Annotated in this window: 134 protein-coding genes and 1 pseudogene (2 of these 135 cut by a window edge); 79 read left to right on the forward strand and 56 right to left on the reverse strand. The window is 63.0% G+C overall.

Going from position 1 to position 105,756, the window contains the following annotated elements:
• A protein-coding gene (locus FJW07_RS06400; protein WP_140855266.1) for an alpha/beta hydrolase crosses the window boundary here: on the reverse strand, window positions 1-759 show its 5' portion. It extends 135 nt beyond the left edge of the window; the window shows 759 of its 894 coding nt (coding positions 1-759); its start codon is at window positions 757-759; its stop codon lies off the left edge, out of view.
• A 40-nt stretch (window positions 760-799) separates the two neighbouring features.
• Window positions 800-1,030 carry a hypothetical protein gene (locus FJW07_RS06405; RefSeq protein ID WP_140640894.1) on the reverse strand — a complete coding sequence of 77 codons (231 nt, stop codon included), beginning with the start codon at window positions 1,028-1,030 and terminating at the stop codon, window positions 800-802.
• 164 nt (window positions 1,031-1,194) lie between these two features.
• Here FJW07_RS06405 and FJW07_RS06410 point away from each other — a divergent pair, with 164 nt between their 5' ends.
• Complete coding sequence (locus FJW07_RS06410; RefSeq protein WP_140640895.1) at window positions 1,195-1,914, forward strand: Crp/Fnr family transcriptional regulator; 720 nt, start codon at window positions 1,195-1,197, stop codon at window positions 1,912-1,914.
• A gap of 4 nt (window positions 1,915-1,918) precedes the next feature.
• On the opposite strand, the gene FJW07_RS06415 is transcribed toward FJW07_RS06410, so the two are convergent.
• Both FJW07_RS06415 and FJW07_RS31635 read right to left on the reverse strand, forming a co-directional pair.
• Window positions 1,919-2,218, reverse strand: coding sequence for a DUF982 domain-containing protein (locus tag FJW07_RS06415; RefSeq protein ID WP_140640897.1), 300 nt, complete (start codon window positions 2,216-2,218; stop codon window positions 1,919-1,921).
• A 208-nt stretch (window positions 2,219-2,426) separates the two neighbouring features.
• The gene (locus tag FJW07_RS31635; protein ID WP_181167016.1) at window positions 2,427-2,603 is read right to left on the reverse strand and encodes a hypothetical protein; all 177 of its coding nucleotides are present in this window, start codon (window positions 2,601-2,603) and stop codon (window positions 2,427-2,429) included.
• A gap of 161 nt (window positions 2,604-2,764) precedes the next feature.
• Between FJW07_RS31635 and FJW07_RS06420 the strand changes: the two genes are divergently transcribed.
• The gene (locus FJW07_RS06420; protein WP_140855267.1) at window positions 2,765-3,784 is read left to right on the forward strand and encodes an SDR family oxidoreductase; all 1,020 of its coding nucleotides are present in this window, start codon (window positions 2,765-2,767) and stop codon (window positions 3,782-3,784) included.
• A gap of 17 nt (window positions 3,785-3,801) precedes the next feature.
• Complete coding sequence (locus FJW07_RS06425; protein WP_140652002.1) at window positions 3,802-4,107, forward strand: hypothetical protein; 306 nt, start codon at window positions 3,802-3,804, stop codon at window positions 4,105-4,107.
• A gap of 15 nt (window positions 4,108-4,122) precedes the next feature.
• On the opposite strand, the gene FJW07_RS06430 is transcribed toward FJW07_RS06425, so the two are convergent.
• Both FJW07_RS06430 and FJW07_RS06435 read right to left on the reverse strand, forming a co-directional pair.
• Window positions 4,123-4,308 (reverse strand): hypothetical protein, encoded by a 186-nt coding sequence (locus FJW07_RS06430; protein WP_140640903.1) that lies wholly within the window; start codon window positions 4,306-4,308, stop codon window positions 4,123-4,125.
• Window positions 4,309-4,389: 81 nt separating this feature from the next.
• Window positions 4,390-4,980 (reverse strand): NAD(P)H-dependent oxidoreductase, encoded by a 591-nt coding sequence (locus FJW07_RS06435; RefSeq protein ID WP_140855268.1) that lies wholly within the window; start codon window positions 4,978-4,980, stop codon window positions 4,390-4,392.
• A gap of 269 nt (window positions 4,981-5,249) precedes the next feature.
• On the opposite strand from FJW07_RS06435, the gene FJW07_RS06440 reads away from it, so the two are divergent.
• Both FJW07_RS06440 and FJW07_RS06445 read left to right on the forward strand, forming a co-directional pair.
• The gene (locus tag FJW07_RS06440; protein ID WP_140855269.1) at window positions 5,250-6,353 is read left to right on the forward strand and encodes a flavodoxin family protein; all 1,104 of its coding nucleotides are present in this window, start codon (window positions 5,250-5,252) and stop codon (window positions 6,351-6,353) included.
• Between the two features lie 6 nt (window positions 6,354-6,359).
• Window positions 6,360-7,421: a YihY/virulence factor BrkB family protein gene (locus FJW07_RS06445; RefSeq protein WP_140855270.1), complete on the forward strand. Its 1,062-nt coding sequence runs from the start codon at window positions 6,360-6,362 to the stop codon at window positions 7,419-7,421.
• A gap of 16 nt (window positions 7,422-7,437) precedes the next feature.
• Here the strand turns inward: FJW07_RS06445 and FJW07_RS06450 are convergent, their stop codons facing one another.
• The 8 genes from FJW07_RS06450 to FJW07_RS06485 form a co-directional block, all read right to left on the reverse strand.
• Window positions 7,438-7,650 carry a hypothetical protein gene (locus FJW07_RS06450; RefSeq protein ID WP_140640911.1) on the reverse strand — a complete coding sequence of 71 codons (213 nt, stop codon included), beginning with the start codon at window positions 7,648-7,650 and terminating at the stop codon, window positions 7,438-7,440.
• A gap of 772 nt (window positions 7,651-8,422) precedes the next feature.
• Window positions 8,423-8,710 carry a DUF982 domain-containing protein gene (locus FJW07_RS06455; protein ID WP_140855271.1) on the reverse strand — a complete coding sequence of 96 codons (288 nt, stop codon included), beginning with the start codon at window positions 8,708-8,710 and terminating at the stop codon, window positions 8,423-8,425.
• A gap of 28 nt (window positions 8,711-8,738) precedes the next feature.
• A complete protein-coding gene (locus FJW07_RS06460; RefSeq protein ID WP_140855273.1) occupies window positions 8,739-9,041 on the reverse strand; it encodes a DUF982 domain-containing protein in 303 nt (100 codons plus the stop codon).
• Window positions 9,042-9,359: 318 nt separating this feature from the next.
• Window positions 9,360-9,872 (reverse strand): ferritin-like domain-containing protein, encoded by a 513-nt coding sequence (locus FJW07_RS06465; protein WP_140651991.1) that lies wholly within the window; start codon window positions 9,870-9,872, stop codon window positions 9,360-9,362.
• 157 nt (window positions 9,873-10,029) lie between these two features.
• The gene (locus FJW07_RS06470; RefSeq protein ID WP_140855275.1) at window positions 10,030-11,340 is read right to left on the reverse strand and encodes an Nramp family divalent metal transporter; all 1,311 of its coding nucleotides are present in this window, start codon (window positions 11,338-11,340) and stop codon (window positions 10,030-10,032) included.
• 228 nt (window positions 11,341-11,568) lie between these two features.
• Window positions 11,569-11,778: a hypothetical protein gene (locus FJW07_RS06475; RefSeq protein ID WP_140855277.1), complete on the reverse strand. Its 210-nt coding sequence runs from the start codon at window positions 11,776-11,778 to the stop codon at window positions 11,569-11,571.
• Between the two features lie 199 nt (window positions 11,779-11,977).
• Window positions 11,978-12,271, reverse strand: a complete 294-nt coding sequence (locus FJW07_RS06480; RefSeq protein WP_140651987.1) for a hypothetical protein — start codon at window positions 12,269-12,271, stop codon at window positions 11,978-11,980.
• 207 nt (window positions 12,272-12,478) lie between these two features.
• A complete protein-coding gene (locus tag FJW07_RS06485; RefSeq protein ID WP_140855279.1) occupies window positions 12,479-13,198 on the reverse strand; it encodes a Crp/Fnr family transcriptional regulator in 720 nt (239 codons plus the stop codon).
• 317 nt (window positions 13,199-13,515) lie between these two features.
• On the opposite strand from FJW07_RS06485, the gene FJW07_RS06490 reads away from it, so the two are divergent.
• Window positions 13,516-14,766, forward strand: a complete 1,251-nt coding sequence (locus FJW07_RS06490) for a trimethylamine methyltransferase family protein (protein ID WP_140855281.1) — start codon at window positions 13,516-13,518, stop codon at window positions 14,764-14,766.
• 59 nt (window positions 14,767-14,825) lie between these two features.
• On the opposite strand, the gene FJW07_RS06495 is transcribed toward FJW07_RS06490, so the two are convergent.
• Window positions 14,826-15,029: a CsbD family protein gene (locus FJW07_RS06495; RefSeq protein ID WP_140855283.1), complete on the reverse strand. Its 204-nt coding sequence runs from the start codon at window positions 15,027-15,029 to the stop codon at window positions 14,826-14,828.
• Window positions 15,030-15,472: 443 nt separating this feature from the next.
• On the opposite strand from FJW07_RS06495, the gene FJW07_RS06500 reads away from it, so the two are divergent.
• Window positions 15,473-15,886 (forward strand): HD domain-containing protein, encoded by a 414-nt coding sequence (locus FJW07_RS06500; RefSeq protein WP_140651983.1) that lies wholly within the window; start codon window positions 15,473-15,475, stop codon window positions 15,884-15,886.
• Window positions 15,887-15,993: 107 nt separating this feature from the next.
• Here the strand turns inward: FJW07_RS06500 and FJW07_RS06505 are convergent, their stop codons facing one another.
• Window positions 15,994-16,356, reverse strand: coding sequence for a hypothetical protein (locus tag FJW07_RS06505; RefSeq protein ID WP_140855285.1), 363 nt, complete (start codon window positions 16,354-16,356; stop codon window positions 15,994-15,996).
• An 89-nt stretch (window positions 16,357-16,445) separates the two neighbouring features.
• Between FJW07_RS06505 and FJW07_RS06510 the strand changes: the two genes are divergently transcribed.
• Both FJW07_RS06510 and FJW07_RS06515 read left to right on the forward strand, forming a co-directional pair.
• On the forward strand, window positions 16,446-16,655 hold the full coding sequence (locus tag FJW07_RS06510) for a cold-shock protein (protein WP_140640931.1): 210 nt from the start codon (window positions 16,446-16,448) through the stop codon (window positions 16,653-16,655).
• Between the two features lie 263 nt (window positions 16,656-16,918).
• The gene (locus FJW07_RS06515; RefSeq protein ID WP_140640933.1) at window positions 16,919-17,128 is read left to right on the forward strand and encodes a hypothetical protein; all 210 of its coding nucleotides are present in this window, start codon (window positions 16,919-16,921) and stop codon (window positions 17,126-17,128) included.
• A 141-nt stretch (window positions 17,129-17,269) separates the two neighbouring features.
• Here the strand turns inward: FJW07_RS06515 and FJW07_RS06520 are convergent, their stop codons facing one another.
• The gene (locus FJW07_RS06520) at window positions 17,270-17,533 is read right to left on the reverse strand and encodes a hypothetical protein (protein WP_140855287.1); all 264 of its coding nucleotides are present in this window, start codon (window positions 17,531-17,533) and stop codon (window positions 17,270-17,272) included.
• A gap of 351 nt (window positions 17,534-17,884) precedes the next feature.
• Between FJW07_RS06520 and FJW07_RS06525 the strand changes: the two genes are divergently transcribed.
• The 7 genes from FJW07_RS06525 (at window position 17,885) to FJW07_RS06550 (ending at window position 22,787) form a co-directional block, all read left to right on the forward strand.
• A complete protein-coding gene (locus FJW07_RS06525; RefSeq protein WP_140640937.1) occupies window positions 17,885-18,127 on the forward strand; it encodes a hypothetical protein in 243 nt (80 codons plus the stop codon).
• A 38-nt stretch (window positions 18,128-18,165) separates the two neighbouring features.
• The gene (locus FJW07_RS06530; RefSeq protein ID WP_140855289.1) at window positions 18,166-19,257 is read left to right on the forward strand and encodes a PAS domain S-box protein; all 1,092 of its coding nucleotides are present in this window, start codon (window positions 18,166-18,168) and stop codon (window positions 19,255-19,257) included.
• Between the two features lie 143 nt (window positions 19,258-19,400).
• Window positions 19,401-19,760 (forward strand): SPW repeat protein, encoded by a 360-nt coding sequence (locus tag FJW07_RS06535; protein ID WP_140855291.1) that lies wholly within the window; start codon window positions 19,401-19,403, stop codon window positions 19,758-19,760.
• Between the two features lie 143 nt (window positions 19,761-19,903).
• Entirely contained in the window at window positions 19,904-20,071 is a 168-nt protein-coding gene (locus FJW07_RS31640) for a hypothetical protein (RefSeq protein ID WP_181182580.1), read from the forward strand.
• 220 nt (window positions 20,072-20,291) lie between these two features.
• A complete protein-coding gene (locus FJW07_RS06540) occupies window positions 20,292-20,732 on the forward strand; it encodes a hypothetical protein (protein WP_140855293.1) in 441 nt (146 codons plus the stop codon).
• Window positions 20,716-21,621, forward strand: coding sequence for an HTTM domain-containing protein (locus tag FJW07_RS06545; RefSeq protein WP_181182581.1), 906 nt, complete (start codon window positions 20,716-20,718; stop codon window positions 21,619-21,621). The genes FJW07_RS06540 and FJW07_RS06545 overlap by 17 nt, the downstream gene beginning before the upstream one ends.
• Window positions 21,618-22,787 carry an SdrD B-like domain-containing protein gene (locus FJW07_RS06550; RefSeq protein ID WP_140855297.1) on the forward strand — a complete coding sequence of 390 codons (1,170 nt, stop codon included), beginning with the start codon at window positions 21,618-21,620 and terminating at the stop codon, window positions 22,785-22,787. The genes FJW07_RS06545 and FJW07_RS06550 overlap by 4 nt, the downstream gene beginning before the upstream one ends.
• Window positions 22,788-22,896: 109 nt before the next feature.
• On the opposite strand, the gene FJW07_RS31645 is transcribed toward FJW07_RS06550, so the two are convergent.
• Window positions 22,897-23,481: a hypothetical protein gene (locus FJW07_RS31645; protein WP_181182582.1), complete on the reverse strand. Its 585-nt coding sequence runs from the start codon at window positions 23,479-23,481 to the stop codon at window positions 22,897-22,899.
• Between the two features lie 323 nt (window positions 23,482-23,804).
• The gene (locus FJW07_RS06560; protein ID WP_140640949.1) at window positions 23,805-24,272 is read right to left on the reverse strand and encodes an Lrp/AsnC family transcriptional regulator; all 468 of its coding nucleotides are present in this window, start codon (window positions 24,270-24,272) and stop codon (window positions 23,805-23,807) included.
• 140 nt (window positions 24,273-24,412) lie between these two features.
• On the opposite strand from FJW07_RS06560, the gene FJW07_RS06565 reads away from it, so the two are divergent.
• Both FJW07_RS06565 and FJW07_RS06570 read left to right on the forward strand, forming a co-directional pair.
• Window positions 24,413-25,153 carry a tryptophan 2,3-dioxygenase family protein gene (locus tag FJW07_RS06565; RefSeq protein WP_140855299.1) on the forward strand — a complete coding sequence of 247 codons (741 nt, stop codon included), beginning with the start codon at window positions 24,413-24,415 and terminating at the stop codon, window positions 25,151-25,153.
• 279 nt (window positions 25,154-25,432) lie between these two features.
• Window positions 25,433-25,855, forward strand: a complete 423-nt coding sequence (locus FJW07_RS06570; RefSeq protein WP_140640953.1) for a DoxX family protein — start codon at window positions 25,433-25,435, stop codon at window positions 25,853-25,855.
• A gap of 93 nt (window positions 25,856-25,948) precedes the next feature.
• Here the strand turns inward: FJW07_RS06570 and FJW07_RS06575 are convergent, their stop codons facing one another.
• From FJW07_RS06575 to FJW07_RS06590, 4 genes are all read right to left on the reverse strand, one after another.
• Window positions 25,949-26,254 carry a hypothetical protein gene (locus tag FJW07_RS06575; protein WP_140651970.1) on the reverse strand — a complete coding sequence of 102 codons (306 nt, stop codon included), beginning with the start codon at window positions 26,252-26,254 and terminating at the stop codon, window positions 25,949-25,951.
• Between the two features lie 77 nt (window positions 26,255-26,331).
• Complete coding sequence (locus FJW07_RS06580) at window positions 26,332-26,601, reverse strand: hypothetical protein (RefSeq protein ID WP_140640957.1); 270 nt, start codon at window positions 26,599-26,601, stop codon at window positions 26,332-26,334.
• Window positions 26,602-26,834: 233 nt separating this feature from the next.
• The gene (locus FJW07_RS06585) at window positions 26,835-27,290 is read right to left on the reverse strand and encodes a hypothetical protein (protein ID WP_226891873.1); all 456 of its coding nucleotides are present in this window, start codon (window positions 27,288-27,290) and stop codon (window positions 26,835-26,837) included.
• 125 nt (window positions 27,291-27,415) lie between these two features.
• Window positions 27,416-27,739 carry a hypothetical protein gene (locus FJW07_RS06590; RefSeq protein ID WP_140640959.1) on the reverse strand — a complete coding sequence of 108 codons (324 nt, stop codon included), beginning with the start codon at window positions 27,737-27,739 and terminating at the stop codon, window positions 27,416-27,418.
• A gap of 344 nt (window positions 27,740-28,083) precedes the next feature.
• On the opposite strand from FJW07_RS06590, the gene FJW07_RS06595 reads away from it, so the two are divergent.
• The 10 genes from FJW07_RS06595 to FJW07_RS06640 all read left to right on the forward strand — a co-directional run bounded on the left by FJW07_RS06595 (window position 28,084) and on the right by FJW07_RS06640 (window position 36,018).
• Entirely contained in the window at window positions 28,084-28,452 is a 369-nt protein-coding gene (locus FJW07_RS06595) for a hypothetical protein (RefSeq protein ID WP_140855301.1), read from the forward strand.
• Window positions 28,445-28,888 (forward strand): hypothetical protein, encoded by a 444-nt coding sequence (locus FJW07_RS32005; protein ID WP_246680691.1) that lies wholly within the window; start codon window positions 28,445-28,447, stop codon window positions 28,886-28,888. The genes FJW07_RS06595 and FJW07_RS32005 overlap by 8 nt, the downstream gene beginning before the upstream one ends.
• A 40-nt stretch (window positions 28,889-28,928) precedes the next feature.
• Window positions 28,929-29,537 carry a terminase family protein gene (locus tag FJW07_RS06605; RefSeq protein WP_246680692.1) on the forward strand — a complete coding sequence of 203 codons (609 nt, stop codon included), beginning with the start codon at window positions 28,929-28,931 and terminating at the stop codon, window positions 29,535-29,537.
• Between the two features lie 205 nt (window positions 29,538-29,742).
• Window positions 29,743-30,099, forward strand: a complete 357-nt coding sequence (locus FJW07_RS06610) for a hypothetical protein (RefSeq protein WP_140855306.1) — start codon at window positions 29,743-29,745, stop codon at window positions 30,097-30,099.
• A gap of 225 nt (window positions 30,100-30,324) precedes the next feature.
• Window positions 30,325-31,326 (forward strand): bestrophin family ion channel, encoded by a 1,002-nt coding sequence (locus FJW07_RS06615; RefSeq protein WP_140855308.1) that lies wholly within the window; start codon window positions 30,325-30,327, stop codon window positions 31,324-31,326.
• A gap of 180 nt (window positions 31,327-31,506) precedes the next feature.
• A complete protein-coding gene (locus FJW07_RS06620) occupies window positions 31,507-32,262 on the forward strand; it encodes a terminase family protein (protein WP_140855309.1) in 756 nt (251 codons plus the stop codon).
• Window positions 32,263-32,521: 259 nt separating this feature from the next.
• Entirely contained in the window at window positions 32,522-33,568 is a 1,047-nt protein-coding gene (locus FJW07_RS06625) for a hypothetical protein (protein WP_140855311.1), read from the forward strand.
• A gap of 482 nt (window positions 33,569-34,050) precedes the next feature.
• Complete coding sequence (locus FJW07_RS06630; protein ID WP_140855313.1) at window positions 34,051-34,575, forward strand: hypothetical protein; 525 nt, start codon at window positions 34,051-34,053, stop codon at window positions 34,573-34,575.
• Window positions 34,576-34,728: 153 nt separating this feature from the next.
• A complete protein-coding gene (locus FJW07_RS06635) occupies window positions 34,729-35,289 on the forward strand; it encodes a hypothetical protein (protein ID WP_246680693.1) in 561 nt (186 codons plus the stop codon).
• A 144-nt stretch (window positions 35,290-35,433) separates the two neighbouring features.
• Entirely contained in the window at window positions 35,434-36,018 is a 585-nt protein-coding gene (locus tag FJW07_RS06640) for a hypothetical protein (protein ID WP_140659363.1), read from the forward strand.
• 215 nt (window positions 36,019-36,233) lie between these two features.
• Here FJW07_RS06640 and FJW07_RS31650 read toward each other — a convergent pair whose 3' ends face one another.
• Window positions 36,234-36,380, reverse strand: a complete 147-nt coding sequence (locus FJW07_RS31650) for a hypothetical protein (RefSeq protein ID WP_181167021.1) — start codon at window positions 36,378-36,380, stop codon at window positions 36,234-36,236.
• 81 nt (window positions 36,381-36,461) lie between these two features.
• Window positions 36,462-37,076, reverse strand: a complete 615-nt coding sequence (locus tag FJW07_RS06645; RefSeq protein WP_140855315.1) for a methyltransferase domain-containing protein — start codon at window positions 37,074-37,076, stop codon at window positions 36,462-36,464.
• Window positions 37,077-37,354: 278 nt separating this feature from the next.
• On the opposite strand from FJW07_RS06645, the gene FJW07_RS06650 reads away from it, so the two are divergent.
• The 8 genes from FJW07_RS06650 to FJW07_RS06685 all read left to right on the forward strand — a co-directional run bounded on the left by FJW07_RS06650 (window position 37,355) and on the right by FJW07_RS06685 (window position 45,088).
• On the forward strand, window positions 37,355-39,169 hold the full coding sequence (locus tag FJW07_RS06650) for a portal protein (RefSeq protein ID WP_246680694.1): 1,815 nt from the start codon (window positions 37,355-37,357) through the stop codon (window positions 39,167-39,169).
• Window positions 39,166-39,489: a hypothetical protein gene (locus FJW07_RS06655; protein ID WP_140855317.1), complete on the forward strand. Its 324-nt coding sequence runs from the start codon at window positions 39,166-39,168 to the stop codon at window positions 39,487-39,489. Before FJW07_RS06650 ends, FJW07_RS06655 begins: the two co-directional genes overlap by 4 nt.
• Before the next feature lie 482 nt (window positions 39,490-39,971).
• Entirely contained in the window at window positions 39,972-42,653 is a 2,682-nt protein-coding gene (locus FJW07_RS31655; protein WP_181182221.1) for a hypothetical protein, read from the forward strand.
• Between the two features lie 56 nt (window positions 42,654-42,709).
• Window positions 42,710-43,264, forward strand: coding sequence for a T6SS immunity protein Tdi1 domain-containing protein (locus FJW07_RS06665; RefSeq protein WP_226891868.1), 555 nt, complete (start codon window positions 42,710-42,712; stop codon window positions 43,262-43,264).
• 267 nt (window positions 43,265-43,531) lie between these two features.
• The gene (locus FJW07_RS06670) at window positions 43,532-43,819 is read left to right on the forward strand and encodes a hypothetical protein (RefSeq protein WP_140659360.1); all 288 of its coding nucleotides are present in this window, start codon (window positions 43,532-43,534) and stop codon (window positions 43,817-43,819) included.
• Between the two features lie 36 nt (window positions 43,820-43,855).
• Window positions 43,856-44,332 carry a hypothetical protein gene (locus tag FJW07_RS06675; protein WP_140659359.1) on the forward strand — a complete coding sequence of 159 codons (477 nt, stop codon included), beginning with the start codon at window positions 43,856-43,858 and terminating at the stop codon, window positions 44,330-44,332.
• Between the two features lie 172 nt (window positions 44,333-44,504).
• Window positions 44,505-44,894: an SMI1/KNR4 family protein gene (locus tag FJW07_RS06680; protein ID WP_140659358.1), complete on the forward strand. Its 390-nt coding sequence runs from the start codon at window positions 44,505-44,507 to the stop codon at window positions 44,892-44,894.
• A 2-nt stretch (window positions 44,895-44,896) separates the two neighbouring features.
• Window positions 44,897-45,088, forward strand: coding sequence for a hypothetical protein (locus FJW07_RS06685; RefSeq protein WP_140659357.1), 192 nt, complete (start codon window positions 44,897-44,899; stop codon window positions 45,086-45,088).
• A gap of 406 nt (window positions 45,089-45,494) precedes the next feature.
• Here the strand turns inward: FJW07_RS06685 and FJW07_RS06690 are convergent, their stop codons facing one another.
• From FJW07_RS06690 to FJW07_RS06710, 5 genes are all read right to left on the reverse strand, one after another.
• Window positions 45,495-45,824, reverse strand: a complete 330-nt coding sequence (locus FJW07_RS06690; RefSeq protein WP_140855319.1) for a hypothetical protein — start codon at window positions 45,822-45,824, stop codon at window positions 45,495-45,497.
• Between the two features lie 10 nt (window positions 45,825-45,834).
• Window positions 45,835-46,266, reverse strand: coding sequence for a hypothetical protein (locus FJW07_RS06695; RefSeq protein ID WP_140855321.1), 432 nt, complete (start codon window positions 46,264-46,266; stop codon window positions 45,835-45,837).
• Window positions 46,267-46,987: 721 nt separating this feature from the next.
• Complete coding sequence (locus tag FJW07_RS06700) at window positions 46,988-47,305, reverse strand: YMGG-like glycine zipper-containing protein (protein ID WP_140855323.1); 318 nt, start codon at window positions 47,303-47,305, stop codon at window positions 46,988-46,990.
• A 203-nt stretch (window positions 47,306-47,508) separates the two neighbouring features.
• Complete coding sequence (locus tag FJW07_RS06705; protein ID WP_140855325.1) at window positions 47,509-47,910, reverse strand: type II toxin-antitoxin system HicB family antitoxin; 402 nt, start codon at window positions 47,908-47,910, stop codon at window positions 47,509-47,511.
• A gap of 4 nt (window positions 47,911-47,914) precedes the next feature.
• On the reverse strand, window positions 47,915-48,103 hold the full coding sequence (locus FJW07_RS06710) for a type II toxin-antitoxin system HicA family toxin (protein WP_140710766.1): 189 nt from the start codon (window positions 48,101-48,103) through the stop codon (window positions 47,915-47,917).
• A gap of 174 nt (window positions 48,104-48,277) precedes the next feature.
• Between FJW07_RS06710 and FJW07_RS06715 the strand changes: the two genes are divergently transcribed.
• The 10 genes from FJW07_RS06715 to FJW07_RS06760 all read left to right on the forward strand — a co-directional run bounded on the left by FJW07_RS06715 (window position 48,278) and on the right by FJW07_RS06760 (window position 58,514).
• Window positions 48,278-48,850 (forward strand): hypothetical protein, encoded by a 573-nt coding sequence (locus FJW07_RS06715; protein WP_140710764.1) that lies wholly within the window; start codon window positions 48,278-48,280, stop codon window positions 48,848-48,850.
• A 199-nt stretch (window positions 48,851-49,049) separates the two neighbouring features.
• Window positions 49,050-49,955, forward strand: coding sequence for a hypothetical protein (locus FJW07_RS06720; protein WP_140855327.1), 906 nt, complete (start codon window positions 49,050-49,052; stop codon window positions 49,953-49,955).
• A gap of 43 nt (window positions 49,956-49,998) precedes the next feature.
• Entirely contained in the window at window positions 49,999-50,988 is a 990-nt protein-coding gene (locus tag FJW07_RS06725) for a Coat protein (protein ID WP_140855329.1), read from the forward strand.
• 225 nt (window positions 50,989-51,213) lie between these two features.
• On the forward strand, window positions 51,214-51,807 hold the full coding sequence (locus tag FJW07_RS06730) for a hypothetical protein (protein WP_140855331.1): 594 nt from the start codon (window positions 51,214-51,216) through the stop codon (window positions 51,805-51,807).
• Window positions 51,808-51,877: 70 nt separating this feature from the next.
• Window positions 51,878-54,331, forward strand: coding sequence for a hypothetical protein (locus tag FJW07_RS06735; protein ID WP_140855333.1), 2,454 nt, complete (start codon window positions 51,878-51,880; stop codon window positions 54,329-54,331).
• A 79-nt stretch (window positions 54,332-54,410) separates the two neighbouring features.
• Window positions 54,411-55,055 carry a hypothetical protein gene (locus FJW07_RS06740; RefSeq protein WP_140855335.1) on the forward strand — a complete coding sequence of 215 codons (645 nt, stop codon included), beginning with the start codon at window positions 54,411-54,413 and terminating at the stop codon, window positions 55,053-55,055.
• A 3-nt stretch (window positions 55,056-55,058) separates the two neighbouring features.
• Window positions 55,059-55,580 carry a hypothetical protein gene (locus tag FJW07_RS06745; protein ID WP_140855337.1) on the forward strand — a complete coding sequence of 174 codons (522 nt, stop codon included), beginning with the start codon at window positions 55,059-55,061 and terminating at the stop codon, window positions 55,578-55,580.
• Between the two features lies 1 nt (window position 55,581).
• Window positions 55,582-56,466, forward strand: coding sequence for a hypothetical protein (locus FJW07_RS06750; RefSeq protein ID WP_181182583.1), 885 nt, complete (start codon window positions 55,582-55,584; stop codon window positions 56,464-56,466).
• Complete coding sequence (locus FJW07_RS06755; RefSeq protein ID WP_140855339.1) at window positions 56,391-58,193, forward strand: hypothetical protein; 1,803 nt, start codon at window positions 56,391-56,393, stop codon at window positions 58,191-58,193. The genes FJW07_RS06750 and FJW07_RS06755 overlap by 76 nt, the downstream gene beginning before the upstream one ends.
• A gap of 9 nt (window positions 58,194-58,202) precedes the next feature.
• Window positions 58,203-58,514 carry a hypothetical protein gene (locus FJW07_RS06760; protein WP_140710752.1) on the forward strand — a complete coding sequence of 104 codons (312 nt, stop codon included), beginning with the start codon at window positions 58,203-58,205 and terminating at the stop codon, window positions 58,512-58,514.
• Window positions 58,515-58,546: 32 nt separating this feature from the next.
• On the opposite strand, the gene FJW07_RS32010 is transcribed toward FJW07_RS06760, so the two are convergent.
• Window positions 58,547-58,924 (reverse strand): hypothetical protein, encoded by a 378-nt coding sequence (locus FJW07_RS32010; protein ID WP_246680695.1) that lies wholly within the window; start codon window positions 58,922-58,924, stop codon window positions 58,547-58,549.
• Between FJW07_RS32010 and FJW07_RS32015 the strand changes: the two genes are divergently transcribed.
• From FJW07_RS32015 to FJW07_RS06775, 3 genes are all read left to right on the forward strand, one after another.
• A complete protein-coding gene (locus FJW07_RS32015; RefSeq protein ID WP_246680696.1) occupies window positions 58,923-59,177 on the forward strand; it encodes a T6SS immunity protein Tdi1 domain-containing protein in 255 nt (84 codons plus the stop codon). The genes FJW07_RS32010 and FJW07_RS32015 overlap by 2 nt on opposite strands.
• A gap of 522 nt (window positions 59,178-59,699) precedes the next feature.
• Window positions 59,700-61,673, forward strand: coding sequence for a hypothetical protein (locus tag FJW07_RS06770; protein ID WP_140855340.1), 1,974 nt, complete (start codon window positions 59,700-59,702; stop codon window positions 61,671-61,673).
• Between the two features lie 12 nt (window positions 61,674-61,685).
• Window positions 61,686-62,126 (forward strand): hypothetical protein, encoded by a 441-nt coding sequence (locus FJW07_RS06775; protein WP_140710748.1) that lies wholly within the window; start codon window positions 61,686-61,688, stop codon window positions 62,124-62,126.
• Between the two features lie 766 nt (window positions 62,127-62,892).
• Here FJW07_RS06775 and FJW07_RS06780 read toward each other — a convergent pair.
• Window positions 62,893-63,216, reverse strand: coding sequence for a hypothetical protein (locus tag FJW07_RS06780; RefSeq protein WP_140710746.1), 324 nt, complete (start codon window positions 63,214-63,216; stop codon window positions 62,893-62,895).
• 116 nt (window positions 63,217-63,332) lie between these two features.
• Between FJW07_RS06780 and FJW07_RS06785 the strand changes: the two genes are divergently transcribed.
• The 6 genes from FJW07_RS06785 to msrA all read left to right on the forward strand — a co-directional run bounded on the left by FJW07_RS06785 (window position 63,333) and on the right by msrA (window position 65,820).
• A complete protein-coding gene (locus FJW07_RS06785) occupies window positions 63,333-64,085 on the forward strand; it encodes a glycosyl hydrolase 108 family protein (protein WP_246680697.1) in 753 nt (250 codons plus the stop codon).
• Window positions 64,082-64,285: a hypothetical protein gene (locus FJW07_RS06790; RefSeq protein ID WP_140545445.1), complete on the forward strand. Its 204-nt coding sequence runs from the start codon at window positions 64,082-64,084 to the stop codon at window positions 64,283-64,285. Before FJW07_RS06785 ends, FJW07_RS06790 begins: the two co-directional genes overlap by 4 nt.
• Window positions 64,286-64,393: 108 nt before the next feature.
• The gene (locus FJW07_RS06795) at window positions 64,394-64,633 is read left to right on the forward strand and encodes an ABC transporter permease (protein ID WP_140710742.1); all 240 of its coding nucleotides are present in this window, start codon (window positions 64,394-64,396) and stop codon (window positions 64,631-64,633) included.
• Entirely contained in the window at window positions 64,618-64,812 is a 195-nt protein-coding gene (locus tag FJW07_RS06800) for a hypothetical protein (protein WP_140710740.1), read from the forward strand. The genes FJW07_RS06795 and FJW07_RS06800 overlap by 16 nt, the downstream gene beginning before the upstream one ends.
• On the forward strand, window positions 64,812-65,135 hold the full coding sequence (locus tag FJW07_RS06805) for a hypothetical protein (RefSeq protein ID WP_140710738.1): 324 nt from the start codon (window positions 64,812-64,814) through the stop codon (window positions 65,133-65,135). The genes FJW07_RS06800 and FJW07_RS06805 overlap by 1 nt, the downstream gene beginning before the upstream one ends.
• A gap of 163 nt (window positions 65,136-65,298) precedes the next feature.
• Window positions 65,299-65,820, forward strand: a complete 522-nt coding sequence (gene msrA / locus FJW07_RS06810) for a peptide-methionine (S)-S-oxide reductase MsrA (RefSeq protein WP_140659349.1) — start codon at window positions 65,299-65,301, stop codon at window positions 65,818-65,820.
• A 108-nt stretch (window positions 65,821-65,928) separates the two neighbouring features.
• Here msrA and FJW07_RS06815 read toward each other — a convergent pair whose 3' ends face one another.
• On the reverse strand, window positions 65,929-66,123 hold the full coding sequence (locus FJW07_RS06815; RefSeq protein ID WP_140659348.1) for a hypothetical protein: 195 nt from the start codon (window positions 66,121-66,123) through the stop codon (window positions 65,929-65,931).
• Window positions 66,124-66,291: 168 nt separating this feature from the next.
• Here FJW07_RS06815 and FJW07_RS06820 point away from each other — a divergent pair, with 168 nt between their 5' ends.
• A complete protein-coding gene (locus FJW07_RS06820; RefSeq protein ID WP_140640973.1) occupies window positions 66,292-66,552 on the forward strand; it encodes a hypothetical protein in 261 nt (86 codons plus the stop codon).
• Between the two features lie 26 nt (window positions 66,553-66,578).
• Here the strand turns inward: FJW07_RS06820 and FJW07_RS06825 are convergent, their stop codons facing one another.
• The 4 genes from FJW07_RS06825 to FJW07_RS06840 all read right to left on the reverse strand — a co-directional run bounded on the left by FJW07_RS06825 (window position 66,579) and on the right by FJW07_RS06840 (window position 68,744).
• A complete protein-coding gene (locus FJW07_RS06825) occupies window positions 66,579-67,124 on the reverse strand; it encodes a hypothetical protein (RefSeq protein WP_140855344.1) in 546 nt (181 codons plus the stop codon).
• A 534-nt stretch (window positions 67,125-67,658) separates the two neighbouring features.
• On the reverse strand, window positions 67,659-68,099 hold the full coding sequence (locus FJW07_RS06830) for a GFA family protein (RefSeq protein WP_140855346.1): 441 nt from the start codon (window positions 68,097-68,099) through the stop codon (window positions 67,659-67,661).
• Window positions 68,100-68,223: 124 nt separating this feature from the next.
• A complete protein-coding gene (locus FJW07_RS06835) occupies window positions 68,224-68,475 on the reverse strand; it encodes a hypothetical protein (protein WP_140855348.1) in 252 nt (83 codons plus the stop codon).
• Between the two features lie 101 nt (window positions 68,476-68,576).
• Window positions 68,577-68,744 carry a Thivi_2564 family membrane protein gene (locus FJW07_RS06840; RefSeq protein ID WP_095819989.1) on the reverse strand — a complete coding sequence of 56 codons (168 nt, stop codon included), beginning with the start codon at window positions 68,742-68,744 and terminating at the stop codon, window positions 68,577-68,579.
• 147 nt (window positions 68,745-68,891) lie between these two features.
• Between FJW07_RS06840 and FJW07_RS31660 the strand changes: the two genes are divergently transcribed.
• Both FJW07_RS31660 and FJW07_RS06845 read left to right on the forward strand, forming a co-directional pair.
• Window positions 68,892-69,029 (forward strand): hypothetical protein, encoded by a 138-nt coding sequence (locus FJW07_RS31660; RefSeq protein WP_181182584.1) that lies wholly within the window; start codon window positions 68,892-68,894, stop codon window positions 69,027-69,029.
• 94 nt (window positions 69,030-69,123) lie between these two features.
• Complete coding sequence (locus tag FJW07_RS06845; protein WP_082048942.1) at window positions 69,124-69,288, forward strand: DUF3309 family protein; 165 nt, start codon at window positions 69,124-69,126, stop codon at window positions 69,286-69,288.
• A 14-nt stretch (window positions 69,289-69,302) separates the two neighbouring features.
• Here FJW07_RS06845 and FJW07_RS06850 read toward each other — a convergent pair whose 3' ends face one another.
• A complete protein-coding gene (locus FJW07_RS06850) occupies window positions 69,303-71,162 on the reverse strand; it encodes a CHASE3 domain-containing protein (RefSeq protein ID WP_246680698.1) in 1,860 nt (619 codons plus the stop codon).
• A gap of 638 nt (window positions 71,163-71,800) precedes the next feature.
• Between FJW07_RS06850 and FJW07_RS06855 the strand changes: the two genes are divergently transcribed.
• Window positions 71,801-73,024, forward strand: coding sequence for an anion transporter (locus FJW07_RS06855; RefSeq protein ID WP_140710730.1), 1,224 nt, complete (start codon window positions 71,801-71,803; stop codon window positions 73,022-73,024).
• 56 nt (window positions 73,025-73,080) lie between these two features.
• On the opposite strand, the gene FJW07_RS06860 is transcribed toward FJW07_RS06855, so the two are convergent.
• Window positions 73,081-73,665 carry a TetR/AcrR family transcriptional regulator gene (locus FJW07_RS06860; RefSeq protein WP_140640981.1) on the reverse strand — a complete coding sequence of 195 codons (585 nt, stop codon included), beginning with the start codon at window positions 73,663-73,665 and terminating at the stop codon, window positions 73,081-73,083.
• A gap of 81 nt (window positions 73,666-73,746) precedes the next feature.
• Between FJW07_RS06860 and FJW07_RS06865 the strand changes: the two genes are divergently transcribed.
• A complete protein-coding gene (locus tag FJW07_RS06865) occupies window positions 73,747-74,583 on the forward strand; it encodes a crotonase/enoyl-CoA hydratase family protein (protein ID WP_140710728.1) in 837 nt (278 codons plus the stop codon).
• A 46-nt stretch (window positions 74,584-74,629) separates the two neighbouring features.
• On the opposite strand, the gene FJW07_RS06870 is transcribed toward FJW07_RS06865, so the two are convergent.
• Together FJW07_RS06870 and FJW07_RS06880 are read right to left on the reverse strand one after the other, a co-directional pair.
• Window positions 74,630-75,706, reverse strand: coding sequence for an HPP family protein (locus FJW07_RS06870; protein WP_140710726.1), 1,077 nt, complete (start codon window positions 75,704-75,706; stop codon window positions 74,630-74,632).
• Window positions 75,707-76,217: 511 nt separating this feature from the next.
• Window positions 76,218-76,436 (reverse strand): SDR family oxidoreductase, encoded by a 219-nt coding sequence (locus FJW07_RS06880; protein ID WP_226891860.1) that lies wholly within the window; start codon window positions 76,434-76,436, stop codon window positions 76,218-76,220.
• Between the two features lie 41 nt (window positions 76,437-76,477).
• On the opposite strand from FJW07_RS06880, the pseudogene FJW07_RS06885 reads away from it, so the two are divergent.
• Window positions 76,478-76,630 (forward strand): annotated as a pseudogene (locus tag FJW07_RS06885) (CGNR zinc finger domain-containing protein); the annotation flags it as partial.
• 43 nt (window positions 76,631-76,673) lie between these two features.
• Here the strand turns inward: FJW07_RS06885 and FJW07_RS06890 are convergent.
• From FJW07_RS06890 to FJW07_RS06905, 4 genes are all read right to left on the reverse strand, one after another.
• A complete protein-coding gene (locus FJW07_RS06890) occupies window positions 76,674-76,976 on the reverse strand; it encodes a cupredoxin family copper-binding protein (protein ID WP_140710724.1) in 303 nt (100 codons plus the stop codon).
• Window positions 76,973-77,497: a DUF4142 domain-containing protein gene (locus tag FJW07_RS06895; RefSeq protein WP_140710722.1), complete on the reverse strand. Its 525-nt coding sequence runs from the start codon at window positions 77,495-77,497 to the stop codon at window positions 76,973-76,975. The genes FJW07_RS06890 and FJW07_RS06895 overlap by 4 nt, the downstream gene beginning before the upstream one ends.
• A gap of 99 nt (window positions 77,498-77,596) precedes the next feature.
• A complete protein-coding gene (locus FJW07_RS06900) occupies window positions 77,597-78,295 on the reverse strand; it encodes an RNA polymerase sigma factor (RefSeq protein ID WP_140710720.1) in 699 nt (232 codons plus the stop codon).
• 138 nt (window positions 78,296-78,433) lie between these two features.
• Window positions 78,434-79,606: a cystathionine beta-lyase gene (locus FJW07_RS06905; protein ID WP_140710718.1), complete on the reverse strand. Its 1,173-nt coding sequence runs from the start codon at window positions 79,604-79,606 to the stop codon at window positions 78,434-78,436.
• Between the two features lie 400 nt (window positions 79,607-80,006).
• On the opposite strand from FJW07_RS06905, the gene FJW07_RS06910 reads away from it, so the two are divergent.
• The 5 genes from FJW07_RS06910 to FJW07_RS06930 all read left to right on the forward strand — a co-directional run bounded on the left by FJW07_RS06910 (window position 80,007) and on the right by FJW07_RS06930 (window position 85,205).
• The gene (locus tag FJW07_RS06910) at window positions 80,007-81,035 is read left to right on the forward strand and encodes an amino acid ABC transporter substrate-binding protein (RefSeq protein WP_140640998.1); all 1,029 of its coding nucleotides are present in this window, start codon (window positions 80,007-80,009) and stop codon (window positions 81,033-81,035) included.
• 62 nt (window positions 81,036-81,097) lie between these two features.
• Window positions 81,098-82,285 carry an amino acid ABC transporter permease gene (locus FJW07_RS06915; protein WP_140641000.1) on the forward strand — a complete coding sequence of 396 codons (1,188 nt, stop codon included), beginning with the start codon at window positions 81,098-81,100 and terminating at the stop codon, window positions 82,283-82,285.
• Between the two features lie 4 nt (window positions 82,286-82,289).
• On the forward strand, window positions 82,290-83,447 hold the full coding sequence (locus FJW07_RS06920) for an amino acid ABC transporter permease (protein WP_140641002.1): 1,158 nt from the start codon (window positions 82,290-82,292) through the stop codon (window positions 83,445-83,447).
• 14 nt (window positions 83,448-83,461) lie between these two features.
• Complete coding sequence (locus FJW07_RS06925; RefSeq protein ID WP_095768430.1) at window positions 83,462-84,265, forward strand: amino acid ABC transporter ATP-binding protein; 804 nt, start codon at window positions 83,462-83,464, stop codon at window positions 84,263-84,265.
• 274 nt (window positions 84,266-84,539) lie between these two features.
• Window positions 84,540-85,205, forward strand: coding sequence for a TIGR02117 family protein (locus tag FJW07_RS06930; RefSeq protein WP_140855350.1), 666 nt, complete (start codon window positions 84,540-84,542; stop codon window positions 85,203-85,205).
• Between the two features lie 158 nt (window positions 85,206-85,363).
• Here FJW07_RS06930 and FJW07_RS06940 read toward each other — a convergent pair whose 3' ends face one another.
• Both FJW07_RS06940 and FJW07_RS06945 read right to left on the reverse strand, forming a co-directional pair.
• Complete coding sequence (locus tag FJW07_RS06940; protein WP_140855352.1) at window positions 85,364-86,596, reverse strand: FAD-dependent monooxygenase; 1,233 nt, start codon at window positions 86,594-86,596, stop codon at window positions 85,364-85,366.
• A gap of 15 nt (window positions 86,597-86,611) precedes the next feature.
• Entirely contained in the window at window positions 86,612-86,857 is a 246-nt protein-coding gene (locus FJW07_RS06945) for a zinc-finger domain-containing protein (RefSeq protein ID WP_140855354.1), read from the reverse strand.
• Window positions 86,858-87,109: 252 nt separating this feature from the next.
• On the opposite strand from FJW07_RS06945, the gene FJW07_RS06950 reads away from it, so the two are divergent.
• Together FJW07_RS06950 and ppx are read left to right on the forward strand one after the other, a co-directional pair.
• Window positions 87,110-89,305, forward strand: a complete 2,196-nt coding sequence (locus FJW07_RS06950) for an RNA degradosome polyphosphate kinase (protein ID WP_140641008.1) — start codon at window positions 87,110-87,112, stop codon at window positions 89,303-89,305.
• The gene (ppx, locus tag FJW07_RS06955; protein WP_140855356.1) at window positions 89,302-90,837 is read left to right on the forward strand and encodes an exopolyphosphatase; all 1,536 of its coding nucleotides are present in this window, start codon (window positions 89,302-89,304) and stop codon (window positions 90,835-90,837) included. The genes FJW07_RS06950 and ppx overlap by 4 nt, the downstream gene beginning before the upstream one ends.
• 4 nt (window positions 90,838-90,841) lie before the next feature.
• Here the strand turns inward: ppx and FJW07_RS06960 are convergent, their stop codons facing one another.
• From FJW07_RS06960 to FJW07_RS06975, 4 genes are all read right to left on the reverse strand, one after another.
• Window positions 90,842-91,264, reverse strand: a complete 423-nt coding sequence (locus FJW07_RS06960; RefSeq protein WP_140855358.1) for a DoxX family protein — start codon at window positions 91,262-91,264, stop codon at window positions 90,842-90,844.
• Between the two features lie 172 nt (window positions 91,265-91,436).
• Entirely contained in the window at window positions 91,437-91,859 is a 423-nt protein-coding gene (locus tag FJW07_RS06965; protein WP_140641014.1) for a DoxX family protein, read from the reverse strand.
• A 385-nt stretch (window positions 91,860-92,244) separates the two neighbouring features.
• Entirely contained in the window at window positions 92,245-93,642 is a 1,398-nt protein-coding gene (gene fumC, locus FJW07_RS06970; RefSeq protein ID WP_140855360.1) for a class II fumarate hydratase, read from the reverse strand.
• 298 nt (window positions 93,643-93,940) lie between these two features.
• Complete coding sequence (locus FJW07_RS06975) at window positions 93,941-94,423, reverse strand: cupin domain-containing protein (RefSeq protein WP_140855362.1); 483 nt, start codon at window positions 94,421-94,423, stop codon at window positions 93,941-93,943.
• Between the two features lie 105 nt (window positions 94,424-94,528).
• Between FJW07_RS06975 and FJW07_RS06980 the strand changes: the two genes are divergently transcribed.
• Window positions 94,529-95,500, forward strand: coding sequence for a LysR family transcriptional regulator (locus FJW07_RS06980; RefSeq protein ID WP_140855364.1), 972 nt, complete (start codon window positions 94,529-94,531; stop codon window positions 95,498-95,500).
• Between the two features lie 74 nt (window positions 95,501-95,574).
• Here the strand turns inward: FJW07_RS06980 and betI are convergent, their stop codons facing one another.
• Window positions 95,575-96,225, reverse strand: a complete 651-nt coding sequence (betI, locus tag FJW07_RS06985; RefSeq protein WP_140855366.1) for a transcriptional regulator BetI — start codon at window positions 96,223-96,225, stop codon at window positions 95,575-95,577.
• Between the two features lie 81 nt (window positions 96,226-96,306).
• Here betI and choX point away from each other — a divergent pair, with 81 nt between their 5' ends.
• Both choX and FJW07_RS06995 read left to right on the forward strand, forming a co-directional pair.
• Window positions 96,307-97,245, forward strand: coding sequence for a choline ABC transporter substrate-binding protein (gene choX / locus FJW07_RS06990; protein ID WP_140855368.1), 939 nt, complete (start codon window positions 96,307-96,309; stop codon window positions 97,243-97,245).
• Window positions 97,246-97,256: 11 nt separating this feature from the next.
• A complete protein-coding gene (locus tag FJW07_RS06995) occupies window positions 97,257-98,078 on the forward strand; it encodes an alpha/beta hydrolase (protein ID WP_246680699.1) in 822 nt (273 codons plus the stop codon).
• Here FJW07_RS06995 and FJW07_RS07000 read toward each other — a convergent pair whose 3' ends face one another.
• Entirely contained in the window at window positions 98,079-98,837 is a 759-nt protein-coding gene (locus tag FJW07_RS07000) for an NIPSNAP family protein (RefSeq protein ID WP_140855371.1), read from the reverse strand. It abuts the gene before it with no gap.
• 244 nt (window positions 98,838-99,081) lie between these two features.
• On the opposite strand from FJW07_RS07000, the gene FJW07_RS07005 reads away from it, so the two are divergent.
• On the forward strand, window positions 99,082-99,741 hold the full coding sequence (locus tag FJW07_RS07005) for a TetR/AcrR family transcriptional regulator (RefSeq protein WP_140855373.1): 660 nt from the start codon (window positions 99,082-99,084) through the stop codon (window positions 99,739-99,741).
• A 49-nt stretch (window positions 99,742-99,790) separates the two neighbouring features.
• On the opposite strand, the gene FJW07_RS07010 is transcribed toward FJW07_RS07005, so the two are convergent.
• Window positions 99,791-100,378: a hypothetical protein gene (locus tag FJW07_RS07010; protein ID WP_140855375.1), complete on the reverse strand. Its 588-nt coding sequence runs from the start codon at window positions 100,376-100,378 to the stop codon at window positions 99,791-99,793.
• A 154-nt stretch (window positions 100,379-100,532) separates the two neighbouring features.
• Between FJW07_RS07010 and FJW07_RS07015 the strand changes: the two genes are divergently transcribed.
• Window positions 100,533-101,663, forward strand: coding sequence for a metallophosphoesterase (locus FJW07_RS07015; RefSeq protein ID WP_140855377.1), 1,131 nt, complete (start codon window positions 100,533-100,535; stop codon window positions 101,661-101,663).
• Between the two features lie 57 nt (window positions 101,664-101,720).
• Here the strand turns inward: FJW07_RS07015 and FJW07_RS07020 are convergent, their stop codons facing one another.
• Entirely contained in the window at window positions 101,721-101,900 is a 180-nt protein-coding gene (locus tag FJW07_RS07020; RefSeq protein WP_140855379.1) for a CsbD family protein, read from the reverse strand.
• A gap of 161 nt (window positions 101,901-102,061) precedes the next feature.
• Between FJW07_RS07020 and FJW07_RS07025 the strand changes: the two genes are divergently transcribed.
• Complete coding sequence (locus FJW07_RS07025; protein WP_140641036.1) at window positions 102,062-102,721, forward strand: glutathione S-transferase family protein; 660 nt, start codon at window positions 102,062-102,064, stop codon at window positions 102,719-102,721.
• Between the two features lie 104 nt (window positions 102,722-102,825).
• Window positions 102,826-103,581 carry an SDR family NAD(P)-dependent oxidoreductase gene (locus FJW07_RS07030; protein ID WP_140855381.1) on the forward strand — a complete coding sequence of 252 codons (756 nt, stop codon included), beginning with the start codon at window positions 102,826-102,828 and terminating at the stop codon, window positions 103,579-103,581.
• A 52-nt stretch (window positions 103,582-103,633) separates the two neighbouring features.
• Here FJW07_RS07030 and FJW07_RS07035 read toward each other — a convergent pair whose 3' ends face one another.
• The gene (locus tag FJW07_RS07035) at window positions 103,634-103,945 is read right to left on the reverse strand and encodes a hypothetical protein (protein WP_140855383.1); all 312 of its coding nucleotides are present in this window, start codon (window positions 103,943-103,945) and stop codon (window positions 103,634-103,636) included.
• Window positions 103,946-103,951: 6 nt separating this feature from the next.
• On the opposite strand from FJW07_RS07035, the gene FJW07_RS07040 reads away from it, so the two are divergent.
• The 4 genes from FJW07_RS07040 to FJW07_RS07050 form a co-directional block, all read left to right on the forward strand.
• Window positions 103,952-104,359, forward strand: a complete 408-nt coding sequence (locus tag FJW07_RS07040) for a hypothetical protein (RefSeq protein WP_095768506.1) — start codon at window positions 103,952-103,954, stop codon at window positions 104,357-104,359.
• A gap of 1 nt (window position 104,360) precedes the next feature.
• A complete protein-coding gene (locus FJW07_RS31665; RefSeq protein WP_181175604.1) occupies window positions 104,361-104,519 on the forward strand; it encodes a hypothetical protein in 159 nt (52 codons plus the stop codon).
• A 62-nt stretch (window positions 104,520-104,581) separates the two neighbouring features.
• The gene (locus tag FJW07_RS07045) at window positions 104,582-104,938 is read left to right on the forward strand and encodes a YkgJ family cysteine cluster protein (RefSeq protein ID WP_181182585.1); all 357 of its coding nucleotides are present in this window, start codon (window positions 104,582-104,584) and stop codon (window positions 104,936-104,938) included.
• A gap of 264 nt (window positions 104,939-105,202) precedes the next feature.
• A protein-coding gene (locus FJW07_RS07050; protein ID WP_140855385.1) for a LysE family translocator crosses the window boundary here: on the forward strand, window positions 105,203-105,756 show its 5' portion. Its footprint extends 58 nt past the window's final position; the window shows 554 of its 612 coding nt (coding positions 1-554); its start codon is at window positions 105,203-105,205; the stop codon falls past the right edge of the window.

Below are 105,756 nucleotides of genomic sequence, written 5' to 3' on the forward strand. Positions count from 1 at the left end.
TTCGTCCCGATACCATTCGGCCAGCGCCCCATGCTCGCTCCACAGCGCCAGCACGGGGCAGGATATACGCCGGCCGGCCTCCCGGTCCGCATGGTCGTGCACACGGTCGAGCGAAGCCGCGGCGCGATACTCTTCGCAGATGGCGTGGATATGCGCCGGATCGCGCAGGGCATCGACATAAGCCCGCCGCACGCCGGGCGGGAACGCGTCGGCTGCGGATCCCCAGCCGGAAAGCGCATTGTCGACGATTGCTTCGCCCGCCGCCGCCAGTATCGTCTCCGGCAGCGGCTCGGGCTGCGCCAGCAGCGACCACGGCCAAAAGCTTAGCGCGAGTCCCGCATCCGCCCGGTCCCAGGCCTCCGCGGTAGGGATGATGTCGAGCACGGCGAGCTTCTCGACGCGGTCCGGATGATCGAGCGTCAGCCGGTAGGCGACGCGTCCGCCGCGATCATGGCCGGCGACCAGGAAGCGTTTGAAGCCGAGTTCTTCCATAAGCACGACCATGTCGGCGGCCATGGCGCGCTTGCCGTAGGGCGCGTGGTCGGCGGCCGATGGCGGGCAGGAGCTCTGCCCATAGCCGCGCAGATCGGCACAGACGACGGTGAAATCCCGTGCCAGGCTGGGCGCCACGTCGCGCCACATCACATGCGTCTCGGGAAAGCCGTGCAGCAGAAGCAGGCCGGCCCCACTGCCTGCTTGGCGGGCGAAGATACGCGCCTCGCCGGTGTCGATTTCCAATGCCTCAAAATCGGCGAACATGCTTGCCTCCTGCGGGATGCGGCGCTGAGGGCCGAACGCCTCAGGTCCAGGTCGAGTCCAGCGTCAGCGACGCCTCGAAGATCTGCGCCTTCTCGGTGCGCAGCTTCACGGTGATCTTCAACTGTTCGGTCCCGGGCGCCTCATCGCGGGCGATGTCCTGCAGGATGCGCAACGCCTCAAGGCGCGCGCGCTCGCGGTTGGCAAAAAGCTGCCCCTGGTCGTCAACCTGGCCATGCTCGGCGTTATAGAGGTCAAAATAATAGCGTTCCATCGATGAAGCACTCCAGGCGGTTCGCAAGTTCAATCCCTGGCCGCGATCATGGTTCCAAGCGGTTGATCCTGAGGGGAAATCCGCAGCGCGCCCGCCCTTGCTGCGCGGCCGCCCGCAACCGGCCCAGCCCTGCGGCGTTAGCTGTTGCGAATGGAGAACTCCGAATGCTGGAATCGCTCTACCTCAACCTCGGCCAGCATGACGCCCTGTCGGAAGAAGAGAAGGCGCTGCTCGTCGGCGCGATGTCGCTCGAACGATATGTCGCCGCTGGCGAGGATATCGCCACCGAAGGCACGCGGCCGACCTACAGCACGCTGATCATCGACGGGCTCGCCGCCCGTTACAAGGTGCTGGAGGATGGCGGTCGGCAGTTTACCTCACTGCAGGTCGCGGGCGATTTCGTCGACCTGCACGCTTTCCTGCTGAAGACGATGGATCACGGCATCATGGCGCTTTCGCCGTGCCATGTGCTTGCCGCCGAGCATGGCAAGCTGAAGACGATCACCGAGCAGGCGCCGCACCTCACCCGGCTGTTGTGGCTCGACACGCTGGTCGATGGCGCCATTCACCGCGAGTGGATCGTGGCCATGGGCCGGCGCTCCAAGACCTCCCATCTCGCGCATCTGATATGCGAGCTCTTCGTCAGGCTGCAGGTGGTGAAAAAGACCCGCGAGATGAGCTTCCATCTGCCGCTCTCACAGGCCGAACTCGCCGACGTGCTCGGCCTCTCCGTCGTCCATATGAACCGGGTCATCGGCACCCTGCGCCGCATGAACGTGATCAACTGGACAAGCCATATGGTCACGATCCTCGACTGGGAGCGGCTGGTTACGATCGCCGAATTCGATCCAACCTATCTCAGCATGACACGCGAGCCGAGATAGGCATCTAGCTGGGCGGGGTCTTGGAGCGCGACCACAACTGGTCCAGCATGGTGAGCGCGGCACTCGGCTGGGCGGGCCTCAGGAGGCCTTGCTGCGCGGCGACCTTCTTGAAGGCGGCAAAGGCGATGGCCGGACGGCAGGTGCCTGCGATCGCGTCGTCCACCAGCCGGGCCGCTTCGAGATAGGCTGGCGCCTCCTTGTTCTTCCATGTGCCTCCGAGCGCCTTCTTGGCCTCCGCGACGGTGGTGACCACCATCGTGCCGCCATTGACGAAGCGTATGGTGAGGGGCAGGAAACGGCTCATCGGTCGTTCACCACCCGAGCCATTCGCGCGTCCGCCAGGCAAGGCCGGCGAAGGGAGCGGCCGTGATCATGACGGCGGCGAGAATAAAAAGCGGGCTGTTCATAGACAAGAATTTCATGTTTCACCGTAAAAATTTCGGATGGCGATAAACGATGACTCCGCCAGTCGGTTGCATCCGGCCGGCCAGTTCGAGGCTACAAATCTGAGCCTACATATTGCTCGCGGGCCGGGCCGGCGGCGCCGGCCGGTGCGGCGGACGCGGGCGCGGCCTGAGCGGCACATCCGCCAGCGAGGCGCGGATCACCCTGACCGGGATTGGCGGCGCTGCGGCACGCCGGCGCAGCATTGCGGCCGAGAGGCTGCCGATGAGAGTTCGAACGTCCATGGGACTCCTCCTGAAGAGTCCCCCCAATGACCAAGCGTTAGCACCACGGCCGGGCGGCCGCATTTAACTTTGATGTATGCCCAGGCGTCTCGGCGAGGTGCGACGAGCCGAGGGCCAACCTTTTCCGTTGGCATGCGTTGTCCTCTGAAAAGGAGACCACCATGCCGACCACCAGCCGAACGAAAACCGACACGGCCAAAAAGTCATCCGCCGGCAAGAAGACAGATACGGCCAAGACCGCGCGCAGGCAGCGCGGCGTCCAGCGCAAGGTCGATGCCACGGACCGCAGCAAGCCGAAGCCCAAAGCCCCGGGCGCCATGCAGGCCGGCGCCCGGAGATACCCTACGCCGCCTTTCCCAAGGCAGCATCACCCCAAGCCCGGCGAGGAATGGGCGATCGAACCGGCGCCGCTCTATGACGCGCCGTTCTGGCAAGGGTCGGGCAAGCTCAAGGACAAGGTCGCGCTGGTTACCGGCGGCGATTCCGGCATCGGCCGCGCCGTGGCCGTGTTGTTCGCACGCGAGGGCGCCGATGTCGCCATCGTCTATCTCAGCGAGGACCGTGACGCCAAGGCGACGAAGCAAGCGGTCGAGGCGGAGGGCAGGCGTTGCATCACTTTGCGCGGCGACGTCGCCAAACGTGCCTTCTGCCGCAAGGCGGTGGATGAGACGGTCAAGGTCTTCGGCAGGCTGGACGTGCTGGTCAACAACGCGGCTTTCCAGGTCCACTCGGCCGATTTCGCCGATCTCACCGAAGCGCATTTCGACACCACGCTGAAGACCAATCTCTACGGCTATTTCCACATGGCGCAGGAAGCCGTGCCGCACATGAAATCGGGTTCGGCCATCGTCAACACCGGGTCGGTCACCGGCATCGAAGGGTCGAAGGAACTGGTCGACTATTCGATGACCAAGGGCGGCATCCACGCCTTCACCCGCGCGCTTTCCGGCAACCTTATCGGCAAAGGCATCCGCGTCAACGCGGTGGCGCCGGGTCCGGTCTGGACGCCGCTCAATCCGTCCGAGAAGGAACCGGAAGACGTTTCGCAATTCGGCGCCAAGACGCCGATGAAGCGGCCCGCTCAGCCGGAGGAAATCGCGCCGGCGTATGTGTTCCTGGCCTCGCCGCAATGTTCGAGCTACATCACCGGCGAAATCCTGCCGATCATCGGGGGTTACTGACCCATGAGGAGGATCTCATGAAAAAAGCGCTTCTCATTGCGGCTCTGACCCTGATCCCGGCCCTGCCGGCGGCGGCCCAGACTGCCGCGCAACCGAAGGACCAGCAGGCGCAGAACTGCCAGGCCAAGCCCGATGCCAACGACCAGCAGCAAAAACAGAAGCAGCAGGCCGATACGGATGAACTGTCGGAACAGCTCGGCAATTGCGGCGGCGTGCTGAAGCCGCCCCCGACCGGCGACAAGAACGCGACGCCGCCCCCGCCGACAGGCAGCGACATGCCGGTGATCAAGCCGGGCGAAGTTCCGCCGCAGACGGGTCAATGAAACCCGCATCCAAGGTCAGTGCTTGCGCTTCTCGTCCGCCGCCGGCTTGACGGCCGGCGAGCCTTGGGCTTCGCGCATTATCTGCAATGCCTCGTCGCGGGTGAGGCCGCATTTGCGGGCAAAATAAGCCGCTTCACTGATCTCGGCCGGGGAGGCCGCCGCAATCTCGGAAGGAGCTTGCCTGTCTTTCTTCTTGGCCATCGGCTCACCGCGCCATGAATCACTTAGTCAGCTAAATATATATCCATTGTCCCTCATTGCAAATTCCGGAGACGGACCCGCTCAAAATCGTTCGAACCGCCGCTCCACATTGCGGGCGAATTTTGCCCGCTCCTCGCGAGTAATGTTCTCCACCGAATATTTAGCCAGATAGAGGTGTTTCTCCGTGCGTCCGCACATGGATTTCAAGCCGCGCAAAAGCACCTTTCTGCCCGGGTCCTGCATATAGAGCCTGGTGTACCACCATGGCGAGCCGAAGGTGGTGACCACGCCCATCCGGCGGATGTTCAGAAGCGCCGGTTTGATCGTGCCGCCATCCGTCGATAGTTCGAAGGCAACGCCCGGCCGCCACACGCGGTCGAAATATCCCTTGAGAACAGCGGGCATGCCCGACCACCAGGTCGGGAAGCAGAACACGCACGCTTCCGCCCATTGCAGTGCGTCGATGTAGACCTGCAGATCCGCCGGCGCGGGCGACGGACCGGCGTGCCCCTTCAACTCATCGACCCGCATGACGGGGTCGAATTTCATGGCATAGAGATCGAAGTCGACGACCTCGTCGCCCCTGGCCTTCAGGATCTCCACGACGCGCCGGTGCAGCGACGCCAGGTAGCTGTCCTGCGCCGGATGCGCGTAGATGACATTGACCTTCATCGCATGGCCCCCCGCGCCTCTGATCCCGGCCTGAGGCTAGTTGAACGCCATTGCTTTGCCTAGGCTTGACCATTGGTCGTACGCGGCCACTCATCGATAGGTGGCCGGAACCATCGCGCCGGCACCGGGTTGTGTTCAGCGGGCCGCGTCAGCCGGACCCGGTGGCAAAGAGAATACGGCTTGGTTTCTCCGGCTTCACGCCCTGGCCAACGAAAAGGCAGTCGAGCTCTTATCCCACCCGGCCCGCTCCGTATTGGTTTGGGCAGCAAATGGCAGAACAGACACAATCCGACAAAGCCGCCATAGAACCGCGCAAGGGCATGCCAAGCCCGCGCCTCGGCGAGGCGGAATTCAAACAGCGCTACAGGAAATTATTCTACGACCCGGCCTTCGAGGTGAAAGCTGACGCCATCGGCCGGCTGGCCCAGATCGCCTGGCGGGCCTATAGCGACGAACGCAAGAGCCCGGTGACCCGGAAGGCGGGGCAGGGCTTCCACGACCCCGGCTACGACCTTTCGGTCGAATGGATCGCCGCGCATGATGCGGTCGAGGCCGCGCAGCGCCGGCACGAGAATAAGGCCGCGCCCTCGCGCATCCTGATCATCAACGGCTCCTCGCGCAGCGAGCATACCTGTCCGGGCGAGATGTCGAAGAGCTTTCGCCTGGTCGAGCTGGCGCGACGCGCCATTGCCGACAGGCAGGGCTTTTCGGTCGAGGTGCTCGATTTGTCGCGGCTCGCTTCGGAATACGGCCGCAAGATCTACCCCTGCAAGGCATGCTTCTCGACAGCGGCGGCTCTCTGCCACTGGCCGTGCTCATGCTATCCGAACCACTCTCTCGGCCAGGTGCAGGACTGGATGAACGACATCTATCCGCTGTGGGTCGAAGCGCATGGCGTGATGATTGTCACGCCCGTCAACTGGTACCAGACGTCATCGCCGCTGAAGTTGATGATGGACCGGCTGGTCTGCGCCGATGGGGGCAATCCTGACCCGACGCTGACGCAGGGCAAGGGTGCGGAGCTTGCCAAAAAGGTTGAGCTGGCCGGCTGGGGCTATCCGCGCCATCTCGCCGGCCGGCTGTTTTCGGTCGTGGTCCATGGCGACACCGAAGGCGCCGCCAATGTACGGCACGCACTCGCCGACTGGCTGCGTTCGATGAAGCTCGACGCGATCGGTGAGGTGGCGGAGCTCGACCGCTATATCGGCTACTGGAAGCCCTATGCGAACAGCCACGACGAACTCGACGCCGACAAAGACATCCAGGCCGAAGTGATCAACGCCGCTTTGGCTCTGGCCGAAGCAGTCGGGAAGCGTCGGGCAGGCGACTTTCCCACCATCGGCGCCCGGTTCGAGGATCCGCGTCAGAAGTGAGGGAAGATGCCGCGCTGGCTCGACGAAGGCTGGATACTGCTGAAGGAAAGCGTCACCGGCTATATCGATGACAATGCGCTGAGCCACGGCGCGGCGATCGCTTTCTACGCCACCACTTCGCTGGCGCCGATCCTTTTGATCGTCGTGGCGATCGCCGGTGTCGTCATCAGCAATGATGCGGCCCAGATCGCGCTGTCGGCCGAGATTTCGGGCGTGATGGGGCCGCAAAGCGCCGACCTTCTGAAGGCCACTGTCGAGAGCGCCGCGCAGCGCTGGTCGAGCACGCTTGCCACGCTCATCGGACTGGTGACGCTTTTCGTCACCGCGTCGGGCGTCTTCGGCGAGATGCAGCAGTCGCTCAACGAAATCTGGAAGGTGAAGCCCAATGGCGTGTCGCTGTCGCGCCTTGTGCGGGCGAGGGCGGCGAGCCTCGGTCTCGTCGCGGCGCTCGGCTTCCTGCTGCTGGTGTCGCTGGCGGCAAGCACGGCGATCTCGGCGCTGAGCGAATTGATCAACCGGCGCCTGCCGTTCGGTGGCCTGATCGTCAGCGGCGTCAATACGATCGTCTCTTTTGTCCTGATCGCGCTGCTTTTCGCCGCGATCTACAAGGTCCTGCCGGACCGCACGCTCAAATGGCGCGATGTCGGCATCGGCGCGCTGGTCACCGCGCTTCTCTTCACCATCGGCAAGTCGCTGATCGGCTGGTATATCGGCACCAGCGCCATCGCCACCTCCTACGGTGCCGCCGGCGCGCTGATGGTCGTTTTGGTATGGGTCTATTACTCGGCGCAGATTTTTCTCTTCGGTGCCGAGATCACGCGCGCCTATTCGGTGCGCCGCGGCAGCCGGCGCGACCTCGCGCCGGTCATGGCGGACGCAAACGACCGGGCTGCGCAGCGCCATGCCGAACAAGTAGCCAAACCCGAGGCGGCGATGCCGGCCAGCGCTGGCACAGTCAGCAGGGAGGCCCCTCGGTCACCGGCATTCGGCGGCGAGATCGTCGCATGGATTGTCCTCAGCAGCTTGATCACTCTGCTTGTCACACGGGTCCTGCGCCGCGAAGGCTGATACCAACCTCGGACGCTTACCGCCGTTCTTCCTGACGTTTCTCGATTTCGTAGGATAGCCAGCGGCAGAACATGCCGATAACCGAGGTAGCGGCTCCGCCGAGCAGGCAAGCGATCAGCAACGGACTTTTCGATGCGCTGTCCCAGCTGACGATCGCCAGCAGCGTCACGCTCAGCGTGGAAATCAAATACCCTGTACCCTTGAGCAGATGAAGCGACGATCTGGTCATGCTGGCCCGCCTTGCAATGGAACTGACAACCCTGATCGAGGTTCCATTTACCCGATGTTCCACCACGACAGCTGCTGCTTTAGGAGGCATCTAAGGGCGGTCGGGTGTAAACGCTTGTTGGCCTGCCGCTGGTTCTCGACAGGGCGGCGGGCTGGGACTCCGGACTCGCCCCTCAGCCCAACCGAATTTGCTCGTAGCTCAGGCGGGGCGTCATTGACCCTGGCCATCTATCGGCGGAACTCGAAAGCTGGGCCGGCAACAACCGACGTGCCGGGTAGCCGGCCGGGCGAGCCCTGCAACCTCACGCCGACGAGGCGGATTCTTGTGGGACGATTTGACGAAGATTTGAGTCTCTTCATCGTCAGCTGTTTGAACGCCCACCATTCGCGATTGGTGGGCGTCCGCTCGAAGACAGGTCATCCAGTTCAAGGGACGAGACCGGATGACATGCTGCACCGCATATCAGGTGGCTTTAGTTTGGCATACGCGATATTCGCTGCTCGCGGTCCTACTAGCTTTCGGCACGTGCATTGAGGCGCTTTGCCGCAAGACTGCCGACGCGGCACGGTTCCTGTCCCAGCCCGCAGCTTCCGCCTGTGCTAGCAGGCCATCGAGAGAGCCAGCCAACGCTTCCTGGCAATCGCTGTCGTATCGGGCGGCGTTTACCTCATGAACGGGTTTTCTAATGGCGAGTTCTGCCATTGAAGGTTCCTCATCATTTATCCAGGTTTGGTGCGAGGCGCCCCGACAATGGTCGTGGGCGCTCCGATCATCATTGGTGATGTGACGGCTGGGCTTTTCCGATGGCGGGGGGGATTGCTCCGTCCTCGACCAGGATATCCTTCCTGCGCGCGAACGCGGCGAAAACGCCTCGCGCGGTTTCCGCGTCGACGTCGCCAACCAAGGCCGCCTTACAGGCGCGGATCGCCGCTTTCTGCTCCGGGCTATTGCCGCACCAGTCGATCGCGAACTGATAGGCATCGACGATGGTGTTCAGTTGCCGGGGAAAGCCCAGTCCGACCCAAACGCGAAGGGGTTTCTCGAAAGGTTTGGAAAGCATCGCGAACTCCCATATAACCGCGATGCTTTCAAGCAGTCAGTCCGCCGCCGCAGCCGCCTTTGCCGGTCATCCATGGCAAGGGGACGCTCACGTCCTCAAGAATTTTGACCGACTTTGCGAAACCGCGAAAGGCATCTCTGGCGGCAGTCAGCGGATAGCCGCTGTCGAATGCCCGCTGGCAGGCACGAAGGGCCGTTTCAAATATGGTTCCGCGCCTGTTTCTGGGCCACGCGTAGAGAAATTCCAGGGCATCTTCCAGGCACGCGATTTCCTGGATGAGGCTGTTTTCGGTCTTCACGAAAACAGGGCTGTCGAATATCCGATCGTTCATAACGTCCTCCAATCGAACGAACAATTGAGTTTAGGCGAAGGCTTGGGACCGACAGCGGCCAAGCCCAGCGGCGATATGGGTTTGAGGATTTTGAGCGTCAAGAGCTTCCCGGGTCGCTACAAGAACCGGCGCGCCAATTCTGTTACCCGCAACGGCTTTATCGGTCCTGCGACTCGGCGTGATCGTTTGGGTGTCGTGGGCAAGGGCGGTCGCCATTCGATAGAACGTGGGTCCAACAAGCAGCAGCGAGCCCCGGCAATCTGCCGGGGCTCGCTGGAAGCTGGACCAAGGAAAGCTGCGCCCGTGCGCGGATCGTCGCTACGCGGCTTCAGCCGCGACATTGACCGCGGATTCGGCGAGCTGGGTGAGCGCTGCGTCCGTTTCCTTTTCTTCGGTCAGCGTCTTGTCGAGCAGGGTGACGGCTTCGGTCAGGCCGAGCTCCTGCGCCCAGGTCCTCAGCGTGCCGTAGCGCGAAATCTCATAGTGCTCGACGGCTTGAGCAGCGGCCAGCAGACCTGCGTCGAGCGACGGAGATCCCTTGTACTCGTCCATGATCTCGGCGCCTTCCTCGGTGATGCCCATAATGGCGGCACACGTCTTGCCGGCCGGCTTCTTGTCGATCACCTCGAAGACTTCCTCGAGACGCGCGACATGTTCTTCGGTCTGGTCGCGATGTTTTTCGAACGCGGCCTTCAGCGCGTCATCCTGTGCCGCCTTGGCCATCTTCGGCAGCGTGGCGAGAATCTTCTTCTCGGCGAAATAGATGTCCTTCAGCGTGTCGTGGAAAAGTTCGTTCAGGCCCTTGTTCGAGGCCGCCTTCGTCGTCGCCATATCTGCATCTCCTGGTGAGGTTGGATCATCAACAACACGGCCTGACTGAACTTGTTCCAGAAAGAAATTCATGCGGGGACCCGCCCAAAACATCATTTGTTGTTGACCTGGCTCTGGTATGGAAACGGGGCCGGTGGTAAGGCGGGTCGCAGTCCCTCTATAGGAACCACTGCGCCACGAGGCCCACCGACGAGGCTGCCATTGTCAACGTCGATAGCCAGCCAAGCGCCCGCAGCCAGCCTTGCAAAGGGAGCTCCCCCATCACGTCCTTGCGGCCGGCCATCAGCATCATGACGATCATCACGGGAACGGCGCATATGCCATTGATGATAGCGCTCCAGTAAAGCGCCTTGATCGGGTCTATCGGTGTGAACATGATCCCGGTGCCAAGAGCTGTGGCAGCGGCGAGCGTCGCGTAGAACGCCACGGCTTCCTTCGGCTTGCGCTGCAGCCCGACCGGCCAGCGCAGCGCTTCGCCGACGGCGAAAGCCGCTGACCCAGCCAGCACCGGCACAGCCAGAAGCCCGGTGCCGATAATTCCCATCGAGAAAATAATGAAGGCGAATTTTCCGGCCGCCGGCTCCAGCGCCTTTGCCGCGTCGGTGGACGAAGCAATGTCCGTCACCCCTGCCTTGTGGAGGGTGGCGGCCGTAGTGAAGATAATCGCGATGGCGATCAGATTCGAAAAGGCCATTCCGACCAGCGTATCGGCGCGTATCCGCCGGAAGGCTCTGGGCGCCTGCCACGGCGCCCACCGCAGCGGCTTGGCGGTTGGCCTGAGCTCTTCCTCTTCAACCTCCTGCGAGGCTTGCCAGAAGAACAGATAAGGCGAGATCGTCGTGCCGAGGATTGCCAGCAGCGTGGTGAAGAAGGCGCCGCTCCATTCGATGTGCGGGATGAACAGCCCTTTGGCCGCGTCCGCCCAAGGCACATTCGCGGCGAACATCGCGGCAACATAGGCGAACAGGCTCAAGGTGGTCCATTTGAGGACTTTCACATAGCGGGTGTAGTCGAGGAAGACGATCGCGCCGATACAGACGATCGCGAAAGCGATCACATAGAGCGGGCTCGGCCCACCGACGAGCAGCTTCAATGCATCTGCCATGGCGCTGAGATCGGCGCCGATATTGATGACGTTGGCGAGGAACAGCAGCATGACGACCGCGTAAAGCAGCGAGGCCGGATAGTGCCGGCTGAGATTGCCGGAAATACCTTCGCCCGTGGTGCGCCCGATACGGGCGGCGATCTCCTGGATCGCGGCCATCAGCGGGAAGGTGAACAGCATGACCCAGCCGATGTTGAAGCCGAGCTGGGCGCCGGCCTGGCTGTAAGTTCCGATACCAGACGGATCGTCATCGGACGCGCCGGTAATGAAGCCTGGCCCGATCGTGCGGAGGAACCGCTGGAACGGGCCCTTTGCCGGCGTGTTGCTTTGTTCTCCCTCGACCTGGGAACCGACCTCGGTCATTGCCGGCCTTTCCAGCTTCGCTCAAGCGGGAAAGAAGCGGCCGTCGGGGCGACGGGCTGCGCAAGAGGCTGGGTGAGGCCGTTCCACATAAAATGAGCACCGGCTAATGAAGGCATGATGTAACCGGCGGACATGACGTCGGTTCCACCGGGACCGCCACCTTGGCATCGCGGCCACACGGTCATCATCAACATTTGTTTGGCCAGCCCGCATTTGCGTCGGCGCCATCTAGCTTCTGCGGCCCACGACCTTGAACCCGAACACACCGGGGCGAAGCCGCGTCAGCTCGACGACCCGGATCCATTTCGCGGCGTCGCCGCGCAGCGTGACCTCGACCCCGAGCGCCTTTCGGGCAGCCTCGAACGGCGCCATCGCCTCGACGGCGTGGCTTGCAAGGACGGTCTCGCCGTCCAATTCCTCGACGCGATAGGCCCTCATTGCGCCGGGTCCCCGCAGCCCTGCGAGTTTGAGCGGCAACGCGAGGCGTTGAAAGTACATTTGATATGAGGGGCGGTTAATTCGTCACGAATTGCAACGAGTAGGTCGCAACATCGCTGCAGGCATAGGGCCGCTCTTTAAGTACAGCAAGTGCTGGACGCTCGCTCCGGTGCGGGCGTCCAGCGCTCTTCTGAGACGCTCAGTTATTGCCGGCGAGGTCCCTGGTCGCCTTGCAGAATTCATCGTGGGACTTCGCGATGGTCTCGTCTGCGCAGTCTTTCTTCATGGACGCGCGATCCTCTTCGGTAAGCGCCATCCAGGCTTTCTTGAACTCATCGCCCGACCTCATGGTTTTCATGCCGGCATCGGTGAAGAAGGGCGACATTTTCTGGGGATCGTCCAGCGCGGACGTTCCGGTGCTCGCGCCAGCAAATGCCGAGCATGTCATGACCGAAATCGCGAACGCACTCATCAAGATCACTTTGGTTTTCATGGTACGCGTCTCCCTGCCTAATTTAGAAAATCCGCATCGAGATAGCGTTCTTGACGCGAAATAGTTCCAGCTAGCGGACGAAAAACAAGCAAGGCAATCGAGTATCATTCCCATCGCCTGCCTGGCGCACGGCGGTCCGGGCAGATTGTTCGCAGTTTTCACCGATTGACGAAGAAGACGGTGAGGATTTGACCCGTGAGTTTCCGGCTAACGCGGCTCGCGCGTCATCGAGAGATAGGTCGGGTCGAACTCGGCGATCTGCTGCAGCTTCTGCCAGTCGAGGATCGTCACCGTATGGGCCGCCCAGGCGATCACGCCGCTGTTGCGCAGCGCGCTGATGACGCGGTTCATATGCACCACCGACAGACCGAGCACATCGGAGAGCTCGGCTTGCGAAACGGGCAGATGGAAGCTCATGCCGTTGGTGCGCTTGACCACCTGCAGCCTGACGAACAGCTCGCAGAACAGATGCGCCAGATGCGAGACTTTCGAGCGCCGCCCCATGGCGACGATCCACTCGCGGTGGATGGCGCCGTCGATCAGCGTGTCGAGCCACAACAGCCGCGTGAGGTGCGGCGCCCGCTCGGTGATGCTGCGCAGCTTCGAATGGTCGGCCAGGATGACGCGGCAGGGCGAGAGCGCGATGACGCCGTGATCCATCGTCTTCAGCAGGAAGGCATAGAGGTCGACGAAATCGCCAGGAACCTGCAGCGAGGTGAATTGCCGGCCGCCATCGGCAAGCACCTTGTAGCGGGCAGCGAGGCCGTCGAGGATGAGTGTGCTGTAGGCCGGCCGCGATCCCGACGCGACGATATCCTGCCCGGCCGAAAAGCTGCGCTCGCCCGCCATGAGGTCGCCGAGCAGCGCCTGCTCCTCATCCGACAGGCTGTCGTGCTGGCCGAGATTCAGGAAAAGCGATTCAAGCATTCATGTCTTCCATGAGCGGGCCGAGCGGCCCGGTCACAGGGGATGTCACAAGGGATTCAAGAACAGGCACGTTTGACGAGGTATGGGGTTGTTGGTCAAAGCGCGCTAACATTTGATACTTCGGCGCCTTTCCCCGGCGAAATGCCGACGAACGCATTGCGGCCGGCGTCGCCGATCGCCGGGACCTTCCGTTCCCGATGCCATGCCTTTCTGGAAGCGACGCAAGTTGGCGCGCCGGGAGCGTCGCGAAGGCAAACCGAATCCGGATAATCCGATCCGTCGGCGCCGTCGAACCTTTTGTGCCGGCCGGGGGATGCATGTCGGCTTCATTGGTTCCTGAACATCGCGTGGCGGCGGATTTCGTTGCCTCCCCCTATCGTGCCGGGTGCGACGAGGCCGGGCTCGAGACGATCGAGAAAGCGGCCGACCGGGTGCTCGAGGAAACCGGCATCCGCTTCCTCGACGATCCGCAAACCCTCGACATGCTGAAGCAGGCGGGCGGCGTGGCGAGCGGCGATGTGGTACGCCTGGATGGGGCCGAGCTGCGCCGCATCGTGCGCCGGCATGCGCCAGCAAGGTTCCTGCTGCGCGGCAGGAACCCGGCGCGGGACACGCCGGTCGGCGAAGGCGCGGCGCCCGTCCTCGCGCCGATTTATGGCGCGCCCAATGTCGTGCTCGACAATGGAACGAGAGTGACCGGCAGCCGGCGGATCTACGGCGAGCTCGTCGCCGCCGCGCATGCCGCGCCGGGGCTGACCAACACCGGGCAGATGATCTGCGTCATGGAGGACGTCGCCGAGGACCGGCGGCCGCTGGAGATGCTGCTTGCGCATCTCACCCATTCCGACAAGCCGTTCATGGGCAGCATCGCTTCGCCGGCGGCCGCCGAGGCGGTGATCGACCTGACCGCAGCCGCGATCGGCCGGCCGGCGCTCCCCGGCGAATGCAATCTTGTCCACCTCATCAACGCCACGCCGCCGCTCACCTATTGGCCGAACCCGTTGAAGTGCCTGCGGGCGATCGCGCTGAAGGGCGAGGCGAGCATGGTCTCGTCCTATATGATGATGGGCGCGACGGCGCCCGTCACCGTGGCCGGCGCGCTGATCCAGGGCTACGCCGAGGTGCTGGCCGGGCTAGCGTTGGCGCAGCTCTGGCGCCCGGGCGCGCCGGTGGTGATGGGCATCCTCGCCTATCCGTTCGACATGCGCCGGATGCAGCCCAACTTCGGCGACCCGGCTTCGCAGCTCGTCCAGTTCTACGCCGCGGAACTGGGCAGGCGGCTCGGCGTGCCGGCGCGGGGCGACGGCGCCGTCACCTCGGCTAAGGTCGACGATGCGCAATCCGGCGCGGAAGGGGGCAGGGTGCTTTCGGCCGCGCTGTCCTCGGGCGCCCATTTCATCCTGCACGCCGCGGGCTGGCTGGAGCAGGGCCGCACGGTGTCGCGCGAAAAATTCCGCCGCGACGCCGCGGCGCTGGCGGGACTCCGCCTTGGCCGGACGGTAGAACCGCCCGCGCCGCTCGAGCAAGGAATCGAGACGGAGCTACGCGACCGTATCGAGCTCGCCTGAACAGCCAAAGGAAAAGGCGCTGCCGCGAGGCAACGCCTTCGTTTTCGGGAAGCCGGCTGCTACCAGCCCTGCATGTTATACCAGTCGTCGATGTCGCGGCGCACGCGATCCTTCTCCAGGCCGTAGCGTTCCTGGATCTTGCCTTCGAGCTGGTCGCGCTTTCCCGCAATGCGGTCGAGGTCGTCGTCGGTGAGCTTGCCCCACTGTTCCTTGACCTTGCCCTTCATCTGCTTCCAATTGCCTTCGACGCGGTTCCAATCCATTGCCGGACCTCCTGTTGGACACGGAAGGCTAACGGCAACGCCGTCGCGAGGTTCCTGCCGAAAAGCTTTTCTGCGTCGAGATCCTGCACCGAGCCCAACGACATGGCCGAAGGAGGTTTCATCTGGCGGTCATATTGAACCGGCAAACTGGCAAGCGCTGAACCAGGCCCCTCCGGTCAGCATGTTCCCAAGACTTCTCTTGCCCGGCTCCTGGTCCGGGCTTCTTTTTAGGCGCCGCTTCGAAGGGTGCCACAGATGGCCTGACCGTTCTTAAAAATCCGCGAGCAGCGGAACATTCGCCTGGCGCCGATGTTCTTGAATGCAGGATGGCGCGCAGCCCGCTTCCCCCGCGAAAAGCGCGCCACCCGGGGCTCAGGCCCGAGCAAGCCCGCCTCGGCCGTCCCTCGCCGGGACGGGCTTTATTGTGACGAGATTGGAAGACCATGCTCCACGAAGCAGCAAGGATCGCTGAAGAGGCCCATCGCGGACAAACGGACAAGACCGGCCGGCCCTATATCGAACACTTGCGACGCGTAGCCGATGCCGTCGAAACGCTTGATGAAAAGACCGTCGCTTACCTGCATGACGTCATTGAGAAGGGCGAGGGCTGGACGCTCGACCGGCTACAGTCGGCGGGTTTTGGATTCGTGGTCGTGGCTGCCGTCGATGCGCTGACGAGGCGTCTGGACGAGAGCGAAGAGGGCTTCATCTGTCGCGCCGTCTCCAATGAACTGGCGCGACCGGTAAAGGAGGCGGATCTCAAGGACAATCTTTGGCAGGCTCACCAGGCGGGTGCTCCGGCGGAGAGATACGAGACCGGCCTGACCATCCTTGATCGTCTGGATGCAAGGGGCTGAACCTTAATGCATGTCGCCCAGAAGTGTGCAGCGGTTCTGGGACAACGACATGCAGCAAAACAAAGGCTTAAAGCGCGTCGCCTGAATCCGCTTCAGCGCGACGCGCTTTAAGACTGCGATGCGATCGCCTTGGCCTCGCGAATAAGCGAGCTCCAGTTCAAGCCGACCAGATAGATGAGTTCGAGCGCCTGCGCTTCGCCTATTTCCGTTTCGCTCACCAGCCGCTGCACGAACTCGTCCAAGGGTAGGTGGTTCTCATTCCAGATCGGGTTGTCGTCCGCCGTTGCCCTTTCTCTTCCAGGATCCAACGCCTTGTCGGCTGGCTCGTTGCCCTCGGCTGGTTGGCTCTCGATCGCAACACCATCTTCGGAAGTATTATTTTGAAAAGCCTTGTCGATCAGGAAATTTAGCGCTATGTATGGAAGATCGATCTTGCTGAAAGAACGTTGTTTTCGCGCTAAATGGCGCACTTACGATCTTCCCTCTCAATTTCGAAGATAGCGTCGCTCGGCGATTGTCGGGCGCGTATAATTTTGCGTCGATTTGTAAGGAGATCGCAATGACTACTGGAACGGTGAAGTTCTTCAATGCCACCAAGGGTTTCGGCTTTATCGAGCAGGGCGGCGGCCAGCCGGACGTATTCGTCCATATTTCAGCCGTGGAGCGCGCAGGACTGCGCTCTCTGGTCGAGGGCCAGAAGGTCAGCTTCGACATCGTGAAGGATGCTCGCAACGGCAAGAGCTCGGCAGACAATCTGCAAGCCGCCTGATCACAGCGCCTCGGGGTCCTTTGACCACGGATGTACTGGCATCGGCCGCACACGCGCGTTGGAGAAGGTCGGGCTGTGCCCGGCCTTTTTTGTTCTAATGCATGTCGCGCAAAAGTGACCTCGGTTTTGCGACAACGACATGCATCAAGCAACGACCTAAAGCGCGTCGCGTGAATCCGTTTCGACGCGACGCGCTTTAGGCAATTCCTGGAAAAGTGTGACGCGCTTTTTCGTACGGAATTGCGTGAAACAAGGAGAAAACAATGAAGTCGCTACCGGATACCGGCCTGTTCAAGCCGGTCCCATCCCGCACGGAAGCCAAGACCGACACGACGTCCCGCGTCGCGCGACAGATACAGGACCTGGAAGCGGCTGCCCGGGCTGCCAAGACAAAGCGGTTGCGCGAAGCCAGGCTGGCGCAAGAGGCCGACGCACCTCCCGTCGCGCCGAAGAAACCGGCCCGCAAGCGCTAGCCAGCAAAGGCTGGCCGGCAGGTCATACTGCGAGAGCAGGCAGGAGGAAGTTTCCAGGGCGCCTCGATTGGTTGAACGCAGCGGCCTCGACCCCAAGTTCGCCAATCGCATGACGCGACTGATGGGGGGAGGGCGAGGCTTTTATGCGCCCCGATCCACCTGAAGCAGGTGTTCCATGGACCCGTCCGGCAAGGATCGCTCGCTGAGCGCCTTTTCCAGATCGTTGCGATTGTCGCGGCCGCTGGCATCGGGCAGGTCGAGCGCGGTAAGCGCCTGTTCATCGAATTCCACGATCGCCCCATAGAGTTGCGCGACTTGCAGAACCAACTCCTCGATGTCCTCGCGGGCGATGTTTTCGGCGAGATTTAGGAGCCTTATCTCCTCAGCCACCACGACCAGATTCACGACTCCGTGAGCCCACAGGGCGGTCTGTACCCGGCTGTGGGCGTCGTCTCTCAGCTTGTTTGTGTATCTTATCCGCATGGAAAACCCTCCCTTTCACGGACGGTTTATCCCTTTGATTCGATGATGCTCCCCTGGCCCTGGAATGGCAAGTGGAAATTAAAAAAATAGAAATGATATCAGTCAGTTATGATAGAGCACGTAGTGCTTGGTAGACGCATCGTTGGCATCGTTGGTCTGTTGCGGTTTTGACTCACAGAGCGACCTTGACGTTTCATTGGACGTAACCTAGTTAATTGCAAAATAAGACATATACTAACTCGTGGCATTTGTAGCCTTTAAAGGGAGGCACACGTGGCTGAACTTGAGCGTCCGCAGCGTTTGCAGATCATGCTCAATGACGAAGAACTCGCGGCTCTGGAGAACTGGCGCTTTGAAAAGCGCATGCCCAGCCGCTCCGCGGCGGTGCGGGAGCTTTTGCGCCGCGGCCTCGCCTCGGAAGGGTTTCTGATGGCGGAAATCGGGATCAAGTCGCAGGATTTCGGCGTCGTGCGACCGGCGAAAGCGCACGGCGACGCCGAGAACTCGGCCGATTAGGATGTTGCCTTTATGCAGTCCGGCGCTACCTTCAGCATATGACAAAAATCGGGGGGATTATCCGCCAGGACGCAAGCGCTGACGCACGCCTGGCGGCCATCGTCGATTCTTCCTACGATGCCATCATCGGCAAGGATCTGAACAGCATCATCACCGATTGGAACCAGGCGGCTGAGCGCGTCTTCGGCTACAGCGCCGAAGAGGCCATCGGCCAGTCGATCCTGATGCTGATCCCCGATCATATGCAGAACGAGGAGAGCGAGATTATCGCTCGGATCCGCGGCGGTGAGCGCATCCCTAGCTTCGAGACCACCCGAAGGCGCAAGGACGGATCGCTGGTTGCCGTTTCGCTGACCATCTCGCCGATCAAGAACAGTGCCGGCGACATCGTCGGCGCATCGAAAATCGCCCGCGACATCACCGCCGCCAAGGAAAGCGAGCGCCGCATCCGCCTCCTGATGCGCGAAGTCAACCATCGGGTAAAGAACCAGTTCGCGGTGATCCTGTCGATGGTCAGGGAAACCAGCAAGCGCTCGACCGATCCTGTCGAGTTCGAGCAGATGATCCGCTCGCGCATCATGGCGCTGTCGCGCTCGCACGATTTGCTTGTCACCTCGGAATGGGCCGGCGCCAGCCTTTTCGACCTGATCCAGGAGCATTTGAAGCCCTTCGGCCACGAAGAGCGCATCTCGCTTTCCGGGCCGCTGCTTACGCTGCAGTCCAATGCGGTGCAGAATCTCGGCATGGCCTTCCATGAGCTCGGCACCAACTCGGCCAAATACGGCGCGCTGGCGGCCGAGGGCGGCCGCGTCGAAATCACCTGGAAGGTCGAGGCCGGCCCCGAGGCGCAGCGGCGCTTTCATCTTCTGTGGCACGAAACGTCCGGGACGACAGCAAGCGAAGCCGGGCGGAACGCGGCCGACCGCAAGGGTTTCGGCGACCGCAAGGGTTTCGCCGACCGCAAGGGTTTCGGCACGGTGGTGCTGCAGCGGGTGGCGCCGCAGTCGCTGAGCGGTTCCTCAAGCCTCGAACGCGCTCCCGGCAGCGTGAAGTGGGAGCTCGACGCGCCGCTCGAGGCAATCGTCGTGCCGCAGCTGGGGGCGGAGGACGAAACCGACTTCAGCCTCTGAGAGGCTGCGCTACCCGGCGCGCGGGGCTGTCCACCCGGTCGGCACCTTGCAGCTTCATAGAAGCGTAATTACATCAATGGCTAAGCGTGCGATGTCCACGCGAATGCAATTGCTTTGGTCAAGCTTCATCCATGGAGGTTGTCATGGCAAGCAAACTGATGGAAGCAAGAAAGAGCCAGGACTGGATCACTCTGGTCCTCGCGATTTGCCTGTTCATCTCACCCTGGGTCATCGGATTCACCGCGGCGATGGTGCCCGCGTGGAACGCCTGGATAGTCGGCGTTCTGCTCGGCGCGGTGGCGCTGGCGACGCTTTCGGTGTTCGCCGAATGGGAGGAATGGGTAAACGTCGTCCTCGGGCTCTGGCTGATCGTGTCGCCCTGGCTGCTGGGCTTTGCGGCCGACACGCATGTCATGGCCACGCACGTCGTGCTCGGCGTGCTGGTGGTCGCGGCATCGGCCTGGGCCGTCTGGGACTTCCGTCATCCCCACGCGCATGCGTGAGCGGTGACTGAGCGGGAGCCCGCCGCGCAAGCGGCGAGCCCCTGGTATTGCGGTATCGGGGGCATCGGGCTGGACGGTGATTGCGGCGTTCACGCAATTGCTGCAACAGGGAACCTTTTCGTGCATTCTTGGGAATGGTCTCGATGCTCAACCCCGATACCCCCGCCAAATGCTGCTCCTATTGCGGCGGCCGCGACCATGATTTCGAGGAATGCCCGAAACGCAAGGCCGACGCGGAGAAGGAAAAGGTGGCGCGGGCGACTGACGCTATGCCTTTGTTCGCCAGCGAAGATCCAGCGGCAAAATCCTAGGGCCGCGATCCCCCGCGCCCGCTGTCCCGCCGACATCCACGTTGTCCGCTCCAGCACTCATCCGCTCGGGAGCACCCGCAGCCTCCGCAAAAGATCTTGCCCTTGATCCTCGCCATCGAGGCGGGTGGGGTGCCCGCGCGCCGCGCCGCGTCCTGACTTTTTCTGGGATGGTCGCGGAACGGCCGTTGAACCGGTCTATGGTCGGGACGGGGGGTACGCGGTGGCGGACATCATCTCGATCAGAACAGGCGCGGAGCCTGCCGGACGGCTGTCGGCGGGACGCTTGCGGCTGGTCGCCTTCACGGCGATCGCCGCGTTCATGATCGCCGGTCCGGCCGTGGATCAAATCTTCGGGGTGCAGACGCCATGGCTGCGCTCCTGGACCATGTTCAGCGCGATCGGGCTGGGCGTCATCGACGCTTCCTTCGAAATCCGCCAGCCGGACGGCGCGCTCATCCCGCTCGACCGGTTCGAGATGCTCGGCGCTTCTCGCGACGGCAGGCTGAAGCGGATCGAAAGCCGCGAGGAACTGGCATCCGTCGTCAAGCGGCTCTGCACGGTCGCCGGGCAGGGCGCCGACATCCGTGTCCGCGCCCGGCTGGGCACGCGCAATGGCTGGCAGACCATCCATACCGATGCCGAAAATGCCTGCGCCGGCTGACGCGATCGCCGACTGGATGAGCTGGCGTTCGGCGCACGCCGTGGCGGCGCGCTTCGTCGGCTGGGCGGTCGATACGGAGGGATCGTCGCGCTCCTCCGCATTGATCCGCATCGGCCTGGCGATGCTGTTCTGGTCTCGCTGGGCCGGCGAGTTGCTGCTCTACAGGGACCAGTCGGCGATCGGCCTGTTTCTGGCAGCCAACTTCTTCGTCGCGACGACGCTGCTGTTCGTGGGCTATCAGAGCCGCGCCGCCGCTGTCTGGGCCGGGTCGGTCGGGCTGGTGATGTACTATTATTTCGGCCACCAGCTTGGGCGCGAGCCCTGGACTCACCACCATACCTATCTGCTCGCCGTCGCGGCACTTCTGGTCGCGCTCACCCCATGCGGCCGCTCCTATTCGCTGGGCCGCTACTTGGCGGTGGCGCACGCCGAGCGCATGGGCGTTGCGCCGCCGGCGGAGCGTGGCAATCTGTGGGGGCTGCGGCTGATCGTGGTGCAGCTGTCGGTGCTCTATTTCTTCGCCGCCTTCGACAAGTCGAACCATGCCTTTCTGAGCGGCGCGCGGATCGAGCAGATCTTCCTCTGGTTCTATGCGGGTTCGGATTACCCGGCCGGCCTTGCCTTGCCCGCCGCGGTCGTATCCTTCGGTGTGGTCGCGCTCGAATATGGCCTTGCCTTCGGCCTGCCGTTCCGTGCGACGAGGCGCTATCTGGTCCTGCCGGGCCTGGCCTTTCACGCCATCATCTATCTGACGCTGCCGGTCTATACGTTCAGCGCGACCATGGCGTTGCTCTATCTTGCCTATTTCGATGCGGATGCCGTGGACAGGATCATCGCGCGGCTCCAGGGGATCGGACCGACACCGACTGCCAGAGGGGAAATTTCGTGAAGCGTGGTTTGTCGTTCCCGGGCGCCGTCGTCGTCGCGGCCGCCGGCCTGGCCATGGTCTGGGGCTCGGCGCGTGCCGGCAGCGCGGCGGACTATTATCCCAGGCGCACGTGGGACGCCTTCAACGGCGGCCAGATGAACACGTCGATCCTGGTTTTCCGCGACCGCAACAGGAACGGGATCTACGATCTCGGCGACCGGCCGATGTCGCATGTGGCGGTCGAGCTCGGCAAGCCGAATGGCGACACCATCATGCGATGGACCAATGTCAGCGGCTTTGCCAACTTCCGGATGTCGGTTCTCCAGCGCAATCTCGAGGTTGTCGATCCCGGACATTATTCGTTCCGGGCCGTGCCTCCGCCAGGCTTTTCCGTCACCACCGCAAACGCGTCCCAGGAAAGCGATTATGCGGCTTCCCCCGGCTCGCCGGGCGACATGATCGCCCAGCGCACGACGCATCCGGTCGGCCTTGCGGCGGACCTGACGATCAGCGGCGTAGCCGCTTCCGGGGCGCGAATTTCCCTCACCGGGCCTGCCGGGGTAGGCGTCGCCGCCAAGGTCGATCCGGATGGGCGCTTCAGCGCGCCCGTGACATCAGGCGAATGGCTGGTCGAGGTTTCGGCCGACGGAGCGACCGAACGGCGCAAAATCGTGGTCGACGAGGCGCCGGTCGTGCTCTCCGCGTTTTCGGGCAAGGGCGGGCCCGCCGAGGGGTCGCTGCCCCGACAGCACGTCGTCGGCTTCGACGACCTTATGACGACGTCGGGCGTGTTCGAAATTCCGTCCGGCTATGGCGGGCTCGACTGGTACAATCTCGTTGCCATGCACCAGCGTTTCACCGACGGCCCGGGTTACATCAACACGACGATGTCCGGCGAATTCATCGCCTATAACAGCTCAGGCCACCCCGGGCAGGTGTTCAGCGACAAGCCGTTCGATTTCACGGGCGCCTATTTCGGCGTCGGCTGGAACGACGCCGAGGGCGAGACGCTTGTTCTCAAGGCCTGGCGGGGCGACCAGCCGGCCTATGACGATCAGCTTGTGCTGTCCGCAAGCGGCCCGGTCTATTTCGCGGCCGACTACATGCGCATCACGCGGCTCGAGATCCGGACGCAGCACTCCTGGCAGGCCGCGATGGACGACTTCGCCTACCGCACCGGTCCGTAGAGCAATCCCAGGAAAACTACGCAGCGGTTTTCCGTCCGCGCGCAAACAAAGGCTTGCTGCAGGTCCGTTTGATCCGCTTCGGCGCGACGCGCCTTAAGGTCAAGCCGCGTCAGCAAGACGATCGCCAGGAAGCGCCGCAGGAACCGACGTTGCCGGAATGACCGGAACCGGTGTTGTGATGGCCGGCGCCGCCACCGCCGCCCGAACTGCCATTGCCGCCGGTTCCACCATTGCCGGTGCCACCGTTGCCGCCGTCGCCGCCATTGCCGCCGGTTCCGCCATTGCCGGCGCCACCGTTGCCGCCGTCGCCGCCATTCCCGGTGGAGCCGCCGTTGCCGACGCCACCGTTGCCGCCGTCGCCGCCATTCCCGCCGGAGCCGCCGTTGCCGACGCCACCGTTGCCGCCGTCGCCGCCATTCCCGCCGGAGCCGCCATTGCCGGCGCCACCGTTGCCGCCGTCGCCGCCATTCCCGCCGGAGCCGCCATTGCCGGCGCCACCGTTGCCGCCATTCCCTCCGTTGCCGCCATTCCCTCCATTTCCGCCGGAGCCACCATTCCCCCCATTTCCGCCGTTGCCCCCTGCGGCCTGAGCCAGAAGAGCGCGGTTGGCGTCCTGGATGAGCGCAGCCGGGTCCATCGACCGGTGGACTCCGTCCCGCGGCTCCGGCAGGACCGACGCGGCGTGGGTTGCCATGGCCGTCGCCAGCAGCATGGTCGATGCGAGCAGCACCGCTGCCGAATTGCTTCTGAGTTGTGGGAAGATGGGGCGCGCGATGTCGGCATTCGCCGTCGATGTGAAAAACCGCGGACGCCCGGCCGACAAGACAGGCTCCGCCCCGATTCTGCTTGAGATGATATCAGCCACCCGCATACCCCCGATCCCGACTTATAGACCGGTTCGGCGCCCGTTCTTCGACCATGCCAGAAAAAGTCAGGGTCCGGCGCGGTGCCCGTGCGGCTGGCATCCGCGGTTCGGTTTGGGGAGGGCCGCCGAGGCCTCAAATCACCTTGCAGCTTCTAAAGCGACGCACGCGCCGCCGCCTCGGCGAACGAGATGTCGCCCTTGATCTCGCGCATCGCCATCGAGGTGACGGTGCGGCGAACGCCTGGCAGCCGGCTAAGCTCCTCGCGCAGCATCCTGTCCAGCGCCCTCATGTCGACGGTGACGATCTGCAGGAGATAGTCGGCCTCGCCGGTCGTGGCGTAGCAGCGGCGGATCAGCGGGTGTTTCCTCACTGCCGCCTCGAAGGCGTCCGACACTTCGAAGTCGATCGACACCTGGATGAAGGCCTCGATGCCGAAGCCGATCGAAGCGGGATCGACACGGGTGGAATAGCCGCGGATGACGCCGGCCTCTTCCATCGCCTTCACCCGTTTCCAGCATGGCGTCTTGCTCAGGCCCACTTCCTCGGCCAGCTCGCCGAAGGAGAGGCGCGCGTCGCGCTCCAGGGCCGCCACGATCTTGCGGTCGAGCATATCCAGCATGAAGCGTTCTCCAAATATCCATAAAGACGAAGTGTCGTGCTCCAATCCAGGAATATTGGATAACAGAAAGGAACAATGTTCAAGCGCGAACGCGCTATCCTTGGCGCCTGCCTAACCATGCCCGCGCCAGGAGATGAGCCATGGACAAATCCGACTACCACGCCCGCATCGAGGCGCCCGAGATGCGCGACTACGGCGTCTATCTGCAATGCGACAAGCTGCTCGCCTGCCAGAAGCCGCTTGCCGACATGGTCAACGCAGACGAGCTGCAGTTCCAGATCGTGCACCAGGTCGAGGAATTGTGGATGAAGCTCATCGCCTACACGCTGGTCGATGTCCTCGACTATCTGGAGAGACAGGACACGCACCGCATCGTCACGCTGATGGGCCGCGTCCACCGGCTGATGCGCATGATGACGGCGCAGCTCGATCTCCTGGAGACCATGTCGCCCAAGGAGTACCAGCAGATCCGCCTGCAGCTCGGCAATGGCAGCGGCCAGGAATCACCGGGCTTCAAGCTTTTGCTGCGCCTGCCGCCGGATCTTTGGCGGGCCTTCAAACATGCCTATCTCGATGGCCGCGGGCAGACCGTGCAGGACATCTATGACGAGCATTACGACCACGGCGATGCTTACGTCGTGGCCGAGGCGCTGATCGAATTCGACGAGCTGTTTCAGAAATTCCGCGCCAATCACCTCTATCTGATCCACCGCTCGATCGGGCTCGGCGCGAAGTCGCTGAAGGGCCGGCCGGTGGAAATCCTCGAAGGCGGCGCCCGCCACCGCTTCTTCCCCGACCTGTGGGACATACGCTGCGACATGACCGATCGCTGGGGCGCCGAATACGGCACCGTGCGGGAATCGATCAGCCATCCGGGCTGAGCCTTCTTCCTCGCCCCGCGCGAAGCGGGGGGAGAGGTGGCCGCGTAGCGGCCGGAGAGGGCCTCCGTAGAGCGCACAGTTGGCGGGAAGGGCTCGTCGCGTGGCGTTCATGCTGCCGCCGCCGGCGCAGCCCCCTCTCCGTCGCGGCTTCGCCGCGCCACCTCTCCCCGCCTGCGGCAGGGGCGAGGAAGAGGGCGCTCCAAACAATTTTCTCCATCCCTGTCGGAACCATCTCCCTCCGCCCGTCCTTGGGGCATCAACAGACAAACCCGGAGGAACATCGTGGAAACGCAATCGACCTGGCAGACCGCCGCCATTCTCGTCGCCCGCCTGATCTTCGCCGCCATGTTCGCCATGGGCGTCGCCTTCAAGCTGATGGATATGGGCGCCACGGCCGGCTACATCGCCGCCGCCGGCTTCCCGTTCCCCCTGTTCCTCGCCTGGTGCGCGGCGATCCTTGAAACGCTGCTGGTGATCGCCTTCCTGACCGGCGCCTTCATGACGCCGCTGGCGCTGATCGGCGCGGTTTATGTCGTCTTCCTCGGCTTTGCCTTTCACGGCCCGTCACACTGGACGGCGGACCAGGCCGAGTTCGGCGCCTTCATGTCGCATTTCCCATTCGCCGCCGGCCTGCTCTACGCCGCGGTCCACGGCCCGGGCAGCGTGCTCGCGCTCAAGCAGGGCTGGCCGGGCCGGGCATGACCCTTCCTTCTTCCCGTTCTAGGGGGAGAAGGTGCCCGAAGGGCGGATAAGGGGCGGCGCCTGCATCTCCAGGCAAGGCGCCCTCCCATCGCCTCACATCTGGTCGTTATACGGCTCCTTCATCTGCCCGACCATGCGCGCCAGCTTGGAGAAGGACGGCATGTCCGCTTCCGGCTGGCACTGGTTGGCAAGTTCGAGCAGGCGGATCGGGAAATTGATGGCGTCGCGGTTCGATGCCGAGATCGCCTCCGAGCGCTCCTCGCCGGTCTCGCCGGCTTCGGCCTTGCGCAGCGCGATGTCGATCTCCTCGACGCTGAGCACGCCTTTCTTGACGAGCACATGGTTGATTGCGGCGACAGCCATCAGCAGGCCCTCGAGCTGGAGATTGGCGACGTTCATGGCGTTCCTCCCATTGACCTCGCCTCAAGAACGCATGAGGGGCGTTTCCGATCCGGACGGGGGAAAGCCGGCGCGGTTCAGGCCTCCATCCACCGCTCGCCATATTCGCTCCAGAGCTGCCTGATCTCGCGGTTGCCGAGCGGCGGCGTCTGGCGGTCGCCATAGAAGACGGCGACGGCGCTGAGGTCGTATTGGCCCTCGGCCTGGGCGATGAAGCGGATCGCTTCGCCGAGTGGTCTCGAATGGAAGATCGGATCGGCCTGGCCTCGGCCCAGGCTGCGAACGCCCGAAATGCTTGCAGGTACATGCCGCATCCGAAAGACGGATGCCATGGCAGGTCTGTCCATGCCGCTCTCCGCGATTCCCTTGGGGAATGATCCCATAAGCTCCGGCTAATGACCAGCCCGGGGGACAACCGGCCACAGCAAGAGAGCGGCAAGGCACAATTTTGAAACGAAAAAGACCTGGAAAGAAAGGGCCGGGCGCAATAGCCCGGCCTTCCTTTCTGCGCGGCCGTCGCAAGCAGCCTGCGCTCACTACTTTGGACGGTCGCGGCTGGGTGCAGCCGGACCGGAAATGTCTACCTGTGCCAGCGATGCAGCCAGTCCGGGTCTGGATCGGAATTCCTGCTGATTGCCATGCCGGCCAGCAAGCCGACCAGGCCGCCGATCAACATCGCGGTCGAGAAGGTGCCCGGGTTCTGCTGCACCGTTTCCGAAACGCTGTGCGCCTGGCTGCGCAACTGGCTTGCGGCGCGCGACGCGCGGTCGGAGGCGCCGCTGTAGAGGTTCGAAGCGCGGTCGGCCGCGCCTCGGTACCAGCCATGCGCAGTCTCGGCGGCCTCCTCGGCCTGTTCGGAAAGCGCACGGTTCAGGCGGTTCACCTCGCGCTTCAACTCGGCGATCTGCTTCTTCATCGCGTCTTCCGATGCACGCGTGGCACGCGCGCTGCTGCGCGACGCGGGACGGTTGCGCGCGGCGGTGGCTTTCACGTTGCCGTTGGCTGAATTGGTGGTGCTGGTGTCATTGTCTGCCATCGGTCTCTCCTTTTTGCCTCCTGGAACGGCCATCACGCCTCATTGTTCCCGCGGGCGCGCCGCCCGGCCAAAACACCGGGGCCGCGGAGCGTGCTCCACGGCCCTGCGCTGCAAGCCCGATGCCCTTACTTGCCGCAGTTCTTGTCGTTCACGTTCGGCTGCATCGTGCCGGCGGTGCTGTTGTTGGCATCGCCCACCGCGCCTTGCGGACTGCTCGGGCAGTTCTTGTCGGCGTTTGAATTCATGTCGCCGCCGGTGACACTGCCGGTCGTGCCGGTATCGGGCGGCGCGGCCTGGTCGGGCGACGGGCTGGCCGGCGTCTTCGGCTCCACGGTAATGGTCTGGCCGCTGCCGCCACCCTCATTTCCGGCGGTGCCGGCGCTCTGAGCCATCGCCGCCGTGGCGAGGCCGATGGTCAGCGCCGAAGCTGCAAGAATCTTCGTAAGCATGATCTTTCTCCTCTGTTGCGAGACGGTCGTCCGTCACGTTGCGACTAAGGATGGAACCCGTCGGACCAAGGTTGGTTCCGACAAAATTTGTTGTAATCTGGCCCGGCGTTTCAATTTATGGGTGTGGCGCGCCGGGCGCTGCGATTTTGAGGAATGTAGGAAAATGTACCTAGAAGCTATTGCCCGGTGAAGGCAGCTATGCTACTATTTTGTCCATGGTGCTGATTTGCGCCAACGACCCGCCGCCCGGCGGGTTTTTATTTTCCTCACCGTCCATCCCTTCGAAGCGCTGGCGGGGCGGCGCTCCTCTGTCCTGCGCTGTCAACATTCTGCTCGAGGCCCAGATGCCACGCTATGCCACCATGGTCACCGCCGATGACGGCGCCGAGATCGTCAGCGCCATCGGCGAATTCGAGGGGTCGAGCCTGCCGCGCGGCTCAGGCCGTGTCGAGCAGGTCGCGCCAGGCGTGCGCATCGGCATGGTTCGCGGCGGCCCTGATGAGGCCGTCGCCGGTTTCGGTTTTCCGCGCCACGGCCTCGGCCCGTCCTCCGTCCGCGCGGTGACGGCGAAGCGGAAAGCAATGGCCGCGCCGGCCGCCGATGCCCGGACCGCCAAGCAGGCCAGCGCCAGGCCACGCAGGAAACCAGCGCGCAAGGTCCGCAAGGTCAAGGCGGCGAAAGCCGGGCCATCGCAAGCGGCCACCCATGGTTAACGAAAGCAGGCGCCGCGCCGGCGCGAAGCGGGCAAGCCGAAAGCCGAAGGGCCCCCAAGCCGGGGCCGCTCTGGCCACTCGCCCGAAGCGCCCGCGAAAAACGCTCGTCGACGATTTCGCGGCAGCCCTTCGCGCCGACTTCCGCGCCCATGGCGCCGGCGTCATCGCCGCGGTGCGGGCCGAAAAACCGGAGCAGTATCTGAAGGTCGTGCTGACGATGCTGCCTAAGGATTTCTCCGAAAGTGTCGATGCCAATCAAAACAGTCTCGGGCAGTTGAGCGATGAGGAGATCCGCAGGCGCATCCGCGGCCTTGAAGCGAACGTCCGGCCGCTCCTCGACAGTGATGCAAACCTATCTGGCGCTGCTCGAGGAGATGGACCAACGCCGTCGCCGCAATCTTCTTCAGGCCTACGCGCCGTACAATCGGCAGGCTGATTTTCACGCGGCAGGGGCAACGAACCGCGAGCGCCTGTTCATGGCCGGCAACCAGCTCGGCAAGACCAGGGCAGGGGGCGCGGAATGGGCCATGCACCTCACCGGCCGCTATCCGGACTGGTGGGCGGGCAAGGTGTTCGACCAGCCCGTCAGGCTCTGGGCCGCCGGCGTCACCGGCGAAGGCACGCGCGACAACCCGCAGCGCGTGCTGGTCGGCCCGCCGCAGCAACAGGCAGAATGGGGCACCGGCATGATCCCGGCCAATGCCATCGCCGACACGGTGATGGGGCGCGGCGCGCCGGGAGCGCTGGACAGCGTCGTCGTGCGCTGGGGCGGTGGCGGCGACGTGCAGGCGGGCGAAAGCGTGCTCTCGTTCAAGAGTTACGAAAAGGGTCGCGAGAAATGGCAGGGCGAGACGCTGCACGGCGTCTGGTTCGACGAGGAACCGCCGCTGGACATTTATTCGGAGGGCCTCACCCGCACCAACGCGACCGACGGCATAACGATCGTGACGTTCACGCCGCTGTTGGGGATGAGCGATGTGGTGCTCAGGTTTTTGAGCGCGGAGGCGGTTCAGGGTTTGCGTTCCTCGCCCCCGCAAAGCGGGGGAGAGGTGGCCGCGCAGCGGCCGAAGAGGGGGTCTTCGTAGGGCGACAAGCCTTGCGAGTTGCTGTCCGCTCCGTCACCAAAGCCGGCGCTGCCCCTCTCCGTCACGGCTTCGCCGCGCCACCTCTCCCCACTGCGTGGGGGCGAGGAACTGGAGCTTTGCGAAACCGCGCCGAAACCATGATCTGCGATGCCGCTTTGGCGGCAACCGAAGGTCGAGTAGCTTCCGGCCGCGATCCGGAGCCGACATGCGACCTCTCCCGAAGCTGCTTCTTGCCTGCGCGCTGCTCTCGGCCTGCTCTGGCTCCGCCGGCGACTGGCGCGCCGATGCGATCGCTGCGGCCGAAGCCAGGATGCGCGGCCTGATCAACGATCCGGCGGCAACCTTCTCGCATGTCGATCTCACCGGCGACAGCGCGACCGGCCAGACCTGCGGTGTCGTCATCAGCAAGGTCGGCATCTTCACCAAGGAAGCGCGCTTCATCGTCTATATCGACAACACCGCTGGACCCTTCGTCGAGCCGGGTCTTGGCTCGTCCATGTCGCAGGCCGACTTCGACTGGGCCTGGAAGAACGATTGCGTCAACGAAGGCTACAAGGGCTGAACGCTTTCCTCGCCCCGCGCGAAGCGGGGGGAGAGGTGGCCGGAGAGGGGTCTTCGCAGGGCGGCAGCATCTCCGAGTGATCCGTGTCCGTTCATCCAAGTTGGCGCCGCACCCTCTCCCCCACTCGCGTGGGGGCGAGGAACTGGAGCTTTCAAAACGATTTCCACCGCTTATGGTGCGCGAATGCGCGGTCGCGCGATTTGCATGCCGTAAGGGATTTCAGGAATGTATGTAGGCCGTTCTTACCGGTTGCTGGACTTCGCGCTCTGGTCGCGGCGCAGCGTCATCTACATGATGGTGGTGAGCGGGCTGGCGATCGCCACCTACCGCCTTCCGGCGACAGCTGGGTTCTCGGTGCCATGGTCGGTCGTGCTGGTGCTCGGCACCACGGTGTCGCTGGTCGCCGGGTTCAAGAATTCGCAGGTCTTCACCCGCGCCAACGAGGCCCTGCAGGCCTTTTCACAGATCACCGCCAGCAGCCGGATGCTGTCCGGCTTCTGCCGCGATTTCATGGATGCTGCCGCCGCCCGGCAGCTGATCTATCGCCATCTTGCCTGGCTGACGGCGCTGCGCTTTTCGCTGCGGCGGCCGATGCCTTGGGAATCGCTGGCGAAAGCAGCCAACATCGAGTTCCGGCGGCGCCGCTATCACATCCAGGAGGATAAGACGTCGCTTGCCGAGGAACTGCACAGGCTGCTGGGCGAGGAAGCCGAAAGCGTGCTGAAATCGCCACAGCCGGCGATAGAACTTCTCGATTGGCAATTGGCCGAGGTCAACGGCTTGCTGAAGAGTTCAGCCGTTCCGACGCAGGTCTACTCCGAGCTGGTCAAGCTGATACGCGACTTCCAAGACCAGCAGGCCCGTTGCGATCGCATCAAGAACAATCCCTATCCCCGGCAATACGCGATCGTGAGCTCGATGTTCATGATCATCTTCTGCACCTTGCTGCCCTTCGGGGTCGTTCCGGTCTTTGCCGATATGGCCAAGCTGGGCGGCGTGCTCGGCTGGATCTCGATCTGGCTGACCATCCCTTTCAGCGCGCTGCTGGGCTGGGTCTACATGTCGCTGGACCTTGTCGGCGAAAGCAGCGCCAATCCGTTCGAAGGCAACGCCAACGACGTGCCGATCTCGCAAATCTGCCGCGACATCGAGATCGAGCTGCGCCGGGGGCTTGGCGAGGCCGCGCTTCCCGCGCCGCTGGCGCCGGTGAACGACATAGCGACGTGATGGCTCCAGTTCCTCGCCCCGCGAGAGCGGGGAGAGGTGGCCGCGCAGCGGCCGGAGAGGGGCCTTCGTAGGGCGTTTAGCCTCCCGTTCTTCTGTCGAAAGCCGGCGCCGTCCCCTCTCCGTCGCGGCTTCGCCGCGCCACCTCTCCCCGCTCTCGCGGGGCGAGGAAGTGGAGTTGCCATGTCCCGCCACGTTACCTTCATGACCATCGACGATGCCGGACATTATTCGCCCGGGCAGCGCGCCGAGATCGTTGCGGCCTATCCCGAGCACGAGCGCGAAGCACGCGCCAAAGGCATTCCGGTGCTGGGCTCCGGCCGCATCTTCCCGGTGGCGGAGGAGGCGATCGCCTGTGAGCCCTTCAAATTGCCGCGCTGGTGGCCGCGCATCGGCGCGCTCGATTTCGGCTGGGACCATCCGTCGGCCGCGGTCGAGCTCGCCTGGGATACCGAGGCCGATGTCGTCTACGTCACGAAGGCTCATCGCGCCTCCCAGCAGACGCCTGCGATGCAGGCGCTGGCGCTGAAGGCCTGGGGCGACTGGCTGCCCTTCGCCTGGCCGCGCGACGGCCGCCGTGAAACGCTGGAAGGCGCCGGCGTGGCGCTGGCAAAGCAATATGCCGCGCATGGGCTGAACATGCTGGCCAGCCACGCCCGCTTCGCGGATGGCTCCGTCTCGGTCGAGGCCGGACTGATGGACATGCTCGACCGCATGCAGTCCGGCCGCTTCAAGGTGTTTTCCACCCTTCGCGCATGGTTTGAGGAATTCAGGCTTTTTCATCGAAAGAACGGCCAAGTGGTGAAGCTGCGAGACGACCTGATGGCCGCGACACGTTACGGCGTGATGATGCTGCGCGAGGCGATCGTCGACCCGGCGGAGTTCAAGACGGCGCGCCGGCCGGCGGGACAGAGCGACCCGCTGGGAGCTTTCAGGTAACGAGGGCCGCCCTCTCACTTCGTCATACTCGGGCTTGACCCGAGTATCCATGCCGTGACGCCTGCCCTAGAGCGCAACGGTGCGGAATTCTGTAACCGTCGCAATCAGTTTAGCGTTACGCCGCGTCGCTCCGCTCCGCTCCCCGCTTCGTCCTAGGATGACGAGGCTCGTACAGCCGGCCCCTCATTCCGCAACGCCGCCGCCCGAGCTGCGCGCCGGCCTCGCCAGCCGCAAGCCGGCCCTGCGGGAGGCAGGCTCGGTGCGCATGGCGATGCGGCAGCTCCAGCGCCGCGCCCGGTATGAGCAGGACCAGTTGTCGGCGGCCCAGGCCGAAGAACTCGACACAATCGCCAAGAGCGACCCGGACGACCATGCTGCCTTCGATGCCGCCCGCCACGCCGGCCTCGATCTCATCGCCAAGATGAACCTCGACCCGCAGATCAGGCTGCAGACCGAAGCCGCCTGGCGCGAGCGCGCGGTGACGGCGCGAATCGAGGCGCTGATCGCGCGCGATCCGGGGCGGGCAACCGAGATGCTCAGCGCCGCACCGGTGGCGGGTGACCGCCAAGCCGGCGATCCCGTCGTCGATCCTCGTGCGGATCTATCGCCCGACGGTATTCGGCGGCTGCTCCGCCAAGCGCGCGCCGCGACAATGAACAGGCTGATCGAGGCGCGCGCCAACATCGATCTCGCTTCGCAGAATGCTCCGGACGCAATTGCCAATACGGGCAGCTACTCCGGCACCATGCCAAACGCCGCGGATTTCACCGCCGTCTATGGCGTCGAGGAGGGCGGCGAGCGGTATCAGGAGTTCGGTCGAAAGATTGACGCTGGTCGCCAAGCCTTCGGCATGCGGACCATGCTGAACCTGGCGATCCAGGCTTTACTTAGCAATACCGCGTCTGGCGCGACGAACTCTCAGCAGGAAGTTCAAACCAATCCCGATCTGTTAGTGGAGGCTGCAAAGCGGAATCTGGGAGCGAGGACTGCAGATCCCGGAGCCTATGTTCGCCAAGTTTTTTCTGCCGTGGATGCGGCATGGAAAAATGTGTCGAACACCAAAGGCTATCAGAACGCTATGCTCTGGTCGGTTTCCGCTCAACGTCAGCTCGGCATAGAAGACGTTCAGCCGTTGCCGAACTCTATCGCTGAAGACGCCATTATGTCGTTGATTGGCAACAAATCGCAACGCGAAGCCACGCGAGCACTGAGCCGCAGCCTATTGGGCGATACGGTCGATCCAAATCTGAGAATGTCGCTTATAAAGCAATTAATTTATGTTAGTGTGATGATGAGTTTACAGTAGTATTAATCTCTGCCCGACGTATCTATGAAAATATCCCCGTATACTATAAGTTTCTTGTAAGAAAGATCTTGTCTCACCGAATTGTACAATCTCACAGCATGTTTTCTGTTTTTTCGATATAGGGAGACGGTGTCTTTTCCGTTTTCAAATGAACAGCATCGTTGCAGGGAGGGCTCGTCACTTATATTGTATATAGAGAAGCTATAGCTATCTTTGTAGTCAATAAGACTCATTCGGAATCCTTTGTCGAACTGCACATGGCAGTCGGAGTTCTTTTTACACACAGCAGTTCCGCCGAAATATCGCCCGTCGCTCGTCTTTAGAGCAAACTTTATAGGATAGCTGTTGGAGGCATCTTGAGCAAGACTCGAAAGCGTCGTGGCAAAAATGAGCGTCGCCGCAGAAATAAAGACCTTCGATCCGAGCTGCATTTGAGAATCCATCCTAGATAACGCTTTTATATAGATCAAGGAGCCGTGTTGATGGGATCCATTGAAAGGCGGGGGTTACCACCCATTGGGACCCGTGGTGCCTCGATCAGTCAGGAGGACGCCCGGCGCTTTGCGATGGACCTTCTTGATAATTACTTTTCGGGTCCCGATGCTTATTTCGCGGATGGCCCCCAAAAAAATCCATACAACCCAGACCTCAATGCGCTGAATGGGATCTTTGATCCCGAGGCTCCTCTAAAAAAGAATACACTGGTACACAAGCTTAACGATCTCCAATCCAGAGTCGTCGATCAGTCTCAAAGGGCCTATGTACAGTCCTTGATAGATGGGATGATCGAGTTCAGAAAGACATTCGGCAAACGGCTGGTGTATGAGCACGAAGTGAAGCCATTTCAGAATTCACCGGCGATCATGCCTGATGATCAGAGGAATTTTGACTTCAAGAGGGAAATCCCCGATTACCAGAGTCGCTTTCCAAAATTTCAACCGTGCGCGGTTCGGCCAATACTTAGCATCGTGGCTTCGACGCGTTGCTGGTCAGGCACGCCGGCTTGACGTCGATCAATCAAGGGTTGCATACTTAGAAAGCCAAAGTCAACGGTTGCGAGCGGCAGATGACAGCTACCGTAGCATGCTCTGGGAGAGCGCGAGCAAGTTCAAGAGGATCAACCTGGGCTGGAACCCCACATTTCGTTCGGTTGAAAGTGAATGGAAAGGCTGGTCAAGACGACTTCCGGATCGCGCGCAAGACAACCAAGACAACAAGGTGACACTCACGCCTCAGCAATTTGCGGAAATGTTCGTGGACAACAACTTTGCGGGTTGATCGGTCTTCCTCTGATGCGATTTTTTAAAATACGGCCGCACCCGGCTGGTGAAATCGGCAAAGGCACGGTTCTCGACTCGAGCGTTCATCCACCGATCGTAACCAAGCTCCACTACAAGGTAAACGCATGGTTCGGCGATGTGATTATCGCGACGTTTCCCTGTTTCCTTGTCACTGAAGAAGCCCAGCGCGCATTGCAGAAGATGGGCTTTTCAGGCGCAACGTTCGCCGACGCCGAGGTGACGACCTCGGAAGAATTTCAGGAAGATCAACCCGGCGTGGTACTGCCGCGTTTCGTTTGGTTGAAAGTGCGTGGAAAGGCGGGTCAGGACGACTTCGGGATCGCGGTGCCCTTCCGCCTCGTCATTTCGGAACGCGCTTTTGATCTACTTGATTCGTTGGGTATTTTCGTTGCGATAGTCGAGCCTTACGATGAGGAATAGCATCCTCGCCAAACTCACCGAGGCGTATCTCGATCATATCGAGCCGTAGAACAATTCCGAGACATACGCCGGGACCAGGGCGTCAGAGTTTCTAGACCAACACGTCGCTGGCAGGCCTCGCTGCTGACCGGCGGGAGTCTGTCCATGCCCATCCGCATCGTGCCCGCAACCCTGCGGGATCTCTCCTACGTCGCTGCCAATCTGCGCCCGGAGGACCGGGCCGAGATCGACTGCCAGCTCGACCACTGGTCACCGGCGCTGCTGGCGCTGACGGCGCTCCAGGGCTTTGCCTATGCTGCCGAACTCGACGGCAATCCGGAGGCGGGCTTCGGCGCGGCCGAGCAGCGGAGTGGGCTTTGGATCGCCTGGAGTTGGGGCACGCGCCGCATGAGGCGCTGCGTGCCCGAGATTACGCGCTTCTTCCATACCGTGCTCGGGCCCCAGGTCGCAGCCAGGGGCGCCTGGCGGGTCGAGGCGAGGGCGCTTGCCGAGAACGATCTTGCCTTGCGCTGGCTGGACAGGCTTGGCGCCACGCAACGCTGCCGCCTGCCGGGTTACGGCAGGAACGGCGAAGATTTCTTCCTCTATGACTGGATAAGAACCTCTAACCTCGGGGAAAGCAGGAACCATGTGTCTCTTTCAAAAACCACCGGAACTGAAGCCGCTGCCGCCGGTGCCGACCGCGCAGGACAAGGACGTGCAGGCGCGGGAAGCAGCACTTCGCTCTGAGCTCGAGCAGCGCCAGGGCACGCTCTCCACCGTCAAGACCGACCTTGCGCCGAGCGACGTCGCCGGCCGACGCCGCGTGCTGCTGGGAGTATGACGTCATGACCGCGATGAAACGAAGCTTCCGCCGACGCGTGCTGGACTGGTGGTACTGGAGGCGGCATGCGCGGTTGGTGAAGCGCAGGGGCTAGCAACCTTCTTCCAGGAGGAAGGGAGCACTACAGTTGGTCGTCGAGCCACTCGCGCAAATCCCGATCCTCGCTTTTTTTGGCGGCGGGTGGCGAAGGCCGCGTCCAAGCGTACCAGATCGCAGCAAGCACGCCGGCGCCCCAGATGCCGGCGAAAATATGCTCGACGAAATCCATGTGGCGATCCCCGGTAGCCGCATGGATATTAGTAGCATCGAATTTAGCAATACAGAATACAATTCACGCCTCATAGCGAGATCACGCCCCCTTCCTCGCGAACGCCCACACCATAAGCGGGTATTCCTCGTCGTTGCTCAAGTCCCGCCACACCCCATAAGCCCGCACCGGGCCGCCGATATGCGCCTTGGCGCAGGCTTTGTTGCCCCAGCCGAAGGCCTGCACGTCGTCTTCGCCAAAGCCGCCTTCGACCATCAGCTGCTTCAGCCCCGCGGGCGTCCAGCGGTTGTAGTCGTGCGGGCGGGCATGCACGCGAAACAGGAAGGGCGTCGCCACCATAGCCCAGCCGCCGGGCTTCACCATGGCATGGATGTTGGCCGCCGCCGCCTGCGGGCGCTGCACATGCTCCAGCACCTGGTCGGCGATGACGATGGAATATTGCTCCTCGGTGCGATCCCGGCAGATGTCGAAGTCCGGGAAATCGACCGAGCGGTAGTCCGGACACAACGCCCGCCAGTAGCGGTTCCAGCCCGGCGAGATCTCGATCACGTCGCGCGACTTGCGGTGGGCCGCTTCGAGGAAAACCGTGAAGGCTTCGATCTGGCGGATGCGCAGCCAGTTGCGATTGTCATAGCGAAGCAGTCGCTTCACGGCGTGTTTGCCGCGATTTTTCAAGGCGCCGGCAAGGCTTGTCATTCTCGACCTCCTCCTGCCCGCCGCGAGCAGAGATAGAGCACAGAGACGTGCGCAAAAGATGACAGCGCAATCTTTTCCTCGCCCCCGCCAAAGGCGGGGAGAGGTGGCCGCGTCGCGGCCGGAGAGGGGCTGCGCCAGCTTCGCAGGATAAGGCTCAATCGTTCTCCATCATACGCAACGCGGCGCCAGCCCCTCTCCGTCTCGGCTGCGCCGAGCCACCTCTCCCCCCACTCTCGTGGGGGCGAGGAACAGCCCCCGCCAAACCAAGCGAGATTCCCATGACCGATACCCGCGCCCGCGATATCCTGTCGCGACAGGCCGAACTCGAGACCGAACGCGCCGCCTACGAACCCGTCTGGGAAGCGGTGGCGGAGTTCTGCGATCCGGATGCGCCCGACATCTGGTCCGGTCGCCGCACCAGCCGCGAGAGCCAGGCCGAGCGGCAGGAGCGGCGCGGCTCACGCGTCTACGCCAACACCATCAACTCCGCCGCCAACCGGCTCGCGGCTGGCCTGGAGAGCCTGATCATCCCGCAGTCGGAGAAATGGCACGGGCTGACCACCGCCGAGATGAACGACGAGGAGACCGACGAAGAGAAGGAATGGGCCGAGGCGCTCCGCGATTTCCTGTTCGCGCTGCGTTATTCCGCCAACTCCAACTTCGTGCCGGCGACGCAGGCGTGCCTCAGGAACGTCGTGCGCTACGGCCCGGCCTATCTCTACGCCGAGGAAGGGTTCGGCGGCACGCCGATCCGCTATGCCTCGGTCCCGGTGGCCGAGGGCTATCTGTCGCGCAACCGCTGGGGCCAGGTCGACATCTTCCATCGCCGCTACGAGCGCACGGCGCGCCAGGCGGCGCAGCTGCTCGGCTACGAAAAGCTGCCCACGCGCATCAAGGCTCTCGTCGACGACCCGGCCAAATGCGAGGAGAAGATCTCGCTGATCCAGTGCGTGCAGCCGCGCGACGAGCGCCGCATGTACCGCAAGGGCGGCTTCTACCAATATCTCGACCAGGCCTTCGCCTCCTACCATGTCATCGAGGACGAGGAGGAGATCGTGAGGGAGAGCGGCTTCCGCACCTTCCCGGTCTCGACCTTCAACTGGCGCCGCTACGAGGGCGACGCCTACGGCATCTCGCCGGCCATCGAAGCGCTGACTACGGTGCGCGAGGAGAACGCCGTGCGCCGCTCCGGCCTGCGCGCCCTGCAGCAGATCACCGATCCGCCGACGGCGTCGAAGGCCAGGCTCGACTACGTGCCGGTGCTCAATCCCGGCGAGAATTATCCGGGCCTGATCGACGACAATGGCCGGCCGTTGATCCAGCCGATCGCCACCGGCCAGAACCCGAGCTATGCCTTCGACTATGCGGCGAGCCGCGCGGAGGAGATCCGCGACATGATGTTCGTCAACCTGTTCCAGACGCTGGTGCAAAACCCGCAGATGACCGCCACCGAGGCGCTGATCCGCCAGGAGGAGAAGGGCGCGCTGCTCGGGCCTTCCGGCTCGATCATCCAGGCGGGCTTTGCCGCCAATCTCGACCGCGAGCTGTCGATCCTCGAGGACAAGGGCCTCTACGACCAGGACAGCCGCTTCCGCCCGCCGGATAGTCTCGCCGGCAAGGCGGTGCGGCCGACCTTCACCGGCCCGCTCGACGTGCTGCGCCGCTCGGCCGAAGCGCGCGACACCATCCAGGTGGTGACCACGGCCATCCAGATGGCGCAGTTCGATCCCGGCATCATGGACAATATCGATGGCGACGAGGCGATCCGCGTCGTGCAGAGCGCCGGGCGCAGCCCGCAGCGCATTTTCCGGCGCAAGGACGAGGTGGAAGGTCTGCGCGGAGCGAGAGCCCAAGCGCAACAGGCGCAGGCCGGGATGGCGGCGATCGCCACCGCCGGCAAGGTGGCGAAGGACGCGGTGCCGGCGGCCGTCCAGGCGCGCGACAGCGGCCTGCTCGACAGCCTGCAGACGATGATGCAGGGCGCCCAGGCTGGCGGTGGCGCAGCTGGCGCTCCGGCCGGCGGCGCGCAAGGCGCGATGCCGGGTGGGCAGGGCGCCGGCTCCGCGGGCGGCGGCGCCAATGGTGGCGCATGAGCCGCAAACGCTTCGCCCGCCCCTCCGACGCCGGCGGCCCGCTCGCCACCCGCGAGGCGCTGACCAAGGCCTATCGCCGCGTCTTCTCCGGCGAGGACGGCGAGCTGGTGCTGGCCAACCTCACCGCCACCACCGGCTACTACCGCCGCCCGTCCTACGGCGACTGGCTGGCCCGCACCAAGACGCCCGAAGGTTTTGAGCTGCACAGCGCGCTCTCCAACGCGCGGGCGGAAGTGGTGCAACACATCATGGGCTTCCTGGCGCTGGAAGACGCCGACCTCGCCGCGCTGGAAAAGGCGGCTCGGGCCGAGGAGAGGTGAGGCGCTGAAACCGCCAATCTCCCCCCAAGTGGGGGAGATGCCCGGCAGGGCAGAGGGGGCGCGAAGGAACGCGACCTGTCGCCTTCGTCATCCTAGGGCGGAGCGAGGAGCGCAGCGACGAGCGCAGACCCTAGGATCCATGCCGTGACGCTAAGGTGTTGCAACGGTTCAGAATTCTGCTCCGCTGCGTCCTCCGGCGAAGGTCACGGCATGGATCCTCGGGTCAAGCCCGAGGATGACGAAGCGCGCCATATAAACCAGTCCAAGCATTGAAGCCGGCGGGACAGCACCCCCTCTGTCCTGCCGGACATCTCCCCAGGGGGGAGATCGGCTATCGCGCGCGCCGCGCCCTAACGACCAACTCACTCCCTCCACCACTTTCCAGCCGACTCCTCACCATCCGCACCGCCGAACCGGCCGCCATCCGCTTGCGGCCGGTCGCTGCGCGCGTCCCCCAAACCGCCCGGGCAGGAAACAGTCCAATGGTCCACATCATCCCCCTGTTCGTCGGCGAGCGCCGGCTCGATACTGGCAACGCGGTGCAGTATCCGGACACCTCGCCGGTCGGCGAGGCGATGCAGCAGTTCGGCGACAGGTGGCAGGCAGCCGCCGAGCGTTACGAGCAGCGCAAGGCGCAGCAGCAGGCCTTCGACACCGAGATCGCCGCGCGCCGGTTGAACGGCGAGCTCGCCCGGGCCGAGGCCGACGCCATGGCCAATTCCCCAGCCGACGGCGCCGGCCTGCACGAAACCATGTATGGCCAGGTCGATCCGTATACCGGCCAGGTGGTGAAGACCGGCCAGTTCGACACGCTGTTCGGCAATTTCCTGAAGCAGGCGCCGCCAGAACTGCGCCCCGGTCTCGCCAGCCGCAAGGAAGCGCTGCGAGAGGCGGGCGCAATACGCCTGGCGCTCCAGCAAAATCAGCGCCGCAAGCAATATGAGCAGGACCAGGTCGCGGAGGTCCATACCGCCGAGCTCGACAACATCGCGCGAAGCGACCCGAACGACAACGCCGCCTTCGACGCCTCCCGGCAGGCCGGCCTCGACCTCCTCGCCAAGATGGACCTCGACCCGCAGATCAGGTTGCAGGCCGAAGCCGCCTGGCGCGCCAGCACGGCGAAGGCGCGGATGCAGGCGCTGATCGCGCAGGATCCGCGCCGCGCCGCCGAGATGCTCAGCGCCGGCCCGGTGGCAAGCGACGGCATGGGCGAGACTGTGCCCTCGCAGCTTGGTGCCGGAGCGCAGGGCAAGGAAGCGACGGTAAAAGGCCAAAAAACGCCGGACGAGATGGTGGCGCAGGCGTTCGGCGAACGCCAGTCGCCGGATAGCGACACAGCTATTCCGCTCGATGCCATCACTTATCTGAAATCCGGCGACCTCGCCGCGCTGAAAGCCCAGGCCAACAACGCCACCGCGGCCCAGATGATCGGCGCGAATGCGCGAGTGATGCTCGCCGAGCAGAACGCGCCGGCGGTTATCGCTGTCACGGGCAAATATCCTGAGGGGGAAAAGCCGACCGCGCAGGACTTCGTCAACGTCTACGGCGCCGACGAGGGCTCAAACCGTTTCGAGCATTTCCGCATTACCACCAGCGCCGCCAAGGCCTATTCCGACATGCATGCGGCGTCGAACCAGGCGATCCATGCCGAGCTCCTGCACTCGCGGCCTGGACCCGGCAGTTCATTGGAAGTGAGTGAACGCTACGAAGTAAAGGCTGGTGCCGCCCAACTGATTATCGCGGCCCGCAACGCCGATCCTGTCGCTTATGTCGGCAATCTGTTTCCCGGTGATGCTCCGGACTGGAGCAAGGTCAAGACGCCGCAAGAATTTCAGGCCGCCATCAACTGGGTCTGGGCTGCCCAGAAGCGGCTCGGTTTCAGCAGGACCTTGGCCGTCCCGCAGAATTTCTCAGACAGCCTTGGCGCAAGATATGTCGATGAGAGCGTGCCATTGCAGCAGCGCACCATCGAACTGAGCGAGACTCTAAAGGCAATACGCAACCCCGAGGCGCGCTTCACCTTTGCCGGACAGGTCTTCCAATCTGCCTTGGCTCGCATCCGGCAGAACGCGGCGGACAATCCAAAGATTTCCCCCGCGGAGCTGGAAGCCCAGGAAAAAGCTCTCCAGGTTAATTTGCTCCAGATGGCCGAGCACCCCGCTCGGGTACGGTTCGACGCCGGCTCATGGTGGCAAAAGCCGCTTGCAGCTGCGAACGACACCGTCAGGCTCATGGCCAACGGCGCGACTTTCGGTCAGGCTGACAAGTTCTCCGCCGGCATGAACTCGCTCTTCTCCGACAAGAGCTACGACGAGCTGCTGGCAGCCGAACAAGCTGAAACCGAAGACGCCAACGACCGTGCCGGCTCAGCCGGGATAGCCGCAAATCTGCTCGGTGCCTTCGCTTCCGGCCACGGCTTTCAGAGCGCCGGCCTTACCTTCACGGGCAAGCTGGGAGCCGAAGCCCTTGAGGGGCTGCCTGGTTTCTTGGCAAGAAGCACTACTGCGGCTGCCGACGGCGCCATGTTCGGTGGCGTGGATGCCGCGCTCAACGGCCGGGATATCGTGCGCGAAATGGGCTCCGGCGCGCTCTTGGGCGCGGGCGGGAATGCTCTTGCCGAAGGGCTTGGCGCGATTGGCCGAAAGGTGGTGGCCAAAATTGCCGGGCGGCCCATCGATGCAAAATCCTCTTTCGGCACGGATGTTGAAACAGACGCATCGTCCTATCGGGCTGACCCTAAGGCGAATGAAAATTCCACCCTCCCAAGGGACGCTGGCGAGGCCCCCCTTGGTCCTGAAGGCGCAACCAACGCCTCCGATGGTCCCGGGTTACACCTGTTTTACATGCCGCATTGGACGGACGCGCAACGACTTGCGGCAGACCTGAAAGTCGCGGCTCTAAACGCGGTTGAGAAGATAGTAACTCCGTCGACTCGCGCGACGACGTCAGCCAGTGTCAGGTACAAAGCCGAAGGAAACGAAGTGCCTATCGGCCATGACGTGGATCATGTACACGATTTGCAATTGGGAGGTGCCGAGGCGACGCATAACATGGCTCCGCTGGATTCAAGCGTGAACCGTAGCTTGGGTCCCCAGATATACCATCAGATAAAGCATCTGCCTCACGGGACGAGAATTGGCAAGGTAACGATCGGAGATCGATGATGTTTCCAAAGTTTCGGCAAAGCTTTTCTCCAGACGCAGGCCGCAGACCTGACTCCGTGAACATCGACACTGGCGTGCCAAGCCTGAATGAACTGCTTTCCAGTTTCGGTGGCGTGTCGTTCAACCACGGCCTTTACCGGATCGTCCGTGCCCAGGATTTGGCCGCGTGGAGCAACAGAATAATCTTGGGCTTCCCCGCATTTGCCGGGCGCATTACCTGTTTTGGATACGATTGGTTGGGCAGGACATTCGCCATTGACACCAAACGAACCGAGGAAGGCGAGCCTGGTGTGGTGATGTTCGAACCAGGGACCGGTGAAGCGCTTCAGATACCGGCCAATGTCCGGACTTTTCATGAAACCGAATTGGATGAGTATCAGGATGCCGCGCTGGCTTCGAATTTTTATGCGACATGGCGCGCCAACGGCGGCGCCGAACCTGCCTATAACCAATGCATCGGCTATAACGTCCCGCTCTTCCTGGGCGGCAAAGACGATCGTGAAAATCTAGAACTGACGGACCTGGAGGTTTATTGGCATATCACGGCTCAGCTCATCGCGAAGGTGAGGGGCTTGCCCCCGGGGACGCGCATAAACGTCAAAGGTGGGTGACTTCGAGAAAGCTGAATTCGACCCTGCAGCTCAACCCAATCCTGCGCAACCGGCCGCGGTTCGGGGCGGGTGATGAGAAATCCAGGGCTGCCTCCTTTTTCAACGCGGCCAGCTTGCTTGCAACTGCGAAGTTGTATATATCTATAATGCAATTATAGATTGCAAGGCATGGAATGTAAGGGGCCAACGGTCATTCTCGTCTTTGGTAGTGTCTGGTGAACCGGCGGTCTGGAATTCGAACTTACTATACGTACAAAGGGGGACTATATGGGTGCAGGTTCTGCCGCGATGCTGCTCGGGGCTCTGGTTCCGACGTTTTTGCTGAGCCGCTTGTTGCTCTGGATCACAAAGCGCTGGAACGGCGGCGTGCCGCGCCTGTTGGTGGTGCATGTCATTTGCGGCGCGCTCGCCGTTGTCGCCGCCGCATATGGCTACTCGCACACCGGGGCGCCGGATTGGTCTCGCAGTCCACTCTACGTTGTTGCTCAGTTGATCTGGCTGATTGTGGATTTCCTTCGCGGCCGCCGCCGCCGGCAAAGCCAGCCTGCAAGCTGACGGCACTCGGACCGCTCGAATCGATCCTTTTAGCCAATGGACAACGTTCCAGAGCCAGATTTCAGCAGCGTCACGCGCTTGCCTCCTGCTGATGTCAGCACCGGAGACGATGACCTCGATTCCGCCCTGGTCGAAGCCCGTCAATATCTCAAGTTCTATAACTGGGTCCTATCCATCAAGGGCGAATATTTTGGATATGGAGCCGAAGGAATAATCTACGTCTTTCTTTTTGAAATAGAGCCTGGGCGACCCGAGGTGAACCGATGGATTTGGGTGATCGTTGGCGATGTGCCGCCGACATATATCCCTGCTGATGACGCCGCCACGCCTTTCGAAGCTCTTGATGGCTACATTGGTGCCCTCGAGGAATGGGTCGAGGCGGCGCGGCAAGGAAAGTCGGTGGCAAAATTAATACCAGTCAACGTCGATGCAAGTCCCGCCAACGCGGAAATGCTGGCTGGTCGCCTCAAATTCCTTGACGAGAGGATTTTGCCAGAGCTCAAAGGTGATTGAGCGATGTTGGCCGTCTTGGTTCTAAGGGCTGGTCGACGAGTGGAATGGAAGTGCACTGCCATCGCAATTGCCGATTGACCCGGCCAACAAGATCGTCCTGCCTCGCGATGTCCATCGGGTAACAAGCTAGGTCATCGTGGAATCAGTTACTTGAGCACTTGGGAGGATAGTAGTGAGATATATCTTAACCGAGGGGCAGTTAGACGCGCCGGCCGAATCCGCGGTCGTCGATGGACTGTCTGCACACTTCGGATTCGAGTTACCGAGGGACTATACCGACTTCCTCAAAGAGCATAATGGGGGCGAAGGTTTTGTCCACGATAACTACATTATTTTCTTTAAGGCTGAGGAATTGGCCGACTTCAACCGAGAATATGAGGTAGAAAAATATGCACCAGGTATTCTCTTGTTCGCGTCTAACGGAGGAGGTGAAGCATATGGGTTTGATACTCAAGATCCAAATATGCCAATCGTGCGCGTTCCGTTCGTAGGTATGAACAGAAAGTTAGCTTTGAAAACGGCGCGTAACATAGCTGACTTATTTTCTCGACTGGCGGAATGAAAATGAGCGACAAAAGGGAATATTCGCGCAGAAAGGGCATGGAGCTGTTTGAGATTACACCCATTATCGTTGGTGGTGATCCAATCAGCCCGGAGAATAAAATCTGGGTGACCAGGCAAGAGCACTTTGAATTGGTACGCTTTTGGAATCGGACTATCGGGGATTTGCGTAAAGCGGCGCGAGCGGAGAAGTAGGCGGCGTTGAGGCTTCCGATGTCCTCACCAAGCTGATTTATCAGCCGCAGGCGTCGCAATTACGGTGGCAATGCACTTTCGCTTTGGCGATACGCCCTCAGCCCTTAAGTGGCTGCGAAAATTTAACATAAAACGCGGCCTGCACTTACATGGAACGCCTCCCGACCTGGACGGATATCGACCCGGCAATTTTAGCATTGAACTGCCAGCCGATTATTACCCAACTGAGCCATGAGCAGATCAATATAGGTGCGCTCCTATTAAAGGCTGATCTGAAATTGGCTGTATTCGCTCAACACGACTATTCGTTCTCGTCAGCTAAGGGGCGCACCCGATATCGACGAAATTTAGTAGCGCTTCGTTCCCGTCATCGTCCCGAAGGGTATAGAACGCTTGATATTCGGTCTCAGCTGGTCGCCATTCGAAAATCCTTGACGACATCCGGGTCCACCGCGAACATATAGGAACGCATCGGACCGTAGATGAAGCCACGCTCGCCTTCTTTCGTCAGAATTTCCACGGCAGTGGCGGCCTGCAAGCGATGCTTATCCTGCGTGAAGACGGCCTTGCCTTGACCCTGTCGGATAACGGTTACGACAATCCCTGACTTGATCTCCTTGAAGAGCACGCCCTTTGGGCAGCTTTTCGACAGAGCTTCCGGCTGATCCGTGTCGTTCGGTCGGGCCACGCCTGGCAATGCAAGCAGCGCCATCGCGGCGAGAATGAGCAAGCGCAATTGTTACCTCCTAGGGGGCCGCGCTAGCGGGCACATCCAATATCTTGAAGGGTGAAGTCCACGTCGCTGCCGTCATCCGCGCGGATGGTGTAGAACGTTGGGACGCGGTTTCGGCGGGCCGCCATTTGAAGTCTTTTACGATCTTCGGCTCCACCGCGAACATATAAGAAAGCATTGGGCCGGCGATAAACCCATGCTCGCCATCTTTCGTGACTATCTCTGCCGCCGTTGCCGCCGGCAACTGGCCGCAGTCATCCGAGAAGCATGCCTTGCCGGAGCCTTGTCTGATTACGGTCACGACAACACCTGACTCGTCCGCCTTAAAAAGCACGCCCTTAGGGCAGCTTTTGAACAGAGCTTCCGGCTGATCCAGGGCGTCCGACCGCGCTACGCTGGATTGCAACGCAAGCGTCGCCATTGCGGCGAGGGTGAGCAAGCGCAATGGCACATCCTATGATTGCAGAGTAAGTGCACTTTTCGTTATGATTGTATCGGGTTTTATAGGGATGTCCAGCCGGATGCGTACGTTTACTTCATTTCGTTATGCATGCGATGCACCTTGACGAGCGCGGTCGTCGGGATGGGCCCCGTCAGGATCAAATGCACATGGTTGGGCGCGAAGCGTCATGCCCAGGTGCTGACGTCGGCGGCGCGGCAATGCTCGACCGGCAGATCTCGATAGAGTTCATAATCTCTCGGTGTGAAGAATACTTGGCGCGCCCATTGCCCGCTGCGCGACATGATGCGGCAAACGGGAACGACAATGCGGGCAAGGTGGCCACGGATCAATCTATGCGAGTAGACGTGGAGTGAAGGGGCGGCAGTGGCTCCCGACCCGCGGCCAGATTTTACTCCAACAAATCAGGTAATTTGGGGGGCCACTACCTATCGAAAATCTACTGCAAAATCGAACAGAAGTCTATTGTCTGGCGCAACCAAAAACTTCAGAGCTGTAAATATGCAATCGAAGATTGCTGAGAATTGGAGTTTGCGGTAGGAAATCGGTAGCGAAATTGATACCGGTCAATGTCGATGCAACTTCCGCCAATTGGGAAATGCTGGCCGGCCGCCCCAAATTCCTCGATGAGACCTTGGCGCTGCCCCTCATCCGCCCTGCGGGCACCTTCTCCCCGTGGAACGGGGAGAAGGGAGCGCCGACGCCCTCAATAATTGCCGTTGTAATACCGGTCGTCGCAGCGCGCGGTGTAGATGCGGCCGTAGCGGTCCTGGTAGCGGCAGAGCTGGTCGCCGCGGCGCTGCGGGGTGGTGGCCGAGCCGACGACGGCGCCGAGCAGAGCGCCGCTCGCGGCACCGATCACCGTGCTCTTGGTGTTGCCGCCGATCGCCTGGCCGACCAGCGCGCCGCCGGCGCCGCCCAGCAATGCGCCGGTGGTGGCCCGCTGCTGGCCTTCGGTCTGCGTCTCGCAGCCGGCAAGTGCCGCAGTCATCAGCACCGCCAGAATAGCCTTCTTGATGATCATCACTAGAACTCCTCTGAAGCCCCAGGGACTGACGACGGGGGCGAACGGTGCTGAACTGCGGTCGCATTGCGGCGGAACGGCGGCGGAGTCCGCTCACGAAGTGAATCACGGTTTCGCGGCGGTTGAACGCCATGGTTTCCAAACCGGAAAGATCAGCCTCAACAGGACGATGGTGCTTCCGCCTGAATCAGAATGCGAAGTTCCTAGGCCGCTTCGTTACGCATCGCTTCCCTGGCGGCAGCGGTCAGAAACCCGGAACGGCTGTAGCCGTGACGTTCGGCGTAGCGGTCGATTTCGCCGAGAACATCCTCCGGAATGGTGACGTTGACGCGCACGACCTTTGCCGCTTCCGTCTTCAGCGTGACGAGGATGGCAACGCCCGCACGGTTGTCCTCGTCGGCCATCACGTCCTCAAGCGATGACGGCTCGGGAATGGCCTCACCGTCTTCGACCAGACCGTCGACATGGAAGGCAAGCGCCTCTTCGGCCAGTATGCGTGCCTCGTCGAGGCTTGTCCCGGCCGTGACCACGCCGGGGAAATCGGGGAACGAGACGCCGAAATCGCTGTCCGCGTCCTTGTGGATCAGTCCAATATAGTGACGCATATATCTACCTTAGCTTCAGGCCGGATTGTTTCTCGATAGACTTCAACGTGCCGATCGGGATGTCACGTTTGGGATGCGGCACCGTCACTCGACCCGGTTTAGTGCGGTGCTTGAACTGGGCGTGACTGCCCTTGCGAGCCACCTCGAACCAGCCATCGGCCAGCAACTTGTCGATGACATCGGCGCTTTTCACGTTGTGTATTAATACACATAATTCAAGGGCGCGTCCATAATCTGACCGCCAATAGTGTCCAGCCCTTCGCTGTCGCTCCGGGCGTTCATTGTTCGGAAAGCCAGGCAATTGGCTTGCCGTCCGCCGCGCGAACCACGCCTTGCCCCAAGAATTCCCCAAGAATGGAGAAATGAAATGACCCGAGGACTTCCCCGGACCCTTTCCCGCGCCGCTGCCCGCGAGGCTGGCCTTGCGCCACCGAAGCTCGGGCTGAAGGCCGTGACGAGCGGCCAGGGCGGAAGCTACCGCACCGTCTTCACCTTCACCGGCATGCAGGTGCCGGTCACCGATGCGCTGGCCTATGCGAGCCAGAAGATCTTCGACTTTTTCGATGGCAAGGTGCGCATCAAGGGCGGCACGGCAAGGCTGCAGTTCGCGGTGCTGACCGCGCGTGCCTCGACCATCAACGACGGCGCCGCGCTTACCTGGGGCATAGGCTCGGCGGCGGCTTCCGGCGCCACGCTCGCCGGCACGATGGTCAATGTGCTGGCCTCCACCAGCCGCACATTGGATGGGACGGGCGCCGCGCTTTCCACCGCCTCGACGGCCGACATCGCCGCCGCTGCGACGCTCGACGGCACCACGACGCCGGTCGACCTCTACCTCAACCTTGCGTTTGCCACCGGCACGGATATCGACGCCGACGGCACGCTTGCGGTGACCGGCACGATCACGCTGCTGTGGGAGAACTGGGGCGATAACGCGTAGGCGTTGAGGCTCTTCCTTCTCCCCTTGCGGGAGAAGGTGGCCTCGCGAAGCGAGGTCGGATGAGAGGTGCTCCAGCTTGGCGCATCCTCATCAATATCATCAACGCATCATTCCTTCCAACACTCCTCATCCGTCTCGGCGCTGCGCGCCGATCCACCTTCTCCCACAAGGGGAGAAGGAGAAGAAAGGAATCTTAATCATGACAGATCTGGCAGAGGCCGGGTCCGTGGCTTCGCGGCCGGCGGGCAACCTGGAGACGCCTCCGGTTTCCGGGGACAACGGGTCCGCCCCGGCGGCCGGCAGAAGTTGGTTTGACGGTCTTTCCGAAGGCAACCGCAAGCTCGCTGAAGCCAAGGGCTGGAACAAAGCCGAAAGCCTCGATCGGGTTTTCACATCCTATGCGGAACTGGAGCGTCAGCAGGGCGAAAGCCTGCGCGTTCCGGGCAGGGACGCGCCGAAGGAGGAATGGGACAGGTTCCATTCCAGATTGCCGGAAGCGATGCGTCCGCTGACCTCGGCCGAAAAAGTCGAATACCGGCGGCCCGAAAACCTGCCGGAAAACTTCGCCTATTCGGACGAGCTCGCCAATGCCTCGAAGGCCTGGGCGGTGGAAGCGGGCGCCAGCCCGAAGATCGCCCAGGCCTATCACGACCGCTTCGTCGGCTACATGGCCGAGCAGGCCGCCGCCCAGCAGGCGGCGCTGTCGCGCTCGGTCGAAGCCACCCATGACGAGCTCGTGCGCGACTGGGGGCCGACCGGCAGCGACGGCTTTCGCCAGAAGCTCGAGGTCGCCAACCGGGCGATGAAGAGACTCGGGCTGGTCGACGCCTACAAGCAGAAGGGCATCCTTCTGCCCGACGGCGCGCTGACCGATCCGCAGATCGCCCGTGCCTTCCATGCGATCGGCGAGGCGATGTTCCGCGAAGACACGATCGACGCCGATGGGGCGCCGCGGGGGCAGAATCCCTTCCGGCGGAACGCCGTCGGCGAGCGCAACATTTCGGCCATCTCCGCCCTTGTCAAAAGCGACCCTCAACGCGCCCGGCGGCTCGCCAGGGATGCCGGCGAAAACCCGGATCTCTGGATGCCCAACAACCCGCTCTAGCTGAGCAACCCGCCGTCTCAACCAACCTCAAAGGAACAAAAGAATGGCAGACGCCTATACCCGCATCGCGGACGCGATCGTTCCGTCCGTCTATGCCCAGTACTCATTCGAGGAGCACGTCCAGTCCCTCGAAATCTACCAGGCCGGCATCCTGTTTTCCGATCCGGCGATTTCCGCGAAGCTATCGATGGGGGGCCGCTCGGTCGACATGCCCGGATGGAAGGATCTCGGCAACGATCCGTCGGAGCCGGTCAACGACGATCCGGCCGACTCCATCGAGATGAAGAAGATCGGCTCGCGCCGCGAGGTCGCCGCCCGCAACGTGCGGGCCCAGGCCTGGGGCGTTCCGGACCTGACCGCGATCCTTGCCGGCGACGATCCGCAGAAGCTGATCGTGCGGCGCCAGACCGAATACTGGCAGCGCGCCAACAAGCTCACCCTGCTCGGCATCCTGAAGGGCGTGCTCGCCGACAATGTGGCGAACGATGGCGGCGACCTGGTGCGCACCACCGGCGCCTCGATCGTCGACACCGACATCATCGAGGCGGCCTACCTGATGGGTGATCGTGCGGACAAGTTCCGCACCATCTGGATGCATTCCAAGCAGATGAAGGCCCTCAAGCTCGCCGACCTGATCGACTACGTGCCGTCCTCGGAGCAGGGCGGGCCGCTGATCCCCTATTACATGGGCCTGCGCTGCGTGGTCGACGACGATATTCCGGTGGCGACGGGCGTCTACACGGCCTTCATGTTCAAGGACAAGGCGATCCTGTGGAACGAGCTGCCGGTCAACTCCGAAGGCGGCCCGCTGGAGTTCGACCGCAAGCCGCGCCAGGGCCATGGCGGCGGCGTCACCGAAATGGTGGGGCGCCGGCATTTCGTGGCCCACGTGCCTGGCACGCGCTTCCTCGATGCTTCCACCGCCGGTGAGTTCGCCACCGATGCCGAGCTGGCGCTGGCGGTGAACTGGGACCGCACGGCCTCCAGCGTGAAGAACATGAGCTTCATCGCGCTGAAGACGACGGAAGCGTAAGGGCGCAGGTTTCCTCGCTCCCACGAAAGTGGGGGAGAGGTGGCCGCGTAGCGGCCGGAGAGGGGGGACGCCCTTCGCGAAGCGCGAGGCCAGGTCTTCAGCCGGTTCTGGTCTATCACAGGGCGTCCCCTCTCCGTCTCGGCTTCGCCGAGCCACCTCTCCCCCGCATTCGCGGGGGCGAGGAACCGAGCATTTTCTCACCCACCCACCACGGATCACTGACCCATGGCCATCACCCCGCTCGACATCGCCAACATGGCCTTAGCCGTTCTCGACGAGGCGCCGATCGACTCGCTCGACCAGGACGTCAAGGCCGCGCGGCTCTTGAACTTGCATTTCGACCTCACCCGCGAAGGGGAGCTTGCCAAGCACGCCTGGGTGTTCGCCATCCTTTCGGCGCAGGTCGCGGGCGCCGACACCGGCAGCGGCAATTGCACGCTGAACCATGCCTATGAATTGCCGGCCGACTGCATCCGCCCGCTGCCGCTGACCGCCAATGGCGAGCCCAATGGCCAGCCGATCTCCTGGCGCCAGGAGGCCGGGCTGATCTATTCCGACCAGCCCGGGCCGCTGACCATCCGCTACCTTGCCAACCTGACAGACCCGAACGACTGGGACGCGCTGTTTACCGAAGTGCTGGTGGCGGCCCTGGCGATCAAGATCGCGCATCCGCTGACCCACAAGGCCGGCATGATCGACATCGCCCGCGCCGCCTATGACCGCGCGCTCGACGCGGCCTTCAGCGCGAACGCCATCCAGCGTGGCGGCCGGCTCTATACCGGCGCCTGGGCGACCCAGCGCGGTGATTTCCGTCTTTGATTTCACGCATGTCTTTGCCCCGAAACCGGTTCCCGCTTTCGGGAGACATGCTTTGAGGAGCTTTCGCTAAATGACGGCGCTCTATCCGGTCCAGGATGTTTTCACCCGTGGCGAGATCTCGCCCAGGCTCCATTCGCGCGCCTCGCTCGACCTCTACCGGGCAGCGCTCGCCAAATGCGAGAACTTCGTCACGCTTCCGCATGGCGGCATCCGCGCCCGCGGCGGCACCTACTTCGTCAACGAGGTGAAGAACTCGGCGAAGAAGACCCGCGGCATCCCCTTCATCTTCTCTTCCGAGCAGGCCTACTGCCTGGAGTTCGGCGACCGGTACATCCGCGTCTATGCCTATGGCGCGCGCGTCGGCACGGTCGAGATCGCCTCGCCCTATCTGGAAGCCGATCTCTTCGAGCTCGCCTATGTGCAGTCGGCCGACCAGATGTGGATCACCCATCGCGACTATCCGCCCAAGCTGCTGACCCGCGAGGCGCACACCACCTGGACGCTGAGCGATTTCCAGTTCCTGGACGGGCCTTACGACGACATCAACGATACCGGAACGACGATGACGCCGGCCCAGACCGGCGCCGTCCACCCGATCATGACCGGCCTGACCACGCCGAGCGGCACGGTGTCCGGCGCCTATGCGCATGGCGACGAATGGCAGGCGTTCACCGACGCCTTGGGCCGGTTCTACGATCCGGACCACGGCAATGGCTGGATCGCCTATGACTTTCCCGGCGCGGCCACCAAGATCTGCGATGCCTATTGGATCGTGGCGTCTGCCGGGAACCCGGAATACACACCCGTCTCGTGGACGTTCGAGGGCTATGACGGCACCAACTGGATCGTCCTCGACACGCGCGCGGCTGAAACCGGGTGGAGCCGAAGCGAGCGGCGCTTTTATGAGTGCGCCAACAAGATCGCGTTCCAGTCCTACCGCCTGAACTGGTCGGCCTCGGACGACAGCAACCAGAACGACAGCGCCATCAACGACATGGGCTGGCACGAGGCCGGCGACAGCATGACGCCGTTCAATCTCACCGCATCGTCGATCGTCGGCATCAATGACGGCGCCGGCTTTCAATCGACCGATGTCGGACGCGCGATCCGGCTGCTGGGCTCCGACGGCATCTGGCGTTGGGCGAAGATCGCGAGCGTCGTCAGCACCACCGTGGTCACAATCAGGCTCTACGGACATTCGCTGCCGAACCTCACGCCGATCACCCGCTGGCGCCTCGGCACGTTCGTACCGGGAAAATACGTGGAATCGGGCTCGCTCTACGAAGAGCGCCTGGCCTTCAGCCGGCGCTTCTCGGTCTATGCCTCGGCCACCGGCGACTTCGACAATTTCGCGCTCGGCGAGAAGGATGACGATGCGCTGGAATTCGTCCAGGCCGGCGGTGGCCAGGCCAACGACATCGTCTGGATCGCCGATTCCGACGGCGCGCTGCTGATCGGCACTTCGGGCGGCATCCGCGCGCTGTCCGGCTCCGGCATAGACGAGGCGCTGACGCCGTCCTCCTTCAAGAACCGCCGCTCGCGCACCTTTGGCTGCGCCCGCATCCGCCCGGTCGATGCCGGCCAGTCCTTCCTCTATGTCACGCGCTCGCGCCGCTCGATCGCCGAACTGGCGCAGGCGCAGACCGGCCGCTTTACCTCCGACGACATTGGGCAGATTTCCGAGCACATCGCCAAGCAGGGTGTGGTCGAGCTCGCCTTCCAGACCGACCCGGACCCTATGCTGTGGTTCCCGCTCGATAATGGCGAGCTCGGCGGCTACACCCACCAACCAAGCCAGGAGGTGCGCGGCATGCACCGCCACCGCTTCGGCGGCGAATTTTCCGGGTCCGGTTGGGCGGTCGTCGAAAGCGCGGTGGTCACGCCCGGACAGAACGGCGTCGACGACATCTGGCTGATCGTCAAGCGCAGCATCGGCGGCGCGACCAAGCGCTACATCGAGGTGATGCAGCCGCCCTTCGAATACGGCGCGCTGGAAGACGCCTTCCAGGTCGATTGCGGGCTGACCTATTCCGGCGCGCCGGTCAATGTCGTCTCCGGCCTCGGCCATCTCAACGGCGAGAAAGTCGGCGTGCTGGCCGACGGCAAGGTCTTTCGCGGCATCACCGTCGCGTCCGGCCAGGTGACGCTGCCTGGCAGCGCAACCGCCGCCAAATGGCAGGTCGGGCTTCCGTTTCAATCGCAGGCCGACACGCTGGAGCTCGACGTCGGCGGCCAGGACGGCTCGCTCGTTGGCCGCCGCAAGAAGGTGGCGAAGCTGATCCTGTCATTGCTCGAGACCGACCCCACGGGGCTTGAGGTGCAGTCCTTCCTGCGCGGCCGCTGGGAGGCCGTGCGCATGCCCTCGATCGTCGCGCCGGACGGCAAGGCGAAGCTCTATACCGGCAATGTCGAGGTGCCGATCGACGACTCCTGGGAAGGGCAGGGCAGGGTAAGGATCCGCCACATCAACCCCACGCCCTGCACGATCCGGGCGTTCACGCCCGTGTTCGGCGCGGAGCCGTAGAAACAGCTGATCTCCCCCACGAGGGGAAGATTGGCTCTCCGCCGTCCCGCTCATCAATTTCCCACCCAAGGAACTCCCAATGACACCCCATGCCGAAGCTCTCGGCAGGGCGCGAACGGCTGCGGATTTCGCCGCCGTCATCGCCTTGCTCGACACCGACCTTTCGCAAGCCATCGCCAGCCGCCAGGGTCTGATGCAAGCGGAGGACCGCGCCATTTTCGGCGGCGACCTCGCCGCCGCACGGGCGGCACTCGATGGCTGCAACGAAACGATCGCGACGCTGGAACGAGCAATTGCCGTCGCTGGCAGCCGCCGAGCCACCGCCGCCGAGGCCGAGGCCCGCGCCGACATCGAGGCGCTGTCCGAGGAGATCGAAGGCAAGGCAGCACTTCTCGGCACCCGCTGGCGTGCTGTTCGCCGGCTGGTCGAGGAATTGCGCGAGGAACTGTTCGAGGCCGATGCGCTGTCGCGCGCCATCGCCACCGCCAACGGCCTGTTCGACGCCGCCGGCCTGCCGCGCCTGAAGGTGAGCCTTGCCGCCACCCGCCGCGCCGCCATGGCCGGTCCGCGTGCGCCGGCGCCGGCGCGCCTCAGCCGGGCCGGCCTCGCGGCCGACCGGCTGCTCCTTTCGATCGTCAGCTCCGGCGGCGCGCTCGACCCGCGTCCGGCGCTGCGCGCGCCTGTCGTGGGCGCGACCAGGAAACCCAAGACCCCGCGAGGCTGAACTATGTGCACATTGGCTCTTCTTGGACTGGCAGGCACGGCCGTGTCGGTGGGCGGCGCCCTGATGCAGGGCGCCCAGCAGCAGCAATTGGCCAACTACCAGGCCAAGGCCTACGAGCAGCAGGCGCAGGCCGATGCGCAAAGCGCCGCCTTCGAACAGAGACAGGAGCGCCGCAAGCAGGACCTGCTCGAAGCCCAGGCGCGCGCCCAAGCGGGCGCTTCCGGAGTCGGCATTGCCGGCTCACCGACCGAAGTGCTGGCGGCGAATGCCCGGCAGGGTCAGGTCGACCTCAATGCGACTCTGTACAATTCACGGCTGCGCCAGAACAATCTCAACACCCAGGCCGCCATCTCGCGCTTCCAGGGCAGCCAGGCGATGACGGCCTCGATCTTCAAGGTGGGCAATGGCCTCATCGACGGTCTGTCCGGCCTCTACGACCCGGCCAAGTCCGTGACCTTCGGCGGGTCGTCGCTCTCGCCTCGGGCGAGCAGGGCCATCATCGGCGGCTACACGGGGCTCTACTGAGATGGTCCACATCATTCCTCTTTTTGTCGGCGAGCGCCGGCTCGACACCGGCAATGCGGTGCAATATCCGGATTCCTCGCCGGTCGGCGAAGCGATGCAACAGTTCGGCGACAGGTGGCAGGCAGCCGCCGAGCGCTACGAGCAGCGCAAGGCGCAGCAGCAGGCCTTCGATACCGAGATCGCCGCGCGCCGGTTGAATGGCGAGCTCGCGCAGGCCGAGGCCGAGACGGTAGCCAACGCGCCCGCCGACGGCGCCGGCCTGCACGAAGCCATGTATGGCCAGGTCGATCCTTACACCGGCCAGGTGGTGAAGACCGGCCTGTTCGACACGCTGTTCGGCAATTTCCTGAAGCAGGCGCCGCCAGAACTGCGCGCCGGTCTCGCTAGCCGCAAGGAAGCGCTGCGGGAGGCGGGCGCAATACGCCTGGCGCTCCAGCAAAATCAGCGCCGCAAGCAATATGAGCAGGACCAGGTTTCGGAGGTCCAGACCGCCGAACTCAGAAACATCGCGCAAAACGACCCGAACGACACCGCGGCCTTCGATGCCTCTCGACAGGCCGGCCTCGACCTTCTCGCCAAGATGGACCTCGACCCGCAGATTAGGCTGCAGGCCGAAGCCGACTGGCGCGCCAGCACGGCGAAGGCGCGGATGCAGGCGCTGATCGCCCAGGACCCACGCCGCGCCGCCGAGATGCTGAGCGCCGGCCCGGTGGCAAGCGACGGCATGGGCGAGACTGTGCGCACGCAGCTTGGTGCCGGAGCGCAGGGCAAGGAAGCGACGGTAAAGGCCAAAAAACGCCGGACGAGATCGTGGCGCAGGCGTTCGGCGAACGCCAGTCGCCGGATAGCGATACAGCTATTCCGCTCGATGCCATCACTTATCTGAAACCCGGCGAGCTCGCCGCGCTGAAAGCCCAGGCCAACAACGCCACCGCGGCCCAGATGATCGGCGCGAATGCGCGAGTGATGCTCGCCGAGCAGAACGCGCCGGCGGTTATCGCTGTCACGGGCAAATATCCTGAGGGGGAAAAGCCGACCGCGCAGGACTTCGTCAACGTCTACGGCGCCGATGAGGGCTCAAACCGTTTCGAGCATTTCCGCATTACCACCAGCGCCGCCAAGGCCTATTCCGACATGCATGCGGCGTCGAACCAGGCGATCCATGCCGAGCTCCTGCACTCGCGGCCTGGACCCGGCAGTTCATTGGAAGTGCGTGAACGCTACGAAGTAAAGGCTGGCGCCGCCCAGCTGATCATGGCCGCCCGCGACGCCGATCCCGTCGCCTACGTCAGCCAACTGTTTCGGGGCGACGCTCCGGACTGGAGCAAGGTCAAAACGCCCGAGGAATTACAGGCGGCCGTCAACTGGGCGGGAGCAGCCCAACAGCAACTGGGTTTCGATAAAAGATTGCCGTTGCCTTGGGATTTTGCTGACCGGCAGGCTGCGGAATACATCGACCCGAGCAAGCCCTTCAACCAGCGTCTTGCCGAGTTGAGCTCGCTTGTCCTGGCGGTTCGGGATCCAGGCGCGCGCAGGGCAATTACCAAGCAAATCGCGCTGCTGGCGGAAGCCCGGTGGCGAGCGAGGGCCGCCCAGGATCCGAACATCACGCCCGAGTTGTTGGAAGCGCAGGTTACCGCGCTCAAGAGGGGGCTGGATTGGATCGGAGAGCATCCTGCCCGAGCCCAGTACAGCACCATGTCGTGGCTGCAGCAAGCCGGCGTGGCATTCGGTGATATCGGCCGAACCGTTGCCAAGGGTGCGGCCGCTGGAGGCGCGGACAGTCTGGTCGCGAAGCTGACCCCTTCGCAGGCGGGCGAAAGCTACGAGCAGCGTCGGGCCCGCGAGCAAGCTGAGACGGAGGATGCGGAGGATCGGGCCGGCTCCGCCGGTTGGGCGGCCGAGGCCCTTGGCGCCGGCTTGTCCGGCTACGGCGCCGCACAGGGCCTATTTGGTTTACTGGGCCGAGCAGGAATCGGCGCGGCGGAAGGCGGTGGCCTAGCCGGCCTCGGCACACGCACGGCCGTGGGAGCCGCCACCGGCGGCGCATACGGCGGGGCATACGCCTACAACACCGATGAAAGCATTCCCGAGGGCGTACTCACCGGCGCGGTTGGGGGTGCCGGCCTCAATGTTCTTGCCGAGGGGCTCGGCGCGATTGGCCGCAGCGTCATAACACGTCTCAGCGAGCGTGCCGCTGTTGCTAAGCCGAAAGCCGTTTTCGATAGTGAACCTCCATCTGCTTCGCCTGTTGAGGTAGAAGAGCTTCCCGTTTCCGCCGACAAGGCACCGGAGATAAGAAGACCCTATGCGCATTTGGAAGATCCTCCTAATGTCGCGCCCGGAAAGAAGCCAACAAACAAGCAACGGATGACAATTTACGAGGAAAATCGGAGAATAAACGGGGGGGTCCTAAGATCGGATAAGAGCGGAGTAGAATTAGTCATAGCCCAAAAAAGCCAGAGCGGTGTAACTCCCCCAAGGAATGAAGCGCATATCGATCACATAGATCCGGTCAGGCCGGCTGACAAGGCTAAGACACCAGGATCAAACAGCTATAGAAACCTGCAACTCCTCGCGGGATTTGAGAACGTAGAAAAATCGAATAAATAGGTGAAAGACATGGCTGGGTGGAAATTCAAAGATTCCAAAAATCTAGCTGTTATCTCGACTCGAAAAATATTCGACCGAGGCGGATGGATTGCATATGTCTCGCATGATGCGGAAGATAATTCGTGGCAATTTTATGGAAATGAAGCTGAAGTTGATCAAGATGAGCTAATTTTAGTGGGTTTGGTCGAGATAGTGGAGCTTGACGAGACTGTTGAACAACTTGCGGATTTGCCGTTAGGCTGGCATGCTTGGCGCGATACAAAAACCTCGCCGTGGAAGCGAGGCAAAATGCCTCCTGAACCCCCAGAGTCAACGAACTAGTTTCGTCGTACTAGTTTCTTCCGCCGTTGGTGTCACTCTTGGAGATCGTGGTGTTCGAGACATTCCAAAAAACTTCCAGATAGATAGCAGGGTCCCGGCAGATGCCGGTAATTTTTCGCTGGACACAAAATCGCCGGGCTGAACGAATTGCCGCAAGCTGTGGTGGCGCGACGTTCCGACATGGCCTGTATCGGACAATGCGAGCGCAGGATGTCGCACGCTGGAACGCAAGGGTATTGCTGGGCTTCCCCGAGTTCACGGGGCGGATAACCTGCTTTGGCTATGATTGGCAAGGCTCGGCCTTTGCCGTCGATACCGGGAGGCTTGAGCAGGGCGAGCCAGGCGTTTTGATGTTCGAGCCGCATACGGCGGAAGCTTTGCAGATACCATCCAATATCGAGACATTCCATGACGTCGAACCTCGTGGAGGAGGACGGTGCGGCCTTGGTCCCCGACGGCTTCGCAGCGTGGCGCGAGAGCGGTGGCGCCGAGCCAACCTATTCCCAATGCATAGGCCACAAGAAGCCGCTGTTTCTCGGGGGCGAGGACACAATCGAGAATCTGGAATTGTCGGACCTGGATGTCTATTGGCATATCATGGGCCAAATCATCGCAAAGGTAAAAGGCCTGCCACCTGGAACCCCGGTCCGCATGTCACCTTGAGCTGAGACGGATAGGTGCTTAGCTTCGAATTACCGCGACAGAGGACCGGTATCTTTACGCTCCCGGCTTCGTTCCCAGGGTACGGTTTTGCCGGTTTCACAGTGACAGTGGGAGGTACGGTGACGGTGCACGATTTCCTGTCGCGGTCGTTTGCAGCTAAAGGGTGCACTGTCACCGGAATTCGATTTCAGCCATGGATACTACGGACCCGCAAACAGCACCGAGAAGGTGATGATGCGTCAGCAAGGAGACACATTGAGCTGGGCGATGCCGGGACCAGGGGTCGGTCGAGCTTGAGAGTGCGATACAACGCGCAGTTGAGTCGTTCCAGAGCGGCAGCGTAAGCAGAACGATCCATTGCGGGCAAATTCAATGAAGCGGCTTCACTTGCGCAACCTATGGAAGAGTTCGCGAACAGAACCGCAAAAGATGGGCCAGGACTAACCGCCCGATTTCAGCCCACGCACGGACCCCAATCTTTCCAGCCTCGCTTTTGCGAGGCTTTTTTCATGGAGCAAGCTTATGGCCCGACCTGCAACTGCCGCCATTCGTCTGTTGAGCGGCGAGCGCGAACCTGTGCGCCTGGCGACGACCGCGAACATCACCCTTTACGGCCTGCAGACCATCGACGGCGTGCTGACGCAAGTCGGCGACCGGATCTTGGTCAAGGACCAGGCCGACCAGACCCAGAATGGCATCTACACGGCGAGCGAGGGCCAGTGGTTCCGCGCCGCAGACGCCCGCGCCGCGCGCACCATGCAGAAGGGCACCACCGTGCATGTGCAGGAGGGCGCCGTCTCGGCCGATCGGGTCTATGCCTTCGAGACGCTGGATCCGGTGATCGGCGCCGACCCGATCGTGCTTAGCTTCTATCTCTCGCAGGACACGCTTGGCGGCGCGGTGAATGCTGCCAATGCCGCCGCGGCGAGCGCGGCCGCAGCACTCACCTCCAAGAACGCGGCGGCCACCAGCGCCACCAATGCGGCAGGCTCGGCCACGGCCGCCTCCGGCTCGGCAAGCGCCGCGTCAACCTCCGCCACCAATGCCGCAACCAGCGCCACCAATGCCGGCAATTCGGCGACGGCCGCGGCCGGCTCCGCGTCCACGGCCTCAAGTTCGTCCACCAGCGCCGGCACATCGGCAAGCGCCGCCACCGGCTCAGCGACGGCCGCGTCCAACTCCGCCACCGCCGCTTCCGGATCCGCCACCAGCGCCGCGACGTCGGCCACCAACGCGGCGGCGAGCGCCGTTGCGGCGGCCAATGCGGTGGCAGCACTTGGCTATACCTTTTCCACCAGCACCGCCGACGCCGATCCCGGCAACGGCACGCTGCGGCTGAACAATGCCAGCGCCGCCTCCGCCACTGCGGCCTATATCGACAACCTCGATTCCAGCGGCGCCACGGTGAGCGGCGTGCTCGATGGCTTCGACGACAGCACCAACGCCGTCAAGGGCCAACTGACGCTGCGCTCAAAAGCGTCGGCGGCAATCGCCTATGTCTACAACGTTACCGGCTCGGTGGTGGACGGCACGGGCTATCGCAAACTGACGCTGGCCTATGTCAGCGGCGCCGGCACCTTGCCCAACACCACCGACGGCATCTGGCTGATCTTCGCCCGCGCCGGCGACAAGGGCGCGGACGGCCTAGGCAGCGGCGACTTCACCGGCCCGGCCTCCTCGGCGGCTGACAATATCGTCACCTTCGCCGGCACCACGGGCAAGGCCGGAAAGGATAGCGGTGTGGCGGTGGGAAGCCTCGTCGCCGGGCCGGCCTCGGCCGCGACCGACAACATCGCCACGTTCAACGGCACGACCGGGAAGGTCGTGAAGGACAGCGGCGTGGCGGTGGCTAGCCTGGCGCCGAAGGCCAATGCCTCTTTCACTGGCACCTTCAGCCCGCCCACCAACGCCATTGCATTGAACACCCTCGCTGATAGCGCGGCGGTGTCCGTCCTTGGTCGTTCGATCAATTCGAGTGGCGCACGAGCGGACATCGCGGCGGGCTCCGATGACACCTTGCTGCGGCGTGTGTCCTCGGCACTCGGCTTCGGGCAACTCACCGCGGGCATGGTCCCAGCCGGGCTGGTGACCTACGCCATGCTCGCGTCCGGTGCCATCGCATCCAACAGCGAGTTTCAGCTTGGAACGGCAAGCAAGCTTTTGACGGCGGCCGCATTAAAGTCGACAGTAGCCTACCAGACGCTTACGTCTGGCGCATCCGTCTCTTGGGATATGTCGCTCGGCAACAATGCTTCGTTGGCGGCTGGCACGAACGTGACGATCGGCAATCCGACAAATGCGGTGCCCCAGTTCGGGTTCGTGCTCAAGATCACCGCGGTGACATCAGCTCGCACCGTGAGCCTGAGCGCGAATCTCGTGCTCGCTGCGGGCGTCGAGAGCTTTCCGATCACCATCCAGACAACGGAAACCGTTTTCCTGGCCGGCTTTGTCGATACGACGAGTCGCCTTGTCATCACCAGTGTTTTGAGAACCTAACAGGAGAACTCGATGTCCATTCTCGTCCGCAAGATCAATGACGTTTGGCAGGAGTGGCACGGCTCCTCGATCGTGACCCAGATGGTCGGCACCTACACTGCTGTCTATGGTGACGGCCGGCAGGTGGAGACGCCATGCGATCCCTATCCTGTTGAAATCCAGATGAACGGCGACAGCCTGCGCGGCTTCTATGACCAGGACCTCTGGACGATCGAGGAGGTCGAGGCGGTGGGCGGCAGGATTGCTGTGCCCTTCGAAACGCCGGAAGGAAAACAGGTCGTCGGCGCACCGTCCTATGTGGAAACCGGTGAAGTGATCCAACAGGTCTATCAGGTCGAGGATACCCCGCCGCCACCGGAACCGCCGACGGCAGAGGAGAAGGTCGGTGCTATGCTGGCGACTTTCCATCTCTCGATCAGCGAGGTGAAATCCGTGCTCGGGCTAGGTGTCTAAGATGCTGCCTATGGATCAACCGCCGCCATCGAGGCCCTACATCACGGCGAAGCCGGCAATCATCCAGAGGGTCCCACCTGACCTCCTCAAGCCGGGCCGCATCAAAGAAGCCATTCTGCCTGGAATTATACCGCTCCCGCCCTCTGGTGGCATTCTGCTAGATTTCATTGGCCAGCTCGGTAGTACGACTAGTGGTTTGACTACAGTCAGCTTTGGTTCATTGACTTTTCCTAACGACGCCCTGGCCGTGGTCGCGTTCGCTGGGCTCAGCACCAACAACGTTGTATGCTCAAGCATATCAATTGGCGGAACAAATGGGACGCTTCACGCAGCAAATGCCTCATCTACGCGTAAGGTGGGCATAGCCTCTAGGGTTGTGGCGGCGGGACCACTAGCGATCTCTGTAACCATGAGCGGCAGCGGGGGCTCATCTGCCTCGTATGGTGTTGGTGTTTGGGCTCTCCGCCGCCTCAAGAGCGCAACACCGACCGGCGCGGCAGGTAACGACACCTCGTCCACGACATGCTCGATCAGCCATAATCAGGCTAGCCCCGGTGTTGCGATATACTGCTCAATGGACACTAACACCGGTTCGTCCGTGCTTAGTTCTGCGCAAACAGTCTACTACCGGTCGGGCGATGCTAACGGACGAACCTTCACTTACGCCAGTTCTAAGAACGTGGCCACTCAGACACCCCACACTGAAATCCTGACAATCAACACGTCCACCAACGTGGCCATTGTCGGTGGGGCATGGCAATAATGCTTACTGCGAGGGGTCCCCAACAAGGAAGACTACTTTATGCGATGGCGGCTTCGAACACCGCTGGATCGTCACTCGGTCGCCTTCGATGAAGGATATCTCGGCTTCAACGATATTGGCAGCGTTGGGCGAGAAATAGAACACACTTTCCGGAGCCGCTACCCGGTACATAGCCGCGCCGGCAGTTTGCCCACCTTCATTCATCGCTCGTTCAAAAAGGCTCTGAAGATCATTCCAGAACTCGGGATTGCCGGTTTTGTCCTCGACTTTCAACCATTGCTTGCCGGTCGATGTTAGTGCCCTGAAGAGCGATGATAAAGCTTCCATACAATCCTGCCCTAATCTTGTGTGTGGCACAGTCTTATAGACCGGGCTGGGACGCTCGCTCCACCTGAAATTTTCCAACTTCGAACCTGCCCGACCCCGGGCGGAAAGGAACCATCGTGGACCGCAACTTCGCGCGTGCCCTTTCGCTCGTCCTCTCGTCCGAAGGCGGCTGGTCGGACAATCCCGCCGACCCGGGCGGCGCGACCATGAAGGGCGTCACGCTCGCCAATTTCCGCCGCTACGTCAAAGCCGACGCCACCAAGGCCGATCTTCGCAAGATCAGTGATGACCAGGTGGCCACGGTTTACCGTCGTTTCTATTGGGATGCGGTCGTCGGCGCCGACCTTCCTGCCGGCGTCGACTATGCCGCCTTCGACTTTGCCGTGAACAGCGGGCCGGGCAGGGCGGCGAAATATCTTCAAGCTGTGCTCGGCGTTGCCCAGGACGGCCGCATCGGCCCGGCCACGCTCGCCGCGGCAAGGGGAAAACCCGCCGGTGTCGTCATCGACGCGCTCTGCGATGCGCGGCTTGCCTTCCTCGAAAGGCTGCCGACGTGGCCGAGCTTCGGCCGGGGCTGGAGCGCGCGTGTCGCCTCGGTGCGCCGGCAGGCGCTGCTGATGTCGGCCACGCCGCTGACGACGACGATATCCGTGCCGACGGCGCCAGCATCCGCCGATGGTGCGGGGCCAACCGCGCCGCCCGCGGACGCAGGGTCGCATGCCGGCGGTGAGGCGCCCGCCGCGCCACCCAAATCCGCATCGCCCACCAAGGCAACCGGCATCCTTGCGTTGATCGCACTGGCGCTGGGCTCCCTGGCTGCCTGGGCGATGCATCTTCCCTGCAATCTCTTCGGAGTGTTCTGCCAATGATTGCCGTCATCATCCGTATCGCCCTGCGCTATGGCGCGGGCGTGCTTGTCGCCCGCGGCCTTCTGGGAGCCGACGACGCCTCGGCGTTCTCCGCCGATCCCGACATCCAGATGGCGCTGGAGACCGGTCTCGGTCTTGCCATCGCCGCCGCGGCCGAATGGTGGCACCTGCTCGCCCGCCGCTTCGGCTGGGAGCACTGATATGGAAAACCTCAAGGAACTGCTCACCGAGCTCATTGACCAGACCAAGCCGTATGTGGTCGTCGGCGCTGCCTGCTTCGTCGCGGGGCTTCTCATCGGGGCGCTGCTATGAGCGCGCTGCTGGCATGGCTTCTCACCAATCCGACAATCCTGGCCATCGGCGCCGGCCTTGTCGGCGCCCTCGGCTGGGGCTTCCACCAGCGCCTCGCCGGCGCGCGGGCCGAGCGCGGCAAGCAGGCCGAAGCCGAGGTCGCGGCCCGCAATGTCGCCGACCAGGTCGACAACGATATCGGCGCTTTGCCGGCTGAGGCAGTCAGAAAGGAGCTGAAGTCATGGGCAAGCGACTGATCGTCGCCGCCATCGCCGCCGCGCTTGCCGGCTGCACGACGGCCAGGGGCGGCTTCTGCGTCGTCGCCTCGCCGATGCGCCTCTCCGCGAGCGCGGTCGACAGCCTGTCTGACCAGGAGGCGAGGGCGCTGCTCGCCCACAACCGCAAGGGCGAAGAACTCTGCGGCTGGAGGCCGTGATGCACGACATTTTCGATCTTCTGGGCATCAAGGGCCAGGTCGTGGCGGCGGGGCTCGCTGGCGGCGTGCTGCGGGCGCTGTCGCGCCATCGCTATAAGCTGCGCGAAATGGTTGCCTCGCCGATCTGTGGCGCCCTGGCCGCCGCCTATCTGACATTGCCTGTCGTCGCCTGGGTCCGGGCAAGCAGGCTGCCGATACCCGATACAGCCGATGACACCACCACGCTTGCCGCCGCTTTCCTCATCGGCGTTTGTGCGATGTGGATTTCGGATATCGTCTTCGAGGTGGTGGTGCGGAGATTCAGGCAAACGCCGGATTCGTGATCGCGACAGCGTCGAAGCCGTGCAAGCATATATTTTCGAAACAGACAGGGGCAGACCGTCCACGCCGGATACTTCGATGCCGGTGTCAGCGATTAGCCGCTCGAACCGCTGGAAGAACCCGGCCGCAACGCCTATCTATGGAGCAATCCAAAGGAGGTGTGACATGGCTTCTTCCACCGAACGCGCGGTCCTTGCGGGCGGCTGCTTCTGGGGCATGCAGGATCTGATCCGGCGCCTGCCCGGCGTGATCTCAACGCGAGTGGGCTACAGCGGCGGCGATGTACCGAACGCCACCTACCGCAACCACGGCACCCACGCCGAGGCGATCGAGATCAACTTCGATCCGGCCAGGACAAGCTTTCGCACATTGCTCGAATTCTTCTTCCAGATCCACGATCCGACGACAAGGAACCGTCAGGGCAACGATATCGGCGCGAGCTACCGCTCGGCGATTTTCTACACCAGCGATGAACAGAAGCGGATCGCCGAGGACACGATAGCCGACGTCGACGCGTCCGGCCTGTGGCCTGGCAAGGTCGTCACCGAACTCGCCCCGGTCGGGCCTTTCTGGGAAGCAGAGCCCGAGCATCAGGACTATCTCGAGCGCTACCCCAACGGCTACACCTGCCATTTCGCGCGCCCGGGCTGGAAGCTTCCGGTCCGCCAACAGGCGGCCGCGTCATAGTCAGAGGCCAGGCTGTTTCATACAGCCCTTTACGCGCTTTGATCCGCCCGCCGTGCCGGAAGGCATGGCGGGCTTTTTGCGTTCCGCCTCCGTCCCGGGCGGGCAACCTCAGCCCTTGGCGCGGTGGCCTTCGTGTTCGTGGCTGCCGATCCAGTGGGCGCGGATGCGGTCGCTGGCTTCGAGATAGGCCATGTCGATCAGATAGGTCAGAAGCTTCTCGCCATCGGCCTCCGCCTTCTGGCGAAGTTCTCGCAAGATCCCCTGCGCAAACTGCAGGTTTTCCATTTTGCTAGGCTGGTCCATGGATGCCCCCAAATGTCTGTGCGGTAAGTTTGGCTCACTATGCTTGTACGAACATTGTCACCACGCTCGCGGCGAAGCTGTACTCGGTTGCACTGATGCCCGATCAACGAACCTGTTGGACATTGCGCGGAAATGTCGATATTTTACGCGCCCAATCGGATGGCGACCATGCACGAAGACGAGGGCAGCACTCCTGACAAGTTGCAAGCCATGCTTGACGTGATTGCCAGGAGCGAGCCCTTGAGCGAGAGCGGGCAGGCGGATTTCGGCCGGTTGAGGGCCGACGCCGCCAAGGCCGCCGGCGTGCTGATCGAATTTTACGGCGATGCGGCCCTGGAACGGGCCAAGCTCATCGAGCGCCGATCGCCCCAGTCGCATTTCGCGCGTATGGTCGCGGCTGAAGTCGGCAGGCGCGGCAAGCGAAGCTGACCTGCAAACAATCGGCGAAAGCCGCTTCAAGACGATCTTCGCCTCCCCAGCCTTGCGCCAAGCCGCTGCTCGACCTCTTCCTCGACATTGTCCAGGAGATAGGACATCAGGTCGTGTCCGATCGATCGCGCTAGGTCCTTGGCTTGCCCCACATGGTTGCGGATCTCGCGCAGCGCCCGCTCTTCGCACGCGGCCTCGTTCGTCAAATCGACGAACCAGCCGGGATAGAGCGCTGCCTCACCCGCCCCGTCAACGCAACATTGGCCGACGGCCAGGATCTTGCGCAATCCCATCTTTTCGGAATGGACCCTATAGACCTCCCTGAAGCCGGCCCTGCGCTCCACGGCCTTGCGGATAGCCAGCCGAACCCTTGAGCGGTCGTCCTTATCGATGCTTTGCATGCATCGTTCAAACGAGGTGCCGTGGGAGAACTCATCGAGTGTCAGACCGAAATAATCTGAAAGATTGGCATCGCCATAGACACGGTCGCGCTTGATGTCCCAGGTCCAGAACCCGTCGATCGGTGGATACCGCATATGCATGTTGCGGCCGTGTTCAGGCGCCGATGTCATGAAAACCGCCCCGTCCGGTTTCAAGATTCGGCAGCACTATGTAGCAAAAAATGAAAGAAACAAAGATGGCCTTTTGTACAAGGCCGGAAGTCATAAGGCTTGCTGCCAATGGCATTTCGGGATGTCATATTTGATATAACCAGAAAGAGGGCGAAGAGAAAATTTCTTGAGCCGAAAGAATTTTCACTTTGGTATTGCAACTGCAGCTTGGTATTTCACATGGTAGGCGCAGCGGGCAAGCAGGCAAAACAATCCCGGAGGTGTATTTCCGCAAGAAGCATGGCTAAAAATTCTTATATTTTGTAAAACGGATAAAATTCTTTGCGTGCTGCTGTCTGGAACCAGGCCGGCTTACGGCCTCTTCGCCGCATCCCACAACGCTAACGTCTGCTGATTGGCCGGCACCGACCGGTGGTTGAAACTTCCAGGGAAGCCCGAGCATATCGGCCCACGGCCGGGCGTTTTTCCGGACGTGCCGGAGGCACCGGTGGACCGAAGATTATCGTTCTGACTAAAGTCCGCCAAGAACTCGACCTAGGCCGACCTTTGCAGTGGCTCCGGGCCGGCTTCAGCGCCCACCGCCGAATCATCGGCGATCCGGTCATGCTCAAACTGTTGCGCCGCGGGGAGGGCTTGCAACCAGGGCTCGCGGCGTCCGATCCACAGCTCGTAGCTCGGCGTCAGCCCTTCGGTCGGAGCAATGTCCAGGCTGCCGATCGTGACCTCGGCCTCCTCATCGCCGACGAAAGGAACGCGGCTTCCGCAGGTGGGGCAAAAACTCCGAGCGCCATAGTTGCTGGTGATGCCGGTGGTTTCGAACGCTCTTAGCGGCCATACGGCGTAGGCATGGAAGGCCGATCCGCTTGTCTTGCGGCAGTCCTTGCAGTGACAGAGGCCGACCCGGAGCGGCTCGCCAGTGACGCGGAACTGCACGCCGCCACACAGGCAACTGCCACTGCGCGCGATTTCAGGCATTGCCGTTCCTCCTCGGGTTGTGCACGGAGCCGCGTTCTCTCTCGCGCCCGGCAAGTCCCGCTGCTGGCTGCTAAAACCCGCAGGAAGTTGCAATGGTTCCGCGCCGGCGCGCAAGAAGCATCGGTCAATCGGGAAAGTTGATCGGCTCCTCGCACCGATAGACGCGGCACTCGCCGTCTTTGGTCGGAACCGTCGTCGAGACAGGCACTTCCGGCCAGTCGCACTCATTGCCGAATTGCCGGACGAACCGGTCATAGGTGTCTGGACCCGTGGTCAAGACCACGGCATGGTCGCTTTTGATCAGCGCCTGCGTCTGCGCGCAAGTCATGACGCGCGTATCTGGTCGGGCATAAGCAGCGCTCGCGGCGCACAACATTGTGCCGCCCAACAATATCTTGCCTGCGGTAAGTGCGATCGACGAGGGTCTCATGGGACACCAGGTTTTTGACGTTTCCGGGTGCCGAATATGGATCGCGGCTAGAACACCGCAAGATATTTGAGCAGCGAAATGATGCCGATGATGATGACGATGATCTGCGCGATCTGCCGCGCGCGGGCATCGAGCGGCAGGCGTTGCACGAGGTAGAGCACCAGGATCACCACCAGGAAGGTGATCAATATGCCGATAAGAACCGATGCGCCCATATGCCTGCCTCCGTTTTATCCCAAGGTTGCCCAGATCGGGCTGCCTCAAACGTTGCGGACGGGAGAATGGTTCCACGAAGGTCAAGTGGAACAGGAGACTTGGCGAAGACGTTGTTCAGCATCTTTTGAATATTAAAGGATGGGAACGTGAAAGACGTATTCAGCACCGCTACCATTATCGCCTCGATCGCGATCGCCATCGCGCTTATGTTTTTGGTTCCCATCAAACTTGAGGCCAACCCCGGGCAGCCAATGGTGTCGGCTCACTCGGCCAGTCCTGAATAGCATCGGCCCGGAGGTGAGCGGAACATGCGTGCCGCTTGCGAGTTGACTTGGTCATAACGGCGCTGGGTTCGCGCTTCAGAAAGAGGAAAAGTCCATGGGTCTCGGCACAATTCTTATAATCATTCTTATCCTTGCCCTGCTGGGCGGCTTCAGTGGCTTGGGCGGCGGGCCGTTCTACGGCACGGGCTACTATGGCGGCGGTGGTCTGGGGCTGGTTCTTGTCATTGTCATCATTCTGGTTGTGCTCGGACGGATCTGATAGCCGCCCAGCAATCAAGCCAGCGCATCCCTCAGCTTCGCCGCCAGTTGTTCCAGCGTGAACGGCTTGGCGATGAAGTGCACATCGTGGTCGAGCACGCCATTGTGCACGACCGCGTTGCGGGTGAAGCCGGTCATGAACACCACTTTCAGCGATTGGGAACGCCCGCGTGCCTGTTCGGCCAACTGACGGCCGTTCATGCCCGGCATAACGATATCCGTCAGCATCAGTGCGATGGCCGCATTCTCGGCGAGCTTGCGCAGCGCCTCCTCACCGCTGGCGGCCTCGACGACCGTGTATCCGAGCTCCAGCAGCGTAGCGGCCGTCGAAAAGCGCACGCGGGCGTCATCCTCGACGAGCAGCACGGTTTCGGTGGCCGGGACATCGCTCCTGCCACTTGCTTTTGGCGGCGTTGCCGCCTCTTCCGGGCCTGTGAAACGTGGAAGATAGATCTTGATCGTCGTGCCTTCGCCGGGCTCCGAATAGATTTTGACGTGTCCGCCCGATTGCTTGACGAAGCCGAACACTTGGCTGAGCCCGAGCCCCGTTCCCTTGGTTGCAGGCTTGGTGGTGAAGAACGGCTCGAAAGCCTTGGCCACGATGTCGGGTGACATGCCAGCGCCGGTGTCGGTCACCGCGATCATGACATACTGGCCAGCCTTCACCTCCGGATGCGCCACCGCATAGGCTTCATCGAGATAGCAATTGGCCGTCTCGATGGTGAGCTTGCCCTTTTCGTCCATCGCGTCGCGCGCGTTGACCGCCAGGTTGATGATCGCGTTCTCGACCTGGCTCGGGTCGGCATGCGTTTTCCAGAGTCCGCCCGCCAGCACCGTTTCGATCTCGACCGCATGGCCGAGCGCGCGGCGCAAAAGGTCCGACATGCCGGCGACGAGGCGATTGGCGTCGACGATCTGTGGCGCCAGTGGCTGCTGCCTGGAAAAGGCAAGCAGCCTGGCCGTGAGATTGGCGGCGCGCGCCGCGGCGTCGGCGGCCGCCTCGACGAAGCTCTGCACGTCATGTTCGCCGCGGGCTAGCTTGCGCTGCGCGATGTTCATGGCGCTGGTGATAACGGCCAGCATATTGTTGAAATCATGCGCGATGCCGCCCGTGAGCTGGCCAACCGCTTCCATCTTCTGCACCTGGCGAAGTTGCGACTCCGCCTTTTCACGCGTCTCGATCTCGTTGAGCAGCGCAGCGTTCTTCGCGCTCAAGGCGTCTTGCGCCGTAGCCACCTCGTGGAAGCGGCGGCTGGATTGGCGGATCGTGTAGATGCCGAGCAGGAAGATGCCCAGCAGCGCGGCGAACGAGCCGGCGCGCAACCAGCCTTCGATTTGCTCCATGCGCTCCGCGCGGGAAGCGAGGCTCGCGCCGTCGATGCGCCGGATCGCGTCGATATTGGCGCGGATCTGGTCCATATCCAGCTTGCCTCGGCCGCCGCGCACGATGTCCAGGGCCTTGGCCGTGTTGCCCATGTCGTAGAGCCTGATCGTCTCCGCGAGTTCGGCCTGCTTGCGGGTAATCGCATCCTTGATGCCGACGGCCTGCTGCGCCCTGTCGCTGCCGGCCGGAAACATCTCGTCGATGCGCCTGAGCAGCGCCGGCAGCGCATCGACCGCATGCTGATATGGCAGCAGGTAATTCTTCTCGCCTGTCAGCAGATAGCCGCGCTGGCCGGTCTCGGCGTCCTGGGCGAGCGATAGCAGGCCCGACAGCAACTGCTGGGCTTCGAACGCTTCGCGGCTGGCGTCGCGATCCGCGATCTGCGCTTCGGCGAGGATGGCGCGTGCGCCAATGATCAGTGCGACAGTGGCAAAGCCGGCAAGGAGCGGAAGCGCTTGCCATCGCAGGGCGCGTCGCAGTCGGACGATCATTGCTTTGTCAGCCCTGAGGAAATCATGAAATTCGCCAAGTCGTAGGCGGCGGCAAAGCGCAAGGCAATAGCCAAGTCCATCAGGCAATGAATGCAGCAAGTTAGCCAGGTCTGGCTATGTCAAACTTTAACGACAGCGCGCTCGGCCGATGCCAAAAGGAAGATTCCGCCGCGGCTGCGTTTGGCGGTCGACCGGCACTCCTCCACGGGTCTCGTTAGCTCTGGCGTCCGCTGCATTCGAGGCAGACAATGCTGTGTCCAGGACAACTCAGCCGATGCGTGCCTCCTGGGCAGCAATGGCCATTTGAGCTCAGCCAGCGCGCGCAAACGAAAACTTTCTTGGCCCCATGACAACGGGAGCATTCCTGCGGACGCATCAATTCCTCCCGTGGCGGGACGCGATGTTCCGCTTCAACGACCGTATTCATCCGTTTAGTCCCCAACGCCTGGATATCGGTCACATATGTTAATTCACTATTCTTTACATTAGGGTTTATGAACGTGAAAGGCATGAAAGCGAGACAAGGCTTTCATGCGCTTGCGCGCTTTCCCTTTGCGCTGGCCTTGTTAAATGTGGTGCCGCCCGATGCGTCGACGGATTCTGGCGGGGGCAGGGCAGGCAACGGGAACCTTCTTGCAATGACTTGGACTGGCGCCGGCGCGCTTTTCATCCTCGTGCTCACCTATGCTGGCGTCGCCGTCGGCCGTATCCCGGGCCTGCGCCTCGACCGCGCCGGCATTGCGCTGCTGGGCGGCGCCGCCATGATCGCCATCGGCGCGATCGGCATCGATGATGCCTACAAAGCCATCAATTTCGACACCATCACGTTGCTGCTCGGCATGATGATCGTCGTGGCGCATCTGAAGGTCTCCGGCGCGTTTCGGGCGCTCGGCGGCTTTGCCATCGAGCATGCCCATGCACCGTTCATGCTTTTGGTGATGGTGACGCTGTTGACCGGCTTGCTCTCGGCCTTCCTGGTCAATGACGCGATCTGCCTGGTGATGGCGCCGATCGTCGTCCACGTCACACGGGTCATCAACCGCAACCCGGTGCCTTACCTCATCGCCACCTGCACGGCCTCGAACTGCGGCAGCGTCGCCACCATTACCGGCAATCCGCAGAACATGGTGATCGGCGCGCTGTCCGGCATTTCCTATCCGGCTTTCACGCTGGCGCTCGCGCCGGTGGCGCTGTTCGGCCTGCTCTCCGTCATCGTCATCGTGCGCATCGTCTACCGCGCCGAATTCTCCCGCCCTGCCGAACTCAGCCCAGAAGTCTATCGCGGCCGCATGCTGCCCGGGCAGGTGTTGAAGGCCACCATCGTCTGCGTGTTGCTGGCGCTCGCCTTCTTTGCCGGCGTTCCCGTCGCCAAGGCAGCACTGATTGCCGGCGCCTTCCTGCTGGTCACCCGGGCAATCAAGCCGCGGCGCATCTACCGCGAGATCGACGGGCCGCTGCTCTTCATGTTCGCCGGCCTGTTCGTGGTGGTGGCCGGAGCCGAGCGCACGCTGCTCACGCCCGATATGATCGCTTGGGCGAAGAACATCGGCCTCGACGATGTCTGGCGGCTCTCTGGCTTCACCGCGGTGCTTTCAAACATCATGAGCAATGTGCCGGCGGTACTGGCGCTCCGGCCCTTCATCCCTGGGTTGGAAAACCCGGAGCGCGCCTGGCTTGTCGTGGCAATGAGCTCGACGCTTGCCGGTAATTTCACGCTGCTCGGCTCGGTCGCCAATCTGATTGTCGCCGAGCAGGCAAAGGCGGCCGGCAAGGAGCTTTCCTTCTCCGCCTTCTTCAAGGTCGGCCTGCCGCTGACGCTGGTGACGCTTCTGCTCGGTACGGCCTGGCTGGCCTGGTCCTGAGAATGCGGTCCCTTCGGACCGCTCTATTCGGATCGCAGGGAGCGCTACGGTCCGGCTTAGCCTTTGCCCGTCATCCTTGCCCGTATCAGCGTCGCGGCGGCGTGGCCGGCGGCGGCGACGTAGTCGGGGTCGTGATGGATCAGCATGCTGGAAAAGGCGCCGTCCATCAGAAGCACGATCTCGCGCGCCAGCATTTTCGCCTCGGCGACATCGTGGCTTGAAAGCGCGCTTGCCAGCCATTTTTCGAAATTGGTCTTGTGGCGCGCCCCAGCCTTCACCGCCGGATGCCCCGGCGTCGCGGCCAACTCTGCCGCCGTGCGCAGGAAGCCGCAGCCCTTCCATTTGGGGTGGCGCGCCACCCGCGCCAGGTTGGTGAAGATTGCTTCCACCTTTTTATCCGCGCCGCCCTCCGCCGCCTCGAACCAGCCGGCCATCTGCTCGAGATTGGGCTGGTCGCGGCCGTCGAGATAGGCCGCGATCAGGTCGTCCTTGCTCTTGAAGTGATAGTAGAGCGTGCGCTTGGTGAGCCCCGCTTTTTCGGCCACCGCATCGACACTGACGCGGCCGATGCCTTCGGCATAGAACAGCTTGGTCGCCGCATCGACGAGGCGCTTTCGGGTGGGATTGGCCTTTTCGCTCATGTTCGTAGTATACCGACTAGTGAATATACAAGCAATCGAAAGCCTGCTCCTATCCCGCCGAACTGCCGGAAAGGAAAAGTCATGACCGACCTTGTACTGAGCGAGACGCGCGACGACGTCGTCATCCTCACCCTCAACCGCCCCGACAAGCTGAACGCGCTGAATTACGCGCTGATCGACCGGCTGCTTTCGCTTCTTGACCTGATCGAGACGGACGATGGCGTGCGCGCCGTCATCCTTACCGGGGCAGGGGAGCGCGCCTTCTCCGCCGGCGCCGATATCCGTGAATTCGCGGTGAGCGTTGAGGCAGGTACGGATGTCGCGCTGCGCGATTTCGTGGCGCGCGGCCAGCGCCTGACGGCGCGGCTGGAGGCATTTCGCAAACCGGTCATCGCCGCCGTCAACGGTCTCGCCTTCGGTGGCGGCTGCGAAATCACCGAGGCGGTGCCGCTGGCGATCGCCAGCGATCGCGCGCTGTTTGCAAAGCCCGAGATAAAACTCGCCATGCCGCCGACATTCGGCGGCACGCAGCGCCTGCCGAGACTGGCCGGTCGCAAGCGCGCGCTGGAACTCCTCCTCACCGGGGATGCGTTTTCACCCGCCCGGGCGCTGGAGCTCGGCCTCGTCAACCAGGTCGTGCCGCACGTTCAGCTGATGCCGGCCGCGCTCGACCTCGCGCTGCGTATCGTCAGCCATTCGCAGGCGGCGGTGGCGAGCATCCTCACCGCTGTCGCGCGCGGCCTCAACCAGAGCATCGCCGAAGGCCTGCTCGTCGAAGCCGAACAATTCGCCCGCATGGCTCCCACGGCCGATCTGCGCGAAGGCCTGAGTGCCTGGATGGAGCGACGCAAGCCGATCTATGACGGCACATGGATGCATATCACCCGGCCGGCCGGGACAAGACGAGCGGCGCGGTAGCGCGATCGAACGGCGAGCGGGGGCATGCCAGGTGATTGGTCCAGCACTATGCCACCGCTTTGAGCTGCGCCGGCGCCTGTACGCGCGCGGCTGCCGCCAGCATGTCGGTCTGGGTAATCAGGCCGAGTATATGCCGCTCGCTATCGACGATCACCACGGCATGGCTGCGCCCGTCGGTCAGCACGGGCAGCAGGCTCATCGCCGGCGTGTCGGGTAAGGCGGTGCCGGCCTTCGACATCACCCCTTTCACCGTATCGGTGGCTCTCGTCAGCTCGCGCAGGCCTACCGCGCCGGTGAGTTTGCCGTCCGTGTCGACCACCGGCAGAGTGCGGATGTTGTGATCGATCAGCTGTTTGCGTGCTTCGTCGGCCAAGGCGGTTTCCGGCACCGAGATCACATCGCAGGACATGATATCTTTGCACAGGAGCGTGCGCTGCGAGCGCACCATCGCCTGCAACTCGACCTGACGCAGCAGGCGCTCCAGGTCGTCGCGGTCGATGTCGAAAGTCTCGTCCAGCGCGGACAGCGCCGCATCGACATCCTCGGGCCGGAAACCGACACGCTCGGCCGGCGGCCGGTCGGCGGTGCCGTGGCCGCCCGCGGGTTGATGCACGTGCGGATAGCTGCGTCGTGACAGCTTGTGGAACAGAAAACCGAGCGTCACCAATATGATTGAGTTCAGCGCCACCGGCACAAAAGGAAACAGGAAGCCGGCGGCGGCAACGGCCGGCCCCCCGAGTACGCCGGTAAGCGCTGCTGCGCCGCCCGGCGGATGCAATGAGCGCGAGAATGACATGGCGGCGATTGCCAGCGCCACCGCAAGGCCAGAGGCGATCACCGTGTCGTGCACAAAATGCGCCACCGTCACGCCGACCAGCGCCGAGATCGTGTTGCCGCCGATGATCGACCAGGGCTGCGCCAACGGGCTCGAGGGAACGGCAAAGAGCAACACCGCCGAAGCACCCATCGGCGCCACCAGCATTGCTACATCCGCGCCCTTGCCCATCGCAAACCCGCTGATCACGCCGGTCAGCGCGATGCCGATCACGGCACCGATGCAGGCGATCAGCCGTTCGCGCAGCGTGGCGCCGGCCAGGATCGGAACAAAGAGGCGGAACGCCATGGCGGGTCCTGGATCGATTGGGGTGGAATTGCGTTGCTCGCAATGCCGCTGAAACCACGGATTTGGAAGCCAAACCAATCCGTATATTCACAGCCTGGGAGAATATTATTGCGCCGCCAGCTGCGTAGGACATGCCGCCAGCGGCCTCGGCTTTCTCAATCGCGCCAAGGCGTTACGGCCGTTTGCGGAATCGGCCCTGCAATCGCCGGCCACGCTACCTCTGCTTTGGCCTGGCGTTGAATCCCAGCGCGCCGAGCACCTTCACCGCACCACTCTTGCCCCTTCGAAATCGCCAGAGGCTAGCCGCGCACCCGTGGCGAACTCATAGGCGGTGCCGAGGATCGCCTTTGGTGGATAAAGACGGTCTTCCCAGGCCAATTCATAGGTCGTGGTCGGCGCGAAGCCGTGCTCGGCGAAAAACCGGTCAGCCCCAGCCGGTCGTAGTCCTCTATCGCGCGCAAGATATGCGCGCGCGTCACGCGATCCCAGGCAATCATTGCATTGTCCTCCTTCAGACAGACTTCACCTCACCGCCGTCCATGCGCAGCGTCGAGCCGGTCATCCAGCGTGCCGCCGGCGAGACGAGGAAGGCCATCAGCTCGGCGATCTCCTCCGGGTCTCCATATCGGGCGATGCCGGCTTCTTTCGGAAAATTCGCCGCGCATCCTCGACGCTCATCTTGTGCAGCGGTGCCCAGTGCTCGAGATAGGGAGCATCGCCGGCCGGTCATCACGGTCCCAGCAACACGCTGTTGACCTGCACGCCATCGGCAATGTGAAGGCTTGTGAAGGTCCCGCCTGCACGTTGCTTTTCGCCGACCATACGCGCGGTCACAGACGCCGCTGGTGCAGCATGGCCGCCTGTGGCAACCGGGCAAAGCAGGCCGCGCACCGGCACAGGCACAAGGATCATGACCACAACTAAATCGAGCGAGGCGCGGCGCGCCTCGCTCGATTGGTAGGTCGGATCAAGGGGCTACCTCGATACGGCCCTTCATGTTGGGATGGAAGCGGCAGAAATAGTCGACCGCTCCCGCCGCCTTCAGCGTGACCTTGCCCTTCGACTTTGCCGGGATCATCACATCCCAGCCGCCTTTGACCGTGGCGGTGTGGGCGAGAATATCGTTGTTCGTCCACTCGATCGTATCGCCGACCTTGGCCTGAATGCTTGCCGGCGAGAAGACCAGCTTGTCGATCGTCACCTTGATCGTGGTCGAAAGCGCCGGCGAAGCGATGAGCGTCAGCGCCATGGCAAGAAGCAGCGGCCTCATTTCAGCATGCCGGCGACATGTTCGGCATGCTGCTCGTGTCCCTGGAAGATCTTGAGACCAGTCTCCAGCAGGCTCTTCAGTTCGGCATTGCTGGCCGATGGGATTAGTAGGGTTTCGAGCGCGCCGTTGACCTGCTTGTGATAGGCGACTTCGTTATCGATATAGGCCTTGTCGAAGGCAGCCCCTTTCAACTTCGCCAGTTTGGCGCGTTCTTCCTCCGCCGCCTTGGCCAGCGCCTTGCTGGTGTCATTGTCCTCGGGCGTGACCTTCAGCTTCTTCACCAGGTCGAGCGCCTGCTTGTTCACCGCCTCATGGTCGCGCGCCATGTCCTTGGCGAAGTCGACGACCGCCTTGTTCTTGGACTTCTCGATGGCCAGCTTGGCCGCTTCGATGTCGATCGCGTCGGCCGTATAGGCGATGTGGGCGATCTGCGGGTCGGTGGGCTTTTCGGCGGCTAGCGCCAGCGGCGCGGTGCTGACGAAGAAAAGGGCTGCGAGGGCGGCGGTCGGTCGCATGAACATGATATCTCCTTCGCCCGGCGCGCATGGCCCTGGGCTCATCTGGTGTTGACTGCCATTGGATGCGGGCGAGAACGAAATGTTCCCGGGAAAAGACCGAAATTAGTGCTCGAATCCGAGCCCTGTCATCACCGCCTGCGTCAGCCGATCGCAGCGCCGGCCGGCGAAGGGGAAGGCGTCGAGCAGCAACGGGCCGATCTCGTCATCGAGCGCCTTGCGCACCAGGGCACGCGCCCGGTGCAGCCTCGTCTTCACCGTTTCCTGCCGGATACCCAAAAGCTCGGCGGTTTCCTCGATGCTCAGGCCCTCGATGACACGGGCTACGAAGACGGTGCGATAGACATCGGGAAGGCTGTCGGTCGCCCGTTCGACAAGTCCCAGAATCTGCCGCTGCGCCATCGTCCGCTCCGGATCGTCACCTGGATTCAAGTCGTTTTGGTTCAAGGGAAACCGGATGATCTGCGCCTCCGGGTTTTCGGGCATCGCTACGACGCGCTTGCGCTTGCGCAGCCGGCCGAGCGCTTCGTTGATGACGATGCGTGACAGCCAGGTGGAAAGCGAAGCCTCGCCGCGAAAGGCACCGAGATTGGCGAAGGCGCGCATATAGGCCTCCTGCACGACGTCTTCGGCCTCGGCGTCGTTGCGCACGACGCCGCGCGCGATGCGGTAGAGCCGCTGGTTGTGCGTCTTGATGATAGTGCGGAACGCACCCGGATCGCGCGAAAGCGCCCGTCTGACCAATGCCATGTCGCCGGCCCTGGCCGCACCGATTTCGGCGGCTTCAATAGCAGGCTGTCTCATCTCGCCCCGATCTCCCGGCAACGTTACATCCGCGATTGGATGCGCCTGCCGACAAAAGGTTCCCGAGTGTAGCATCGGCAATGCTACTTCTTCGACCGAGGCTTGTCTGCCGGTCGGAATCTTGCGCCGATTAGCCTGTCACCCGGCCGCGGCTGCCGCTGCCAGCCCGCGCAGAATATCGGCCTTGAGGTCCTCGACATCTTCCAGCCCGACCTGCAGCCGGATCAGCGAGCCGGCATACGAACCCCTGGCAAGTATGCGGTCGCCGAGGAAGACCGGAACGGCGAGGCTCTCATAGCCGCCCCAGGAATAGCCGAGACCGAAGATCTTGAGCGCATCGAGGAAGGCATGCTGCGCCTTCTGCCCGCCGCCGTTGAGCACGATCGAGAAAATGCCGCTGGAGCCGCAGAAATCGCGCTTCCAGAGCGCATGGTCGGGATGGCTTTCCAGAGCCGGGTGCAGCACCTGCGCGACGCCGGGCTGCTCTTCCAGCCAGCCCGCGATCTCGAGCGCGCTCTTGCGGTGATGGTCGAGCCGCACTCCCATCGTGCGCAAGCCGCGCAGCACCTGGTAAATGTCGTCGGGTCCCGAACAGCAGCCGAGCGTGCAGAAGCCATCATAAAGCTGCTTCCAATGGGTCTCGTTGGCCGACACCGTGCCGAGCAGCACGTCGGAATGGCCGGCCGGATATTTCGTCGCCGCATGGATCGAGATGTCGACGCCATGGTCGAGCGGCTTGAAATAGAGCGGCGTCGCCCAGGTGTTGTCCATCATCACGATAGCGCCGGCAGCATGCGCAGCCTTGGCGATAGCCGGGATGTCCTGCACCTCGTAGGTGTTCGATCCCGGCGATTCGGTGAACACCACCTTTGTGTTCGGCTTGATCAGCGATGCGATGCCGGCGCCGATGCGCGGCTCGTAGTATTCGACCTCGACGCCGAGCCGCTTCAGCATCGTATCAGCGAAGTGGCGCGTCGGGTGGTAGACGCTGTCGACGATCAACAGGTGGTCGCCGGCGGCAAGAAAGGTGAGTAGCGGTATCGTCACCGCCGCCAGCCCGGAAGGCACCGCGATCGTGCCGGCCGAGCCTTCCAGCGCATCGACGGCGAGCGTCAGCGCGTCCATCGTCGGCGTGCCGCGCGTGCCGTAAGTGTATTTCTGGCTGCGCCTGGCCATCGAAGCGGCGTCGGGATAGAGCACCGTCGAGGCATGCACGACCGGCGGGTTCACGAAGCCGAAATAGTCGCGCGGGTTGTTGCCGGAATGGGCAAGCAGCGTGTTGATGCCCATTTCGATGCCGTCTCTAGCCATGGTTCGTCGCCTGTCGAATGATGTCAGCGGACCAGCCATAAAGCGGCGGCAATGCTGGCGCAACCGCGCCGAGCCCGCCAAAAGCCGATCTTCCGCTGGGCCAATGCAAAGGCGCGCAAGCCCAGTAAAGCACCGCTATTGCCGCTGCGGATTCTGGCGCCGGACCACCGATTCGCGGCGGCGCAACTTATTGCTTTTCAAACCTCCCTGGAATCGGTCATTTCCCTTGACCTCACAGGAATAATCGCCTTCGATGCGTTTCGTGAATGGGAGGCAGCGCATCGGCAACCGATGCGGGTCCGGGAGTGGACCTTGAAGTGGGAGCTGCGTTCACAAACGAAAAAAGATCAAGCGTCGCCTGGCGATAGGGGCGCCTGTAACAGAAAAGGGTCTGTGGGTCATGAAACACATTGCAATCGGCATTCTTGGCGCCGCCGCGCTCGGGTTCATGGCGTCCGCCGCTTCGGCCGGCACGCTCGATACCGTGAAGCAGAAGGGCTTTATCCAGTGCGGCGTCTCGACCGGCCTCGCCGGCTTCTCGGCGCCGGACGACAAGGGTGACTGGAAGGGCATCGACGCGGACTTCTGTCGCGCCGTTGCGGCCGCTGTCTTCGGTGACGGCTCCAAGGTCAAGTTCACGCCGCTCAGCGCCAAGGAGCGTTTCACCGCCCTGCAGTCAGGCGAGATCGACATCCTCTCGCGCAACACCACCTGGACCAGCAACCGCGACAGCGCGCTCGGCCTCGATTTTGTCGGCATCACCTACTATGACGGTCAGGGCTTCATGATCAACGCCAAGAAACTGCCCGGCGTGAACTCCGCGCTGCAGCTTTCGGGCGCCGCCGTCTGCGTGCAGAGCGGCACCACAACCGAGCTCAACCTCGCCGACTACTTCAAGAAGAACAAGATGGAGTACAACCCCGTCGTGTTCGAGAAGCTCGAAGAGGTCAACGCCGCCTATGACGCCGGCCGCTGCGATGCTTACACTACCGATCAGTCCGGCCTTTATGGCATCCGTCTGACGCTCTCCTCGCCGGCCGACCATGTCGTGCTGCCCGAGATCATCTCCAAGGAGCCGCTCGGCCCGGCCGTGCGCCAGGGCGACGACCAGTGGGCGCATATCGCGCGCTGGACCTATTTCGCGTTGCTCAACGCCGAGGAAGCCGGCATCACCCAGGCCAATGTCGACGAGATGAAGACGTCGACCGACCCGAACATCCAGCGCCTTCTCGGCACTGAACCCGACGGCAAGTACGGTGCCGATCTCGGCCTCTCCAACGACTTCGTTGTCAATATCGTCAAGGCGGTCGGCAATTACGGCGAAATGTTCGAGCGCAATGTCGGCTCGGGCAGCCCGCTCAAGATCGCGCGCGGCATCAACGCGCTGTGGACCAAGGGCGGCCTGCAATACGGTCCGCCGATCCGCTGATTGAAACGTGATCCGGAAGGCAGGTCGTCTGCCTCCCGGTTTCTCTTTCCAGGGGACGGTCCATGGCTTCGCAGGAAATTCTTCGCGGGGAGCCGAGTCGCGGCTCCTTCATCAATGACCCGAGAATACGCAGCCTGTTCTTTCAGACGCTGGTCGTGATCCTCCTCTTTGGCTCGATCTGGTGGATCGTCAACAACGTCATCGAGAACCTTCAGCGCCTGCACATCGCTTCAGGCTTCCAATTCCTCAGAAGCAGGGCCGGCTTCGACATTTCCGACACGCCGATCGCTTATACGTCGGACTCGACCTATTTCCGCGCGCTGGTCGTCGGTTTGCTCAACACGATCATCGTTGCCGTCGCCGGCATCGTGCTTGCGACCATCGTGGGCTTCGCCATCGGTATCGGCCGCCTGTCGCAGAACTGGCTGATCCGCAAGATCTGCACCGTCTATGTCGAGATATTCCGCAACATCCCGCCGCTGCTGGTCATCTTCTTCTGGTATTCCGGCGTGCTGGCCGTGCTGCCGCCGCCACGCGAGAGCATCCACCTGCCTTTCGGCTCCTTCCTCAACCAGCGCGGCTTCTATTTTCCGCGCGCCGTTTGGGGGGATGGCTCCTGGCTGATCGGCGTCGCACTGCTGCTCGCCATTGCAATGGCCTGGTTCGTCGCCCACAGGGCGCGACAGCGGCAGAAGGCGACCGGTCAGCAATTTCCGGTCTTCTGGACATCGGTCACGCTTATCGTCGGCCTGCCGGTGCTGGCCTACCTGCTTAGCGGCATGCCGCTCACCTTCGATTTTCCGAAGCAGTCGACCTTCAACCTGACCGGTGGCTTCTGGGTCAAGCCCGAATTCCTGTCGCTGTTGCTGGCGCTCTCCTTCTACACGGCGGCCTTCATCGCCGAGATCGTGCGCGCCGGCATCAGGGGCGTCAGCAAAGGCCAGAGCGAAGCAGCGGCGGCACTCGGCCTCCGCTCCGGTCCGATCCTGCGGCTTGTGGTCATCCCGCAGGCAATGCGCATCGTCATCCCGCCGCTCACCAGCCAGTATCTCAACCTGACCAAGAACTCCTCGCTGGCGATCGCCATCGGCTATCCGGACCTCACCGCGACCGCCGGCACGGTCCTCAACCAGACCGGCCAGGCGGTGGAGGGCGTGTTCATCATGATGATCGCCTATCTGGTGCTGAGCCTGGTGACGTCCTTTGTCATGAACATCGTCAACGCCAGAATGGCGCTGGTGGAGAGGTAGGGCCATGCAGGAACACGACATGTCCTGGGTGCGCACCGAGATGGCGCTTGCGCAGCCGGCCCCGCCTACCGAACGCGGCGCCTATGCCTGGGTGCGCAAGAACCTGGTCGGTTCGGTCGGCGACACCGTCCTCACAATTCTCGGCATCGCCATTGTGCTGTGGATCCTGCCGCAGGTCATCAGCTGGGCTTTCCTCAATGCCCAGTGGACCGGGCCGGACCGCACCGTCTGCACCACCGTCACACAAGGCGGCATCCAACCCGACGGTTGGACCGGCGCCTGCTGGGCCTTCGTCAACGCCAAGTTCGGCCAGTTCATGTTCGGCACCTATCCGATCGAGGAGCGCTGGCGGCCGATCCTGGTCGCCATCCTGTTCGTGGTGCTGTTGGTGCCGATGCTGATCCCGCGCGTGCCGGGCAAAAGACTGAACGCGATCCTGCTTTTCGCAGGATTGCCGGTCGTCGCCTTCTTCCTGCTGCTCGGCGGTGTGTTCGGCCTGCCGGCTGTCGAGACTGCGCGCTGGGGTGGGTTGCTGGTCACGCTCAGCCTTTCTTTTGTCGGCATTGCGGTGTCGTTGCCGCTCGGTGTGATCCTGGCGCTCGGCCGGCGCTCGAAGATGCCGATCATCAAGGTGCTTAGTGTCATATTTATCGAGACGGTGCGTGGCATCCCGTTGATCGTGGTGCTGTTCTTCGCCAGCGTCATGCTGCCGCTGTTCCTGCCCGTGGGCGTTACCTTCGACAAATATCTGCGTGCGTTGATCGGCGTGTCGCTGTTTGCCGCCGCCTATATGGCCGAAGTGATTCGTGGTGGCCTGCAGGCGATCCCGAAGGGCCAGTATGAGGGCGCCGACTCGCTCGGCCTCGGCTACTGGCAGAAAATGGGCCTGATCGTGCTGCCGCAGGCGCTGAAGCTGGTCATCCCCGGCATCGTCAACACCTTCATCGGCATGTTCAAGGACACCAGCCTGGTGCTGATCATCTCGATGTTCGACCTGCTCGGCGTGGTGAAGCAGAATTTCGCCGATGCCAACTGGGCGACGCCGCAGACCGCGAAGTCCGGCCTGATCTTTGCCGCCTTCGTATTCTGGCTGTTCTGCTTCGGCATGTCGCGCTATTCAATGTACACCGAACGCCGGCTCGACACCGGCTATAAACGATAAAAAGGGAACAGGTTATGGCCACCGAAAACGCCGTCAGCGCGGAAGAAATCAAGGTCAACGCCGCCAAGATGCACATCTCCACTACCGATGTCGCCATCGACATCGTCGGCATGCACAAATGGTATGGCGAGTTCCATGTGCTGAAGGATATCAACCTCAAGGTGATGCGCGGCGAGCGCATCGTCATCTGCGGTCCGTCCGGTTCCGGCAAGTCGACCATGATCCGCTGCATAAATCGGCTGGAGGAGCACCAGAAGGGCAAGATCATTGTCGACGGCAAGGAACTCACCAACGATCTGAAGAAGATCGACGAAGTGCGCCGGGAGGTCGGCATGGTGTTCCAGCATTTCAACCTGTTCCCGCATCTCACCATCCTCGAGAACTGCACGCTGGCGCCGATCTGGGTGCGCAAGATGCCGAAGAAGCAGGCCGAGGAGATCGCCATGCATTTCCTCAAGCGCGTCAAGATCCCGGAGCAGGCCAACAAATATCCGGGCCAGCTCTCGGGCGGTCAGCAGCAGCGCGTGGCGATCGCGCGCTCGCTGTGCATGAACCCGCGCATCATGCTCTTCGACGAGCCGACCTCGGCGCTCGATCCGGAGATGATCAAGGAAGTGCTGGAGACGATGGTGGGGCTGGCGGAAGAAGGCATGACCATGCTGTGCGTCACCCACGAGATGGGCTTTGCCCGCAAGGTCGCCAATCGCGTGATCTTCATGGATCAGGGCCAGATCGTCGAGCAGAACACGCCGGCCGAGTTCTTCGACCATCCGCGCCATGAGCGCACGAAGCTCTTCCTCAGCCAGATCCTGCACTGAGGCGGAGCCCGGTAACAGGTTGCTCGGAGGTTGCTCGAACCACCCCTCGGCTTCGTCATTCTAGGGCGAAGCAAGGAGCGAAGCGACGCGGCGCGGACCCTAGAATCCATGCTGTGACATCGAGGTGTTGCTGCGGTTCAGAATTCTGCACCGTCGCGCCCTAAGGCAGAGGTCACGGCATGGATCCTCGGGTCAAGCCCGAGGATGACGAAGTCACGAACGGGTTCGGCCAATCTCGAGAGCTGCGACAAATGTGGCCGGCTTACCGCGCCTGATGCGAAAATTCCTGCGATATCTGGCAATGTTCGTCGTAGCGGTGGTGCTTGCCGCCGCGCTCGGCACGCTGGTGCCGCGCCCGCTCTGGCCGGCTGCCGCCGAAGGCGGGGGGACGCGGCACATATTGGTGCTGAGGAACCAGATCCACACCGACATCGCCGTGCCCCTCGATGATGGCGTGCGCCGGCGCTTTGCCTTTCTCGCCGACGCCGGTCTGCCGATCGAGGCGCCGGGGGCGCGCTACATCGTCTTCGGTTGGGGCGGCCGCGCCTTCTATCTGGAGACCCCGACATGGTCGCAGCTGAAGGCCGCGCCGGTGTTGAAAGCGCTCACCATCGACGCTTCGGTGATGCATGTCGATGTCGCCGGCGCGATCAAGGAGCAGCATCCCGCCGTCGCCGGCTTCGACATCGACGAAGCGCATTTTGCGGCGCTGCTCGACCATATCGCGGCGAGTTTTCGGCAGGGGCCCGGTGGCCCGATGGCGATCGAGAATGCTGGGTATTCAACCTACGACCGCTTCTACGAAGCCAACGGCCATTTCAACGCCCTGGTCGGCTGCAACACCTGGACGGCGGCTGCGCTGCGCACCGCCGGCCTGCGCACGGGATGGTGGAACCCGCTGCCGGTGACGCTGTGGTGGTCGTTGCGGTTGTATGATTAATGCATGTCGCGCAAAAGTGTGCAGCGGTTTTGCGATAACGACATGCATGAAAACAAAGGCTAAAGCGCGTCGCCTGAATCCGCTTCAGCGCGACGCGCTTTAGTAACAATTGGCGAGCGCCTCGTTCCTTCGCGCCGCCTATCCGGTCGCCTGCCGCTCTATCGCCTGACCACCTTCCGCTCCTCCCAGCCATAGAGCCAGTCCAAGTCCGCGGCGAGCTTCTCCGCCGGCCGCGTCGCCAGCACCAGGTTTCGGGCGATCGCCACCGGTCCCCTGGCATGCCAGGCCAAGCGATTGAGCGCGCCGCGTTTCAGCACCTTTTCGACGCGCGGCCGTCTGAGATTCTCCCAAACCGTCAGGCTCTGCCTTGGATCGCCCGGAAAATCGGCGACCAGATTGGCGAGCATCGAGGCGTCCTCGATCCCCATCGCCGCGCCTTGGGCCGCGAACGGCGTCATGGCATGCGCGGCGTCACCGATCAGCGCGATGCCGTCCGGCGTTGCCCAGCGGCGCTGCTCGACCGTGTGAATGGGGAACGCCGTCCAGGGGCCGGCGAGTGCTACGAGCCTCGACAGTGCCGCCGCCGTGCCTCGGATGGCGCCTGAGAGGATCGCAGGGTCCGCATGACCGGACCAGCCTTCGGCGATACGCTCGCCCTTGGTGAAGGCCGCAAGGTTGAAGGCGCGGCCCTTGCTCACCGGATAGGCGACCATGTGGAAGCCGGGATGCAGGAAGGTGGTGACGCAGTTTGCGGCGCCGATTTGCGCAAAGGCCTGGCCGGCGGCACTTTCCGCAGGGACCGTCGCGCGCCAGGCGAGCTCACCCGAAAAGCGACTCGCCGCAAAGCCGGCCGTCCTGGCAAGCCCCGCGCGAAGCGAAGACCAAACGCCGTCGGCTGCAACCAGCAAACCGCATGCGACATCCGTCGCCTTGCCGTCGATCTCGACCGTCGCGGTAACGCTTTGCGGGTCGACGGCAAAGCCGGTAACGCGCGCACCGGTGACAAGCGCGATACCGGGCCGTTCCGCCACCGCCGCCATCAGCGCCGCCTGCAGGTCGGCGCGGTGCGCCACGAGATAGGGCGCCCCCCAGCGCTTTTCTGCGGTTTCCCCAAGCGGCACGCGCGCCAGCTCTCGCAGGCTTCCCGCGTCCTTCAGCACCACCGCTTGCGGCCGGATCGCGTTGGGCAGCAGGCGGTCGAGCACGCCGAGCCGGCGCAGGATGCGGGTCGCGTTGGGGGAAAGCTGGAGGCCGGCACCGGCCGCTTCGAGTTGCCTGGCCTGCTCGAACAGTGTTACCGGGAAGCCACGCTCGGCAAAGGCAAGCGCCGCCACGAGCCCGGCAATGCCAGCCCCGGCGATGACGATCTGCCGGGACCTTATTTCAGTCATGGTTGATCGGGGCGATCAGGCGGCCTGATCGACATAGAGGCAGCCGGCCGGCTGCGTTTCCGTCACCTTCAGCGACGGTGAATAGCGGTAGAGCGTCGAGCAGTAAGGGCAGACCTTTTCATTGTCGTCGCCCATGTCGAGGAACACGTGCGGATGGTCGAAAGGCGGATTGGCGCCGGTGCACATGAATTCCTTGACGCCGATCTCGATGACCGGGTGGCCCGCGTCGTTCTGGAAATGGGGAATGCTGCCGCCTGCCATCGTCGTCTCCAATTGGGTTCGGCCAGTGGGTGTGACCAGTCTGCATCTGGAGCATAACAGGTCCGTTTGCAAGATCGATGAAATCAAACTGTCGCAAAAGGCTGGCAGAGGATAAGTTGAGCCGGTTAAGCGCATGGGGCCGGTGTCGGAGCGATTCCGTGACGATCATGCGTCACAAAGACATGTTAGAGCGTCGTTGAACGGCAATATGCGGCGCCTCCTAGGGACGGCTGCGGGCAAGAGCGGGAAACCATGAACGAACTGAAGCCTGTGCAGAGCGAGTTCATCACCGTCGAGGCGGCAAGCCCGGACGGGGGCAATCCCGACCGTTTCGTCAACCGCGAATTTTCCTGGCTGCAATTCAACCGCCGCGTGCTGGAGGAATCGCTGAACGAGCATCATCCGCTGCTCGAACGCGTCCGCTTCCTGTCGATCTCGGCCGCCAATCTCGACGAATTCTTCATGGTCCGCGTCGCCGGCCTTGCCGGCCAGGTGCGCGAGGGCATCGCGCTGAAGAGCCCCGACGGCCGCACGCCCGAGCAGCAGCTCGAGCAATTGCTGCGCGAGGTCGAGCGTCTGCAGGAGGACCAGCAGAAGAGCCTCTCGGCGCTGATGGTCCTGCTCAACAAGGAAGGCATCGAAAGCATCACCCGCGATGCGCTGACCAAGGACGAGAAGGCCTGGCTGGAGGAGCATTTCCAGGAACAGGTTTTCCCGGTGCTGACGCCGCTGTCGATCGACCCGGCGCATCCGTTTCCGTTCATTCCCAATCTCGGTTTTTCCATCGCCCTGCAGTTGCGCCATCGCAAGAATGGCGAGGAGATGAGCGCGCTGCTGCGCTTGCCGGTGGCGCTCAAGCGTTTCATCCGCCTGCCCGACCGCAAGAACCATGTCCGCTTCATTCCGCTGGAGGAAGTGGTCGGTATCTATATCGGCAAGCTTTTCCCCGGCTACGAGGTCAAGGGCTCCGGCACGTTCCGCATCATCCGCGACAGCGACATCGAGGTCGAGGAAGAGTCGGAAGACCTGGTGCGCCTGTTCGAAACGGCGCTGAAGCGACGCCGGCGCGGCTCGGTGATCCGCATCGAGTTCGACACGCTGATGCCGGCCGCGTTGCGGGACTTCGTCGCCGGCGAGCTCGGCGTCTCGTCGAGCCGCATCAGCGTGCTCACCGGTCCGCTGGCGCTCAACCAGATCTCCGAGATCGTCGCCATTCCGCGCGACGACCTCAAATTCACGCCCTACAATCCGCGCTTTCCCGAGCGCATCCGCGAGCATGGCGGCGACTGCTTCGCCGCCATCCGCGAGAAGGACATCGTCGTCCATCATCCATACGAGTCCTTCGACGTGGTGGTGCAGTTCCTGCGCCAGGCCGCCGCCGACCCGGAAGTGGTGGCGATCAAGCAGACGCTCTACCGCACCTCCAACGACAGCCCGATCGTGCGCGCTCTGATCGACGCCGCCGAGGCCGGCAAGTCGGTCACGGCACTTGTCGAGCTCAAGGCGCGCTTTGACGAGGAAGCCAACATCCGCTGGGCGCGCGACCTCGAACGCGCCGGCGTGCAGGTCGTGTTCGGCTTCCTGGAGCTGAAGACCCACGCCAAGATGTCTTTGATCGTGCGCCGCGAGGATGGCCGCCTGCGCAACTATGTGCATCTCGGCACCGGCAACTACCACCCGGTTACCGCCCGCATCTACACCGACCTGTCCTTCTTCACCACCGACCCGACGATCGCGCGCGATGTCGCGCAGCTCTTCAATTTCATCACCGGCTATGCCGAGCCCGCCGAGGAGATGCGCCTTGCCGTATCGCCCTTCACGCTGCGCAACCGCATCCTGAAACACATCTCGGACGAGATCGTCCATGCCCGCGAAGGCCGACCGGCGCGCATTTGGATGAAGATGAACGCGCTGGTCGATCCGACCATCATCGACGCGCTTTACGACGCCAGCCGCGCCGGCGTTGAGGTCGACCTCGTCGTGCGCGGCATCTGTTGTCTGCGGCCGCAGGTGCCGGGTCTTTCCGAGAATATCAGGGTGAAATCGATCGTCGGCCGCTTCCTCGAGCACAGCCGCATCTTCTGCTTCGGCAACGGCCACGGCCTGCCGTCGGACGAGGCGGTCGTCTACATCTCGTCGGCCGACATGATGCCGCGCAATCTCGACCGCCGCGTCGAGACCCTGGTGCCCATCACCAATCCAACTGTGCATGAACAGGTGCTTGGCCAGATCATGCTGGGCAACATCATGGACAACCAGCAAAGTTTCGACGTATTGGCTGACGGCACCTCCCGGCGCGTTGTGCTGGAGGAAGGCGAAGAACCGTTCAACGCGCAGGAATATTTCATGACCAATCCGAGCCTCTCCGGACGGGGCGACGCGCTGAAATCGCATGCGCCCAAGCGCATCGCCCAGTTCAAGCGCCGCAAGAAGAACGGCGCCGCGTGATTGCAGTTTCCCAGGGCCGGCTTCAGGACCGGCGGCCGCTGTCGATCATCGACATCGGATCGAACTCGATCCGCCTCGTCGTCTATGAGGGGCTGGCACGATCGCCCACGCTTCTGTTCAACGAAAAGATGCTGGCCGGCCTCGGCCGCGGCATCGTTTCGACGGGCAAGCTCGACCCCGAGGCGGTGACGCGGTCGATGGAGGAATTCCGCCGTTTTCGCGCGCTTTCCGATCAAGCCGGCGCCGAGCATATGTATGTGCTGGCCACCGCGGCGGCGCGCGAGGCAGGCAACGGCCCCGATTTCATCCATCGCGCCGAGGACGTTCTGAAGACCGAGATCCGCGTGCTCACCGGTCGTCAGGAAGCCTATTATTCGGCGCTTGGCGTCATTTCCGGCTTCCATCCGGCCAACGGCATCTCCGGCGACCTTGGCGGCGGCAGCCTCGAACTGATCGACATCAATCGCGAAACGATCGGCGAGGGCATCACACTGCCGCTCGGCGGCCTGCGCCTGCAGGATATGGCAAAGAACTCGCTCGTCCAGGCGCAGAAGATCGCGCGCCAGGAACTGGCGCGGGCAAAGCTGCTCAAGGGTGGGCAGGGTAGGGTCTTCTACGCCGTCGGCGGCACCTGGCGAAACCTCGCCAGGCTGCACATGGAGATGACCAACTACCCGCTTGGCGTCATGCACAACTACGAGATTTCGGCCGACAGCGCGCTGGCTTTCCTGAAGCAGGTGGCCAAGGGCGAGGTCGAGAAGGTGAGGGGCATCGAGGGCGTCTCCAAGAACCGCCGCTCGCTGCTGCCCTACGGCGCGGTCGTGCTGCAGGAGATCATGACGGCGATGCAGCCCTCGAAGATCGTCGTCTCGGCGCAAGGCGTGCGCGAGGGGTTCCTTTATTCGCTGCTCGACGCCGAGGAGCAGAAATCCGATCCGCTGATCTCGGCCGCGGAGGAACTGGCGCTCTTACGCTCGCGCTCGGTGCACCATGCGCATGACCTGGTCGAATGGACCGGCAAGGCGTTCAAGGCCTTCGGCATCGACGAGACGGAGGACGAGGCGCGCTACCGCCATGCCGCCTGCCTGCTCGCCGACATCGGCTGGCGCGCGCATCCCGAATATCGCGGCAGGCAGTCGCTCAACATCATCGCGCACGCTTCCTTCATCGGCGTCGATCATCCCGGCCGCGCCTACCTGGCCCTGGCCAACGCCTACCGCCATGACGGCATCTTCAACGACGGCATCGCGCCGGAGATCAAGGCGCTGGCGCCGCCCAGGCTGCTCGAGCGCGCCCGCGTCCTGGCGGCGATGATGCGCGTGGTCTATCTGCTCACCGCGGCGATGCCCGGCGTAATGCCGCGGCTGAAATGGGAAAGCCGCGGCAACGGCGCGCTGGCCCTGGTGCTGCCGGCCTCGCTTTCCGACCTCTATGGTGAGCGCCCAGCCGGCCGGCTGGCGCAACTGGCACGTATCACCAACCGCCGGCTCATGCTGGCGGTCGAGGGCGGGCCGAGCGTTTCGGTGAAGTAACGGATCAGGTGACGTCGGCGCCGATCCCGAACCCACGCCCGTCCGCCGACCATGCGCCGGCGCCGGCCATGGCGAGCGCCAGGAAGCCGCCGGAAATGGCGACGTCCTTCATCAGCATCTGCTGGTGAAGGAAGGCGAGGGTCGCATCTTCACCACCTTGGCCGTAATGGCCGATGAAACCTGCAACTACACAGAAGGCGGCAAGCAAAAGCGCCACGATCCGCGTCTGGAAACCGACAAGGATCAAAAGCCCGGCAATCAGCTCGAACAGGCCTGTGCCCCAGGCGGCCAAGGTCGGCAGCGGCAGGCCGAGGCCCGTGAAATAGCTGATCGTGCCGCCGATATTGGTGAGCGCCTGGAAGCCCGACGGCACGAAGAGCGCGGCCAACAGAAGCCGTGAGACCAGAAGCAACGCGTTGCGAAACATGGCCGACCTCCCTTGCCGGCGTATGAGGCCGGCTGCCGCTGCAGTCTACGCCTGCAACGAAAAAGCGGCGCGGAAAATTCCGCGCCGCTCGCGTTTAAGGCTTGGGAGGGGAGCAATTCCAGGAAAAGTGCGAAGCGGTTTTCCGTCTGGAATTGCGTCAAACAACAGTGCCTCAGGCGCGCTTTGCGTCGATCGAATAAGCGCCGGCGCCGGACGAGGCGAGCAGCAGGAAACCGCCGGTGATGGCGAGGTTCTTCATGAAATGGATCATCTGGTTCTGATCGGCCCAACCGGTGTGGGCGACAAGAGCGGTCGCAATGGTGAAGATCGCAAGCACCCAAGCGGCGATCCGGGTCTGGAAACCGAGGAGGACAGCGAGCCCGCCAAGCAATTCGATCAGGCCGACGACAACGGCCGTCACGGTCGGCACCGGCAGACCCATCGCGCCGAAATAGCCGGCGGTGCCGGAAATGGCGGTGAGCTTGCCGAAGCCGGAAAGCAGGAAGATGGCCGCGAGCAAGATGCGGCCGAGCAGGATCGTCGTGGAACTGTTGGACTGGGCGCCGGTACCGGCGATGGAAGAGTTGATGGACATGGCGGTTCTCCGAATGGGTTGAATACCCAGTCAGATAGACGATGTGGACTGTTCACTAAAAGCCGCCTATGTGGTGACACATTGTTCACAGAAAGATGTTTCGATATTTGCCGGGCGGGCGCGAAAATCATGTCGGCGGATTGGTTGGAGGGAGTAAACTGTGCTGCCGCAAAATCCCTATCGCTTCGTCATCCAGGGGGGAAGCAAGGAGCGAAGCGACGCGGCGCAGACCCGAGGATCCATTCCGTGACTTCAAAGCAGCCGCCGCGGTGGAGATTCTGCTCATGGATTCCAGGGTCTCCGCGACGGAGCCTTGCTTCTGCTTCGCCCTGGAATGACAACATCGGTTGCGGCAGCCTGCAACTGTCGAATGGGGGAGCTGTGCTTACCCCGGATGCGTCATGTCCTCCGGCCGCACCAGCCGATCGTAATCGGCTTCGCTGACCAAGCCGGTGGCCAAGGCCTCCTCGCGCAAGGTCGTGCCGTTCTTGTGCGCGGTCTTGGCGATCTTGGCGGCGTTGTCGTAGCCAATGGTCGGCGCCAGCGCCGTCACCAGCATCAGCGAGCGCTCGAGTGCTGCCTTGATGTTGTCCTCGCGTGCCTCGATGCCGATCACGCAATTGTCGGTGAAGGAGACGGAAGCGTCGGCAAGCAGCTGCACCGACTGCAGGAAGTTGTAGGCCATCAGCGGATTGTAGACATTGAGCTCGAAATGGCCCTGGCTGCCGGCGAAGGTGAGCGCTGCATTGTTGCCGAACACCTGCACGCAGACCTGTGTCAGCGCCTCGCACTGGGTCGGGTTGACCTTGCCGGGCATGATCGAGGAACCCGGCTCGTTTTCCGGAAGCGACAGCTCGCCGAGGCCCGAGCGCGGGCCGGAGCCGAGCAGGCGGATGTCGTTGGCGATCTTGAACAGCGCCGCCGCCGCCGCGTTGATCGCGCCATGCGAGAACACCATGGAATCGTGTGCCGCGAGCGCCTCGAACTTGTTCGGTGCGGTCACGAAAGAAATGCCGGTGATCGAAGCGATGCGGTCCGCCACCTTTTCCGCGAAGCCGACCGGCGCGTTGAGGCCGGTGCCGACGGCGGTGCCGCCCTGCGCCAGTTCCTGCAGGCCGGGCAGCGTCTGCTCGATGCGCTTGATCGAGGAGGCGACCTGCGCGGCATAGCCGGAAAATTCCTGGCCAAGGGTCAGCGGCGTGGCGTCCTGCGTGTGCGTGCGGCCGATCTTGATGATGTGATTGAAGGCGCGGGCCTTGGCGTCGAGCGCCTTGTGCAGATGATGCAGCGCAGGGATCAGGTGATGCGCGACCCGCTCGGCGCAGGCGATGTGCATGGCCGTCGGATAGGTGTCGTTCGACGACTGGCTCATGTTGACGTGGTCGTTCGGATGCACCGGCTTCTTCGAACCCATGACGCCGCCGAGCATCTCGATCGCCCGGTTGGAGATCACCTCGTTGGCGTTCATGTTGGACTGCGTGCCCGAACCCGTCTGCCACACGACCAGCGGGAAATGATCGTCGAGCTTGCCTTCGATGACTTCCTGCGCAGCGTCGACGATCGCCTTGCCGATGGCCGGATCGAGCCGCTTCATCTCCATGTTCACTTCCGCGGCGGCACGCTTGACGATGCCGAGCGCGCGCACGATCGAGGCCGGCTGCTTCTCCCAGCCGATCTTGAAATTGCCCAGCGAACGCTGCGCCTGCGCGCCCCAATAGCGGTCGGCCGCCACCTCAATGGGGCCGAACGTATCGGTTTCGGTTCTGGTCTTTTCAGCACTCAAGGCAAGTCTCCAGTCTGTCGATTTGGGCAACGGCGTATCGCGTTGCACAAACCGCATCAAGCGGAGATTGCGGGCGGGGAAGATGCAAATCGGTTGAAGGGCGCCTCTTCCTTCTCGCTTCGGGCGAGACGGCGGTGACGGCCAATCTCCCGCTCGTGGGAGATGCCCGGCAGGTCAGAGGGGGGCGCGAAGGATCACGGCGTTTGGAAATCCTTCGGGCTGTTTCGAACAGGAGCGAAGGGCTGGCGGGACAGCGCCCTCTCTGGCCTGCCGGCCATCTCCCCCACAAGGGGGGAGATCAGCACCCCAGCGGCGGCCCGACAATATCGATGCCGTTCTCGGCGCACACGCTCGTCAACACCTCAATCATCTCCGGCGTCGGCGCTGCCGCCGGCGGCAGTTCGGCTCGCTCCGCAGGGCGACTAGCCTTGCGCACCATCGTCTCGAAATCCGAACCGCGCGTGACGGTGAGCGTATGGGCGCCTTCGAGAGACTCGACCTTGTAAGTGTGCGGCAGGCCTTTCGGAGCGAGCACCGTTTCGCCGGCGCCGGCAAGCCGCTCGCGGCCGTCGACGACAAAACGTATCCGGCCTTCGAGGATATGAAACACCTCGTCCTCATTGCGGTGCACGTGCAGCGGCGCGGAATCGCCGTAGGGCTGGCGGTGCTCGATGATGCAGATGCCGTCCTCGCCGTCGGCCGACGAAACCTGGATGGCAACGAGCGTGTTGTTGAACCAGAGGAGTTCCTTGCCTGCGATCGTCGTGTTGATCATTGTCATCATTGCTCTCCCTTGTTGAGTGCCGACAAAGCGGCTTCGACGGCGACCTAAGCAAGGACGAGCCGGTGATGGAAATCGAATGATCGTATGGGGCGGATTGATGCGATGAATTTGAACGCGCTCGACCTCAATCTGGTGAGGGTGCTCGACGCGCTGCTGCGCGAGAAGAGCGTGACGCGCGCCGGCGAGCAGATCGGCCTCAGCCAGCCGGCTGTGAGCGCCGCGCTCAACCGCCTGCGTCATGCGCTCAACGACCAGCTCTTCGTGCGCCGCGGCAACGACATGGTGCCGACGCCTCGCGCCGAAAGCCTGGCGGAGCCGGTGCGCGCGGCGTTGCGCGAGATCGAGCGCGCCTTTCAGCCGGCGACCGATTTCGATCCGGCAAGGCTGGAACGGACCTTCACCTTCATGGGCGCGGATTTCTTCTCCATGCTTCTTATGCCGCCCTTCGCCGCGCGCACTGCGGCGGTGGCGCCCGGCGTATCGTTCCGTTTCCTCGACAGCGCCATCGGCGACGTCTCGAAGCTGTTGCAGGACGATCGGATCGACCTTGCGCTGGAGCGCCCGCTGGAGGTCGCGGAGTGGGTCTCAAGCGTGGCGCTGTTCGGCTCGCCTTTCGCCATTGTCGCGGCGAAGGACAACGCCGCGCTCGGCCAGGCCGGCATCGCCGAGGGCGAAGAGGTGCCACTCGACCTCTTCTGCGCGCTGCCGCATGCGCTGCGCTCCATCGATGGATCGATGTCGGGCTTCACCGACGATGCGCTGGGCAGGATGGGCCGGGCGCGCCGCGTCATGCTTGCTTTGCCGCACTTCCAGGCCGTCGCGCTGGCCGTGGCGAACGGGCCTTATCTGGCCGCGGTTCCAACGCAGTTCGCGGTCGCGGCGGCAAAATCCTTGCCGATCGGCATCTATCGGGCGCCGATCCCGATACCGTCGCCGGCGGTGAGGATGTACTGGCACGCCCGCCGCGATGATGAGCCACCGCATCGCTGGATCCGCGAGCAGATACTCGATGAGGTGGGAACGCTCGGCTTCAAGGACTGGGACGGCACCGCGAGTGCTCTCCCGGGGGTATAGCTGCCGTTGGAGCGGGAATGCAGCGCCGAGCAACGCGGGCGCTCAAGCGCGGAAGCTATCGACAGGCAGGAACTTTATCCGGCCGAGGCTAGCCCGACCGGCCCGGGCTGGCGCAGACTTAGCCGCCCCGCGACGAAATCCTTGACCTGGCGTACCGCCTGCTCGCGCGTGACGCTGCCCGGCTGCAGGCCGAGCCTGAGCCATAGCCCGTCGATCAAGGCGGTGACGCCAAGCACGATCTCCTCGGCCAGTTCCGGCGAAGCAAGGCCGCGCAGGCCGGACAAGAGGTTCGAGCGCATGCGCGCGTGGATGACCTTCTGGATACGTGCCAATTTCTCGTCGCGCGGCACCTCGGCGCAGAGTGACAGCCAGGCATGGCAGAGCGGCGGCAGGAACAAATGCTCCTCGAAATTGCCTTCGATCACCGCATCCAGCCGTTCCGTCGGCGTTCGCGCCCGCTGAAGCCGGGCGACGACGGCGTGACAAAGCACGGCGTTGGCTTCGCGCATGGCGTGCTCGAACAGCTCCTGCTTGTTGCGGAAATAATGCAGCACGATGCCCTTCGAGGCGCCGGCCTGGGCCGCGACCTTTTCCAGCGTCGCGCCGGCGATGCCTTCTCGCTCAAGAACGGCGAAAGCCGCCTGCCGCAATTCCTTGCGGCGTATGTCGCTGAGACGCGTGAGTTTCACCGGGTCGATCCTCGCATGACGAATCCATGTTGACATTTTCGTCCGCTCAGATCAATAATTGACCAATGGGACAATAACATGACCAAATGGTCAATAGCCGATATGAGGAGAACCGAAATGTTGCGCATGCTTGCAAATGGCGTCTGTGTCGCGGCCCTGATGCTGGCTTCCGAGGCGACCCGGGCCGCCGAGGCCGAGAGCTGCAAAACGGTCCGCATGGCCGAGCCCGGCTGGAACGATCTCGCCTTCACCACCGGCGTGGCCAAGGTGCTGCTCCAGGCGCTCGGCTACGAGCCGCAGAGCGAAGTGCTCGGCATCAACGTCATCTATGAGGGGATGAAGAACAAAGACCTCGACCTGTTCCTCGGCTACTGGGATCCGGCGATGGTCACCTATTACGAGCCCTACAAGAAGGACGGCTCGATCGAGAATGTGCGCGTCAACCTGGTCGGCGCCAAATACACTTTCGCCGTGCCGACCTATGTCTGGGATGCCGGCGTCAAGGGCCTGTCGGACCTGCACAAGTTCGCCGACAAGTTCGGCAAGAAGATGTATGGCATCGAGCCCGGATCCAATCAGCTCATGATGGACGCCATTGCCGATCCGCAATACGGCCTGGACGGCTGGCAGGTGGTGGAATCGAGCGAGGCCGGCATGCTCTCGGAGGTCGGCTACGAGATCAAGGAGAAGCAGTTCATCGTCTTCCAGGGCTGGGCGCCGCATCCGATGAACACGATGTACGACTTCAAATATCTGACCGGCGGCGACAAGTTCTTCGGCCCGAATTTCGGCGCCGCCACCGTGACCACCCAGGTGCGCAAGGGTTTCCTGCAGGAATGCCCCAACGTCGCGCAGTTTCTGAAGAACCTTGCCTTCGACATCGACATGGAAAATGTCGGCATGGGCTATCTCATCAATGACGGCATGAAGCCGGAGGACGGGGCGCTGAAGTCGATCGCACAGCACAGGGATCGTCTCGATGCGTGGCTTGCCGGCGTCACCACCTTCGATGGCAAGCCCGGCCTTGCCGCGGTCAAGGAAAAGCTCGGACTGTGAGGCCGGCAGCCTTGGAACTGACGGATCAGGAGGCCGAGCAGGCGTCTTGGGCCGGGCGCAAGCGGACCGTCTATATCGGCGGTCTCGACCTTGCCTATGTCGAGATCCCCGGTTCGGAGCCGCCGCTTGTCCTCGTGCACGGCTTCACCGATACCAGCCGCAGCTTCTCGCTGCTGGCGCCGCATCTTCCCGGCCGCCGGCTTATCATGCCGGACCTGCGTGGCCACGGCGGCTCGCAGGCGGGCGAGGGCTGCGGCGTCGCCGATTTCGCCGACGACATTGCCGGGCTGATCCGGCGCCTGCGGCTCGACCGGCCGGTCGTCGTCGGGCATTCGCTGGGTGGCATGGTGTCGATCGCGCTGGCCGCTCGGCATCCGGAACTGGTCGGTGGGCTGGTGATCGTGGCCAGCACGCTGAGGCCCGATTTCGGATCGCATCACCAACTGATCGATGGCGTGGCAGCGCTTCGTGATCCGATCTCGCCGTCCGATCCTTTCTATGACTGGTGGCATGCCTGCCGGCCAGGTGTGCCGCGGGCCTTTCTCGCCGGCCTCGCGATGGACGCGTCCGCGATTCCCGCGGCGCGCTGGCGCGCCATTCTCGAAGAAGTCCGCCGCACCGATCTGACCGCCGCGGCGCGGGCCGTGCAGGTCCCGACACTGATCATCGCCGGCGGGCGCGACCCGCTCTTCGGCGCGGCGCACCAGCACACACTGACCGGGGCGCTGGCCGGATCGCGCCTGGTGTGGGCACAAGATTGCGGTCACAACCCGCATTGGGAAGACCCGGCCTTTGTCGCCGAGGCAATAGCGGGCATGCCGCCGGCCGCATGACTATCTCAGCAGCGAACGGGCCGTAGGCGTCAGACGCAACGTCTCTGCCGGCTTTGTGGAAGCGGCTTGCAAGGCTTCATGGATCGCCCGCCATGCCGGCGAAGCGGCGAGGGCGGCCCGACGGCCGGCGTGGGCATCGCCATCGTCGAACCCTGCGACGATGACGAAGACGTTTTCAGCGGCACGCACGGGTAAACGCGGAAAGGTGTTTTCGGAATGCTCGCTGACGAAGGCGCCGAGCAGCCGGGCGCCGTTTGCCGCGAGCAGCGGGACCGCCTCCGCCTCGAAACGCCCGGCAAAACCGGCCTCGGCGCCTCGCCGCAAATGATGAATCGAAATCTCAACAAAACCAGGCAAACGCCTTCCGCCGTTCATACTTTCAGCTTCGGCGGCTGTCGGCCGCTGTAAATCTGAGAGGTCGAACTCCGCACCCCGCCATGCCGGTTTGAGCAACAACACGTTGTCGGAATCGATCATCGTCGCATTGGCGGCATCCCGATGCGCTGCCCAGACGGGGCCGCCATAGAAGGCGCTCAGCGCATCCTTCCTTGCCTCCATATCCTCGAAACCGCGCAGCCAGACGAACATGTCGGGGCGGTCGAGATCGCGGAACTGGCCGATGACGGTCATGCCTGTCGCTTCCTGCGTCTCGACGAACTCCCGATCGAACAGCGCGATCAGCGTATCGCGCTGCCCTGGCTTCAGCGCGTATTGCCGAAGCTCGACGACGGGTGAGGCAAGGCGGGAAGGTCGGTTCATGGTCAGAATCTCAAAACAGGGGGATCATCCTGTTTTATAAACAGACCGGTTGTCCTGTTTTGTCAATCTGGTATCGTGGTTTTTCCCTTCTCCCGTTGCGGGAGAAGGTGGATCGGCGCGCAGCGCCGAGACGGATGAGGGATGTTCCAGCGGAGTGAGACGCTGGCTTTCCCCGGGAGCACCCCTTATCCGCCCTCACTTCGTTCAGGTACCTTCTCCAACAAGCGGAGATGGGGAGATCGCCATGGCGATACACAAGAAACGCACAAACGACCCGGAAGGCATGCGCCGGCGCGTCCTCGACATGGCGGAGAACTCCTTCCAGGCGCGCGGCTATCACGCCTCGAGCCTCGGCGATCTGATGGCCGCGGCCGGCGTCACCGGTGGCGCGCTGCATCACCATTTTCCGACCAAGAAGGCGCTGGCGCTGGCGGTGATCGAGGAACGGGTGGCAGCGGCGGTCCAGAAGACCTGGATCGACCCGGTGCTGGCGGCGTCCTCGGCCCGCGAAGGCGTGCGGGCCGTGTTCGAGGCGGTGGCTGCGGAGTTGGAGCAACAGGGCTATGTGCGCGGCTGCCCGCTCAACAACCTGGCGCACGAGCTGTCGCTGGCCGACGATGAATTCCGCCTGGCGCTCGCCAGGATCTTCGCCGGCTGGCGAAGGGCGATCGCCGATAAGATCCGGGCCGACCAGCTGGATAGCGGGCAGGGCAGGACCGATCCCGATCGCTTCGCCGCGCTTGCGGTGGCTGCTTATTCCGGCGCCATGTCGATGGCCAAGACGTCACAGGATGCAGGGGTGCTGCGGGAGTGTTTGAGGGCGCTGGAAGGTTTCGAGCCATCGCAGAGCGGGTTGACGGCAAAGCGGCGGCGTCGCGTGTTGCCGCGGCGGATGATCGGTTGATGCCGGCGGGGCACAGGCGTGAAGGATCGCGTCGTTTGACAATTACACCTCACTCCCTCAACGGCTTGATCGTCTCGAATCCCACCTCGCTCTGTGCGCTCGTCCCCTCATCGTACCGCCGTGCCAGCACCGCCTGCAGGTCGGGCGAGTAGAGCGCCGTGAACGTGTCGATCACATTGCCCGTATCGCCGGTGATCGTTTCGCCGACCACGAGCACGTTGTATTTGCAGTCGCCGAGGTTGTAGGTGTCCTTGCCCTTGACGGCCAAAGCCAGTGTCTCGGTGCCCTTCGGCGCCTTTTTTGAAGACAGTCGCACGAATTCGGTCTTGCTCTTGGCGCCCGCTTTCAGCGGGAACAGCTTCTTGAGGTCGCCGAGCGGGATCATCGACAGCCGTCCGGTGTCGCTGTCGCGGAACACTTCGATCAGCCCGGCATAGAGATACTGCGTCTGCGGCGAGTCCGATTCATACTTGTTGGCGACCGCGACCATGCCGCCGGACGCCGGCCGGAATTCGCTGCGGATGCCGGCCTTTTCGAGCGCGAAGCCGGCTTTGGCGGTTTTTGCGTCCACGCAGTCCGCGGCCTGCGCGGCGCCGGCGAGCATGGCGAACGCCATGCCGGTTGTCAGGGTTTTCATGCCTTCCTCCGCTGGATGCATGTGCCAAAGCAATGACAGACCCCCGCCGCGCTGTCGACCCAAGAGCCTGTCATGCCTTGGCATGAAAAGTCTCCAGGCGCTGGCCGGGCATTGAACTGGACGAGGCGGATCAAGGGTGTTTAATCGGGTGACGATGAATCGCTCTTCGCCAACAACCGTTTCGCGCCGCATCTTCATGGCTCGGTTGGGCGGCCTCGCTGCCGCCGGCGTCTTTCCGCGCGTGGCCTTCGGCCAGACGGGCCGGCGCATCCAGCCGGTCGACGCCACCTTCCTCTTCATCGCCGATATCCATGCCTGCCGCATGGCGAGCGGGCTCAGCCCCAACTGCCTGCAGGAAGGCAAGACCGATGCAGCGCTTCTGCGCAACGTCGCGGCCCTGAACGCCATTGCCGACAAGGAGTGGCCGGCCGAGATCAACGGCGTTTCCACCGGGCTGCATTCGGCCGGCACCCGCATCGGCACGCCGCTCGGCCTCGTCACTGGCGGCGACATCACCGACGATGGCGGCGGCCAGGTCACCGAGCCCAGCGAAGGCACGCAGCTTCTGCAGTTCTCCCAGCGCTATCAGGAAGGCGTCGGGCCGGACCGCGTTCACATCCCGGTCTATGTCGGGCTGGGCAACCACGATCTCGACCAGAACGGCTCGCCGCCGCATGTCGACTGGTATCGCCGCGAACTGCGCGACTATGTCGAGGTCAACCATCGCCCCGGCGTGTTCTTCAAGCCGCCGGTGCCGGCGACCGAATATGACGTCGACACCGACTGCTATTCCTGGGACTGGGGCGGCCTGCATCTTATCCAGACGCACCGCTTCGCCGGCGACACCGGCCATGGCGCGCCGAGCAGCCTGCCTTGGCTGAAGCAGGACCTCGCCACCTATGCCGGCGACGGCCGTCCAGTGATCCTGTTCCAGCACTATGGCTGGGACACTTTCTCGATCGAGCGCTGGGATCCGGTGAAACGCACATACGATGACGATGGCTCCGGCCGTCCGCACTGGTGGGGCGAGGCGGACCGCCAGGCGCTGCTGGCCGCGATCAAGGGCTATAATGTGATTGCCGTCTTCCACGGCCACCAGCACGAAGTGCCGATGATCTACCAGCGCGACGGGCTCGATATCGTCAAGCCGAAGGCGGCCTATATGGGCGGCTTCGCGCTGGCGCGCGTGACGGCCGACAACCTAGACGTGGTGCTGGGCGAAGCGGCCGGCGACCACGGCGAGATCGTCTTCACCAACGCCTTGGCCAAGCAATTCCAGACATGAAAAGGCCGCCTCGCGGCGACCTCCATAGTCCTGTCGTCAAGGCAAACTGATGAGCGGTCAGAACGCCCTTTTGATCCTGTCCTTCACGTCGCCATAGGCCTTCTGCACCTTGCCGGCGAGCTTGTCGGCAGCGCCTTCGACCTGGGTCCGCCGGTTGCCGGTGGCCTTGCCGGCCGCCTGCTTGACCGAACCCTTCATTTGCTTGGCAAGACCGGCGACCTGATCTCTGTTCACCATGCGCGCATCTCCTGGGTGGAGCCTGGATGCGAGAACCGCATCTCACGTCCAAACGGACGCGGAGTTTTTTGGTTCCGCAAACCGGCGGCGCGACAATGACTTTCGGCTCGAAGGTGAAGCGGTTAGGTTTGCGCCGCAACCAGCATCAAGAGAGGTCAATCTTGGCGGAATTCACCCTCTATATCGGCAACAAGTGCTTTTCGTCCTGGTCGCTCAGGCCATGGGTGGCGATGAAGCACCTGGAGATCCCTTTCGAGGAGGGCTTCGTGCGGCTGCGCACGCCGCAGACGGCCGCCAACCTCGCCAAGGTGTCGCCGACCGGCCTTGTGCCGGTTTTGAATCATAAGGGCAGGATCGTCTGGGAAACGCTTGCCATCCTTGAGTATCTTGCCGATCTCTACCCTGGGAAGAAGCTCTGGCCGGAAGACCTCGGCGCCCGTCAACTGGCACGCTCGGTGGCGACCGAGATGCATTCCGGCTTCCGCGAGGTGCGCTACGGCTGGCCGATGAATCTGCGCCGGCCGAAATCCCATAAGCCGCTCGATGCCGAGGGCGAGGCGCAGCGGACGAGGATCGAAGCGATCTGGCGTCGCTGCCGCGAGCAATATGGTGACGGCGGCCCGTTCCTGTTCGGTCATTTCACCGCGGCCGATGCGATGTATGCGCCGGTGGTGACGCGCTTCGACACCTATGGCGGTGAGCTGGCGCCCGTCACCCGCGCCTATGTCGATGCGGTATTGGCGACGCCCGCGATGCGTCACTGGTATGCGGAAGCCGCCAGGGAGCCCTGGCCGGAGCCCGGGCCGCACGAACAGGATTGAGCGCGGCCGGGTCCGCAAATTGCGTCGACTGCGCTGATGGGGGACTTCAAGCCTTGGCGGCGCGGCCTATGTGAAGGGGCGGGCCGGGCTCCTGGAGATTTCTCATGACCACCGCAAATTCAATATTCACGGGCAAGGTCGCGCTTGTCACCGGCGCTTCGTCCGGCATCGGCGAGGCCACCGCTGTGGCCCTTGCCGCGGCCGGCGCGAAAGTGGCGGTCGCCGCCCGTCGTGCCGATCGCCTTGAGGCACTGGTTGCGCGCATCGAACAGGCGGGCGGCAAGGCGCGCGCCATCGAAGCCGACATTGCCAAGGCCGGCGACATCACCGCGATGGTCGACAAGGTCATATCCGAGTGGGGACGTCTCGACATCCTCGTCAACAATGCCGGCGTCATGCTGCTTGCCCCCGCGGTCGAAGCCGATCTCGACGACTGGCGCCAGATGATCGAGCTCAACCTGATCGGGCTGATGGCGACCACCAAGGCGGCGCTGCCGCACTTGAAGGCTTCGAAGGGCCATATCGTCAACGTCTCCTCGGTGGCCGGTCGTGTCGCCAACCCGGGCGCGGCCGGTTACGCGGCGACCAAGTTCGGCGTGGTGGCTTTTTCGGAATCGCTGCGCCGCGAGGTCTATGCCGACAAGGTGCGCGTCACCGTCATCGAGCCGGGCCTTGTGCGTACCGAACTTGGCGATCACATCACCAACGCGCAATCCAAGGCCGGCCTCGAACACCGTCTCGCCACGATGGAAGCGCTGACCGCCGAGGATATTGCGAACGCCATTTTCTATGCCGTCAGCCAGCCGCCAAGGGTCAACGTCAACGAGATACTTATCCGTCCGACCGATCAGGAGCGCTGAGCAATAGAAAACGCCTCTCGCGCGTGTTACGGCGCGGGAGGCGCTTTTGCCGTCAACCGTTCTCGATTGCTCGTGAATTGCTGACGGCTTGAGTAAAAACGGCTTGCCATGACATTGGTTCCGCAGCCGACGAATTTTTTTGTCCTTTTTGCGGATAGCCCCAAACGCCCGCCACGATGTGATAGGAATGCTGCAAGGCCAGGGATGCGGGCGTCCGCAATTTAATCTGACGCCATGTTGCTTTGTGCGTGGCCATGGCCGAAAGACGCTCTGCCATTTCGGCATCAGCCTCCGGGCAGGAGAAGATTTTGACCGCTACCTCGAATGAATCATGTGAGCAGGCCTTGCCGAAACCGGCAGGCACACGCTGATGGCCGCCAAACGCGTGCCATCAACGCCGATCGCCGCCGATGCGACCATCGCCGACATGGTCGACACCCTTGACAAGCCGATCGAATATGTTCGCCGAGTGCTGGAAAGGCTCGAACGCTGCAAGCGCGCGCATGGCGATGCCCAGGTGCGCGTTGGCGTGCGCGGCCGCGCCGAAGCCCCGAACTACCTGATCGAGTATGTGCGGGAAGACGCCAAGACCCGTCAGCGCACCAGCTATCAGGATGCCGCCTACAGCGGCAGCACGCATCGTGAGCTGGCGCCGCACCACATCGAGGATGCCAGGAACTGGTCGCCCGAGGAAATGAACATCACGGCGGTCTCGGCGCTGATCGGCCGCTTGCGCAACCCCAATGCGCCATCATCGCGCTTTTCTGACGAGGACTGACATGGCCATAAAATTCTCCGCCAAGGACCAGCCGGCAGCTCCGCCCGCCACTGCCAAGCCAGCCAAGCCGGCGGCGAAGCCGGATGCGTCCGCAGAGGTTGCGACCGATCTGTTCAAGTCGTCGGCCGAAGCGCCGGCGCGCAAGACCAGAAAGAAGTAGCGCCCTTGCCGCAGGACGCCGGTCGCACAGCCAGGCCGCTCGGGCTGCCCGGTCAGTCCTTGGTGTCTGTCGACGAGGATGCCGGTACGGTCGACGTATTCGATTGCCAGAGCTGCGGCGCCTGCTGCTCTTATTCGGCCGACTGGCCGCGTTTTTCGACCGAGGATGACGAACAGCTCGACCGCATTCCGGCCGAGATGGTAGCCGCGGACCAGTCCGGCATGCGCTGCGAGGGCGGCCGATGTTCGGCGCTCACCGGCGAGGTGGGCAAGCACACGGCCTGTGGCATCTATGATCTCCGCCCCGATGTCTGCCGCGCCTGCATGCCGGGCGGTGACGACTGCCTGATGGCGAGGGCAGCGCATGGGCTCGAACTGCCTATCTCCCCGCTTGTGGGAGTTGAGGACTGGTCCGCCTAGCGGACGCGAAGCCAACTGCTTGGCTTTGCGAAGGACGAAAGCCCGGCAGGGCAGAGTGGGGCGCTGTCCCGCCGGCGTCTCAGCCGAACTTCGATCGGACATCCGAATAGATTTCAAAGAAAAGGGACTGAGAGGCCGCGTTCCTTCGCGCTCCCTCTGGCCTGCCGGCCATCTCCCCACAGGGGGGAGATCAAGCTCTCCGCCGCTTGCCGACACCCATTCCTCCCGGTACCTTCCCGTCGGGCAGGGCTGCGGAGGAAATCCATGAGCATCGAATTCCTGTTGACGTCGCTGATCATCGTGGCTTCGCCCGGCACCGGCGTCCTCTACACGCTGAGCGCCGGTCTTTCGCGCGGCGCGCGCGCTTCAATTATCGCCGCCTTCGCCTGCACGCTGGGCATCATCCCGCATATGGCGGCCGCGATCACCGGCCTCGCAGCGGTGCTGCACACAAGCGCCATCGCCTTCGAGACGCTGAAATATCTCGGCGTCGCCTATCTGCTCTACATGGCCTGGAACACGTTGAAGGAAAAAGGCGGGCTCAGCATCGACGAGGAGGCCGCGCCGCGCTCGACCGCCAGGACCATCACCTCCGGCGTCCTGGTCAACATCCTCAACCCGAAACTGTCGATCTTCTTCTTCGCCTTCCTGCCGCAATTCGTCAGCACCAACGAGCCGCATGCGCTGCCCAAGATGCTCGAGCTCTCCGGGGTCTTCATGCTGATGACCTTCGTCGTCTTCGCCATCTACGGCGTGTTCGCGGCGTCGGTGCGCAGCCACATCGTGTCGCGGCCGAAAGTGCTGACCTGGATGCGCCG

The organism is Mesorhizobium sp. B3-1-9, assembly GCF_006439595.1.
Lineage (GTDB): Bacteria > Pseudomonadota > Alphaproteobacteria > Rhizobiales > Rhizobiaceae > Mesorhizobium.

What these genes read in the sequence shown, in the direction of transcription:
- FJW07_RS06760 (WP_140710752.1), top strand. Translation starts at nt 58,203, where the DNA reads ATGGCTGGGTGGAAATTCAAAGATTCCAAAAATCTAGCTGTTATCTCG.
- FJW07_RS31645 (WP_181182582.1), bottom strand. Translation starts at nt 23,481, where the DNA reads ATGGCAACCCACGCCGCGTCGGTCCTGCCGGAGCCGCGGGACGGAGTC.
- FJW07_RS06915 (WP_140641000.1), top strand. Translation starts at nt 81,098, where the DNA reads ATGGCTTCGCAGGAAATTCTTCGCGGGGAGCCGAGTCGCGGCTCCTTC.
- FJW07_RS06880 (WP_226891860.1), bottom strand. Translation starts at nt 76,436, where the DNA reads ATGACCGGCCGGCGATGCTCCCTATCTCGAGCACTGGGCACCGCTGCA.
- FJW07_RS06610 (WP_140855306.1), top strand. Translation starts at nt 29,743, where the DNA reads ATGCGACCTCTCCCGAAGCTGCTTCTTGCCTGCGCGCTGCTCTCGGCC.
- FJW07_RS06940 (WP_140855352.1), bottom strand. Translation starts at nt 86,596, where the DNA reads ATGACTGAAATAAGGTCCCGGCAGATCGTCATCGCCGGGGCTGGCATT.
- FJW07_RS06675 (WP_140659359.1), top strand. Translation starts at nt 43,856, where the DNA reads ATGGACAACGTTCCAGAGCCAGATTTCAGCAGCGTCACGCGCTTGCCT.
- FJW07_RS07020 (WP_140855379.1), bottom strand. Translation starts at nt 101,900, where the DNA reads ATGGTGAACAGAGATCAGGTCGCCGGTCTTGCCAAGCAAATGAAGGGT.
- FJW07_RS06705 (WP_140855325.1), bottom strand. Translation starts at nt 47,910, where the DNA reads ATGCGTCACTATATTGGACTGATCCACAAGGACGCGGACAGCGATTTC.
- FJW07_RS06775 (WP_140710748.1), top strand. Translation starts at nt 61,686, where the DNA reads ATGTCCATTCTCGTCCGCAAGATCAATGACGTTTGGCAGGAGTGGCAC.
- FJW07_RS06725 (WP_140855329.1), top strand. Translation starts at nt 49,999, where the DNA reads ATGGCAGACGCCTATACCCGCATCGCGGACGCGATCGTTCCGTCCGTC.
- FJW07_RS32015 (WP_246680696.1), top strand. Translation starts at nt 58,923, where the DNA reads ATGACGTCGAACCTCGTGGAGGAGGACGGTGCGGCCTTGGTCCCCGAC.
- FJW07_RS07005 (WP_140855373.1), top strand. Translation starts at nt 99,082, where the DNA reads ATGGCGATACACAAGAAACGCACAAACGACCCGGAAGGCATGCGCCGG.
- FJW07_RS06405 (WP_140640894.1), bottom strand. Translation starts at nt 1,030, where the DNA reads ATGGAACGCTATTATTTTGACCTCTATAACGCCGAGCATGGCCAGGTT.
- FJW07_RS06930 (WP_140855350.1), top strand. Translation starts at nt 84,540, where the DNA reads ATGCGAAAATTCCTGCGATATCTGGCAATGTTCGTCGTAGCGGTGGTG.
- FJW07_RS06980 (WP_140855364.1), top strand. Translation starts at nt 94,529, where the DNA reads ATGAATTTGAACGCGCTCGACCTCAATCTGGTGAGGGTGCTCGACGCG.
- FJW07_RS06655 (WP_140855317.1), top strand. Translation starts at nt 39,166, where the DNA reads ATGAGCCGCAAACGCTTCGCCCGCCCCTCCGACGCCGGCGGCCCGCTC.
- FJW07_RS06830 (WP_140855346.1), bottom strand. Translation starts at nt 68,099, where the DNA reads ATGCCTGAAATCGCGCGCAGTGGCAGTTGCCTGTGTGGCGGCGTGCAG.
- FJW07_RS06535 (WP_140855291.1), top strand. Translation starts at nt 19,401, where the DNA reads ATGGCAAGCAAACTGATGGAAGCAAGAAAGAGCCAGGACTGGATCACT.
- FJW07_RS06450 (WP_140640911.1), bottom strand. Translation starts at nt 7,650, where the DNA reads ATGACCAGATCGTCGCTTCATCTGCTCAAGGGTACAGGGTATTTGATT.
- FJW07_RS06510 (WP_140640931.1), top strand. Translation starts at nt 16,446, where the DNA reads ATGACTACTGGAACGGTGAAGTTCTTCAATGCCACCAAGGGTTTCGGC.
- FJW07_RS06460 (WP_140855273.1), bottom strand. Translation starts at nt 9,041, where the DNA reads ATGAACGATCGGATATTCGACAGCCCTGTTTTCGTGAAGACCGAAAAC.
- FJW07_RS06585 (WP_226891873.1), bottom strand. Translation starts at nt 27,290, where the DNA reads ATGGCAGACAATGACACCAGCACCACCAATTCAGCCAACGGCAACGTG.
- FJW07_RS06910 (WP_140640998.1), top strand. Translation starts at nt 80,007, where the DNA reads ATGAAACACATTGCAATCGGCATTCTTGGCGCCGCCGCGCTCGGGTTC.
- FJW07_RS06670 (WP_140659360.1), top strand. Translation starts at nt 43,532, where the DNA reads ATGGGTGCAGGTTCTGCCGCGATGCTGCTCGGGGCTCTGGTTCCGACG.
- FJW07_RS06420 (WP_140855267.1), top strand. Translation starts at nt 2,765, where the DNA reads ATGCCGACCACCAGCCGAACGAAAACCGACACGGCCAAAAAGTCATCC.
- FJW07_RS06495 (WP_140855283.1), bottom strand. Translation starts at nt 15,029, where the DNA reads ATGGATTGGAACCGCGTCGAAGGCAATTGGAAGCAGATGAAGGGCAAG.
- FJW07_RS06815 (WP_140659348.1), bottom strand. Translation starts at nt 66,123, where the DNA reads ATGGACCAGCCTAGCAAAATGGAAAACCTGCAGTTTGCGCAGGGGATC.
- FJW07_RS06630 (WP_140855313.1), top strand. Translation starts at nt 34,051, where the DNA reads ATGGGATCCATTGAAAGGCGGGGGTTACCACCCATTGGGACCCGTGGT.
- FJW07_RS07000 (WP_140855371.1), bottom strand. Translation starts at nt 98,837, where the DNA reads ATGAACCGACCTTCCCGCCTTGCCTCACCCGTCGTCGAGCTTCGGCAA.
- FJW07_RS31655 (WP_181182221.1), top strand. Translation starts at nt 39,972, where the DNA reads ATGGTCCACATCATCCCCCTGTTCGTCGGCGAGCGCCGGCTCGATACT.
- FJW07_RS07010 (WP_140855375.1), bottom strand. Translation starts at nt 100,378, where the DNA reads ATGAAAACCCTGACAACCGGCATGGCGTTCGCCATGCTCGCCGGCGCC.
- msrA (WP_140659349.1), top strand. Translation starts at nt 65,299, where the DNA reads ATGGCTTCTTCCACCGAACGCGCGGTCCTTGCGGGCGGCTGCTTCTGG.
- FJW07_RS06790 (WP_140545445.1), top strand. Translation starts at nt 64,082, where the DNA reads ATGATTGCCGTCATCATCCGTATCGCCCTGCGCTATGGCGCGGGCGTG.
- FJW07_RS06590 (WP_140640959.1), bottom strand. Translation starts at nt 27,739, where the DNA reads ATGCTTACGAAGATTCTTGCAGCTTCGGCGCTGACCATCGGCCTCGCC.
- FJW07_RS06920 (WP_140641002.1), top strand. Translation starts at nt 82,290, where the DNA reads ATGCAGGAACACGACATGTCCTGGGTGCGCACCGAGATGGCGCTTGCG.
- FJW07_RS32005 (WP_246680691.1), top strand. Translation starts at nt 28,445, where the DNA reads ATGGTTAACGAAAGCAGGCGCCGCGCCGGCGCGAAGCGGGCAAGCCGA.
- FJW07_RS06715 (WP_140710764.1), top strand. Translation starts at nt 48,278, where the DNA reads ATGACCCGAGGACTTCCCCGGACCCTTTCCCGCGCCGCTGCCCGCGAG.
- FJW07_RS06905 (WP_140710718.1), bottom strand. Translation starts at nt 79,606, where the DNA reads ATGGCTAGAGACGGCATCGAAATGGGCATCAACACGCTGCTTGCCCAT.
- FJW07_RS06780 (WP_140710746.1), bottom strand. Translation starts at nt 63,216, where the DNA reads ATGGAAGCTTTATCATCGCTCTTCAGGGCACTAACATCGACCGGCAAG.
- FJW07_RS06950 (WP_140641008.1), top strand. Translation starts at nt 87,110, where the DNA reads ATGAACGAACTGAAGCCTGTGCAGAGCGAGTTCATCACCGTCGAGGCG.
- FJW07_RS06845 (WP_082048942.1), top strand. Translation starts at nt 69,124, where the DNA reads ATGGGTCTCGGCACAATTCTTATAATCATTCTTATCCTTGCCCTGCTG.
- FJW07_RS31640 (WP_181182580.1), top strand. Translation starts at nt 19,904, where the DNA reads ATGCTCAACCCCGATACCCCCGCCAAATGCTGCTCCTATTGCGGCGGC.
- FJW07_RS06565 (WP_140855299.1), top strand. Translation starts at nt 24,413, where the DNA reads ATGGACAAATCCGACTACCACGCCCGCATCGAGGCGCCCGAGATGCGC.
- FJW07_RS06440 (WP_140855269.1), top strand. Translation starts at nt 5,250, where the DNA reads ATGGCAGAACAGACACAATCCGACAAAGCCGCCATAGAACCGCGCAAG.
- FJW07_RS06945 (WP_140855354.1), bottom strand. Translation starts at nt 86,857, where the DNA reads ATGGCAGGCGGCAGCATTCCCCATTTCCAGAACGACGCGGGCCACCCG.
- FJW07_RS06865 (WP_140710728.1), top strand. Translation starts at nt 73,747, where the DNA reads ATGACCGACCTTGTACTGAGCGAGACGCGCGACGACGTCGTCATCCTC.
- FJW07_RS06605 (WP_246680692.1), top strand. Translation starts at nt 28,929, where the DNA reads ATGGCCGGCAACCAGCTCGGCAAGACCAGGGCAGGGGGCGCGGAATGG.
- FJW07_RS06730 (WP_140855331.1), top strand. Translation starts at nt 51,214, where the DNA reads ATGGCCATCACCCCGCTCGACATCGCCAACATGGCCTTAGCCGTTCTC.
- FJW07_RS06515 (WP_140640933.1), top strand. Translation starts at nt 16,919, where the DNA reads ATGAAGTCGCTACCGGATACCGGCCTGTTCAAGCCGGTCCCATCCCGC.
- FJW07_RS06475 (WP_140855277.1), bottom strand. Translation starts at nt 11,778, where the DNA reads ATGAGGGCCTATCGCGTCGAGGAATTGGACGGCGAGACCGTCCTTGCA.
- FJW07_RS06470 (WP_140855275.1), bottom strand. Translation starts at nt 11,340, where the DNA reads ATGACCGAGGTCGGTTCCCAGGTCGAGGGAGAACAAAGCAACACGCCG.
- FJW07_RS06465 (WP_140651991.1), bottom strand. Translation starts at nt 9,872, where the DNA reads ATGGCGACGACGAAGGCGGCCTCGAACAAGGGCCTGAACGAACTTTTC.
- FJW07_RS07040 (WP_095768506.1), top strand. Translation starts at nt 103,952, where the DNA reads ATGGCCGCCAAACGCGTGCCATCAACGCCGATCGCCGCCGATGCGACC.
- FJW07_RS06620 (WP_140855309.1), top strand. Translation starts at nt 31,507, where the DNA reads ATGTCCCGCCACGTTACCTTCATGACCATCGACGATGCCGGACATTAT.
- FJW07_RS06965 (WP_140641014.1), bottom strand. Translation starts at nt 91,859, where the DNA reads ATGTCCATCAACTCTTCCATCGCCGGTACCGGCGCCCAGTCCAACAGT.
- FJW07_RS06975 (WP_140855362.1), bottom strand. Translation starts at nt 94,423, where the DNA reads ATGACAATGATCAACACGACGATCGCAGGCAAGGAACTCCTCTGGTTC.
- FJW07_RS06645 (WP_140855315.1), bottom strand. Translation starts at nt 37,076, where the DNA reads ATGACAAGCCTTGCCGGCGCCTTGAAAAATCGCGGCAAACACGCCGTG.
- FJW07_RS06580 (WP_140640957.1), bottom strand. Translation starts at nt 26,601, where the DNA reads ATGGACAGACCTGCCATGGCATCCGTCTTTCGGATGCGGCATGTACCT.
- FJW07_RS32010 (WP_246680695.1), bottom strand. Translation starts at nt 58,924, where the DNA reads ATGGAATGTCTCGATATTGGATGGTATCTGCAAAGCTTCCGCCGTATG.
- FJW07_RS06745 (WP_140855337.1), top strand. Translation starts at nt 55,059, where the DNA reads ATGTGCACATTGGCTCTTCTTGGACTGGCAGGCACGGCCGTGTCGGTG.
- FJW07_RS06855 (WP_140710730.1), top strand. Translation starts at nt 71,801, where the DNA reads ATGACTTGGACTGGCGCCGGCGCGCTTTTCATCCTCGTGCTCACCTAT.
- FJW07_RS06960 (WP_140855358.1), bottom strand. Translation starts at nt 91,264, where the DNA reads ATGTTTCGCAACGCGTTGCTTCTGGTCTCACGGCTTCTGTTGGCCGCG.
- FJW07_RS06410 (WP_140640895.1), top strand. Translation starts at nt 1,195, where the DNA reads ATGCTGGAATCGCTCTACCTCAACCTCGGCCAGCATGACGCCCTGTCG.
- FJW07_RS06435 (WP_140855268.1), bottom strand. Translation starts at nt 4,980, where the DNA reads ATGAAGGTCAATGTCATCTACGCGCATCCGGCGCAGGACAGCTACCTG.
- FJW07_RS06895 (WP_140710722.1), bottom strand. Translation starts at nt 77,497, where the DNA reads ATGTTCATGCGACCGACCGCCGCCCTCGCAGCCCTTTTCTTCGTCAGC.
- FJW07_RS31650 (WP_181167021.1), bottom strand. Translation starts at nt 36,380, where the DNA reads ATGGATTTCGTCGAGCATATTTTCGCCGGCATCTGGGGCGCCGGCGTG.
- FJW07_RS06500 (WP_140651983.1), top strand. Translation starts at nt 15,473, where the DNA reads ATGCTCCACGAAGCAGCAAGGATCGCTGAAGAGGCCCATCGCGGACAA.
- FJW07_RS06425 (WP_140652002.1), top strand. Translation starts at nt 3,802, where the DNA reads ATGAAAAAAGCGCTTCTCATTGCGGCTCTGACCCTGATCCCGGCCCTG.
- FJW07_RS07015 (WP_140855377.1), top strand. Translation starts at nt 100,533, where the DNA reads ATGAATCGCTCTTCGCCAACAACCGTTTCGCGCCGCATCTTCATGGCT.
- FJW07_RS06870 (WP_140710726.1), bottom strand. Translation starts at nt 75,706, where the DNA reads ATGGCGTTCCGCCTCTTTGTTCCGATCCTGGCCGGCGCCACGCTGCGC.
- FJW07_RS06740 (WP_140855335.1), top strand. Translation starts at nt 54,411, where the DNA reads ATGACACCCCATGCCGAAGCTCTCGGCAGGGCGCGAACGGCTGCGGAT.
- FJW07_RS31665 (WP_181175604.1), top strand. Translation starts at nt 104,361, where the DNA reads ATGGCCATAAAATTCTCCGCCAAGGACCAGCCGGCAGCTCCGCCCGCC.
- FJW07_RS06615 (WP_140855308.1), top strand. Translation starts at nt 30,325, where the DNA reads ATGTATGTAGGCCGTTCTTACCGGTTGCTGGACTTCGCGCTCTGGTCG.
- FJW07_RS06770 (WP_140855340.1), top strand. Translation starts at nt 59,700, where the DNA reads ATGGCCCGACCTGCAACTGCCGCCATTCGTCTGTTGAGCGGCGAGCGC.
- FJW07_RS06825 (WP_140855344.1), bottom strand. Translation starts at nt 67,124, where the DNA reads ATGACATCGGCGCCTGAACACGGCCGCAACATGCATATGCGGTATCCA.
- FJW07_RS06415 (WP_140640897.1), bottom strand. Translation starts at nt 2,218, where the DNA reads ATGAGCCGTTTCCTGCCCCTCACCATACGCTTCGTCAATGGCGGCACG.
- FJW07_RS06545 (WP_181182581.1), top strand. Translation starts at nt 20,716, where the DNA reads ATGCCTGCGCCGGCTGACGCGATCGCCGACTGGATGAGCTGGCGTTCG.
- FJW07_RS06900 (WP_140710720.1), bottom strand. Translation starts at nt 78,295, where the DNA reads ATGAGACAGCCTGCTATTGAAGCCGCCGAAATCGGTGCGGCCAGGGCC.
- FJW07_RS06750 (WP_181182583.1), top strand. Translation starts at nt 55,582, where the DNA reads ATGGTCCACATCATTCCTCTTTTTGTCGGCGAGCGCCGGCTCGACACC.
- FJW07_RS06805 (WP_140710738.1), top strand. Translation starts at nt 64,812, where the DNA reads ATGCACGACATTTTCGATCTTCTGGGCATCAAGGGCCAGGTCGTGGCG.
- FJW07_RS06800 (WP_140710740.1), top strand. Translation starts at nt 64,618, where the DNA reads ATGGGCAAGCGACTGATCGTCGCCGCCATCGCCGCCGCGCTTGCCGGC.
- FJW07_RS06560 (WP_140640949.1), bottom strand. Translation starts at nt 24,272, where the DNA reads ATGCTGGATATGCTCGACCGCAAGATCGTGGCGGCCCTGGAGCGCGAC.
- FJW07_RS06685 (WP_140659357.1), top strand. Translation starts at nt 44,897, where the DNA reads ATGAGCGACAAAAGGGAATATTCGCGCAGAAAGGGCATGGAGCTGTTT.
- FJW07_RS06430 (WP_140640903.1), bottom strand. Translation starts at nt 4,308, where the DNA reads ATGGCCAAGAAGAAAGACAGGCAAGCTCCTTCCGAGATTGCGGCGGCC.
- FJW07_RS06735 (WP_140855333.1), top strand. Translation starts at nt 51,878, where the DNA reads ATGACGGCGCTCTATCCGGTCCAGGATGTTTTCACCCGTGGCGAGATC.
- FJW07_RS31635 (WP_181167016.1), bottom strand. Translation starts at nt 2,603, where the DNA reads ATGGACGTTCGAACTCTCATCGGCAGCCTCTCGGCCGCAATGCTGCGC.
- FJW07_RS06835 (WP_140855348.1), bottom strand. Translation starts at nt 68,475, where the DNA reads ATGTTGTGCGCCGCGAGCGCTGCTTATGCCCGACCAGATACGCGCGTC.
- FJW07_RS06635 (WP_246680693.1), top strand. Translation starts at nt 34,729, where the DNA reads ATGGAAAGGCTGGTCAAGACGACTTCCGGATCGCGCGCAAGACAACCA.
- FJW07_RS06485 (WP_140855279.1), bottom strand. Translation starts at nt 13,198, where the DNA reads ATGCTTGAATCGCTTTTCCTGAATCTCGGCCAGCACGACAGCCTGTCG.
- choX (WP_140855368.1), top strand. Translation starts at nt 96,307, where the DNA reads ATGTTGCGCATGCTTGCAAATGGCGTCTGTGTCGCGGCCCTGATGCTG.
- FJW07_RS06850 (WP_246680698.1), bottom strand. Translation starts at nt 71,162, where the DNA reads ATGATCGTCCGACTGCGACGCGCCCTGCGATGGCAAGCGCTTCCGCTC.
- FJW07_RS06860 (WP_140640981.1), bottom strand. Translation starts at nt 73,665, where the DNA reads ATGAGCGAAAAGGCCAATCCCACCCGAAAGCGCCTCGTCGATGCGGCG.
- FJW07_RS06820 (WP_140640973.1), top strand. Translation starts at nt 66,292, where the DNA reads ATGCACGAAGACGAGGGCAGCACTCCTGACAAGTTGCAAGCCATGCTT.
- FJW07_RS07030 (WP_140855381.1), top strand. Translation starts at nt 102,826, where the DNA reads ATGACCACCGCAAATTCAATATTCACGGGCAAGGTCGCGCTTGTCACC.
- FJW07_RS06795 (WP_140710742.1), top strand. Translation starts at nt 64,394, where the DNA reads ATGAGCGCGCTGCTGGCATGGCTTCTCACCAATCCGACAATCCTGGCC.
- FJW07_RS06700 (WP_140855323.1), bottom strand. Translation starts at nt 47,305, where the DNA reads ATGATCATCAAGAAGGCTATTCTGGCGGTGCTGATGACTGCGGCACTT.
- FJW07_RS06925 (WP_095768430.1), top strand. Translation starts at nt 83,462, where the DNA reads ATGGCCACCGAAAACGCCGTCAGCGCGGAAGAAATCAAGGTCAACGCC.
- FJW07_RS06490 (WP_140855281.1), top strand. Translation starts at nt 13,516, where the DNA reads ATGTCGGCTTCATTGGTTCCTGAACATCGCGTGGCGGCGGATTTCGTT.
- FJW07_RS06530 (WP_140855289.1), top strand. Translation starts at nt 18,166, where the DNA reads ATGACAAAAATCGGGGGGATTATCCGCCAGGACGCAAGCGCTGACGCA.
- FJW07_RS06445 (WP_140855270.1), top strand. Translation starts at nt 6,360, where the DNA reads ATGCCGCGCTGGCTCGACGAAGGCTGGATACTGCTGAAGGAAAGCGTC.
- betI (WP_140855366.1), bottom strand. Translation starts at nt 96,225, where the DNA reads ATGTCAACATGGATTCGTCATGCGAGGATCGACCCGGTGAAACTCACG.
- FJW07_RS06890 (WP_140710724.1), bottom strand. Translation starts at nt 76,976, where the DNA reads ATGAGGCCGCTGCTTCTTGCCATGGCGCTGACGCTCATCGCTTCGCCG.
- FJW07_RS06455 (WP_140855271.1), bottom strand. Translation starts at nt 8,710, where the DNA reads ATGCTTTCCAAACCTTTCGAGAAACCCCTTCGCGTTTGGGTCGGACTG.
- FJW07_RS06840 (WP_095819989.1), bottom strand. Translation starts at nt 68,744, where the DNA reads ATGGGCGCATCGGTTCTTATCGGCATATTGATCACCTTCCTGGTGGTG.
- FJW07_RS06480 (WP_140651987.1), bottom strand. Translation starts at nt 12,271, where the DNA reads ATGAAAACCAAAGTGATCTTGATGAGTGCGTTCGCGATTTCGGTCATG.
- FJW07_RS06575 (WP_140651970.1), bottom strand. Translation starts at nt 26,254, where the DNA reads ATGAACGTCGCCAATCTCCAGCTCGAGGGCCTGCTGATGGCTGTCGCC.
- FJW07_RS06595 (WP_140855301.1), top strand. Translation starts at nt 28,084, where the DNA reads ATGCCACGCTATGCCACCATGGTCACCGCCGATGACGGCGCCGAGATC.
- FJW07_RS06640 (WP_140659363.1), top strand. Translation starts at nt 35,434, where the DNA reads ATGCCCATCCGCATCGTGCCCGCAACCCTGCGGGATCTCTCCTACGTC.
- FJW07_RS06720 (WP_140855327.1), top strand. Translation starts at nt 49,050, where the DNA reads ATGACAGATCTGGCAGAGGCCGGGTCCGTGGCTTCGCGGCCGGCGGGC.
- FJW07_RS06650 (WP_246680694.1), top strand. Translation starts at nt 37,355, where the DNA reads ATGACCGATACCCGCGCCCGCGATATCCTGTCGCGACAGGCCGAACTC.